The 113,610-nt window shown below is 71.2% G+C and carries 110 protein-coding genes and 1 pseudogene (2 of these 111 cut by a window edge); 55 read left to right on the top strand and 56 right to left on the bottom strand.

Going from position 1 to position 113,610, the window contains the following annotated elements; translation table 11 throughout:
- Both KALB_RS17205 and KALB_RS17200 read right to left on the bottom strand, forming a co-directional pair.
- Positions 1-668, bottom strand: the 5' portion of a protein-coding gene (locus KALB_RS17205; RefSeq protein WP_030111151.1) for a TIGR03620 family F420-dependent LLM class oxidoreductase. The gene continues 253 nt to the left of window position 1, outside the view; 668 of the gene's 921 nt are visible here — the first part of the coding sequence; the start codon lies at positions 666-668; its stop codon lies off the left edge, out of view.
- Between the two features lie 22 nt (positions 669-690).
- Positions 691-1,575 (bottom strand): SDR family oxidoreductase, encoded by an 885-nt coding sequence (locus KALB_RS17200; RefSeq protein ID WP_025356957.1) that lies wholly within the window; start codon positions 1,573-1,575, stop codon positions 691-693.
- Between the two features lie 197 nt (positions 1,576-1,772).
- Between KALB_RS17200 and KALB_RS17195 the strand changes: the two genes are divergently transcribed.
- Positions 1,773-2,681 (top strand): LysR family transcriptional regulator, encoded by a 909-nt coding sequence (locus KALB_RS17195; protein ID WP_025356956.1) that lies wholly within the window; start codon positions 1,773-1,775, stop codon positions 2,679-2,681.
- 156 nt (positions 2,682-2,837) lie between these two features.
- Here the strand turns inward: KALB_RS17195 and KALB_RS17190 are convergent, their stop codons facing one another.
- The gene (locus tag KALB_RS17190) at positions 2,838-3,410 is read right to left on the bottom strand and encodes a dihydrofolate reductase family protein (protein WP_081789368.1); all 573 of its coding nucleotides are present in this window, start codon (positions 3,408-3,410) and stop codon (positions 2,838-2,840) included.
- Between the two features lie 92 nt (positions 3,411-3,502).
- Here KALB_RS17190 and KALB_RS17185 point away from each other — a divergent pair, with 92 nt between their 5' ends.
- The gene (locus KALB_RS17185; RefSeq protein WP_025356954.1) at positions 3,503-4,408 is read left to right on the top strand and encodes a LysR family transcriptional regulator; all 906 of its coding nucleotides are present in this window, start codon (positions 3,503-3,505) and stop codon (positions 4,406-4,408) included.
- A 33-nt stretch (positions 4,409-4,441) separates the two neighbouring features.
- Positions 4,442-5,740 (top strand): bifunctional transcriptional activator/DNA repair enzyme AdaA, encoded by a 1,299-nt coding sequence (locus KALB_RS17180; RefSeq protein ID WP_025356953.1) that lies wholly within the window; start codon positions 4,442-4,444, stop codon positions 5,738-5,740.
- Here the strand turns inward: KALB_RS17180 and KALB_RS17175 are convergent.
- Both KALB_RS17175 and KALB_RS17170 read right to left on the bottom strand, forming a co-directional pair.
- A complete protein-coding gene (locus tag KALB_RS17175; protein ID WP_025356952.1) occupies positions 5,683-6,450 on the bottom strand; it encodes an isocitrate lyase/PEP mutase family protein in 768 nt (255 codons plus the stop codon). The genes KALB_RS17180 and KALB_RS17175 overlap by 58 nt on opposite strands.
- A 191-nt stretch (positions 6,451-6,641) precedes the next feature.
- Complete coding sequence (locus tag KALB_RS17170) at positions 6,642-7,763, bottom strand: FAD-dependent oxidoreductase (RefSeq protein WP_025356951.1); 1,122 nt, start codon at positions 7,761-7,763, stop codon at positions 6,642-6,644.
- Positions 7,764-7,815: 52 nt separating this feature from the next.
- Here KALB_RS17170 and KALB_RS17165 point away from each other — a divergent pair, with 52 nt between their 5' ends.
- The 4 genes from KALB_RS17165 to KALB_RS17150 all read left to right on the top strand — a co-directional run bounded on the left by KALB_RS17165 (position 7,816) and on the right by KALB_RS17150 (position 10,592).
- Positions 7,816-8,256: a MarR family winged helix-turn-helix transcriptional regulator gene (locus KALB_RS17165; RefSeq protein WP_158510755.1), complete on the top strand. Its 441-nt coding sequence runs from the start codon at positions 7,816-7,818 to the stop codon at positions 8,254-8,256.
- Positions 8,257-8,395: 139 nt separating this feature from the next.
- The gene (locus tag KALB_RS43965; protein ID WP_025356949.1) at positions 8,396-8,941 is read left to right on the top strand and encodes a TetR/AcrR family transcriptional regulator; all 546 of its coding nucleotides are present in this window, start codon (positions 8,396-8,398) and stop codon (positions 8,939-8,941) included.
- Positions 8,942-8,967: 26 nt separating this feature from the next.
- Positions 8,968-9,795: an LLM class flavin-dependent oxidoreductase gene (locus KALB_RS17155; RefSeq protein ID WP_025356948.1), complete on the top strand. Its 828-nt coding sequence runs from the start codon at positions 8,968-8,970 to the stop codon at positions 9,793-9,795.
- Between the two features lie 14 nt (positions 9,796-9,809).
- Positions 9,810-10,592 carry an alpha/beta fold hydrolase gene (locus KALB_RS17150; RefSeq protein ID WP_030108912.1) on the top strand — a complete coding sequence of 261 codons (783 nt, stop codon included), beginning with the start codon at positions 9,810-9,812 and terminating at the stop codon, positions 10,590-10,592.
- Here the strand turns inward: KALB_RS17150 and KALB_RS17145 are convergent.
- Entirely contained in the window at positions 10,587-10,976 is a 390-nt protein-coding gene (locus KALB_RS17145) for a DUF5997 family protein (protein ID WP_025356946.1), read from the bottom strand. The genes KALB_RS17150 and KALB_RS17145 overlap by 6 nt on opposite strands.
- A 58-nt stretch (positions 10,977-11,034) precedes the next feature.
- Here KALB_RS17145 and KALB_RS17140 point away from each other — a divergent pair, with 58 nt between their 5' ends.
- A complete protein-coding gene (locus KALB_RS17140) occupies positions 11,035-11,790 on the top strand; it encodes a LysR family transcriptional regulator substrate-binding protein (protein ID WP_025356945.1) in 756 nt (251 codons plus the stop codon).
- A 246-nt stretch (positions 11,791-12,036) separates the two neighbouring features.
- Here the strand turns inward: KALB_RS17140 and KALB_RS17135 are convergent, their stop codons facing one another.
- A complete protein-coding gene (locus KALB_RS17135; protein WP_025356944.1) occupies positions 12,037-12,954 on the bottom strand; it encodes a LysR family transcriptional regulator in 918 nt (305 codons plus the stop codon).
- A gap of 237 nt (positions 12,955-13,191) precedes the next feature.
- Here KALB_RS17135 and KALB_RS17130 point away from each other — a divergent pair, with 237 nt between their 5' ends.
- From KALB_RS17130 to KALB_RS17100, 7 genes are all read left to right on the top strand, one after another.
- Positions 13,192-14,256, top strand: a complete 1,065-nt coding sequence (locus tag KALB_RS17130; RefSeq protein WP_148309496.1) for a hypothetical protein — start codon at positions 13,192-13,194, stop codon at positions 14,254-14,256.
- Positions 14,257-14,470: 214 nt separating this feature from the next.
- Positions 14,471-15,139, top strand: coding sequence for a GNAT family N-acetyltransferase (locus tag KALB_RS17125; RefSeq protein WP_025356942.1), 669 nt, complete (start codon positions 14,471-14,473; stop codon positions 15,137-15,139).
- Positions 15,140-15,387: 248 nt separating this feature from the next.
- Positions 15,388-15,966, top strand: a complete 579-nt coding sequence (locus KALB_RS17120; RefSeq protein WP_042220456.1) for a papain-like cysteine protease family protein — start codon at positions 15,388-15,390, stop codon at positions 15,964-15,966.
- 5 nt (positions 15,967-15,971) lie between these two features.
- Positions 15,972-16,781 carry a hypothetical protein gene (locus tag KALB_RS17115; RefSeq protein WP_025356940.1) on the top strand — a complete coding sequence of 270 codons (810 nt, stop codon included), beginning with the start codon at positions 15,972-15,974 and terminating at the stop codon, positions 16,779-16,781.
- Between the two features lie 344 nt (positions 16,782-17,125).
- Positions 17,126-17,881: an SDR family NAD(P)-dependent oxidoreductase gene (locus KALB_RS17110; protein WP_025356939.1), complete on the top strand. Its 756-nt coding sequence runs from the start codon at positions 17,126-17,128 to the stop codon at positions 17,879-17,881.
- Complete coding sequence (locus tag KALB_RS17105; protein ID WP_025356938.1) at positions 17,878-18,276, top strand: RidA family protein; 399 nt, start codon at positions 17,878-17,880, stop codon at positions 18,274-18,276. Before KALB_RS17110 ends, KALB_RS17105 begins: the two co-directional genes overlap by 4 nt.
- Positions 18,277-18,490: 214 nt before the next feature.
- Complete coding sequence (locus KALB_RS17100; RefSeq protein WP_025356937.1) at positions 18,491-19,120, top strand: DUF4360 domain-containing protein; 630 nt, start codon at positions 18,491-18,493, stop codon at positions 19,118-19,120.
- A 30-nt stretch (positions 19,121-19,150) separates the two neighbouring features.
- Here the strand turns inward: KALB_RS17100 and KALB_RS17095 are convergent, their stop codons facing one another.
- Positions 19,151-19,996 carry a PaaX family transcriptional regulator gene (locus KALB_RS17095; RefSeq protein WP_411931169.1) on the bottom strand — a complete coding sequence of 282 codons (846 nt, stop codon included), beginning with the start codon at positions 19,994-19,996 and terminating at the stop codon, positions 19,151-19,153.
- Positions 19,997-20,100: 104 nt separating this feature from the next.
- Between KALB_RS17095 and KALB_RS17090 the strand changes: the two genes are divergently transcribed.
- A complete protein-coding gene (locus KALB_RS17090) occupies positions 20,101-21,669 on the top strand; it encodes an AMP-binding protein (RefSeq protein WP_025356935.1) in 1,569 nt (522 codons plus the stop codon).
- Here KALB_RS17090 and KALB_RS45365 read toward each other — a convergent pair.
- A pseudogene (locus KALB_RS45365) lies at positions 21,662-21,975 on the bottom strand (steroid 3-ketoacyl-CoA thiolase); the annotation flags it as partial. The gene KALB_RS17090 and the pseudogene KALB_RS45365 overlap by 8 nt on opposite strands.
- Positions 21,976-22,380: 405 nt before the next feature.
- Here KALB_RS45365 and KALB_RS17080 point away from each other — a divergent pair.
- Together KALB_RS17080 and lanM are read left to right on the top strand one after the other, a co-directional pair.
- Positions 22,381-22,716: a hypothetical protein gene (locus KALB_RS17080; RefSeq protein ID WP_025356933.1), complete on the top strand. Its 336-nt coding sequence runs from the start codon at positions 22,381-22,383 to the stop codon at positions 22,714-22,716.
- Positions 22,717-22,818: 102 nt separating this feature from the next.
- Complete coding sequence (lanM, locus tag KALB_RS17075; protein WP_025356932.1) at positions 22,819-25,737, top strand: type 2 lanthipeptide synthetase LanM; 2,919 nt, start codon at positions 22,819-22,821, stop codon at positions 25,735-25,737.
- Positions 25,738-25,884: 147 nt separating this feature from the next.
- Here the strand turns inward: lanM and KALB_RS17070 are convergent, their stop codons facing one another.
- Positions 25,885-26,298, bottom strand: coding sequence for an SsgA family sporulation/cell division regulator (locus KALB_RS17070; RefSeq protein WP_025356931.1), 414 nt, complete (start codon positions 26,296-26,298; stop codon positions 25,885-25,887).
- A 127-nt stretch (positions 26,299-26,425) separates the two neighbouring features.
- Between KALB_RS17070 and KALB_RS17065 the strand changes: the two genes are divergently transcribed.
- Positions 26,426-26,920, top strand: a complete 495-nt coding sequence (locus tag KALB_RS17065; protein ID WP_042220453.1) for a DUF6228 family protein — start codon at positions 26,426-26,428, stop codon at positions 26,918-26,920.
- Here KALB_RS17065 and KALB_RS17060 read toward each other — a convergent pair.
- Positions 26,883-28,331: a phytoene desaturase family protein gene (locus KALB_RS17060; protein ID WP_025356929.1), complete on the bottom strand. Its 1,449-nt coding sequence runs from the start codon at positions 28,329-28,331 to the stop codon at positions 26,883-26,885. The genes KALB_RS17065 and KALB_RS17060 overlap by 38 nt on opposite strands.
- Positions 28,332-28,570: 239 nt before the next feature.
- On the opposite strand from KALB_RS17060, the gene KALB_RS17055 reads away from it, so the two are divergent.
- A complete protein-coding gene (locus KALB_RS17055; RefSeq protein WP_025356928.1) occupies positions 28,571-29,101 on the top strand; it encodes a DUF3887 domain-containing protein in 531 nt (176 codons plus the stop codon).
- A 16-nt stretch (positions 29,102-29,117) separates the two neighbouring features.
- Positions 29,118-30,410 (top strand): serine hydrolase, encoded by a 1,293-nt coding sequence (locus tag KALB_RS17050; RefSeq protein WP_025356927.1) that lies wholly within the window; start codon positions 29,118-29,120, stop codon positions 30,408-30,410.
- A gap of 219 nt (positions 30,411-30,629) precedes the next feature.
- Here KALB_RS17050 and KALB_RS17045 read toward each other — a convergent pair whose 3' ends face one another.
- The 6 genes from KALB_RS17045 to KALB_RS17020 are packed head-to-tail and all read right to left on the bottom strand — an operon-like array spanning position 30,630 to position 38,380.
- The gene (locus KALB_RS17045) at positions 30,630-32,942 is read right to left on the bottom strand and encodes a bifunctional salicylyl-CoA 5-hydroxylase/oxidoreductase (RefSeq protein WP_025356926.1); all 2,313 of its coding nucleotides are present in this window, start codon (positions 32,940-32,942) and stop codon (positions 30,630-30,632) included.
- A 10-nt stretch (positions 32,943-32,952) separates the two neighbouring features.
- Positions 32,953-34,068: an acyl-CoA dehydrogenase family protein gene (locus KALB_RS17040; RefSeq protein WP_025356925.1), complete on the bottom strand. Its 1,116-nt coding sequence runs from the start codon at positions 34,066-34,068 to the stop codon at positions 32,953-32,955.
- Between the two features lies 1 nt (position 34,069).
- Positions 34,070-34,897 carry an enoyl-CoA hydratase family protein gene (locus KALB_RS17035; protein WP_025356924.1) on the bottom strand — a complete coding sequence of 276 codons (828 nt, stop codon included), beginning with the start codon at positions 34,895-34,897 and terminating at the stop codon, positions 34,070-34,072.
- 32 nt (positions 34,898-34,929) lie between these two features.
- Positions 34,930-36,333, bottom strand: a complete 1,404-nt coding sequence (locus KALB_RS17030) for an FAD-dependent monooxygenase (protein WP_025356923.1) — start codon at positions 36,331-36,333, stop codon at positions 34,930-34,932.
- Complete coding sequence (locus KALB_RS17025; RefSeq protein WP_035969750.1) at positions 36,330-37,778, bottom strand: FAD-dependent monooxygenase; 1,449 nt, start codon at positions 37,776-37,778, stop codon at positions 36,330-36,332. The genes KALB_RS17030 and KALB_RS17025 overlap by 4 nt, the downstream gene beginning before the upstream one ends.
- Complete coding sequence (locus KALB_RS17020) at positions 37,775-38,380, bottom strand: PadR family transcriptional regulator (RefSeq protein WP_025356921.1); 606 nt, start codon at positions 38,378-38,380, stop codon at positions 37,775-37,777. Before KALB_RS17020 ends, KALB_RS17025 begins: the two co-directional genes overlap by 4 nt.
- Before the next feature lie 527 nt (positions 38,381-38,907).
- Here KALB_RS17020 and KALB_RS17015 point away from each other — a divergent pair.
- A complete protein-coding gene (locus tag KALB_RS17015; protein WP_025356920.1) occupies positions 38,908-39,990 on the top strand; it encodes an HNH endonuclease signature motif containing protein in 1,083 nt (360 codons plus the stop codon).
- A gap of 30 nt (positions 39,991-40,020) precedes the next feature.
- Here KALB_RS17015 and KALB_RS17010 read toward each other — a convergent pair whose 3' ends face one another.
- The 17 genes from KALB_RS17010 to KALB_RS16930 all read right to left on the bottom strand — a co-directional run bounded on the left by KALB_RS17010 (position 40,021) and on the right by KALB_RS16930 (position 55,590).
- Positions 40,021-40,557 (bottom strand): ester cyclase, encoded by a 537-nt coding sequence (locus tag KALB_RS17010; protein ID WP_025356919.1) that lies wholly within the window; start codon positions 40,555-40,557, stop codon positions 40,021-40,023.
- A 105-nt stretch (positions 40,558-40,662) separates the two neighbouring features.
- Positions 40,663-41,700, bottom strand: a complete 1,038-nt coding sequence (locus KALB_RS17005; RefSeq protein ID WP_025356918.1) for a cupin domain-containing protein — start codon at positions 41,698-41,700, stop codon at positions 40,663-40,665.
- A 15-nt stretch (positions 41,701-41,715) separates the two neighbouring features.
- The gene (locus KALB_RS17000) at positions 41,716-42,195 is read right to left on the bottom strand and encodes a hypothetical protein (RefSeq protein WP_025356917.1); all 480 of its coding nucleotides are present in this window, start codon (positions 42,193-42,195) and stop codon (positions 41,716-41,718) included.
- Entirely contained in the window at positions 42,192-42,665 is a 474-nt protein-coding gene (locus KALB_RS16995) for an Rv1363c family protein (protein ID WP_148309494.1), read from the bottom strand. The genes KALB_RS17000 and KALB_RS16995 overlap by 4 nt, the downstream gene beginning before the upstream one ends.
- A 2-nt stretch (positions 42,666-42,667) precedes the next feature.
- Complete coding sequence (locus KALB_RS16990; RefSeq protein ID WP_025356915.1) at positions 42,668-43,891, bottom strand: MCE family protein; 1,224 nt, start codon at positions 43,889-43,891, stop codon at positions 42,668-42,670.
- Positions 43,888-45,021 (bottom strand): MCE family protein, encoded by a 1,134-nt coding sequence (locus tag KALB_RS16985; protein ID WP_025356914.1) that lies wholly within the window; start codon positions 45,019-45,021, stop codon positions 43,888-43,890. The genes KALB_RS16990 and KALB_RS16985 overlap by 4 nt, the downstream gene beginning before the upstream one ends.
- A complete protein-coding gene (locus tag KALB_RS16980) occupies positions 45,018-46,163 on the bottom strand; it encodes an MCE family protein (protein WP_030108205.1) in 1,146 nt (381 codons plus the stop codon). The genes KALB_RS16985 and KALB_RS16980 overlap by 4 nt, the downstream gene beginning before the upstream one ends.
- Positions 46,160-47,173, bottom strand: a complete 1,014-nt coding sequence (locus KALB_RS16975) for an MCE family protein (RefSeq protein WP_148309493.1) — start codon at positions 47,171-47,173, stop codon at positions 46,160-46,162. Before KALB_RS16975 ends, KALB_RS16980 begins: the two co-directional genes overlap by 4 nt.
- Positions 47,170-48,204 (bottom strand): MCE family protein, encoded by a 1,035-nt coding sequence (locus KALB_RS16970; protein ID WP_025356911.1) that lies wholly within the window; start codon positions 48,202-48,204, stop codon positions 47,170-47,172. Before KALB_RS16970 ends, KALB_RS16975 begins: the two co-directional genes overlap by 4 nt.
- Positions 48,201-49,460, bottom strand: coding sequence for an MCE family protein (locus KALB_RS16965; RefSeq protein WP_025356910.1), 1,260 nt, complete (start codon positions 49,458-49,460; stop codon positions 48,201-48,203). The genes KALB_RS16970 and KALB_RS16965 overlap by 4 nt, the downstream gene beginning before the upstream one ends.
- Positions 49,457-50,302, bottom strand: a complete 846-nt coding sequence (locus KALB_RS16960; RefSeq protein ID WP_025356909.1) for an MlaE family ABC transporter permease — start codon at positions 50,300-50,302, stop codon at positions 49,457-49,459. Before KALB_RS16960 ends, KALB_RS16965 begins: the two co-directional genes overlap by 4 nt.
- Before the next feature lie 5 nt (positions 50,303-50,307).
- Positions 50,308-51,096: an MlaE family ABC transporter permease gene (locus KALB_RS16955; protein WP_035967775.1), complete on the bottom strand. Its 789-nt coding sequence runs from the start codon at positions 51,094-51,096 to the stop codon at positions 50,308-50,310.
- A complete protein-coding gene (locus KALB_RS16950) occupies positions 51,093-51,845 on the bottom strand; it encodes a glucose 1-dehydrogenase (protein ID WP_025356907.1) in 753 nt (250 codons plus the stop codon). The genes KALB_RS16955 and KALB_RS16950 overlap by 4 nt, the downstream gene beginning before the upstream one ends.
- An 8-nt stretch (positions 51,846-51,853) precedes the next feature.
- On the bottom strand, positions 51,854-53,365 hold the full coding sequence (locus KALB_RS16945; protein WP_025356906.1) for an aldehyde dehydrogenase family protein: 1,512 nt from the start codon (positions 53,363-53,365) through the stop codon (positions 51,854-51,856).
- A gap of 16 nt (positions 53,366-53,381) precedes the next feature.
- Positions 53,382-54,239 (bottom strand): 3-oxoacyl-ACP reductase, encoded by an 858-nt coding sequence (locus tag KALB_RS16940; RefSeq protein ID WP_025356905.1) that lies wholly within the window; start codon positions 54,237-54,239, stop codon positions 53,382-53,384.
- Positions 54,240-54,248: 9 nt separating this feature from the next.
- A complete protein-coding gene (locus tag KALB_RS16935; protein ID WP_025356904.1) occupies positions 54,249-55,334 on the bottom strand; it encodes a Zn-dependent alcohol dehydrogenase in 1,086 nt (361 codons plus the stop codon).
- A gap of 64 nt (positions 55,335-55,398) precedes the next feature.
- Positions 55,399-55,590, bottom strand: a complete 192-nt coding sequence (locus tag KALB_RS16930) for a ferredoxin (RefSeq protein WP_025356903.1) — start codon at positions 55,588-55,590, stop codon at positions 55,399-55,401.
- Positions 55,591-55,693: 103 nt separating this feature from the next.
- Here KALB_RS16930 and KALB_RS16925 point away from each other — a divergent pair, with 103 nt between their 5' ends.
- Positions 55,694-56,875: an acyl-CoA dehydrogenase family protein gene (locus KALB_RS16925; protein WP_025356902.1), complete on the top strand. Its 1,182-nt coding sequence runs from the start codon at positions 55,694-55,696 to the stop codon at positions 56,873-56,875.
- A 10-nt stretch (positions 56,876-56,885) separates the two neighbouring features.
- Positions 56,886-57,980: an acyl-CoA dehydrogenase family protein gene (locus tag KALB_RS16920; RefSeq protein ID WP_025356901.1), complete on the top strand. Its 1,095-nt coding sequence runs from the start codon at positions 56,886-56,888 to the stop codon at positions 57,978-57,980.
- Here KALB_RS16920 and KALB_RS16915 read toward each other — a convergent pair.
- The 8 genes from KALB_RS16915 to KALB_RS16880 form a co-directional block, all read right to left on the bottom strand.
- A complete protein-coding gene (locus tag KALB_RS16915) occupies positions 57,967-59,184 on the bottom strand; it encodes a cytochrome P450 (protein ID WP_025356900.1) in 1,218 nt (405 codons plus the stop codon). The two genes, KALB_RS16920 and KALB_RS16915, sit on opposite strands and share 14 nt — an antisense overlap.
- On the bottom strand, positions 59,181-60,425 hold the full coding sequence (locus KALB_RS16910) for a cytochrome P450 (RefSeq protein ID WP_025356899.1): 1,245 nt from the start codon (positions 60,423-60,425) through the stop codon (positions 59,181-59,183). The genes KALB_RS16915 and KALB_RS16910 overlap by 4 nt, the downstream gene beginning before the upstream one ends.
- Positions 60,422-62,038 carry an FAD-dependent monooxygenase gene (locus KALB_RS16905; protein ID WP_025356898.1) on the bottom strand — a complete coding sequence of 539 codons (1,617 nt, stop codon included), beginning with the start codon at positions 62,036-62,038 and terminating at the stop codon, positions 60,422-60,424. Before KALB_RS16905 ends, KALB_RS16910 begins: the two co-directional genes overlap by 4 nt.
- Positions 62,035-65,286 (bottom strand): ferritin-like domain-containing protein, encoded by a 3,252-nt coding sequence (locus KALB_RS49205; RefSeq protein WP_025356897.1) that lies wholly within the window; start codon positions 65,284-65,286, stop codon positions 62,035-62,037. Before KALB_RS49205 ends, KALB_RS16905 begins: the two co-directional genes overlap by 4 nt.
- Before the next feature lie 61 nt (positions 65,287-65,347).
- Positions 65,348-66,874, bottom strand: coding sequence for a flavin monoamine oxidase family protein (locus tag KALB_RS16895; protein WP_030107762.1), 1,527 nt, complete (start codon positions 66,872-66,874; stop codon positions 65,348-65,350).
- A 237-nt stretch (positions 66,875-67,111) separates the two neighbouring features.
- Positions 67,112-68,926, bottom strand: a complete 1,815-nt coding sequence (locus KALB_RS16890; protein ID WP_025356895.1) for a multicopper oxidase family protein — start codon at positions 68,924-68,926, stop codon at positions 67,112-67,114.
- A gap of 309 nt (positions 68,927-69,235) precedes the next feature.
- Positions 69,236-70,336: an NAD(P)H-dependent flavin oxidoreductase gene (locus tag KALB_RS16885; RefSeq protein ID WP_025356894.1), complete on the bottom strand. Its 1,101-nt coding sequence runs from the start codon at positions 70,334-70,336 to the stop codon at positions 69,236-69,238.
- Positions 70,317-71,957, bottom strand: a complete 1,641-nt coding sequence (locus KALB_RS16880; protein WP_025356893.1) for an acyl-CoA synthetase — start codon at positions 71,955-71,957, stop codon at positions 70,317-70,319. Before KALB_RS16880 ends, KALB_RS16885 begins: the two co-directional genes overlap by 20 nt.
- Positions 71,958-72,009: 52 nt before the next feature.
- On the opposite strand from KALB_RS16880, the gene KALB_RS16875 reads away from it, so the two are divergent.
- The gene (locus KALB_RS16875) at positions 72,010-72,810 is read left to right on the top strand and encodes a crotonase/enoyl-CoA hydratase family protein (RefSeq protein ID WP_025356892.1); all 801 of its coding nucleotides are present in this window, start codon (positions 72,010-72,012) and stop codon (positions 72,808-72,810) included.
- Between the two features lie 36 nt (positions 72,811-72,846).
- Here KALB_RS16875 and KALB_RS16870 read toward each other — a convergent pair whose 3' ends face one another.
- The 4 genes from KALB_RS16870 to KALB_RS16855 form a co-directional block, all read right to left on the bottom strand.
- A complete protein-coding gene (locus tag KALB_RS16870; protein WP_051912862.1) occupies positions 72,847-73,956 on the bottom strand; it encodes a DICT sensory domain-containing protein in 1,110 nt (369 codons plus the stop codon).
- Between the two features lie 138 nt (positions 73,957-74,094).
- Complete coding sequence (locus tag KALB_RS16865) at positions 74,095-75,558, bottom strand: cryptochrome/photolyase family protein (protein ID WP_025356890.1); 1,464 nt, start codon at positions 75,556-75,558, stop codon at positions 74,095-74,097.
- A 54-nt stretch (positions 75,559-75,612) separates the two neighbouring features.
- Entirely contained in the window at positions 75,613-77,148 is a 1,536-nt protein-coding gene (locus KALB_RS16860; RefSeq protein ID WP_025356889.1) for an acyl-CoA synthetase, read from the bottom strand.
- A 10-nt stretch (positions 77,149-77,158) separates the two neighbouring features.
- The gene (locus KALB_RS16855) at positions 77,159-78,187 is read right to left on the bottom strand and encodes an LLM class F420-dependent oxidoreductase (RefSeq protein ID WP_025356888.1); all 1,029 of its coding nucleotides are present in this window, start codon (positions 78,185-78,187) and stop codon (positions 77,159-77,161) included.
- Positions 78,188-78,231: 44 nt separating this feature from the next.
- On the opposite strand from KALB_RS16855, the gene KALB_RS16850 reads away from it, so the two are divergent.
- The 6 genes from KALB_RS16850 to KALB_RS16825 are packed head-to-tail and all read left to right on the top strand — an operon-like array spanning position 78,232 to position 83,092.
- Positions 78,232-79,191: a Zn-ribbon domain-containing OB-fold protein gene (locus KALB_RS16850; protein WP_025356887.1), complete on the top strand. Its 960-nt coding sequence runs from the start codon at positions 78,232-78,234 to the stop codon at positions 79,189-79,191.
- A 10-nt stretch (positions 79,192-79,201) separates the two neighbouring features.
- On the top strand, positions 79,202-80,215 hold the full coding sequence (locus KALB_RS16845; RefSeq protein WP_182838682.1) for a thiolase family protein: 1,014 nt from the start codon (positions 79,202-79,204) through the stop codon (positions 80,213-80,215).
- A complete protein-coding gene (locus KALB_RS16840) occupies positions 80,215-81,378 on the top strand; it encodes a thiolase family protein (protein WP_025356885.1) in 1,164 nt (387 codons plus the stop codon). The genes KALB_RS16845 and KALB_RS16840 overlap by 1 nt, the downstream gene beginning before the upstream one ends.
- Entirely contained in the window at positions 81,375-82,247 is an 873-nt protein-coding gene (locus KALB_RS16835; protein WP_025356884.1) for a TIGR03619 family F420-dependent LLM class oxidoreductase, read from the top strand. Before KALB_RS16840 ends, KALB_RS16835 begins: the two co-directional genes overlap by 4 nt.
- A 56-nt stretch (positions 82,248-82,303) precedes the next feature.
- On the top strand, positions 82,304-82,678 hold the full coding sequence (locus KALB_RS16830) for a nuclear transport factor 2 family protein (protein ID WP_081789902.1): 375 nt from the start codon (positions 82,304-82,306) through the stop codon (positions 82,676-82,678).
- 33 nt (positions 82,679-82,711) lie between these two features.
- On the top strand, positions 82,712-83,092 hold the full coding sequence (locus KALB_RS16825) for a VOC family protein (protein WP_025356882.1): 381 nt from the start codon (positions 82,712-82,714) through the stop codon (positions 83,090-83,092).
- Here KALB_RS16825 and KALB_RS16820 read toward each other — a convergent pair.
- Complete coding sequence (locus KALB_RS16820; protein WP_025356881.1) at positions 83,083-84,300, bottom strand: cytochrome P450; 1,218 nt, start codon at positions 84,298-84,300, stop codon at positions 83,083-83,085. The two genes, KALB_RS16825 and KALB_RS16820, sit on opposite strands and share 10 nt — an antisense overlap.
- 172 nt (positions 84,301-84,472) lie before the next feature.
- On the opposite strand from KALB_RS16820, the gene KALB_RS16815 reads away from it, so the two are divergent.
- From KALB_RS16815 to KALB_RS16805, 3 genes are read left to right on the top strand one after another with little or no spacing between them, the layout of a single operon-like run.
- Positions 84,473-85,585, top strand: coding sequence for a steroid 3-ketoacyl-CoA thiolase (locus KALB_RS16815; protein WP_025356880.1), 1,113 nt, complete (start codon positions 84,473-84,475; stop codon positions 85,583-85,585).
- A 52-nt stretch (positions 85,586-85,637) separates the two neighbouring features.
- A complete protein-coding gene (gene tmpA / locus KALB_RS16810) occupies positions 85,638-87,218 on the top strand; it encodes a 2-trimethylaminoethylphosphonate dioxygenase (RefSeq protein ID WP_042220443.1) in 1,581 nt (526 codons plus the stop codon).
- A 38-nt stretch (positions 87,219-87,256) separates the two neighbouring features.
- Positions 87,257-87,904, top strand: coding sequence for a DUF899 domain-containing protein (locus KALB_RS16805; protein WP_025356878.1), 648 nt, complete (start codon positions 87,257-87,259; stop codon positions 87,902-87,904).
- Between the two features lie 21 nt (positions 87,905-87,925).
- Here KALB_RS16805 and KALB_RS16800 read toward each other — a convergent pair whose 3' ends face one another.
- On the bottom strand, positions 87,926-88,672 hold the full coding sequence (locus tag KALB_RS16800; protein WP_025356877.1) for a MerR family transcriptional regulator: 747 nt from the start codon (positions 88,670-88,672) through the stop codon (positions 87,926-87,928).
- A gap of 18 nt (positions 88,673-88,690) precedes the next feature.
- Between KALB_RS16800 and KALB_RS16795 the strand changes: the two genes are divergently transcribed.
- From KALB_RS16795 to KALB_RS16765, 7 genes are all read left to right on the top strand, one after another.
- Entirely contained in the window at positions 88,691-89,695 is a 1,005-nt protein-coding gene (locus KALB_RS16795) for an SAM-dependent methyltransferase (RefSeq protein ID WP_201771928.1), read from the top strand.
- 42 nt (positions 89,696-89,737) lie between these two features.
- Complete coding sequence (locus tag KALB_RS16790; protein ID WP_025356875.1) at positions 89,738-90,160, top strand: helix-turn-helix domain-containing protein; 423 nt, start codon at positions 89,738-89,740, stop codon at positions 90,158-90,160.
- Positions 90,157-90,993, top strand: a complete 837-nt coding sequence (locus tag KALB_RS16785) for an alpha/beta fold hydrolase (protein WP_025356874.1) — start codon at positions 90,157-90,159, stop codon at positions 90,991-90,993. Before KALB_RS16790 ends, KALB_RS16785 begins: the two co-directional genes overlap by 4 nt.
- Positions 90,986-91,339 (top strand): DUF4180 domain-containing protein, encoded by a 354-nt coding sequence (locus tag KALB_RS16780; RefSeq protein WP_025356873.1) that lies wholly within the window; start codon positions 90,986-90,988, stop codon positions 91,337-91,339. The genes KALB_RS16785 and KALB_RS16780 overlap by 8 nt, the downstream gene beginning before the upstream one ends.
- Positions 91,340-92,004: 665 nt before the next feature.
- A complete protein-coding gene (locus KALB_RS16775; RefSeq protein WP_025356872.1) occupies positions 92,005-92,769 on the top strand; it encodes a lytic polysaccharide monooxygenase in 765 nt (254 codons plus the stop codon).
- A gap of 54 nt (positions 92,770-92,823) precedes the next feature.
- Positions 92,824-93,405 (top strand): DUF305 domain-containing protein, encoded by a 582-nt coding sequence (locus KALB_RS16770; protein ID WP_025356871.1) that lies wholly within the window; start codon positions 92,824-92,826, stop codon positions 93,403-93,405.
- 46 nt (positions 93,406-93,451) lie between these two features.
- Entirely contained in the window at positions 93,452-94,075 is a 624-nt protein-coding gene (locus tag KALB_RS16765) for a flavin reductase family protein (RefSeq protein ID WP_025356870.1), read from the top strand.
- On the opposite strand, the gene KALB_RS16760 is transcribed toward KALB_RS16765, so the two are convergent.
- Genes KALB_RS16760 through KALB_RS16750 form a run of 3 tightly spaced genes read right to left on the bottom strand, consistent with a single transcriptional unit; the run spans position 94,055 to position 97,368 of the window.
- On the bottom strand, positions 94,055-94,789 hold the full coding sequence (locus tag KALB_RS16760) for a hypothetical protein (protein ID WP_025356869.1): 735 nt from the start codon (positions 94,787-94,789) through the stop codon (positions 94,055-94,057). The genes KALB_RS16765 and KALB_RS16760 overlap by 21 nt on opposite strands.
- A 9-nt stretch (positions 94,790-94,798) precedes the next feature.
- Complete coding sequence (locus tag KALB_RS16755) at positions 94,799-96,580, bottom strand: substrate-binding and vWA domain-containing protein (protein ID WP_030108843.1); 1,782 nt, start codon at positions 96,578-96,580, stop codon at positions 94,799-94,801.
- A gap of 23 nt (positions 96,581-96,603) precedes the next feature.
- Positions 96,604-97,368 carry a GntR family transcriptional regulator gene (locus KALB_RS16750; RefSeq protein WP_025356867.1) on the bottom strand — a complete coding sequence of 255 codons (765 nt, stop codon included), beginning with the start codon at positions 97,366-97,368 and terminating at the stop codon, positions 96,604-96,606.
- Between the two features lie 167 nt (positions 97,369-97,535).
- Between KALB_RS16750 and KALB_RS16745 the strand changes: the two genes are divergently transcribed.
- The 4 genes from KALB_RS16745 to KALB_RS16730 are packed head-to-tail and all read left to right on the top strand — an operon-like array spanning position 97,536 to position 101,416.
- Positions 97,536-98,669, top strand: coding sequence for an ABC transporter substrate-binding protein (locus KALB_RS16745; RefSeq protein ID WP_025356866.1), 1,134 nt, complete (start codon positions 97,536-97,538; stop codon positions 98,667-98,669).
- Entirely contained in the window at positions 98,662-99,522 is an 861-nt protein-coding gene (locus KALB_RS16740; RefSeq protein ID WP_236650274.1) for an ABC transporter permease, read from the top strand. Before KALB_RS16745 ends, KALB_RS16740 begins: the two co-directional genes overlap by 8 nt.
- Complete coding sequence (locus KALB_RS16735) at positions 99,519-100,349, top strand: ABC transporter permease (protein WP_025356864.1); 831 nt, start codon at positions 99,519-99,521, stop codon at positions 100,347-100,349. Before KALB_RS16740 ends, KALB_RS16735 begins: the two co-directional genes overlap by 4 nt.
- Positions 100,346-101,416 (top strand): ABC transporter ATP-binding protein, encoded by a 1,071-nt coding sequence (locus tag KALB_RS16730; protein ID WP_025356863.1) that lies wholly within the window; start codon positions 100,346-100,348, stop codon positions 101,414-101,416. The genes KALB_RS16735 and KALB_RS16730 overlap by 4 nt, the downstream gene beginning before the upstream one ends.
- On the opposite strand, the gene KALB_RS16725 is transcribed toward KALB_RS16730, so the two are convergent.
- A complete protein-coding gene (locus tag KALB_RS16725; RefSeq protein ID WP_025356862.1) occupies positions 101,417-102,271 on the bottom strand; it encodes an SDR family oxidoreductase in 855 nt (284 codons plus the stop codon).
- On the bottom strand, positions 102,268-103,026 hold the full coding sequence (locus KALB_RS16720) for an SDR family oxidoreductase (protein WP_025356861.1): 759 nt from the start codon (positions 103,024-103,026) through the stop codon (positions 102,268-102,270). The genes KALB_RS16725 and KALB_RS16720 overlap by 4 nt, the downstream gene beginning before the upstream one ends.
- Positions 103,027-103,094: 68 nt before the next feature.
- On the opposite strand from KALB_RS16720, the gene KALB_RS16715 reads away from it, so the two are divergent.
- From KALB_RS16715 to KALB_RS16680, 8 genes are all read left to right on the top strand, one after another.
- Positions 103,095-103,835: an enoyl-CoA hydratase family protein gene (locus KALB_RS16715; protein WP_025356860.1), complete on the top strand. Its 741-nt coding sequence runs from the start codon at positions 103,095-103,097 to the stop codon at positions 103,833-103,835.
- Positions 103,835-104,602: a CoA transferase subunit A gene (locus tag KALB_RS16710; protein WP_025356859.1), complete on the top strand. Its 768-nt coding sequence runs from the start codon at positions 103,835-103,837 to the stop codon at positions 104,600-104,602. The genes KALB_RS16715 and KALB_RS16710 overlap by 1 nt, the downstream gene beginning before the upstream one ends.
- A complete protein-coding gene (locus tag KALB_RS16705) occupies positions 104,599-105,291 on the top strand; it encodes a CoA-transferase subunit beta (protein WP_025356858.1) in 693 nt (230 codons plus the stop codon). Before KALB_RS16710 ends, KALB_RS16705 begins: the two co-directional genes overlap by 4 nt.
- Complete coding sequence (locus KALB_RS16700) at positions 105,291-106,376, top strand: NAD(P)H-dependent flavin oxidoreductase (RefSeq protein ID WP_025356857.1); 1,086 nt, start codon at positions 105,291-105,293, stop codon at positions 106,374-106,376. Before KALB_RS16705 ends, KALB_RS16700 begins: the two co-directional genes overlap by 1 nt.
- Positions 106,340-106,801 carry a pyridoxamine 5'-phosphate oxidase family protein gene (locus tag KALB_RS16695; RefSeq protein WP_025356856.1) on the top strand — a complete coding sequence of 154 codons (462 nt, stop codon included), beginning with the start codon at positions 106,340-106,342 and terminating at the stop codon, positions 106,799-106,801. The genes KALB_RS16700 and KALB_RS16695 overlap by 37 nt, the downstream gene beginning before the upstream one ends.
- A 181-nt stretch (positions 106,802-106,982) precedes the next feature.
- Positions 106,983-107,693 (top strand): S1 family peptidase, encoded by a 711-nt coding sequence (locus KALB_RS16690; RefSeq protein ID WP_025356855.1) that lies wholly within the window; start codon positions 106,983-106,985, stop codon positions 107,691-107,693.
- Positions 107,694-107,780: 87 nt separating this feature from the next.
- Positions 107,781-108,482 (top strand): S1 family peptidase, encoded by a 702-nt coding sequence (locus tag KALB_RS16685; RefSeq protein WP_025356854.1) that lies wholly within the window; start codon positions 107,781-107,783, stop codon positions 108,480-108,482.
- A gap of 188 nt (positions 108,483-108,670) precedes the next feature.
- The gene (locus KALB_RS16680) at positions 108,671-109,213 is read left to right on the top strand and encodes a hypothetical protein (RefSeq protein WP_025356853.1); all 543 of its coding nucleotides are present in this window, start codon (positions 108,671-108,673) and stop codon (positions 109,211-109,213) included.
- 397 nt (positions 109,214-109,610) lie between these two features.
- Here the strand turns inward: KALB_RS16680 and KALB_RS16675 are convergent, their stop codons facing one another.
- The gene (locus KALB_RS16675) at positions 109,611-110,468 is read right to left on the bottom strand and encodes a 1-aminocyclopropane-1-carboxylate deaminase/D-cysteine desulfhydrase (RefSeq protein WP_025356852.1); all 858 of its coding nucleotides are present in this window, start codon (positions 110,466-110,468) and stop codon (positions 109,611-109,613) included.
- 17 nt (positions 110,469-110,485) lie between these two features.
- Here KALB_RS16675 and KALB_RS16670 point away from each other — a divergent pair, with 17 nt between their 5' ends.
- Positions 110,486-111,460, top strand: a complete 975-nt coding sequence (locus KALB_RS16670; RefSeq protein WP_025356851.1) for an aldo/keto reductase — start codon at positions 110,486-110,488, stop codon at positions 111,458-111,460.
- A gap of 371 nt (positions 111,461-111,831) precedes the next feature.
- Positions 111,832-112,413 carry an ATP-dependent Clp protease proteolytic subunit gene (locus KALB_RS16665; protein ID WP_025356850.1) on the top strand — a complete coding sequence of 194 codons (582 nt, stop codon included), beginning with the start codon at positions 111,832-111,834 and terminating at the stop codon, positions 112,411-112,413.
- Between the two features lie 68 nt (positions 112,414-112,481).
- Here the strand turns inward: KALB_RS16665 and KALB_RS16660 are convergent, their stop codons facing one another.
- A complete protein-coding gene (locus KALB_RS16660) occupies positions 112,482-113,414 on the bottom strand; it encodes an oxygenase MpaB family protein (RefSeq protein WP_025356849.1) in 933 nt (310 codons plus the stop codon).
- Positions 113,415-113,417: 3 nt separating this feature from the next.
- On the bottom strand, positions 113,418-113,610 hold the 3' portion of the coding sequence (locus tag KALB_RS16655) for an LLM class F420-dependent oxidoreductase (RefSeq protein ID WP_025356848.1). The gene runs 836 nt beyond the window's last position; only the last 193 of its 1,029 coding nucleotides appear in the window; its start codon lies beyond the right edge, outside the window — the gene reads right to left on this strand; the stop codon is at positions 113,418-113,420.

The following is a 113,610-nucleotide window of genomic DNA, read 5'->3' as shown; positions in this document are numbered from 1 at the left end:
AAGGCCGACACCGTCTCCCGCGCGGTCGCCCGCGCGCGGTCGTGGTCGGGGTCCACGGCCACGGACAGTCCGACGACCAGGAGCTTGTCCGGGCCGAGCGCCTGCCTGGCCTGCGCGGTGAACTCGGGTGGCAGCATGGCGGGCAGCGCACCGTCGGCGATCTCCCCGGCCAGCGCGAGCATCTTCGGGCCGTTCGCGGCGATGATCCGGGGATGGGCCGCCTCCGGCGCGGGCGGCCAGGTCGGGCCGTCCATCCGGTCCAGGTATCCGCGCATCGTGGCCAGCGGGCTGCCGAACTCCCGGCCAGCGCTGGCCGCCTGCTGCGGGTAACCGACTCCCAGTCCGAGCACGAACCGACCGGGATGGGCCTGGGCCAGCAGGGCCGCCGCGCCGTGCGCGGTCTGCGGTTCCCGGGCCCAGATGTTGGCGATGCAGGTGCCGAACACCATCCGCTCCGTGGCGGCCAGCAGCACGGCCAGTTGCACGAAGGCGTCCTTGCCGCCGACGACCTCGTTGGTCCAGGCGGCGCGGTAGCCCGCGCGCTCCAGCCGACGCACGGCCGCGCGTTGCAGGTCGACAGGTGGTGCGCTGGTGAACGAGACCGGCAGGCACACTCCGACCGGCCCCAGTGCCCGGCGGGCCGCGTCGACCACAGTGGTTGTCCCCATGGAGATCCTCCCCGGCGATGCGCTAGTTGGTGAAGTAGTGGCCCTCGTCGAGGTCCGGGATGAGCCCGGCCTGGACGGGCAGCCAGTCCACCCGCTTCTGGGTCAAGGTGCTCGATGCCGGGATGTCGAGGGAGAAGAAGGCCCCGAGCCAGCCGAAGTGGTCGGTTGCCTGCTCACGGGGCACGGCCGTCACCGGCAACCCCAGGTGCCTGCCGATCACCTCGGCGACGTCCCGGACCGCCACGCCCTCGTCGGCGACACCGTGCAGCCGCGTGCCAGCCGGGGCGGCCTCCAGGGCCAGCCGGTACAGGCGCGCCGCGTCGAGCCGGTGCACGGCGGACCAGCGGTTGGCCCCGTCACCCGGGTACGCCGAGACGCCCTTCTCGCGGGCGATGTCGATCAGGCGCGGGACGAAGCCGTGATCCCCCTCGCCGTGCACCGACGGTGGCAGCCGCAGCACCGAGACCCGCACGCCGCGCTCGGTGAACGTCAGCGCCGAGGCCTCCGACACCCGGGGTATGCCAGGGTCGGCCGCGTCCTCCTCCGTCGCGACCCGGCCCACAGCCAGGGTCGCCATCCCCGAGGTGACGACGAAGGGCCGGTCGGACCCGGCGAGCGCCTCTCCCATCGCCTCGATGGCGAGCCGGTCGGTCCGACTGGCGCCCGCATAGTCGGAGAAGTCGTGGACGAACGCGGTGTGGATCACGCCATCGGCCGCGGCCACCCCGGCCCGCAGGCTGTCCAGGTCGTCCAGGGCGCCGCGGTGCACCTCGGCCCCCGCGGCCACGAGCGCCGCGGCGGCCTGCTCCGAGCGGGCGAGGCCGAGGACCTGGTGCCCGGCCTCGATGAGTTCACGGACGACGGCGGACCCGATGAACCCGGTCGCGCCGGTGACGAACACGCGCATGGTGCACTCCTTGACACAAAGATGAGGACCGGCCCGAGAGGCACCCAGTGGTGCCGGGCCGGTGCTCCCACCTTGCGACCGCAGAGCGGTTCCGGTCCAATGAATGTTTCGCAATGCGCGATACGATTCGTGCATCACCGCATTTCACGGCCGCTGCTCGGGCGTTCACCGGGGTACGTGGGAGTTACGCTGAGGGTATGCCCGACTCGCCACCGGTGGACCTGGACCTGCGGTTGGTGCGGTGCTTCACCGTCCTCGCCGAGCACCGGCACTTCGGCCGCGCCGCTGCCGCCCTGCACCTCACGCAGCCGTCACTGAGCCGACAGATCCGCCAGCTCGAACAGCAGCTGGGCGCCCGCCTGCTGGACCGCACCCCACGGGGCAGCCAGCTCACCGAGGCCGGTGCGGTCTTCCTCCCGCTCGCCACGGCGCTGCTGCGCTCAGCGGCCCAGGCCACGGCACGCACCCGGGCCGCCGCCCAGCCCAGCCGGATCACCGTCGGCTACACCATGGGCGTCATCGTCACCCCGGCGGTGCGCGAGCTGCGCCACCGGTACCCGGACGCCGAGGTGCGAGCCGCGCACCTGGCCTGGGACGAACCGCGCGCGGCCCTGCTCGACCACCGGGTGGACGCGGTGGTGACCCGGCTGCCGTTCCCGACCGACCAGCTGCACGTGACGATCCTGTACGACGAGCCCCGGGTGCTGCTGGTGCCGCTCGACCACCGCCTGGCGGGCAGGGCATCGGTCACCCTCGACGACATCGCCGACGAGCCCCTGCCCCGGGTGCGGCAATCCGATCCGGCCTGGAGTGCCTTCTGGCGCCTCGAACCGAGACCCGACGGGCGCCCGGCCCCCGACGGCCCCGTCATCGACGCCATCGAGGACAAGTTCGAACTCATCGCCGCCGGGCAGGCCGTGGCCATCTCGGTGGACCCGCGCAGCCACGTCCTGCGCCCCGACGTCACCGTGATCCCCCTGGAAGGCGTCGAACCGAGCCATGTCGTCGTGGCCACCCGCGCCGATGACCGCAGCCGCCTGGTGGCGGCGTTCCGCAAGTACGCCCAAGTCCACCTCACGGGTCCCGCCCCGGGAGCCGGGGACTGACCGTCGAGCACGTTCAGGAAGTTCAGAACACGTTGCCAGGTAAGGGTTGTCGCCTGTTCGTCGTGGGCCACCGCGCCGTTCTCCCTGACAACCCCTCGCCGCGATCTTGGACCTGGCTGGCCGGACGCGGTCGGATCCACCCCCGGGCCAGCTCGGTCAGCTCACGGGGGCGGCGAGGCGGTAGACCTGTTCCACGGCCCCGTCGGGAAAGGTCCGGGTGGAGTCCAGGCGCAGGAACTGCGGGTCGCTGGCGGGCGGGGTGAGGCGCGTGCCCTCGCCGAGCAGGATCGGCAGTGTCACGATCCCGAGGACGTCCAGGGCCCCGATGCCGCGGAACGCGTCGATGGTCCGCTGGCCGCCGACCAGGTCCACGTCGCCGGGGAAATCCGCCTGGCGCATCAGGTCGAGCAGTTCGGCGGGCTTGGCTGCGGCCACCACGTCCGAGGGCGTGCCGGACGGCAGCGGTCGCGAGGTCAGCACGAAGACCCGCAGCCCGGGCCACGGCCAGCTCGGGGCCCCCAGGGCCGGCTCGAAGGTGGTCCTGCCCATCACGACCGCACCACAGTCGGCGATGTACTCCGGGTACCCGTGCGACTGGCCCGGGTCGAAGGTGGGCATCGACAGGAAGGCGGGCCGTCCGTCGGCGGAGGAGATGAAACCGTCCGCGCTGACGCCGAGGTGGGTCTTGATCCGCAAGGTGCGCTCCTGTTCTGGCGAGTGGTCGACCATGCGCCCAGCCTCGGGTGCGGCGGCCCGCTGATCAACGTCCGAACTGGAACACCAGCCATAAGCGGGCCTTATCAACGGCCTAGGATGACCGCGTGGAACTGCGCGAGGTGGAGATATTCCTGGTGCTGTCGGAGGAACTGCACTTCGGTCGCACCGCGCAGCGGCTCTACCTGAGCCAGCCCCGGATCAGCCAGACCATCCGCGCGCTGGAGGTCCGGCTCGGCGGCCAACTGTTCGAGCGGACCAGCAGGCAGGTGCGCCTCACCGCGCTGGGCGAGCGGCTGCGCGACGAGCTTCGCCCGGCCCACGACCACTTCCGGCGCGCGGTCACCGCGGCTACGGACCTGGCCCGTGGCGTCAGCGGTGAACTGCGCGTCTGCGTGGCCAGCTATGCCATGGCGGGCCCGCGGTTCACCGAGATCGTCCGGGATTTCCAGGCGCGCTACCCGGACTGCCGCCTCACCGTCACCGAGGAGTTCCCCGGCGAGTTCGCGCGGCTGCGCACGGGCGCCTACCACCTCATGTGCCACCGCCAGCCGATCACCGAACCAGACCTGACCATCGGGCCGACCCTCAGCCGGGAGGAGCGCATCCTGCTGGTACGGGTCGGGCACCCGCTCGCCCTGCGCGGCCACGCCACCATCGAGGACCTCGCCGACCACGCCGTGATCCCCCGCGGCGGCATCCCCAGCCCCATGTACGAGGCGTACTTCCCCGCCACCACCCCGGCCGGCCGCCCGATCCCCCGCGGCCCGCAGATCAGCACGACCAGCGACATCCTGCACCGGATCGCCCACGGCGAGCTCGTCCACCCCACCGTTGGGTCCTTCCTGAGCTACTACCACCACCCCGAGGTCACCCACGTCCCGCTCCGCGGCCACCCGCCCGTGAAGAGCGCGCTCGTCTGGGTCACCAACCTGGAGAACGCCGCGATCCGCGCCTTCGCCAGCACCGCGGCCGAGGTCCTCGCCCGCACGGGCCTGTCCGGATCCGGCTAGCCCTCGCCGCGGTCTGGGCGCGAACATGGTGCGGTGACAACGTATTCAGCGGTGCGGACCACCGGCATCTACTGCCGACCGGGGTGCGGGGCCAAGCCGTTGGCCGAGAACGTGCGGACCTTCGAGTTGGCGGCCGCCGCCGAGACCGCGGGCTACCGGGCCTGCCTGCGCTGCAGGCCGTACCGGGTGGCCGGTGCGGTCGCCGACAACGCGCCCGAACTGGTCTGCCGCGCGGTGCAGCTGATCATCAACGGCCTGCTCGACGAGTCCACCGAGGCCGCCGTCGGCCACCGGCTGGGCATCTCGGCCCGGCACCTGCGGCGCATGTTCCACGACCACCTTGGCGTCACACCGGACGGGTTCGCCCGGTCCCGGCGCGCGCACTTCGCCCGCAGGCTGCTGGACGACTCCGACCTGCCCATCGCCGAGGTCGCGTTCGCCGCCGGCTTCGGCAGCCTGCGCCAGTTCAACCGGGCGATGCGCGAGGTGTTCCGGTCCGCGCCCAGCGAGCTGCGCGCCCGCCGTCGCCGAGGTGACCGGCTCACCGCCGACGGCGGTCTGCTGCTGCGGATGCCGTTCACAGCCCCGTACGACTGGGACGCGGTGCTGGGCCTGCTCGCCGCGCGGGCGGTGCCGGGCGTGGAGTCGGTCGAGGCGGGCACGTACCGGCGGACGATCACGCTCGACGGTGCGCCGGGCATGGTGGAGATCGGTGCCGGTGGCGCCGACCACCTGCTGCTGCGAGCACATCTTCCTTACTGGGAAGGGGTGATCCACGTGGTCGAGCGGGCGGGCCGCCTCGTGGGCGTGGACCAGGACACCGCCGCGGCGGCGGCCCACCTGGCCGGTGATCCGCTGCTCGGCCCGCTGATCGCCGCCCGGCCGGGGCTTCGCGTGCCCGGCGCCTGGGATCCGTTCGAGATCGCGGTCAACGCCGTGACCGGGGACGTCGGCCGCCTGGTGCGCAGGCATGGCGCGCCCGTTGACGGCCTCGGCCACGGGCTGACCCACGCCTTCCCCGCCGCCGAGGTCCTCGCTGAGGAGCACGGGACGGTCGGTGCGCTGGCGCGAGCGGTGCTCGCCAACGAGGTCCGGCTCGACGGCGGCGAGGCGTTGGACGACCTCGTGGCCTCGCTGCGCGCCGTGCCCGGCGTGACCGAGACCGCGGCGCACGAGGTCGCCCTGCGGCTGGGTGCCCGCGACGCCTTCCCGGTGCCGGGGGTGGATGCCGCGGCGTGGCGTCCGTACCGGGCGCTCGCCGCGACACACCTGTTTCACCGCAACAAATCGTTCAGCTCGCCGTATGCCATGGCCGCGCCGAGCGAGTCGTAGGTGCCCGCGGTCAGCAACTCCCTGGCCGCCGCGGCCGCGAGACCGTAGGCGGCTTGGGCGATGCCGGTGCCGACACTGATCCGGGCCACGCCGAGCTCCGCCAGCTCCGCCACACTCGGCGCACCTGGGTGCACCATCACGTTGAGCGGCAACGGACCGGCCACCAGGGCGCGGATCACGGTGGGGTCCACCACTCCCGGCACGAACAACACGTCCGCACCGGCCGCCGCGTACCGGTCGGCACGCGCCAGCGTCTCGGCCAGGTCCCCGCTGCCCATCAGGTAGGTGTCCGTCCGGGCGTTGATCACCAGGTCGGCCGACACGGCCCTGGCCGCGGCCAGGCGGTCCACCTGCGCCGCCACGTCGAGGAGCGCGCCACCGGCGCTGTCCTCGATGTTGACGCCCGCGGCGCCGATGGCGACCACCTCGGTGACGGTCGAGGCGACCGCCAGCGGGGTGTCGCCGTAGCCGGACTCGATGTCCGCGGTCACCGGCACCGAGACGACACGGACGATCCGGCTCAGCGCCTGCAACGCGAGGGCCCTGGCCAGACCGCCCGCGTCCGGCACCCCCGTCGACCACGAGACCCCTCCGCTCGTGGTCGCGATCGCCTTCGCCCCGGCCGCCTCGATGGCCACCGCCGAGCCCGGGTCCCAGGCGTTGGGCAGGACCAGTGGACGCTGGTCGTGCAGTGCGCGCAACGGGTTCATCAGCTGCTGACGACCAGTTCGTGGTCGCGGTGGACCCGGGAGTCCTTGGGCTTGTTGGCAATGGCCTTGGCTAGCACGGGTTGTTCCCTCCGTCGTGTGCTTGCTGACCGGGAGAGCATGTCGCGCGCGACCCTGCCGGGTCTGGCCATATTCGGTCATGATCGGCCGCGGTGTACCCGCGGACCACACTCTCAGGGTGTCGCCGAACCCGGTGCTTTACCTGACGACCCCCTGCGCTGGGAGAGTTCCACCGCGGCGAACCCGTAGTCGAGCATCTCGGTCTCGTAGGCGCGGACCGCGTCCAGGAGTGAGCCGGTCCGCTCGGTGACGCGACGGCAGAGCAGGGCGGCGTCCCTGAGCGCGACGGCTGCGCCGATCCCCGCCGGAACCATCGTGTGGATGGCGTCGCCCACCAGCGTGACCGGACCGGTTTCCCAGTGCGGCAACGGTTTCGCCGTCCGGACCGTCGTGGTGTGCACGCTGTTGGGGTCGCCGAGGCGGACGAGCGCGCTGAGGTCGGGGTGCCAGTCGGCGACCAGTTCCGCCGCGACCTCCTGTAGGACGGCCTTGTCGGCGGCTGGCAGGTCGACCGGGAACATCGCGGGCGGCGCGACGACCACCCACATCAGGTAGTCCTCGCCACCGGAGGTGTACTGGTGGGCCGCCAACGGCATGAACCGGCCGTCGGCGCCCACCACAGTGCAGAACCCGTCCAGCGCGGCGGCGGGCGTGAGCGCACGGGCTTGCCCGGTCAGCGGCGTCTTGCCGAAGACCTCCGACAGACCGGTCTCCACCACCTCGGCGTCCGGCAGCAGTTGGGCGCGGATCCGCGAGTGCGTGCCGTCCGCGGCCACCAGCAGGTCCGCGTCGGCGACCGCACCGTTGGCGAAGAACACGCGCACCCGGCCGTCGTCGAGCAGTTCGTAGCGCTGGAACGAGGCGCCGTGGTGGACGTCGATCCCGGTGAGCAGGATCTGCCGCAGCGTGAGCCGGTCGAGGGTCAGGTGCCGCCCGGTCTCCTCCTCGGTCGCCGACGGCGGCACCAGCATCTCCTGGACCACACGCAGTTGCGGGTCGAGCACCCGCACTCCCGAGCCGCGCTTGCCCGCGGTGGCGAGGACCTGGTCGTACAGGTCGGGCGGCAGGCATTCGCGCAGCGCCAGGTCGCCTTCGGGCCCGAAGTGGATGCGGTAGCCCTGACTGGGCTGGTCGGCGGCTTCCCGCTCGTACAGCTCGACGTCGATCCCGGCCCCGCGCAGGCCCTGCGCGAGCAGCGGCCCGGCCAACCCGGCCCCCACGATGACAACGTTCATGCCGCAAAGCTATCTGAATTCAGACGATCTGTCATCGGCCATAATGGCACCCGTGGCGGAACCTACTGAGGGACTCGGCGTGCGAATCGGCGGCCAGCTGTACCTGGCGCACCGCTACGCCCGGGCGGCGACCAACCGCGCTCTACAGGCGCACCAGCTCGAACTGCGCCACCTCGGGGTGCTCACCTGCCTCGCCGAAGCGGGGCCGCTCAGCCAGCGCGCGCTGGTCGACCGGTTGCAGATGGACAAGTCCTCGATGGTCTACATGATCGACGAGTTGGAACGGCAGGGGCTCGCGGAGCGACGCAGGGACGAGCGGGACCGCCGCAGCTACGCCGTGCACATCACGCCCGCCGGTCGCGACCGGCTCGCCGCCGCCACGAACACCGCCGCCGAAGTGATGACCGGACTGCTCACGCCGCTCACGCCCACCGAGCAGGGGCAGTTGCACGAACTGCTCGCCCGGTTCATCGAGCACGCCGAGCAAACCTGACCGCAGTCAGCCGATGCCGCGGCGGGACGCTGCCCGTTGTCGCGAATGACCGGCGGTGCGGCTCCGTGAACCTTATTGCCGCCCCGGCTGGCGTGCGCCATACTCAACCAACCAGTTGGTGGAGAACGGGGAGGTTGCGGTGCCGCAGCGCGCTGACCGGCGGAGGGAGATCGTTCGGGCCGCGTTCCGCCAGGTGGCGGAGGTGGGGTTCGAGGGCTTGCGGCTGCGGCAGATCGCCGTGGACGTCGGGATCGACCATTCGACGCTGCACCACCATTTCCCCGGCAAGAAGGACATCGTCGCGGGGGTGGCCGAGTACGCGATCAGCCAGTTCGGGGCGAGGCTGCCGGACGGTGCCGGTCCGGTCGAGTCCTTGCGCGGATACCTGACGCACCTGCGTGAACTTCTGGCGGGTTCACCGGAGGTGTTCGTCGTGACCGCGGAGCTCGACCTGCGTGCTCGCCGGGATCCGGTGGTCCGGGCGGTGATGGAGCACCACGAGGCCAACTGGCGCCGGTCGCTGCGCGAGTTGTTGGACGCCGGTGACGCGCTGGACGCGTGGTCGCCCCGCGTGGATGTGGCGGGGGCGGTGGAGTTGGTGATCGCGGTGGTCAAGGGCGCGCAACTGGCGCCGGACGGGGCGGGCCCCGCATTCGCACAACTGGACACATTGCTCGCGAGGTAGTTCACGGCACAGGGGGATGGGGTCGGATGGTGGATCGGCGTTTCCGCTTCGGTGTCATCGCGGGGCCTGAGTACACGGGGGCGCAGTGGCGTGCTGTCGCCCGCCGTGCCGAGGAGTCCGGCTACTCCACGTTGCTGATGCCGGACGGGCTGCACCTGCTCGCGCCGCTGCCAGCCGCGGCGGTGGCGGCTGCCGTCACCACCACGCTGCGTGTGGGCACGTTCGTCCTGGCGAGCACGGTGCGCCAGCCACGGACGGCCGCGTGGGAGGCGAACAGCTTGGCCACGTTGACCGACAACCGGTTCGAACTGGGCATCGGCACCGGGAACCCCTGGATGAACCGGGCCGCGGTGGACGAGATCGGAATGCCCGCGACCACGGCGGCGCAGCGCCTGGCACGGGTCCGGCGCACCGTGGAACACCTGCGAGGGCTGGAGACGAAGACCCGCACGCCGGTGATGATCGCTGCCGGTGGTCGGCGGTCACGAGCCCTGGCCGGTCAGCTCGCCGACATCGTGACCCTCCCGCACGGCCCGCTCGCCAGCAGGCGAGAGGTCAAGCAGATGATCGCCGAGACCGCGGACGCGGCCGGCGAACGCGCGGGCCAGATCGAGTACAGCATGAACATCCTCGTCCTCGGCGACTCCATCCCGCGGTGGATCGTGCCGCTGGTCGGTGAGGACCTCAACGCGCTGATCGAGGCTGATTCCCTGCTCATGCTCCGCGGATCGCCACACCAGATGGCCGATGAGATCCAGCGTCGCCGCGATGCGTTCGGCTACTCCTACATCACCGTCAACGCGCTGCACCTCGACGGGTTCGCCCCGGTCGTCGAGCTCCTGCACGGCCGGTGAGCGGGCACCGCGACATGACCGACCTGACCGTGCATCGATTCCCCGGCCGTGACGGCCTGGAACTGGCCTACCGCGAGCTGGGCGCCGGTCGGCCCCTCGTGCTGCTGCACGGTTTCACGGCCACCGGACCGCAATGGATCCAGCACGGTCCGGCGGTCACCCTCGCCGAGCACGGCTACCGCGTCATCCTGCCGGACCTGCGCGGCCACGGTGACAGCGCGCAGCCACACGATCCGGCTTGCTACCCGCCCGACGTCCTGGCCGAGGACGGGCTCGCGTTGATCGAGTGGCTCGGGCTTGCGGACTACGACCTCGGTGGCTACTCGTTGGGTGCGCGGATCGTGCTCAGGATGCTGGTCCGCGGCGCCCGGCCGGCCCGCGCGATCGTGGCGGGCCAGGGACTCGACGCGATCACCCGGGCGAGCGAGCGCACCGGTCAGCAGCACCGCGTGCTGACCGCCCTCGTCAACGGGGACCCCATCCAGCCCGGGTCGCCTGAGGAGGAACAGGCGTACTGGATCTCCTTGTCCGGCAACGACCCGCGCGCACTCAGCCAGGTCCTGGACACGCACGTCGCGACACCGCGCGCCGCGTTGTGCCGAGTCCCGACCCCCACGCTCGTGGTGGTCGGCGACCAGGACAGCGGCCACGCCTGCGCCGACGTGCTCGCCGCGACACTGCCCAACGCGCGGTTCACCCGAGTGCCGGGCGACCACTTCACCGCACTCGCCAGCCCGGAACTCGCGACCGCGATCATGGCCTTCGGCGAGGACCGTCCACACGAGCCAACCTCATGAACGGCGGGGCTCCGCCTTGTTCTTCTCCTTGATACGCAACGCTTCCTTGCGGACCTCGGCCTGGGTGGCGCGTTCCCGCTGGAGCCAGTCGGGGCTGTCCGCCTTCAACGCGTCGATCTGCTCCGTGGTGAGCGGGTCGGTGATCCCGCCACGCGCGAGACCGCCGATGGAGATGCCCAGCTTCGCCGCGATGACCTGCCGGGGGTGCGGGCCGTTGCGGCGCAGGTCCCGCAGCCACTCGGGCGGATCGGCCTGCAGGGCGTTCAACTCGTCGCGGGAGACGACACCCTCCTGGAACTGCGCGGGGGTGGCTTCGAGGTACACACCCAGCTTCTTCGCCGCCGTCGCCGGCTTCATCGTCTGGGGGGTCTTCTGCGACTTCATGGGGTCAAGGATATCGAGCGCGTGCGCCACCGCCGATCACGCCCGGTAATCTGACCTCGTGACAGGCTCGGACACACCTCCACCGTTCAGGCTCGCCTACGTCCCGGGGGTGACGCCCAGCAAGTGGGTGCGGACCTGGAACGAGCGGTTGCCCGAGGTCCCACTGACCCTCGTCCGGGTGGCCGCCGCCGAAGCCGCCGACCTGGCGCGCGACCGCGGCGCCGACGTGGTCCTGCTGCGGTTGCCGATCGACCGGACGGGCCTGCACGCGATCCCCCTCTACACCGAGACGACGGTGGTCGTGGTCCCGAAGGACCACCTCCTGGCCGCGGCCGAGGAGGTGTCCACTGAGGACTTGGCAGACGAACTGGTGCTGCATCCCCTTGACGACACCCTCGACTGGGAGCAGCCGCCCGGACGACCGGCACTCGAACGCCCCGCCACGACGGCGGACGCCATCGAACTGGTCGCGGCGGGCGTGGGTCTGCTCGTCCTCCCGCAGTCGCTCGCCCGACTGCACCACCGCAAGGACCTCACCTACCGGACGCTCCCGGAAGCCCCGGCCTCGCGCGTCGCGCTGTCCTGGCCGGAGGAGGAGAGCACCGATCTGGTCGAGCACTTCATCGGCATCGTCCGCGGGCGGACCGTCAACAGCACGCGAGGGCGCCCACCGGCCACGGCACAGACGAAGCACAAGAGCCCCGAGGGCGAAGGGCGCAAGCCCGCGGCGGGCAAGTCGACCGGCCGGGGTCGGCAGCGGGGTTCCGGCGCCCCGCAGGGCGGCAGGCGCGGCAAGCCCCGCCGTCGGTCGTAGCGGTCCCGAGGCTCCCGAGCCGCTCCCCCTCACCACGCCACGGACGTCCGGCGGGGTCCGTGCAGCAGGCTCGCCGACTTCCACTCCACCGCACCGGCCAGCCGGAGGGTCTCGGCGCGGCGGGCCGCCCTGCCTGGCGAAGTCCCGCGGGTGGAAGTACCGGTCGTGAAGTAGCCCGACTATTCGCTGTGGCACCACCACAACAAGCGAGTGACGCGCATCACATATGCCTTACTGGAAGTATGATCAGAGCTGCTTGCTGAGCTGCTGAAGCAATTCCCGCAGCCAGCGGTGCGCGGGCTCGATGCGGAATCGCTGGTGCCAGAACGCGGCCTCGGTCAGCCGGGGCAGCTCGACCGGCAGCCGCACCATCCGCAGCCCCAGTGCGGGGCCGAACTGGTCGAACAGCCGCCGCTGCACGATCGCCACCATGTCGGTGCCCGGCACCATGTGCAGCGCGCCGCAGAAGGTCTCCGTGGCCACCGCGGTGCGCGGGGTCAGGCCGAGGAGGCTGAAGCTGGTGTCGGGCATCGCGGGCAGGGTCCCGGCCACCTGCACGTAGGGCAGGGTGGCCAGCTCGTCCAGGTCCACCTGCTCGCCAACGTGCGGGTTGTCCCCGTCGACCACGGCCACGAACTCGTCACCGAACAGCTCGGCGCTGGCGAAGGTGTCCAGGTTCTCGGTGAGCATGCCGCGCGGCCAGATGAGCAGGTCGCACTGGCCGCGCCGGAGCCGGTCCAGGAAGTCCGGTTGCAGGGAGACGATGTTGATCCGCACGTGCGGGGCGGTCCTGCTGACCTCGACCAGCAGCGGGCGCAGCAGCACCGCGGTGACGTAGTCGCTGGCCACGATGGTGAACACCCGGTGGTCGGTGGCCGGGTCGAACCGCGCCTCGGTGTCCAGCACCGCGCGCACCGAGGACAGCGCCACGGCGAGCCTGCCAAGCAGGGACTCGGCGAACGGGGTCAGCACCAGCCCCCGGCCGTCCCTGACCAGCAGCGGGTCGTCGAACAGCCGCCGCAGCTTGGCCAGCGAGGCGCTCATCGCCGGCTGCCCCACCCCGACCCGCTCGGCCGCCCTGGTGACGTTGCGCTCGGTCAGCAGCGCGTGCAGCGGCAGCAGCAGGTTGAGGTCGACACCGGACAGGTTCGGCGGCATGGGCATGACGCGTGGTCCTCCGCAGGCGATCAGTCGGCTCAGCGTCCCAGTCCCCGGCGGGCAACGGGGGGACCTGCCGGACCTCCGGTGCGCCCCCACGCAGGGCAGAAAACCTTTTCCACATCGGCTTCATCATTGTCGGTGATACCCCCTATCGGCAATGGCCGTCTTCCACAATGCACGACACCAGCCATAGGTTCACACCACGATTCCCACGTTCGAATGACGCCGGAGGATCACCCCGTGAACCCGAACGCGCCCGCTGTCATGCTCGGCACGTACCCCGGATTCGACAGGATCCGAAAGGAATACGCCATTCCGCCGGGGACAGCGGCGTGCCCGGCGACGCGGGCGATGGAACTGGTGGCCACCGGGGTGGACCGGATCGCGGCGGTCCGGCACGCGGAGGCGGCCCTCGCCGACCCGCGCTGCCGCACCGACCAGCGCTGCGTGTGGCGGGCGGCGGTGGCCCTGACCTGCGCCAACGTCACCCGGTCCTGGGACAGCCGACTGGCCGACCTGGCGGCGGAGGGCGGGTGCGCCGACCTGGTCGCGCTGGTCCGCGCCAGGGCCGAGTTCTTCCTCGGCAACCCGCACACCTCGCGCGAGGCGCTGACCAGGCTCGCCGGGTCCGCCGACACCGACACCGTGCGCGATGTCGCCGTGGCCTGGCTGGCCGAACTGCTGATCGAGCTCGGCGACCCCGGGCAGGCCGCCGCCGTGCTGGCCGACTACCGGGTGGACCGGCTGGTGGAGCAGCGGCGCCAGACCAAGTCCGTGCTGCTGGCCGCCCGCGCGGCGGTGCGGGTGGCCACCGGGGAGCACGGCGGGGTGGCCGACTACCTGGCGTGCGGCCGGGAACTGGCCTTCAGCGGGATCGGCAACCCCGCGGTGCTGTCCTGGCAGGGTCTGGCCGCGCTGGCCGCCAGGGACACCGAGTTGGCCGGGCGGCTGGCCGCGCAGGAGCTGACCGCGGCCCGCCGCTGGGGCGCCCCGCGCGCGCTGGGCCGGGCGCTGTACGCCAGCGCGCTGGTCGCCGACGACGAGACCTCGATCCCCCGGCTGGAGGAGGCCGTCCACCTGCTGGAGCTGTCGATGACCCGCACCCACCTGGTGCACGCGTTGCTGGAGCTGGGCGTGCGACTGGCCGCGCGGAACGAGGTCGTTCGGGCCCGCACGAACCTGGCCAGCGCCCTGGAACTGGCCACCCAGTCCGGCAACGCCCACCGCGTGGCGCAGGTCGACGCGGCCGTGCGGCGGCTGTCCGGGGCCACCCCACCAAGCAGCTCGCAGCGAGGCCGTTCCTGACGCCACGCGGGATCAAGTTCCACTTCTGCTCGACCTACCGCAAGCTCGGCATCTCCGGCCGAGGTGAGCTGGCCTCGGGGCGCGGGCACACCACCGTCCACCCGGGACCGAGCACTACTCACCCCTGGTGGGGATGTTCTTGACCGGGAATCACTCGATCCGGTAGAGATTCGCTGGCTGGCCGGTCGCGACCAGGAAGTGGAGCACGCGAGCAATGGGCACACTGCGATGGCTGGCCGGTGCGGTCCGCCGCAGGCTGTTCCCCGAGCACCCGGGCTGGCCGGTGGTGCTGGGACCGGTTCGGGACAACGGCCGACAGGTCGCGCTGCGCCCGGTGGCCCCCGACGACGCCGCGGCGTGGGTCCAGGCACTGCTGACCGATCAGGACGCGGTGCGGCCCTGGTGGCCGAGCGATCCCCGGCCCTGGCACGAGCGGATCACCGAGCGGGCGTGGCGCGAGCAGTGCGAGTCCTCGTTGCGACCGGCCCGGCGCGGTCAGGCGTTGCCGTTCGCGGTCACCGTCGACGGGGCCTTCGCCGGGCAGCTGACCCTGGACCGCGTCGACCGCGCGCAGGGCTGCGCCGAGATCGGGATGTGGCTGTGCGCGGCGCACCGCGGGGCCGGGGTGGCCACCGCGGCGGTGGGCATGCTCCTGCACCACGCCTTCGACGTGCTCGGCCTGCAACGGGTGGTCGCGCCGATCGCCGTGGGCAACACCGCGGCCGCTGCCGGGGCGGCCCGCGTCGGCTTCCGGCAGGAGGGCGTCATGCGCGACTACCTGCACGTCGGGGGCCGGTGGACCGATCACGTGCTGTGGGCCGTGGTGCGGTCGGATCCCATCGCTGGCCGGGAGGTGGCGCGGCAGCGCACCCCGGTCTCCTGACCGGCCGGAACGCTCTCCGCCAGGCCCCCCATAACGTCCGGGTTATCCGCAATGGGATTACCACGACACCGCTCGTTCGGCTGATGCTCGCAGGGTCTTCATCCACCCTGCACCCGGCTCCCCTGTAAGCCGGGTCGGAAGGAGCACCCATGCACAGCACGAGTGCGCCCCCTGCCGGCGCGCGCCGTTCTGCGTCCCAGCGTTCCGCGTCCCAGCGTTCGACTTCACAGCGTTCCGCCTCGCAGCGGGTGCGCAGAGCGGCGGTGCTCGCCGCCGGTCTGCTCGGCGTCGGGCTGCTCGGTGTGCCCGCCGCGGCCGCACCCGCTGACCCGGCAGCGGCACCGGCCGCCAGCAAGAAGCTGAACATCTCCCAGCAGGTCCAGCAGCAGAACCAGTGGTGCTGGGTCGGCAGCGGCCTGACCATCGCCAAGTTCCTCGGCAAGGACCAGGGCATCAGCCAGAACGGCTTCTGCGACCTGGCCCGCGGCTACCCGCAGGGCAGCCAGTGCCCCAACCAGGCCGGTCAGCTGGAGTGGGTGCAGCGCGCCTACCAGGGCCTTGGCATGAACCCGGGTCAGGTGAGCAACCCGCTCAGCTTCTCCACGGTGCAGTCGCAGATCAACGCGGGCAAGCCGATCGAGACCGGGATCTACTGGACGGCCGGTGGCGGGCACGCGCAGGTGATCTACGGCTACGACTCGAGCACGTCCTCGATCTTCTACGGGGACCCGTGGCCCTCCAGCCCCCGCTACAGCCAGATGGCCTACAACTCCTACGTGCGCAACGGCCAGTTCCAGTGGGGCCAGGCGCTGTACGGGATGGGATGAGCGCGATGAAGAAGACGACACAGGTGCTCGGGTGTTCCGCGGTGGTCGGATTCGCCCTGCTGCTGGGCGCAACCGGGGCGCAGGCCGCGCCGAGCGGGCTCAGCCAGGCGGATCTCTCGGCGGCCCAGCAGGCCGCTTCGCAGGCGCACGACTTCGTGGCGCGGTTCTTCGTGAACGTGGACCAGCACAGTGCGGGCAAGGTTTCCGCGCTCAGCGCGCAGGCGGAAAGTGCCGCGGCGCAGGCGAAGGCGCCGCAGGTGGTCGGTGAGCCGTTGGCGGTGTACACGCTGAGCCCGGACTTCGTGGCGGGCAAGTCCGCTGAGGTGGCGAAGTTCGGGTACGTGGCGGTGCACGCGAAGTCGGCGACGGGGCAGGACGCCTCGGTGTGGATGGTCCGGGAGGGCCAGACCTGGTCGGCGATGAACGTGACCACCGGGACCGAGGAGATCACCTACCCGGCGCGGGCCGGTGCGGACACGGTGTTCACCGAGCCGCAGATCAACGCCTGGTACAAGGTGCACGAGGGCCGGGTGCTGCCGCTCAACGAGGTGGCCCGCACCTCGGTCGGCCAGGGCGTGAGCCTGGCGGCGTACCAGAAGCAGGTGCACGACAAGTACGGGGACAAGCTCGCCGGATCGGCCTACCAGGCCAACAAGCTGCTCGGCGGCTACAGCCCGAGCTCCAGCCAGGCCACCAGCTCGCCCGCCGCTACGGGCGTGGACTGGCTGGCCGTGCCGGGCGCGGCGGTGGTCGTGGCCGCCGCGGCCGGTGTGGTCGTGGCGCGGAGTCGGCGCACCGGCAGGGCGGCCCGCTGATCCCAGCGGATCCGACCGCCGTGCCATGACCGGGCGCGGGTCCGCCGCGGCCAGGCGGCGGCCCGCGCCCACCACGAGTCCTGGGCGCGAGCTCGCGAGCGCCCCATCCAACGCTGTGCCCGCGCGAAGCGCTGCGCCGAGCGCCAGCGAGGTGCGGCGATGAGTACCGGGTCGGTCCCTGCCCACCCGGTACGCCCGGCGGTGGCTCACGGCGGCGCACCTCTACTCCCCAGTCGTGCGCAGTAGCCGACACCGCCGTCCGATGCGGGGTGACCGCTTGGTCCGCGGTCACCCCGCATGCTGCTTTGTTGACGGCCGTCACAGAAGCGTGACAGGCTGGCCGGGTGCAGTCGAGGACGTGCCTGGTCACCGGGGCCGGTCGGGGAATCGGGCGGGCGGTGGCGCTGCGCCTGTCCGGCGCGGGCCACCGGGTCGCGCTGACCGCCCGCGACGAGCGGGCCCTGAACGCGGTGGCCGCCGAGCTGCCCGGTGCGGCGCTGGTGGTGCCCGCCGACATCACCGAGCCAGGCTCGGTGGACCGCGTCGTGGATCGGATCGAGCAACACTGGGGCCCGGTCGAGGTGTTGGTGGCCAACGCCGGGGCGGGCAGCTCCGCCCCGCTGGCGCGCACCGGCGACGAGGACTGGCAGCGCATGCTCGACCTCAACCTGACGGCACCTTTCCGTTGCCTGCGCAGGACTCTGCCCGCGATGACCGCGAACGGCTGGGGCCGGGTCGTGGTGGTGGCCTCCACCGCCGCACGGGTGGGCGAGCCCTACATCGCCGCGTACACCGCCAGCAAGCACGGCGTGCTGGGACTGGTGCGCGCCGCGGCCAGCGAGGTGGTGCGCAAGGGGGTCACGGTCAACGCCGTGTGCCCCGGCTACGTGGACACGCCGATGACCGAGGCCACCATCGCCACGATCTGTGCGCACACCGGCCGGGATCCGGATTCGGTCCGCAAGACGTTGGCGGACAAGCAGCCGCTGGGCAGGCTGATCGACCCGGACGAGGTGGCGGTCGCGGTACTGTCCTTTGTGGACAATCCGGCGATCACCGGGCAGGCGCTGAACATCGACGGCGGAGGGGTGCAGTCATGAGCCAGACGCGGATCAACCCACCGGAACTGGCCCGGCCCTCGGGTTTCTCGCACGCGGTGGTGGCCAACGGTTCGCGGGTGGTGTTCCTCGCCGGGCAGACCCCAATGGACAGCGAGGGCAGGATCGTCGAGGGCTCCGTCGTGACACAGTTCGAGCGCGCGCTGGGCAACCTGCTGACCGCGCTGCGGGCCGCGGGCGGGCAGCCGGAACACCTGTGCGCACTGACGGTCTACATCGTGGACATGGACGACTACCGGGCCCACGCACACGAGATCGGGGCCGTGTGGCGCCGTCTGGTGGGCGGGCAGTACCCGGCGATGGCCGGGATCGGGGTGTCCCGGCTGTGGGACGCCGAGGCGCTGGTGGAGGTCCAGGGATACGCCGTGCTGCCCTGAACGGAACACGAGGCTCCGTCGTTTTCGTGCTAGCATTTCCCTCGCGCCAACCGATGGGCAATTCATCCCCTCATCCCATCGCAGACCCGATCACACCGCATCCTGTTAATGCAATCCCGTTACGTTGCTACGTTCGGTGGGTTCCCAATTGTAAGCTTTACGCTACGGTGAGCCACGCATGCGCTCATATCGTGAAGTATTGGGAAGGAACCCCATGCTCAATACGATTGCGGCCACCGGCATGGCCTTATCCCTGCTCCTCTCACCGGCGATTCCGCAGGCACCAACACCGCCACCGGACAAAATCACCGTGGATGTGGTCACGGTGAACGGTTCCGGTTGTCCCGCGGGTACGGCGGCGGTGGCCGTCGCCTCGGACAACACCGCCTTCACGGTGACCTACAGCGACTACCTGGCCAAGGTCGGCCCGGACGCCGGGCCGACCGACTACCGCAAGAACTGCCAGCTCGCGCTGCGCATCCACTACCCGCAGGGCTTCACCTACGCGATCAACCAGGCCGACTACCGCGGGTTCGCCAGCCTGGCAAGCGGGGCCACCGGCCTGGAGCGGGCGAACTACTATTTCCAGGGAATGTCCGCCACCGCCCGGTCGAGCCACCCGTTCAACGGCCCATTCCAGGACGACTGGCAGGCAACTGACCGGGCTGACTCGAGCTCGTTGGTCTTCGCGCCCTGCGGCGAGGACCGGCTCCTCAACGTCAACACCGAACTACGGGTGAGTGCCGGTTCGTCGAGTGGCTCCAACACGAGTTTCATGTCGATGGATTCCACGGATGGAAGCATTCACACGACTTACCACTTCTCCTGGAAGCAATGCCCGTAGCTCAGTCGTAGGTGGGCCGCAGGGGCCCCCTCACCCTGCGGCCAGCCTGAGCTGGCCGACGTAGTCCTGGGCCGCCGAGGCCAGTCGCTCGCGCAGGGCGAAGAAGACCTCGGCGGCCTCGGCACCCAGCCAGCCCGCGGGCAGCAGCTCCGCGGGCAGGCCCGGGTCCAGGTAGGGCAGCCGTCGCCAGTCGGTGAGCGCGAGCACGTAGTCCGCGAACGCCTCCTCCCCCGGCGTCGTGCGCCGCCTGCGCCAGCGCGCCAGCACCGGGCCGCGCGCGGCGAGGAACTCCCGGTAGGACTCCTGCAACGCGGCCAGGTCCCACCAGTCCGACACCTTCTCGGCCAGCTCCCCGAAGGCCAGGTGGTCGGCGCGGAACAGGTCCACGTAGCCGTCCAGCTCCAGCCGCGCCACCTCGTGCCGCACCTGCTCAGCCAGGTGCGCCGGTGCGATCCACACACCCGGCGAGGTGGTGCCCAGGCCCAGCGCGGCCAGCCGCGAGCGCAGCACGTGCCGCTTCTGCCGCTCGGACTCCGGCACCGAGAACACCGCGAGCAGCCAGCCGTCGGACAGTTCCGCGCGGTGCCGCCCGAAGATCCGCTCGTCGCCCTCCAGCAGGATCTCCGTGGCCTGCTCGGACAGCGCGTAGCCGGCGGCCCCGTCCTGGCGCTGCGCGAGCAGGATCCCGCGCCGCTTGAGCCGGGAGATCGAGGAGCGCACGGCGGGTTCGTCCACGCCGAGCACGCCGAGCAGCCGCACCAGGGCCGCCACCGAGAGCCAGCCGCCGGACTGCCTGGCGTACAGGCCGTACACGGTGACGATCAGCTGTCTGGGCTGCACACCCGGTACCGCGGTCAGCTCGCTGACCTCCACCACGCCACTCACCCGATCACGATAGCGCCCCGGCTCGATCTGTCGCCTCATTGACTACCGTCACGACAGCGCCATACTGGTACGGCAGCAACCGCAGGGAGGCCGCCGTGCAGCTCATCCGGTCCGCGCACGTAGACACCTTCTGCCGGGACAACCTGCCCGACCAGGACCGGTGGCCCCAACTGCTGTTCACCCTGCCCGAGCTGACCTACCCGGACCGGCTCAACTGCGCCAGCGCCCTGCTGGACCCGGTGGACCCGGCGCGGCGCTGCCTGCTGACCACCACGCAGTCCTGGAGCTACGGGGACCTGCGGCGGCGCGCGGACCAGGTCGCGCAGGTACTGGTGGAGGACTTCGGCCTGGTGCCGGGCAACCGCGTGCTGCTGCGGGCGCCGAACACCCCGTGGCTGGTGGCGTGCTGGTTCGGGGTGGTCAAGGCGGGCGGGGTCGTGGTGAGCACCATGCCGCTGCTGCGCGCCGCCGAACTGGCGAAGGTCTGCGCGCTGAGCACGCCCTCGCTGGCGCTGTGCGAGGACCGACTGCTGGACGAACTGACCGCCACCGGGACGGCCGTGCTGGAGTTCAGCGAACTGATCCGGCGCTGTGACGGCAAAACAGGCGAGTTCACCGCGGTGGACACGGCCGCGGACGACGTGGTGCTACTGGCGTTCACCTCCGGCACCACGGGCAGTCCAAAGGCGACGATGCACTTCCACCGGGATCTGCTGGCGATCGCCGACACCTTCGGACGACACGTGTTGCGGGCCGAGGCCGAGGACCTGTTCACCGGCACTCCCCCGCTGGCGTTCACCTTCGGGCTGGGTGGGCTGGTGATCTTCCCGCTGCGCGTGGGCGCGGCGAGCCTGTTGGTGGAGCGGGCGAGTCCCACCGAGCTGGCGGAGATCATCGCGGCACACGGGGTGTCCGTGGTGTTCACCGCGCCCACGGCGTACCGCGCGGTGCTGGCGGCCGGGGTCGCCGACAAGCTGTCCGGGGTGCGGCGCTGCGTGTCGGCGGGCGAGGCGCTGCCCGCGACGGTGTGGCAGGACTTCCTGGAGGCCACCGGGGTACGCATCATCGAGGGCATCGGCGCCACGGAGTTGTTGCACATCTTCATCTCCGCGGCCGACGGGGACATCCGGCCCGGCGCGACGGGGCGCCCGGTACCGGGCTTCGAGGCGGCCGTGCTGGACGCCGAGGGCAGGCCGCTGCCCGACGGGGTGCCGGGCAGGCTCGCGGTGCGCGGGCCGACCGGCTGCCGCTACCTGGCCGACGAGCGCCAGCTGGAGTACGTGCAGGACGGCTGGAACATCACCGGGGACACCTACCTGCGCGACGCGGAGGGCTACTACTGGTACCAGGCCCGCAGCGACGACATGATCATCTCCGCCGGGTACAACATCGCCCCGGCCGAGGTGGAGGACGCGCTGCTGGCCCACCCCTGCGTCGCCGAGTGCGCGGTGGTCGGCGCACCCGACGAGCAGCGGGGCATGCGCGTGCACGCCTTCGTGGTCCCCGTCCCGGGCAGCAGCCCGGAAGTCGTTGCGCTGCAGGAGTTCGTCAAGCAGCGCATCGCCCCGTACAAGTACCCGCGCACGATGGAGTTCGTGGCCGAACTACCCAGGACGGCCACCGGCAAGCTCCAGCGCTTCGCGCTGCGCGAGCGGGTCAGCTGAGCCGCTCCACGATCGTGGCGTTGGCCAGTCCGCCCGCCTCGCACATCGTCTGCAGGCCGTACCGGCCGCCGGTCTGCTCCAGCACCGACAGCAGGGTGGTCATCAGCCGCCCGCCGCTGGCGCCCAACGGGTGGCCGATCGCGGTGGCCCCGCCGTGCACGTTGACCTTGGCCAGGTCGGCCCGGTCTCCGCCTGCCAGGCCAGCACCACGCTGGCGAACGCCTCGTTGACCTCGAACACGTCGATGTCGGCCAGCGACAGCCCCGCCCTGCGCAGCACCCTCTCGGTCGCCGGGTCCACGCCGGTCCGCTCCGCCAGCGAGCGGAACGCGTGCGCGTACAGGTCCACCGGGTGCGGACCGGACAGTGCCCCGCCCGGCTTGCCCCGGCCCACCGGGGTCCGCACCGCGTCGACGATCACCGCGTCCGGCATGGCCGCCACCGAATCGGTAAGTCTTGTTTTCCAACTTAGCACGCGGATGACCGAGTTGGAAGATCCAACCAACTGGGCGGAACCAGCGCACCGGAGCCAAGCACGAGGACACCTTCGCAGCCCAATTTCCTCACCTATTCTTAGGAAGCCACACCTGTCGAAGTCGATCAAAATGGTTGCCAAGCCGTCATTTCGGCCGTGGCATTTCGGGGCGAGACAGTCGTTCGCATGCGACCGGATGCTCCATGCTCAATTTCACGCGAGCGCAAGGAGTAAGAAATGGACTGGCCAGGTACTCTACCCATCTCCCAGCTCGACAAGTTGCGGATCGAGAGCGCCATTGACGAGTCGCTGCGAAAGCGACTGCTGGAGACGCCCAAGTCCGTGCTCGCCCAACACGGCATCCACGTCCCCGACGGCGTCGAGCTCAGGATCATCGAGGACACCCCGAAGATCCACACGATCGTCCTGCTCCCCCACCTGGGCGGCGACATCTCGCTGCGGACGCTGACGCAGAACGCCGCGGCCTCGACCTGGGAGTGCACCACCTGTACGCCGACCACACCGATCTGCGCGGGGTCGCTGGCCTCCCTCACCTGCATCACTCACAAGTAGTACGAGGCGCCGTGCGGGAGGATTCTTCCGCTCCCGCACGGCGCCGCACCGTTCTTCGGGCTGCGCCGCCCCAGCGCCGTCCACGAGGAGGAGGAAGGCACCGTGGAATCGCTGGTCGACGTACAGTCCGCGCCGGCAGGTCACGAGGAGGTCTACTCCTTGGAAAAAGCCGTTCGCATCGCGCAGGAACCGGTCATCCCAGAAGTGCTCGCCCCCGTTCTCGAAGCCGCGCGCAGGGATGTCATCGATATTCTCACGCTGCGCGGCAGGCAGGTCGTCACCGGGGTCGTCGCCGACTCCCTCGACTGGTTCCGCCAGATACTCGCCCGCCTGACCAACCTGGTCGTCATCCAGCGCTTCTCCAGCTTCCACCTGATCGTCGAGCCGTTGTGGCGACCGCCGCAGGCACCCCCGGGCGACGCCGGGCGCGGGGCGAGCCGACGGGTCCTGGACAGCTACATCGCCTGGGAACGGTCCGAGCAGCTGCTCTCGGAGCAGGGGCCCTACCCCGAGATGGCACGCCTGGTCCAGGTCGCCAGGCAGAACTGGCTGGCCGCTGTCGTCGAACTCGTCGAGCGGGTGCACGAGCACCGTGCCGCCGTGGCCGAGCTGGCCGGTTGCCGGGCCGTGGCGCTGGGACCGCTGACCGGCGCCCAGTTCGGCATCTCCGATCCCCACGACGGGGGACGAACCGCCGCCATCCTCTCCTTCAGTGACCGGAAGGTCGTCTACAAGCCGCGTTCCATCGACGGCGAGATCGGCTGGACCGCGGCCGTGACCGATATCGTGGGAGCGAGCCTGGGCCTGCCGGTCCGGCAGCTGCGGACCGCCGGGTTCACCGGCTACGGGTTCATGGAGTACCTCGCACCGGCACCGTGCGCCACCGCTGAGGCGGTGCACCGCTGCTACCTGCGCTACGGCGCCCTACTGGCCCTCGCCCACGCACTGGGCAGCTGCGACCTGCACCACGAGAACGTCATCGTGTCCGGGGAGCACCCGGTGGTCATCGACGCCGAGCCCCTGCTGCGTGCACGACTGGCGGTGTCGAGCCAGGGCCAGTCACGGCTGGCCTTCGAGCAGAACCTCTCCCTGGAGGGACTCCAGGCCCGCGAGTCGGTGCTGGAACTGGGAATGCTGCCGCTGACCATGCGCTCACCGATCCCCGCCAGCGGTGCGGAGGTCGCCGAGGAGTACGAGATCGGCGCGCTGTGCGCCTACGCGATGAGCCCGATCCGCGACCTCGTGCCCTGCGCCAGGGGCTCGGACGACCTCCAGGTGCGCTTCGTGCGCCTGGCGGCGGAGCGGTTCCCGAACCTGCCCACCCTCAACGGTGAACCCGCGTTGCCCCACGACTTCGTCGAGTCGATCGTGGCCGGCTTCGAGTCGACCCACCGGTACCTCCGCGGCCACCGCGCGCGGCACCTCGGCGCGGGCGGGCTGCTCGCCGGGCTCGCCTCGAGCAGGCTGCGGCTACTCGCCCGCCCGACGATGGACTACGCCACCGTGCTGTCCCGCTCACTCAACCCGGAACCGCTGCGGTCCTTCGAGGCCAGGTCCCAGTTGATCAGCAGGGACCTGCGGCACCTGGCCGCCCAGCGGTTCGACCGCGTGCTCGCGCTTGCCGACCACGAGACCGCGAGCCTGCTCGCCGGGGACATCCCGAGGTTCGAGGTCGGAGCCGGTACCGCGCACCTGGGCCAGGTTCCGCTCCTGACCACGGCGGAGGAGGGCGCCCGCGCGCGGTGGGCGGCACTGGACGCGTTCGACCAGCGGTTGCAGGTGGCCTCGATCCGGGAACGCCTGCTGCGCCGGGAGCGGGACGTCGCCGACTCGGTACCCCGCTCGACCGGCACAGCCGCGCTGCGCGAGCACGCCTACGCGGTCGCCGCGCTGCTCGCCGAGGCGATTCGTTCCCCCGAGGCCGACCCGCACTGGGTGCACGTGGGCTACGCCGCCGGATTCGGGGCGACGATGGTGCACGCCGATCGGGAGTCGCTCTACGAGGGAGCGGCGGGAACGGCCCTGCTGCTCGCGGAAGCCGGGCGCCACGCGGGGGAACCGGACTGGGTGCGGCTGGCCACCGGCGTCTTCGGCCCGATCGTGCGCGGGCAGACACCGGCCAGCCTGCGGCGAAGCGGCGGGCTCGGCCGCGGGCTCGGCGGCCTGCTCTACGCGATGGTCCGGGTGGCCGATGCCAGCGGGGACCAGGCGCTGCTCGACGCGGCGGGGCGGCTCGCGGTCGAGCACGGTCCCGTACTGGCGCGGCAGGACGAACTCGACGAGGTGCTGCATGGGCGGGCGGGAATGCTGCTGGCGCTGCTGGCACTGCACGACCGCCAACCGAGCACCCGCTTGGGCGCCGTGCTGAACCTGCTCGCTCAGGAACTGCTTGCCCGCGCCGTGCACGACGAGCACGGCACGCACTGGCCCGTGGCCGGGGGACATCCGATGCCCAACGCCAGCCACGGGGCGGTCGGCATCGCCATGGCACTCGCGCGGTGGGCGGCGCTTCGCGGTGACGAGCAGGCCGTCACCGCCGTACAGGGCGCGCTGCGCTTCGACAACACCTTCTGGCTCGCCGAGAACCAGGGGTGGCGCGATGCCCGCCTGGTGGAGGTCGAACCGGATCGCCGCACGAGCTGGGCCTGGTGCAACGGCAGGTCCGGGGCGCTGCTCGCCAGGCTCGCGGTGGCCGACGCGCTGGGGCTGCCCTTCCTGGCCGACCGCGTGCCCGAGGCGCTGCGGGCACCGGCCGCCGACGTCCTGGCCGAGGTCGCGCCGGGCCTGTGCTGCGGCACTCCCGGTGCCGTCGACGCCTTGCTCCGCGTCGAGCAGGAGGTCGTGTCCAGCGAGCTCTCGGCGCGGGTCGGTGACGCGGTCCGGCTCGTCGCCACGAAGGCCCCGCAGAGCCACTACTCGACGCTGACCGCTTCGCTGTTCGCGGGGACCGCCGGACTGGCCTTCGCACTGCTCAGGGCCGCCGACCCCACCCGTGTCGACTCCGTCCTGTGGTTCGGCTGACCCCACCCGACGGCGAGTCCCGCCCTGGGGAGCGCGAGTCCCGCTGAGCCGGGCGCGAGTCCCGCCTTGGGAAGCGCGAGTCCCGCTCAGCGGCCTTCGGCTGAGCGGGACTCGCGTGCAGGAGAGCGGGACTCGCCGGGGTGGGGGTCAGCTGCCCAGGACCAGCTTGGCCAGTTCGTCCTCGAAGTCGACCTGGGCCCATTCGTCACCGGGCGGCACCTGCTCGTAGCTGAGGTCCAGGAACTCGGCCAGTTCCTCGGCGGAGGCCTCCATGACGGCGGCGCCCTCCGGGGTGGTCAGCACGAGCAGCACCACGTCGGACTCGACCATCGGGCTGATGTGCAGGTCCCCGTCCCCGGTCGCGGCGAGCAGGCCGTCGGCGAGCAGGTCCCTGGCGAAGATCCAGCTGACCTCGCCGCGGCCGTGGTGGAACGTGGCGGTCACCGCGTACGGATCGCTGGGGTCGTAGCGCAGGTCGGTCCGCACGGGCACCGGACCGCTGAGCGGGCCCCGCAGGCCCACCGTGACACTGACCTCGACGGTGCCGGGCTGCTCACTCATGACGGCCTCTCCTTCCGCTCGCGCCTGTAGCGGTAAGACGGCCCAACCGCCTCGACGGAACGCGAACCACGCTCGAATCACGCGACCGAGTGAGACGCCGGTCTCAACTTGGCCTAGGTTATCGATCGTGACTTGTTTTGCCGACCAGCAGTCCCAGCTCGTGCTGACCGGGGACTCCTGTGAATACCTACGTCTGAGCAACCGCCGCAGATCAGATCACTACGTGATCCGCTGCTGTGTGCAACTGGGTGGCGTCGGCATGCGCGCGGAGTTGCACGACCTGACGGTGTTCCCGAACGACCACCCGGCGCTGTTCTTCGAGCAGCTCGCGGCCGAGTTCACCGGCTGGACGGGCGAGCGGTCCTGGCAGAGCCCCGACCGCGACCTGGCCGTGCGGGCCGAGTACGGCTCGGGCGGGCACGTCACGCTGACCTGGCAGGCCAGGCCGTGGCGGCACTCCGACACCGGCCACTGGGCCGCCGAGGTGCGGACCTCGCTGGAGGCCGGGGCGCAGACCAGCACCCTGGCGGCCGACCTGCACCGGTTCTTCGACCCGGACGGGGAGCCCACCCCCGGCGACCCGTTCAGCTGCCCCGGACCAGGCGCAACGGGTCCGTGGTGATGCCGAACCGCTGCCGCAGCGCGCGCCGCGCCGCGTGCACCCCGGCCATGCCGTGCACCCCGGCCCCTGGCGGGGTGGCCGCCGAGCACAGGTAGACACCTGGGATCGGGGTCCGGTACGGGTCCCAGCGCGGCACCGGCCGCATGACGGTCTGCCACGGGCTGAGCGCGCCGGCCCCGATGTCCCCGCCCACGTAGTTGGCGTTGTGCCGTTCCTGTCCGGCGGCGGTGATCACGTTGCTGGCCAGGACCAGGTCCCGGAACCCGGGCGCGAACCGCTCCAGCTGCGCGGTGATCGCCGCCGTGACGTCCACAGTGGACCCGTTCGGGACGTGCGCGTAGGTCCACAGCGTGTGCCGTCCCCGCGGCGCACGGCTCGGGTCCAGCACTCCGGGCTGGGCGACCAGCACGTAGGGCCGCTCCGCGTGCCGCCCAGCGGCCACTGCCCGTTCCGCGGCCACGGCCTCCGCGCGGGCGCCCACCAGGTGCAGGGTCGGCGCGCGATCGCAGCCCGCCGCTTGCCACGGCACCGGCCCGGACAGCGCGAAGTCGACCTTGCACGCGGCCCCGCCGTACCGGTAGGCGCGCAGCCAGCGGGCGTAGTTCGCGGGCAGGTCGGCGATGCGCAGCAAGCCCGCTGGCGTCAGGTCCAGCAGCACGGCACGGGCCCTGGGCAGTTCCGCGAGCGAGTCGACCCGGTGGCCGGTGACCACCCGGCCGCCCCGCGCTTGGATCGCCCGCACCATGGCGTCGGTGATGGCCTGGGTGCCGCCCCTGGGCAGCGGCCAGCCCACGGCGTGCGCCAGGGTCGTCAGCAGCAGGCCCGCGGCTGCGGGCAGCGGCCCCCTCGGCGGGGAGATCACGTGTGCCGCCGCCCCGGTGAGCAGGGCGGGCGCCAGGTCCTCGCGGAACCTGGCGTTCCACAGTGGACTGCCCTGTTCGAGCGCGCGAATCCCCAGTCGCAGCGCGGTGATCGGGTCGGCGGGCGGCGTGCGCAGGTCCGACATCGCTGTGGCCACAACGGATCGCCAGCGGTCCACCAGCGGCCCGAACAGCGAGCGCCACGCGGGCCCGTCGCGGCCAAGGCCCGCCGCGGTGCGGTCCAGGTCCTGCCACGCCAGCCCGGCTCGTCCCCCGTCCAGCGGGTGCGCGAAGGACAAGTCGGGCCGCAGCAGCTCGACCCCGTGTGCCGCCAGGTCGAACGCGCGGAAGAACGGGGAGGCGAGCCCGAGCGGGTGCACCGCGGAACACACGTCGTGGCGGAAGCCCGGCAGGGTCAGCTCCGCGGTGCGCGCTCCCCCACCCGGTGTCGGCTCCGCCTCGTGGACCTCCACCTGGAGCCCGGCCGCCGCGAGCACCACCGCGGCCGCTAGCCCGTTCGGCCCGGCGCCGACGACCACCACGTCGATCATGCACCCATGGTAGCCGCCCATTCCGTGCCGCAAGCCACGGCACGTTTTGATGTTTCGTGCTGTAGGCTGAGGGCATGACCTGCGAAGCCTGTGGCCGACCACTCCCCGAGCACACTGGTTCCGGACGCAAGCGACGCTTCTGCGACGCCACCTGCCGCAGCGCGGCACGACGTGCCCGCGAGCGGTCCGGCGTCAATACAGGCTTGACAGCTCCGCCGCGTCAAGCCAGTGTTGACATCGTGGCAAGCAACCTCCTGTCCGCGATCGCCGAGGCGCAGCAGCGGGCCCGTGTCGCCGAAGAGGCGGTGCGGGAGGCGGTCGACCGGGCACGGGAGGCGGGCCACACCTGGCAGGAGATCGGCGAACTCCTGGGCACCAGCAGGCAGGCCGCGTTCCAGCGGTTCGGCAGGCCGGTGGACCCCAAGACGGGGCAGCCCATGGACAAGCCCGCGCTGCCCGACGCGCAGGAACGCGCCGTGCAGTTGGTGGTGGACCTGATCGAGTCGCGCTGGGAGGCCGTGAGCCGCGACTTCGACGACCGCATGAACGAGGCAGTCGACGTCGCGCTCCTGGAGGGTGCCAGGGCGCAGATCGCCGGCACCGTGGGCATGTACGAACAGATGGGCACGCCCTACGTGCGCCAGTACGGCGAGTACACGAACGTCTACGTGCCAATGCAGTTCGAGGCCGGTGAGCGGGTGGCTCACGTCACCTTCCGCGCGAACGGCCAGGTCGCCGGTCTGCACGTCCTGCCGCTGGACCGCATCTGATCGAAGGGGGAAATTCGTGAGGAAGTTAGCCCTGATCTGCGCGCTCGCGCTGACCGCACTACTCGGCACCACACCAGGCGCCCTCGCCGCCACACCGACCACGGCGGTGGACCAACTGCGCTGGTTCGTCGACGCCACCAACCGGGCTCCGATTTCCGATTCCGAGCTACAGCACCACTTTTCACCGGCCCTGCTCAACGCCGCCGGCGGAACCGCGGGCATCAACGCCACGTTCACGCAGCTGGGCCCGCTGGAGTTCGGTCAGGTCAAGCAGGACCAGCCGAACTCGGCCGCCGCGACGGCCACCGGCGGGGCGGGCGAAATCCTGGTCACGGTGCACACCGACACCAACGGCCTGCTCGACGGGTTGCGCCCGACCCCGGTCGGCCCGACACCGACCTCGTGGTCGCAACTGGATTCCCAGCTACGCGCGTTCGACTCGCGGGTGTCGTACACCTCCTCGGTGATCGACTCCGACGGCCGCTGCCACGAGGTGCACGGGGTCAACGCCAACACCCAGCGCCCGCTCGGCTCGGCGTTCAAGCTGTACGTGCTGGGCGCGCTGGGGCAGGCCGTCACCGAGCACAAGGCGTCCTGGGACGAGAAGCTCGCCATCCGCGAGGACTGGAAGAGCCTGCCCTCCGGCGTGCTCCAGAACTCGCCCGCGGGCACCGAGTACACCCTCGCGCAGTACGCCGACTACATGATCTCGCTCAGTGACAACACCGCCACCGACCACCTCATCCACCGGCTGGGCACGGCAGCTGTGGAGCGGCAGCTGTTCCGGTTCGGCAACTCCCGGCCCAGCGCGACCATCCCGTTCATGACCACGCGGAACCTGTTCGTGCTCAAGGGGATCAAGACCGACGCCGAACTGGACCAGTACCTGGCCCTGTCCCGCCCGGCCAAGGCCGCCGCGCTCAGGGCCACCGAACAGGTTCCGCTGAGCCTGTTCACCATGTGGACCAAGCCCAAGAAGATCGACCAGGTCGAGTGGTTCGCCTCGCCCAACGACCTGTGCCGTGCCTACGCGGGCCTGCTCGGGATGAACCAGCCGCAGATCGACCACGCCCTGTCGATCAACGACGCGGGCCTGAGCCTGGACCACGCCCAGTACCCGACCGTCTGGTTCAAGGGCGGTTCCGAGCCCGGTGTGCTCACGCTGAACTACCTGGTCCGGGACAACCGCGGCCGCACCGTGGTCAGCAACGTCCTGCTCTCCAACACCAGCAAGGGCTTCAGCCCGGTGAACGACGCGTTCAAGGGGATCAACATCGCCCGCGGCGGGATCCAGCTGGCGCTGAGGTAGTTCGCACCCCGCGCCGAGTCCCGCTGAGGACTCGCTCCAGTGGTGACATGAAGGTGCCCTTCACGACGGTGAACGTCGTGAAGGGCACCTTCATGTCATGTCGGCGGCTCAGCGGAGTGTGCCGTGAAGGTGGCTTTCACTGCGTTGGGCGCTGCGAAAGCCACCTTCACGGCACCGCGGAGAGCGGGACTCGCCAGCCGGAGAGCGGGACTCGCGGGGTTAGTGGGGGCGCCAGCGGTCGTGGCGGGTGCCGGGTTGGCCCTGGCGGATCAGTTCCAGTCGGGGGCGCGGTCCGTCGGTGCGACCGGTCTGCGGCTTGCGGCTGCCCGCGGCGAACTGCGGCGGCCAGCGCACGGCGGGCCCCGAATAGCCCTGTTCGGCGGCGGCGTGCAGGGTCCAGTGCGGGTCGTACAGGTGCGGCCTGCCCAGCGCGCACAGGTCGGCCCGCCCGGCGAGGATGATCGAGTTGACGTCGTCGTGCGAGGAGATGGCGCCGACCGCGATGGTGGCGATGTCCACCTCGTTGCGGATCCGGTCGGCGAACGGGGTCTGGTAGCTGCGGCCGAATGCGGGCCGCTCCTGCGGGGTGACCTGGCCGGTGGACACGTCGATGGCGTCGGCACCGGCCAGCGCGAAGGCCTCGGCGATGCGCACGGAGTCCGCCGCGGTGGTGCCGCCGTCCACCCAGTCGGTGGCCGAGATGCGCACGGTCATCGGCTTGTGCGCGGGCCACACCTGGCGGACCGCGGCGAACACCTCGACCGGGAACCGCAGGCGCGCCTCCAGGCTGCCCCCGTACCGGTCGGTGCGCTGGTTGGTCACCGGGGACAGGAAGCTGGACAGCAGGTAGCCGTGTGCGCAGTGCAGTTCGAGCAGGTCGAAACCGGCCTGCTCGGCCTTGATCGCGGCGTCCACGAACTGCGCGCGGATCTCCACCAGGTCGTTGGCGGTCAGCTCGCGCGGCACCTGGTTGACCCCGGGCCGGTAGGCCAGCGCGGAGGGGGCGACCAGTTCCCAGTTGCCCTCCGGCAGCGGCTGGTCGATGCCCTCCCACATGAGCCTGGTCGAACCCTTGCGGCCGGAGTGTCCCAATTGGACACCGATGGCCGCGTCGCTGCCCGAGTGCACGAAATCGGTGATCCGGCGCCAGGCCCGCACGTGTTCGGGCCGGTACAGGCCCGCGCAGCCAGGGGTGATCCGTCCGGTGTCGCTGACGCACACCATCTCGGTCATCACCAACCCGGCACCGCCCAGCGCCTTGCTCCCGAGGTGCACCAGGTGGAAGTCGCCGGGCGCGCCGTCCACGGCGGAGTACATGTCCATTGCGGACACCACAACCCTGTTGCGCAGTTCCAGCTCCCGCAGGTGGAACGGGGTGAACATCGGCGGGGTGTCCGGATCGGACACCGAGGCCACGAACTCCGGGTCGCGCAGGCGCAGGTTCTCGTAGGTGACGCGCCGACTCCGCGTGAGCAGGTTGAAGGCGAACCGCTTCGGCTCCTGCTGGGTGTACCGGCCGAGGTCCTCGAACCACTCCAGGCTCGCCTGCGCGGCGCGCTGTGTGCTGAGCACGACCGGTTGCCGTTCCTGTTCGTAGGCGGCCAGCGCGGTCGGCAGGTCGGGCTGCTCGTGCAGGCAGGCGGCCAGCGCCAGCGCGTCCTCCATGGCCAGCTTCGTGCCCGAACCGATCGAGAAGTGCGCCGTGTGCGCGGCATCGCCGAGCAGCACCACGTTGCCGGTGTGCCAGGTCCGCGTGCGCACGGTGCTGAAGTTGATCCACTTGGAGTTGTTCGGCACCAGCTCGTGGCCGTCCAGGACCTCGGCGAACAGCTCCTGGCACGCCCGCACGCTGACCAGGTCGCTGCGACCGGGCGGCAGGTCGGGCGCGTGGAACCCGGCGCGGCGCCACACCCGGTCGTGCATCTCCACGATGAACGTGCTCATCTTCGCGTCGAACGGGTAGCCATGGATCTGCATGACACCAAAAGGCGTCCGCAGAACGTGGAACTTGAACGAGTCGAAGACCAGGTCGGTGCCCAGCCACATGAACTTGCAGTGCCTTGTGTCCACAGTGGGCTGGAACCGGTCGGCGAGCGCGGACCTGGTGCCGCTGTTCACCCCGTCGGCGGCGAGCACGAGATCATGGTTGGCGCGCAACAGGTCCAGGTCGGGGGCCACGGAGTTGAAGTGCAGCAGCACGCCGAGGTCCGCACACCGTTCCTGGAGCACCTGCAACAGGCGCTTGCGGCTGATCGCGGCGAACCCGTTGCCGCCACAGGTGATCACCTCGCCGCGGAAGTGCACGTCGATGTCGTCCCAGCGGGCGAACTCGGCGGAGATCCGCTTGTAGACCACGGGATCGCCGTGCTCGATGCCGCCCAGGGTCTCGTCGGAGAGCACCACGCCGAAGCCGAAGGTGTCGTCGGCCGCGTTGCGCTCCCACACGGTGATCTCGTGCGTGGGATCGAGCTGTTTTATCAGCGCCGCGAAGTACAGCGCTCCCGGACCGCCGCCGACACAAGCGATGCGCATGCCCGCCTCCTCAGCCGTACAGCGCCCTGGCGATGATCGTGCGTTGCACCTCGGACGCGCCCTCGTAGATGCGTGGTGCACGCACCTCGCGGTACAGGTGTTCCAGCCGGTGACCGCGTTGCAGGGCACGGGCCCCGTGCACCTGGATCGCCGTGTCCACGGCCAGTTGCGCGGTCTCGGTGGCCATCAGCTTGGCCATGGCCGACTTCGCGGCGACCTGCTCCTCGCCCCGGTCGTAGGCGCTCGCGGCGGCGTAGACCAGCAACCGGGACGCCTCCAGCCGGGTCGCGACCTCGGCCAGCGGGTGGGACACGGCTTGCAGGTCCTTCAACGGGGCGCCGAAGGCGTTGCGCTCGGCGGTGTGCGCCACCGCGAGGTCCAGCGCGGCCTGTGCCATGCCGACGGCGAACGCGCCGACGCTGGGCCGGAACAGGTTCAACGTGCCCATGGCCACGCGGAAGCCGCGGTCCAGCTCACCGAGCAGGTCCCCGGGGCCGACCGGAACGCCGTCGAAGCGCAGGCGTCCGATCGGGTGTGGCGCCAGCAGGTCGAGGTGCTCGCCGGTGAGCCCGGGCCGGTCCGCCGGTACCAGGAAGGCGCTGACACCGCGGGCGCCCGCCTCCGGGGTGGTGCGGGCGAAGACGGTGTAGAAGTCGGCCTCCGGCGCGTTGGAGATCCACACCTTCTCGCCGGTCAGCCGCCAGCCCGCGCCATCGGGCTCGGCGGCCAGTTCCAGTGCCGCCGCGTCGGAGCCCGCGGCGGGTTCGGTCAGCGCGAAGGCGGCGACCGCCTCACCCGCGGCGACGGCGGGCACCCAGCGGCTGATCTGCTCATCCTGCCCGGATTGCACGACCGGGTAGGTGCCCAGTCCCTGCAACGCCAACGCGGTTTCGGCCTCGGTGCACTCCTGGGCCAGCGCTTCGCGCAGCAGGCACAGGTCGAGCGCGGCCACCTGCCGCTCGCCGGGGAACAGCCGCGCGAGCAGCCCGTGCTCGCCCAGGGCCTTGACCAGCGGGCGGTTGACCGCGCCCTCGGCGCCCTGCTCGGCGAGCGGGCGCAGTTCGGTGCGGGCCAGTTCGCGGACCCGCCCGGTGAGGGTCCGCTGCTCGGCGGTGAGGGCGAACATGTCAGCGGCCCTGCCACTTCGGCGGACGCTTGGCGTTGAAGGCCGCGTGGAACTCCCGGTAATCCTCGGTGTTCATCAGCAGGGCCTGGGTCATCGCCTCCAACTCCAGGGCACCGGACAGGCTCATGTCCAGTTCCTTGGTGAGCAACGCCTTGGTCTGCGCGTAGGCCTGGAACGGGCCCTCGGCCAGGCGCCTGGCCAGCTTGTCGGTGGCGGCGTCCAGGTCCTCCGGCTCGACCAACTCACTGACCAGGCCGTACCGGTCGGCTTCCTCGGCGGGCAGCGAGTCGCCCAGCATGAGCAGCTTGGTGGCCCGCCCGAGCCCGACCAGGCGGGGCAACAGGTAGGCCGCGCCCATGTCGGCCCCGCTGAGCCCGACCTTGGTGAACAGGAACGCGAACTTGGCGGTCCTGGCCACCACCCGGAAGTCGGCGGCCAGCGCGAGCACGGAGCCCGCACCGGCCGCCGTGCCCTGGATCGAGGCGATCACCGGGATCGGGCACTCGCGCAGCCCGCGGATGACCTCGCCGGTCATCCGAGTAAAGGCCAGCAACTGGTCCGGGGCCATGTCCAGGGTCTCGCCGATGATCTCGTTGACGTCCCCGCCCGAGCAGAACGAGCGGCCCTGGCCGCGCAGCACCAGCACGCGGGTGTCGCCCCGGTGCGGCAGCTCGGTCAGCAGGTCGCGCAGGTCGGCATAGGACTGGAAGGTCAGCGCGTTGAGCTTGTCGGGCCGGTCCAGGGTCACCGTGGCGACCCCGTCCGCGCGCTCGACCTGGAAGTGCCGCCAGTCCTCGGTGAACGGCACGGAACCTCGGAACCCGCTCATGCTCCGACGGTATCACGCATCAATGACGGTCGTCACGAGTGCGATATACCGAACCAGCGGGTGAGCTGTTCGCGCAGCGGCTCGGCATCCCCGCTGCGCCAGGCGATCTGACCGTCCGGGCGGACCAGCAGCGCGCGGTCCGAGACCTGCTCGCACCGGCCGGTGACCACCTCCACCCGATCCGACCAGCCCTCGGCGACGGCCCGCAGCCCCGGGTCGTCGGCCAGGTCGAGCAGCAGGCCGCGTCCGGTGCGTTGCAACTCGCCGACCCGAGGTCCCCCGTCCAGGGAGAGATCCGGACAGAACGGTCCGAGGTCGAGATCGCCCATCGCGGCGGTCAGCCACCGGTTGGCGTCCTCGTGGTCGAGCAGGCCGCTGACCACGTCCCGCAACGCGCTCACGTGCGGGCCGGGGCTGAGCAGGGCCACCGAGGCGCGTTGCAGTTCCAGTGCGCGGGCGGCCACCGGGTGCCGCTCGACGGTGTAGGTGTCGAGCAGGTCCGCACCGGCGAGCCCGCGCGCGACCGCGGCGAGCTTCCAGCCCAGGTTCACCGCGTCGCACAGGCCGAGTCGCAGCCCCGGCCCACCCCACGGCGAGTGCACGTGTGCCGCGTCCCCGGCGAGCAGCACCCGACCCCTCCGGTACGAGTCGGCCTGGCGGGCGTTGTCGGTGAACCGGGTGACGGCCCGCACCTCGGTGACCTGCACCTGCGTGCCGCTGAGCCTGCGCAGGCTGCGTTGCAGCTCCTCCCTGGTGATCTCGCTGTCACGGTGGAGCGGCGGCCCGTCGAACTCCAGGGTCATGACGCGTCCCGGCATCGGGCCGTGCACGAGCAGCCCGTGCTCCTTGCGGAACCAGCCGTGCGGGTGGAACTCCGGGTCGTCCAGTTCTACCACCGCCTGGTAGCCGGTGCTGATCCCGTCCGTGCCGGGGAAGCCGAACCCGGCGAGCTTGCGCACCGAACTGCGACCCCCGTCGCAGCCGACGATCCAGTCCGCGTCCAGCTCGTACCGGCCGTCGGGTCCCTGCACGGTGTCAAGGTCGACCAGGGTGTGACCGCGCCTGAGGTCCACACCGAGTTCGACAGCACAGGCGGCGAGGTCGGCCTCCAGCTGCTGCTGCGGAATCATCACCGTGCCAGGGCCGCCGGTGAGCACGAACATGCCCGCGAAGTGGCCCGCGCCCGGTTTTCCCTTGGCCAGCAAGCTGTCCGGGTGCACTGGTCGCGGCGTGAACGGCCACGCCCCGGCGTCGGGCGGGGTGAGCCCGCGCCGGTCCAGCAGCTCCGCACCGCGTCCCGTGACGGCACCCGCCTTGGGCCTGCGGTCGATCTCGGTCAGCCGTTCCAGCACGATCGGTCGCACGTGGTTGAGCGCGAGCTCGCAGGCCAGCATCAGCCCGACGGGGCCGCCTCCCACGACCACCACCGAGCTCATGCCGCACACACCGCCGGGGCACCGAACCAGCGGGCGAGCGAGTCGGTCAGCGGTCCGGGCTGGTGCGTGTTCCCGGTGGCGAGCCAAGCCGTGTAGCCGTCCGGCCGGATCAACAGCGCCGACAGTCCCGTGTCGTCCACAGTGGACGCATGAACCAGGTCGATCCGGTCCAGCCAGGGCGTGACCTGCTGCGTACCCGCGAAGTCGAGCAGCACGCCGCGTCCGCCGTGCAGCAGGCGGGACAGGGTGGTCGGTCGTCCGTCGACGAGCAGGTCCAGGTTCGGCGCGAGCCTGCCCAACCACGGGTGTGCGTCCTCGACCGGGGCGCCCATGTCGTACCGGGTCTCCACGCCGGTGGCCAGCTCCGCCAGGTATCTCCGCACCTGGCCCAGCTCCCCCAGCTCGGCGAACAGTTCCCGGACCGGGGCGAACCGGCTGTCCGTAGCGCCAAGCACGGCCTGCGCCTGGGTGTGCAGCAGGACGCGGGCACCGGCGGCGTGCCGCTCGCTGTGGTAGGTGTCCAGCAGGTCAGGTGAGACCTCACCGCGCAGCACCGCGGCGAGCTTCCAGCCGAGGTTCGTGGCGTCGGCCAGCGCCAGGTTCACACCCTGGGCGCCTGCGGGCGGGTGGATGTGCGCGGCGTCGCCCGCGAGCAGCACACGACCGCTGCGGTACGCGTCGGCCTGCCGTGCGGCGTCACTGAAGCGTCCGATCCAGATCGGGTCGGTCAGCTCCACGTGCCTGCCCAGGTTGTGGTCCACAATGGACTGCAACTCGGCGAGGGTCGGCTCCTCCGTGCGGTCGGTCACCGGGTCGTCCACCAGCACGCGCACGTAGCCGGGCCGTGGGATCACCACGACCGTCCCGTTCGGACCGTTGTTCACACCGAAGGACATCGCGCCGAAGTCGGTGGGCACGACGTCACCGAGCAGCCAGTGGTTGGCCGCATCCGTACCGGGGAACGGGATCCGCGCCAGCTTGCGCACCGCACTGCGCGAGCCGTCGCAGCCGACGAGCCAGCGCGCGGTCAGCTCTCCGTCGTTGATCGTCACGCTCTCGCCGTCCTGCTGGAAGGCGCGCAGCTCGTGTCCGCGCAGGACAGTCACCCCCAGCTCGATGGCACGCTGCTCGAGCAGCTCCTCGACGCGGGTCTGCGCGATGCCGAGCGTGTACGGGTGGTCCCAGCCCAACTGCGTGAGGTCGATCGGGGTGGCCAAACCCCCGAAGCTCGTCACCGGAACCTTCGGCCCCTCGGCCAGGAACCGCTCGGCAAGTCCGCGCCGGTCCAGCAGGTCCAGGCTGCGCGCGTTGAGGTTGAACCCCCGGCAGAACGGGGACCGCTGCTCCGCACGCTCCAGCACCACCACGTCGGCACCAGCCACTGCCAGCTCGCAGGCCAGCATCAGCCCGGCAGGTCCGGCCCCGACGACCACCACATCCCTCACTGCTCCCCCTCCGGTGTCCAGGTCCACGCCTCGTCCGTCGGCCACAGCAGCGTGCCGTCGGCGATCTCCTCGATCGTTGCGCCGATCCAGTCCAACTCGGCCCGCGCCATGCTCAGCGCGTACTCGACCTCGATCATGAACAGTCGCGGCGTGCCGCGGTCCTCCAGCACCGCACGCAGCACCTCCTCGCTCTTCGCGATGTGCTCGCGCACGTGGCCCGCGCGCTCGCTCAGCGCGTCGATCGCCTGCGGCTTGGGCAGCGCTCCGAGGTAGGTCACCGCCGCCACGAACTTCGGGTACTCGTTGATCGGCACCCGCAGGAGTTCGTCAACCCACCGGACGAACTCCGCCCGGCCGAGATCGGTCTGCTGGTAGATCGTGCGCTCGGGCCGCTTGCCGTCCTTGACCACCTCGCGCTCGCCGATCCAGCCCTCGCGCTCCAGCGCCTGGACCACGTCGTACAGCGAGCCGTTGGTGATCTTGAAGCTGCCTCCCTTGTAGCGATCCTTGAGCGTCACCCCGATCTCGTACGGGTGCATGGGCCGCTCCAGCAGCAGGCCGAGCACGGCCAGTGCCAGCGGGTTGCTGATCTTGCGCTTCACAGTCGCTCCCAACTAGTCGGCACCGACTATACGGGAGCGGGTAGGTGGGTGGCTAGGGGGTGGGGGCGTGCCGGGGGTGCGGGGTGTCGGGGTGGTTTTGTCTGGGGCCCCTGGCGATGGGCGGTAATCGGGGAGTCGGGGCGTGGAATGCCGCCCCGATTTCGCCGGGCAGCGTAGCCCATCGCCTCCCCCAGAAAAAACCACCCCTGGGGTTTGGTGATTGTTGGCCGCCGCCCCTTTTTCCACTCTTCTGTGTCCGGGATTCGGTGCCGCGAGGCGCGCGTTCATCGTCACTCTTTGCGCGCGGCAATTGGCTGCCCTTTTTCGCCCGTTCATGTCCGGCATTCGGCCCCACGAGGTCTGTGCGCCCATCGCCTCTCTTCATGTCCGGCAATCGCCCCACTTTCACTCTTCCGCGTCGACTATTCGGCGCCGCGAGGCGCGCGCGTCCATCGTCACTCTTCACGGACGGCAATCGGTCACCATTTCACCCTTTCGTGTCGGCTATTCGGAGTAGAATCGGTGGCATGGGGAAGGTGGAGATCGCGCGGGCAGTCTTGGCGGCTGAGGTCGCCAAGCGGACGCTCGATCACGCGCAGCTTCGCCTGATCGCGGAGTTGGATGATCCCCACGAGTTGGCATTGCTGCTGCGCATTCCGTTGGGCGCCGCGCGGCGGAAACTGGACCAGGCCGCCGCGCTGGATCGGCTTCCCGTTGTGGCGGGGTTGCTGCGGGATGGGTTGGTGGATCTGGACCGGTTCGAGGTGGTGCGCAAGCGGACCGAGAACCTGGATGCGGAGCAGGCTCGGGCGGTGGATGCCGGGCTGACCGGGGCCGCCGAGTGGACCACCCAGGAACTCAAGGCCGAGACCGATCGGCTGGTCTGCCTGGTGGATCCGGAGGGTGCGCAGCGGCGGCACGTGCGGGCGGTGCGGAAGTCTTCGCAGGTGGGCTATCGGTCGATGCCGGATGGGATGGCGTTGCTGACCGCGTACCTGGATGCGGTGCCCGCGCGGGTGATCTTCGATCAGATCACCGCCGATGCGGAGAGCCTTGATGATGACCGGTCCTGGGGTGAGAAGCAGGCCGATGTGTTCATCGACCGGATGCTGGGCAGCGGCCGACCGGTGACTGTGCACACCGATCTCACGATTTCCGCGAAGACGCTCATTGGACTAACTGAGGAGCCGGGGTACATTTCCGGGGTGGGGCCGGTGGAGGCGGCTACCGCGCGGGAGATCGCCGCGCAGGGGGACTGGCGGAAAGTTCTCGTGGATGAGGTCGGGATGCCGGTGGGGGTGGGGCGGAAACGGTATCGACCACCTGAGGCGTTGAAGGAATTCGTGCGGGTGCGGGATCGGGTGTGTCAGGCGCCGGGGTGTATGCGGCCTGCGGCGCGGTGCGAGATCGACCACGCGCGGGGATTCGCCTCGGGTGGGGTGACGGAGGCGCGCAATCTTGGGCCGTTTTGCGAGGTGCACCATTATGTGAAGACGATTGGGTTGTACCGGTTCACCCGAGAGTTGGATGGGACCCGGCACTGGACCACCCCGCTGGGGTTCGTCTACACCACCCGGCCCAAGCCCATCGCGGAACCCGACCCGCCCTGACAGGGAGGGCGAGAGGCGGGGCACCAGGCCTCAGCTCACGGCACCGATCTGCTTCATGAAGGTGAGGTTGTCCTCAATGTGCGCATTGGTGGCGATCCGCCCGTCGCGAATGCCGTACACATCGGTGGCGATGAAGTCGACGGCCTGCCCGGTGCCGGTCCTGCCGCCGAACGTGCCGGTGAAATGGCCACGGAATCGGAGCCGCGCAGTGACGGAATCGCCGGCGACGAGAACCTGGGTCAGTTCCGCGGACAGGTCGGGAATCGCGGTGTGAAAACCCTCGGAGGCGGCGAGCGGGCCGGGAATTCCCTGCGGGCGACCAGGCGGCAGGGTCAGGTCGGTGAAGTCGGCGGCCAGGGAGCGGTCGAGCCATTCGCGGCGGCCGGTGCTCCAGAAGGTGTCGAAGTACTGGGCAGCACGGACGGCGGCACGGGCCTTGTCCTGGGCGAGCGAGGAGTCGACGGTCAGCGACAGGGGTTGCACCACACCGGGTGTCGAGTCGGGGAGCTGCTCGGCCGGGGAGCAGGCGCCCAGCGACAGCGCGGCGAGCACGGCAGCGGCGACCAACGGGGCAGTTCTGTTCAGCACGGGATTCCACTCCTCGAATTCGGTGTACCCGACCGAGTCTGTGGTTACGGCCCGCAGAGGTCAAAGACGCAATTCCTATCGGGGTCAGAACTCCGGCGAATAGCTCCGTTCGCGGTACAGGCCGAGCGCGGACAGCACGGGTGCGTCGCTGTACTGGAAGACGTCGAGATCGGATTCGGCGGACACGGTGACGGGCGTCCACGAGGGAATCGCGAACACGTCGCCCGCGGCGACCTCGTGCCGGGTGTCGCCGAGGGCGATCGATCCGCTGCCGCGGAGCACGACGCCCACCGCGGAGCCGACGCGCTGCCGGGTGAGCGGCTGGTTCCCGGCGAGGAACCGGTGCATCTCACAGCGCAGCGTGGGCAGCACGTCGCGCCCGCTCACCGGGTCCACGAACCGCACGGCGGACCGGCCGGTGTCCTGGTCGAGTTGGGCGGTCAGCGCACGGTCGGTGTCAGCCCACCGGTACGTGAGCAGCGCGGAGTGGGGGCGCACGGGAACCTCGCCGACGGGCACGATGCCGGGCGCGCAACCGTAGCGCCGTTCGGAATCGGACCGCTCGGCGGTGGCGTCGGCGGGACTGCCGTCACCGGGCTCGAAGAACACGGCGTCCAGGTAGTGCACCAGCGGCACGTCGAGCCCGTCGAGCCAGGCCATCGGCTCCGCACCGGTGTTGTGGTGCTCGTGCCAGGTCCAGCCGGGGGTGAGCACCAGGTCACCGGCCTCCATGGCGATGGGATCGCCGTCGACCAGGGTGAACACCCCCGATCCGGACAACACGAAGCGCAGCGCGGAGGGCGAGTGCCGGTGCGCGGGTGCGACCTCCCGACCGTTGAGGTACTGGATCCCGGCCCACAGGGTGGGCACCGCGTACGGCGCACCAGCCAGGCCGGGATTGGCCAGGGACAGCACGCGCCGGTCGGAGGTGATCAGCTCGCCGGAGCGTTCAGCCAGTGCGCTGAGATGCTTGCCGCGCCACACGAACGGCACGGCCCGCGGGTTCGGCTCGGCGGTCATCAGGCCGGTCAGTTCCCACAGCGGTTGCAGGTCGTGCTCGGCCAGGTCGGCGTAGAAGGCGTCGATGCCCTCGTCGTCACTGGAGAAACGCGTCGTCGGCACGAGGACCAAGCCTAGTCACAGCACGGTAAGTTCGGCGATCTTCCAGGTGCCGTCGACGTTGCGCGCGACAACGGACAGTTGGGCCGACACCGAGGTGTGCTGATTGTTGTCCCCGCGCACGGCCTGCTGGTCGAGGAACACCAGCGCGGTGGCGCGGTCACCGGACAGTTCGCTGACACCGACGGAGCGCACGGCCGTCACCAGCACGAGCTTCTGCGCGGTGGCCTGCTCACGGACCTTGCCGAACAGCTGTTCGTACTGCCGCACAGCGGAGTCGATCAGGACGTTCCTGGCGGCCTGTTCGGTGCGCGCGGTGTCGTTGTAGTCGTAGGAGAACGCCGATTGCACGGCCTCGCCGACCTTGGCCACCACGGCGGCGGTTGTGGCGGTGTCGACCAGCGCGGTGTTGTCGATCTTCCGGACCTGCCCTGCGGACACCGCGAACCAGACCGCGGCCGACACCGCGAGCACGACCACCGCCACCAGCGCCTTCACCCGCTCACCCCGATCGCCTGCACGGCACGGACTTTCCAGTCGTCACCGGCTTTGGTCAGGGCGGCGTCCAAACGACTGCGGCGCACACTGGGCTTGCCGCCCTCGGGAGTTGCCGTGACCTCGACGGCGACGAGCACATCGGCGGTCCCGGCTCGCAGGTCGAGGCGGCTCACGGCGGCGCCGAGGACCTTCGCCGTGGTGGTGGTCCTGGTCGACTGGGTGGTGCGCAGGTCGCTGTCGTGGTTGCGGGTCAGCTCGTCCAACAGATCCCCGGTGGACACGCGTTGCCACTGGGTGAGCCCCTCCTCGGCGGACCGGTAGTCGAGCGTGTTCAGCGTGATCACCTGTCGCTGTCCCGCGGCGAGCACGGAGTCACGGGCCTGGGCGTAGGCGAGGTCGCCGTTGGTGGCGGCCGACCACCACTGCCAGCCGAACCACACGGCGGCCAGCACGGTCACGAGCGCGAGCACCTTCATTTCACCCCCAGGAGCTGGGCCAGGTCACGGGGCCCGGGGTCCTGCAACGCGCCGAGCGCGCCGGGCAGCGGCTGCTGTTGTGCCGCAGCCGGGGTCCCGCCGCTGAGTTGGGGCATCCCGCCGTACGGCACGTTCTGCGATCCGCGCACGGCGATCGGGCTGTTCGGCGGCTCGGCGCAGTACGCCTTGTCGTTGGCGGGCAACGGGTTCAGGTCGTTGGCGGGCCGCTCCCTTGTGGACTCGTAGCCCTTGGTGCAGGGGAACGGGTTGAAGAAGTTCAGGATCAGTCCGAGGTGGCCGGTGCCGTCCGGGGACAGGCCGGGGGTGAACGCGGTGATCACCGGGTAGGCGACGAGCAGCTCCTCGATGCCCGCACGCCTGCTGGAGGTGATCGCGGTGGTGGTGAACAGGTTGGCCAGCAACACGCTGAGGTTCTGCCCGGAGCCGCGCAGGATGTCGTCCACGGGCAGCGCGGCGGCCGGGGTCACGCTGATCAGCGCGCGCAGGTCGGGATCGGACTTGCGCAGTTGCTGGGCGATCAACGCCAGGGAGGAGCTGAACGAGGTGATGAGCGCGGAGTCCTGGCGCTGCGTGTCGAGCACCGTGCGGCCACTGGACAGCAACTGCTTGGCCTGGGCCAGGTGCCGGTTGGCCGTGTCGGTGAGCGAGCGGGCGTTGTCCAGCAGCCGTTGGAGATCCGGTCCGGTCCCGGCGAAGGACTTGTCCAGTTCGTCCACCACGGTGCGCAGGGAGTCGGCGGGCACGCTGCGCACGAGCGAGTCGAGGTTGCTCAGGACCTGGTCCGCGCCGGGCGGCAAGGTGCTGCGGTCCTGCGGGATCACCGAGCCGTCGACGAGGTAGGGCGGCTTGTCCTCGCCGGGTTCGAGGTCCACGTACTGCTCCCCCACCGCAGACCTGTTGGCCACCACGGCCTTGCTCGCGGCGGGGATCGGCGGCGCCGAGGAGTCGATGCGCAGCACGGCTTCCACGCCCGAGCCGGTGAGGTCCAGCGCCTGCACGCGGCCGACCGTGACGCCCCGGTAGGACACCTCGGCGTTGGTGAAGATCCCGCCGGAGTCGGCCAGGTGCAGGCGGACCTGGTAGCCGGTGTCGCCGAGGTAGCGCCCCAGCCCGGCGTAGCGGGCCCCCGCATAGGTCAGGCCGACCACGGCGATCAGCACAAAAACCGCTACCTGCCAACGGGTTCGGCGAGCGATCACCGGCCACCCCCGAGCAGCGAGCCGAGCAGGTCGAGCAGGGTGCCCCCGGGTTTGCGCTGGGGCACCGGCTGGCTGGGCAGTGGCAGTGGCACGGGCTTGGGCGGGCTGACCGGGCTCGGGACCTGGATCAGCGGCTGGTTGCCCGCGGTCAGCGCGCGCACCAGACCGGACAGGTCCAGGTCGAAGCGGATGTCGGAGTTGAAGTAGTCGCCCTTGATCGCGTTGGCGGCGTAGTCGGTGAACGGGTACGTGGCCAGGTACTGCACGGCGATCGGCAGTTTGGCCCCGGTCTCGGCCAGCTTGCCCAGGATCGGCGCGAGCTGCTGGAGGTCGGCGACGAGATCGGCACGGGTCTTGTGCACGGTGTCGACGGCCACTGTGGACAGTGCGTCGAGCGAGCGCAGCATGCTGGTGAGCTGGTCGCGCTGCTGGGTGATCACTTGCAGTCCAGGGGCGAGGTGGTCCAGGGCGGTGGCCAGATCGTCCCGCTGGGCGGCGACCGCGGCCGACAGCCTGTTGATCGCGTCAATGGCCTTGACGATCCTGTCCCGCTGGCCGTCCAGGGTGCCCACCACGGAGTCCACTGAGGACAGGAACGAGCGGATCTGCGCCTCGTTGCCGGTCATTGCGGAGTTCAGCTCGCGCACGATGCTCTGCAACTGCCCGAGGTTGCCGCCGTTGAGCAGCAGCGACAGCGCGCCGAGCACCTCCTCGATCTCGGGGCTGCGGTTCGTCCGCTCCTTGCTGATCACCGCCCCGTCGGCGAGCCGCCCAGTGCCGTTCGGCGGGGCCACCAGCTGCACGTACTTCTCCCCCAGCAGGCTGGACTGCCCGAGTTCGGCACGGGCCTCGGCGGGCACGGCGACCGAGCCGTTGACGGCCAGGTGCACCAGCGCGGTCTTGTTGTCCGCAGCCAGTTCGATGCGTTCGACCCTGCCCACTGGCACGTCGTTGACCTTCACGCTGGCCTGCGGGACCAGGTCGAGCACGTCGGCGAACTCGGCCGTGACGCGGTAGGGATGATCGCCCAGGTCGGCACCGCCGGGCAGGGGCGTGTCGTACAGGCCGGAGTATCCGCAGCCCGCCAGCAACGCGGTCAGCGGCAGCAGTGTCCACACGCGACGGTTCACCGGCCACCGCCGATCGGCAGTGGCAGCGGCGGCAGCTTGCCCTGTTGCAGTGCGGCGAGGATGTCGGCCGCCGATGGCAGGTGCAGGGTGCCGTCCAGCAACGGGGCGAGCTGCTTGCACAGGTCGCCGAGCACCTGGGGCAGCTGGGTCGGCGTGGAGCGTTGCAGCAGTTGGCAGAGCATCATCGTGGGTGGGTAGGTGAGCTCGTTGATGTTGCCGCGCACGGCGATCGAGCCGGAGGCCGCGTCGTAGGCGTTGATGAAGTTGGTGGCGGCGGTCGGCGCCACGTCAAGCACCTCGGCCAGCGCCGCACGCTGGTCGACCAGTGCCTTGGACACCGCCGTCAGCTTGTCCACATTGGACTGCACGAGCCCCTTGTTGTCGGTGACGAACTTCTGCACCTGGCCCAGCGCCGAGGCGAGCGAGGTCAGCGCGGCGCCGAACTGGTCGCGGTCGGCGGCCAGGAAACCCGAGGCATCGGCGAGCTGCCTGTCCAGCTGACGCACCTGGTCGTCGCTGGCCGCCAGCAGGGTGCTGACCTTGTTCAGGTTGTCCACGGTGCCGAAGAGGTCGTCCTTGCCGGTGTTCAGCGTGGCCGAGGCGGAGCTGAGCTGCTTGATCGCCTGGTTCAGGTCCTCCCCGGTACCCGCCAGCGTGGCGGCCGCGGTGGACAGGAGGTTGGACAGGGCTCCTGACTTGTTCGCCCCGTTGGGGCCGAGCGCGGCGCTGAGGTCGTTGACGCTGCGGAACAACTGGTCCAGCTCCACCGGGCTGGCGGTGCGCTCACGCGGGATCACGGCCGTGGACGCCAGCTTGGCGCCGCTGTCGTAGGCGGGCGTGAGCTGCACGTACCGGTCGCTGACCAGGCTGGGGGCGATCACCACGGCGTGCACCGCGGCCGGGATCTCCACCGCACTGTCCACGGTGAACTCGACGCGGACCTGACCGCCCTGCGGCACGACGGAGTCGATCTGACCGACCTTGACGCCCAGCACGCGCACGGCCGAGCCCGCGTACAGGCCGATCGCCTTGTCGAAGTAGGCGGTGATCCGGGTGGCGCTGGCGCCCCGCACCCACCAGAACGCGGAGGCCAGCAGCAGCGCGACCACACAGGCAAGGGCCAACAGCGACGCGGGTCTCATTTTCCACCGACCAACGGTGTGGTGCAGCCGCCGGGGTTGAACTCCAGCCCGGCCGTGGTCTGCGCGGGCGGCAGCAGCCCGCAGATGTAGCCGTCGAACCAGCGGCCGGTGCCGATGGTGTTGTTGAAGACGCGGACGAACGGGGCCAGCGAGGCCAGTGCGCGGCTGAGGTTGTCCTGGTTGCGGGCGAGTACCCCGGTGAGCTGGTCGAGTTGGTTCAGCGCGGGCTTGAGCTGTTCCTGGTTGTCGGCGACCAGCCCACTGAGCTGGGCGGCGAGGTTCTGCGTTCCGGTCAGCAGCGAGCTGATCGCCTGCTTGCGGTTGCGCACCTCGCCGAGCAGCAGGTTGCCGTCGGCCAGCAGCTTGCCGATCTGGTCGTCACGACTGGCCACGGTGGAGGTCAACTGGTTGGTGCCCGACAGCAGGCCGGTGAGCTGCTGGTCGCGGGAGGCGATCGTGCGCGACAACCCGGTGAGCCCGCTCAGCGCCTGCTTGAGCGGTCCGGGCGCGTTGCGCAGCGAGTCGGCGACCACCTGGAAGCTGGTGGCCAGCTTGTCCGGGTCGATCGCGCCGACGGTGCTGGCCAGTTGGTCGATCGCGTCGGTGACGTCGAACGGGGACAGGGTGCGGTCCTTGGTGATCGGCTGGCGCGGGTCCTGGGCGGCGGTGCCCTCGGGGGCGAGGGCGAGGTACTTGTCCCCGAGCACGGTCTTGATCTGGATCGAGGCGGTGCTGTGGTCGCCGATCCAGGTGTCGCGGACCCGGAAGTCCACGAGCACCTGGTTGCGTGCCAAGGAAACCCGGCGCACCTCGCCGACCTTCACCCCGGCGACGCGCACCTCGTTGCCCGTGACGAGCCCGGCGGACTCGCTGAAGTAGGCGCTGTAGGTGGTGCCGCCGCCGATGATCGGCAGGTCCTCGGCGTTGAACGCGGCGAGCACGCCCAGCCCCAGCGTCAGTACGGTGACCAGGCCGATCACCGTCTCCCTGCGCGCGTCACGTCGTCTCACGGTCCGCACCTCGCGGGCATCTGGGAGTCCGGGAACGGCACGATCGGCACGGACAGGCCCAGCTCGCCGATCTTGACCGTGCCCGACATCCGGCACAGGTAGTAGTTGAACCAGCTGCCGTAGCTGGCGGTCCGGGTGAAGGCCTGGAGGTTGCCTGGCAGCTTGTGCAGGAACGCGTCCAGGCTCGGATCGCTCTTGTTCAGCAGCTCGGAGACGGAGGCCAGGCCAGCGATGTCCTGCTGCACGGGCCTGCGCGCGTCGGCGAGCAGCCCGGCGGTGGCCGAGGCGAGCCCGTCCAGCGCGCTGATCGCCGAACCGATCGGTGCCCGGTCGGCGGCCAGCCCGGTGACCAGCTGCTGCACGTCGGTGATCAACCCGGCCAGCTCGGGTGTGCGGGCGTTGACCGTGGCCAGCACGGTGGTCAGGTTGTCGATCACCTTGCCGATCACCTGGTCCCGGTCGGCGATGGCCCCGGTGAGCGAGGCGGTGTGCGTGAGCAGACTGGTGATCGTGCCGCCTTCGCCTTGCAGCACCTGGATGAGCTCCCCGGCGAGCTGGTTGACCTGCTGCGGGGACAGCGCCTGGAACAGCGGCTTGAACCCGTTGAACAGCGCGGTCAGGTTCAGCGCGGGCTGGGTCCGCTCCAGCGGGATCACCGAGCCGGGGGCCAGCACGGCGTTGGCGTCACCGACATCGGTGCCCAGCGCGATGTAGCGCTGCCCCACGAGGTTGCGGTACTTGACGGTGGCCGTCGTGGCGGCGGGCAGCTTGCGGTCGGCGGCCAGCTCGAAGGTGATCCGCGCGTACTTGCGGTCGGTGACCTCGATCCGGGACACCTGGCCCGTCCGCACCCCGGCGATGCGCACGTCGTCGCCGGGGTTCAGGCCCGTGACATCGGTGAACACGGCCTGGTACGCCGTCGTCGAGCCGAGGCTGGTGTTGGCGATGGTGGCCGCGAGCACCCCGGTGAGCAGCACGGTGACCAGCGCGAACACGCTGATCTTGATCCCGGCGGCGAGCGTGCCCCTCATCGCAGGCCCACCTCCGCCCCGCGCAGCAACGGCCCCATCAGCAGGGCGCTCCACTGTGGACCGTTGGTCGGCGAGCCGCCCAGACCGGGAGCGAGCAAGGTGGACACCAGCTGCTGTTCGGCCGGGGAGCCCGGCAGGCTGGCCGCCGCGGGCTTGGTGGAGCCGTCCCTGATCGGCCCACCGGGTGGGTACTGCGGGAAGAGGTTGCCGCCACTGGCCTTCTGGTAGCACTGCGGCCCGCGGGTGTCCTGGTACTTCGGGGTGTCGACCCCGGGCTGGTAGGCGCCGCGACTGGCCGTGATGGTGAGCGTGAACTTGCCCATCTGCGGGTGGTCGGTGCCCTTGCCGAAGGTGAAGTCGGCGGTGGGCACCTGGTCGGCGAGTTGTCCCAGCACGCAGGGGTACTCCGGCGCGTACTTGGCCAGCACCTCCAGCGTGGGCCGCGCGGAGGCGGTGAGCCCGATCAGGTTGGCCTGGTTGACCCTCAGGAAACTGCCCAGGTCGACCGCCGTGGTGGTGACGGCCGCGTACAGGGTGCGCAGGTTGTCGCGCTGCTCCACCAAGGTCCTGCTGGTGGTCGTCAGGTCGGCCAGCGCGCGCAGTGCGTCCGGCGCGGCCTTGGCGTAGGTGTCGGCCACCTCGGGCAGCGCGGCGAGGTCGGCCGCCAGGTCCGGTAGTGCCGGGGTGAGCTCGCGCAGGAAGTTGTTGGCCTGCACCATCAACTGCCCGGCCTGCTTGCCGCGGCCGTCGAGGGCCTGTGCGAGTGCGTTGAGCGTGGTGGCCAGTTTCTGCGGCTGCACGGCCCGCAGCACCGGCAGCACGTCGTCGAGCACCTTGCCGATCTCGATGGCGGCACTGCTGCGATCCTGGCTGATCACGGCGCCAGCGGTGATCGGCCGACCGGGGTCGGGCGGCGGCACGAGCGAGACGTAGCGCTCGCCGAACAGCGTCTTGGGCAGCAGCCGGGCCGTGACGTTGTCCGGGATCCAGGCCACGCGATCAGGCCGCAGGGCCAGGTCCAGGACAGCTGTACGACCGTTCGTGCTGATTGTTCGCACCTCGCCCACGAGCACACCGCGGACCTTGACGTCAGCCCCGGGTTGCAGCTGGTTGCCCACGGCGTCGGTCTCCAGCCGAACCGGCACGACCGGGGTAAACGCCTTGCGGTACAACGCGATCGTGAAGGACACGAACAGGGCGACCACGAGCAGGAACACCACGCCCAGCACTTGGTAGCCCAGCCGTTGGCGGTTCATCCGGCGATCCGCACGGTGGTCGAGGCGCCCCAGATGGCCAGGCTGAGGAAGAAGTCCAGCACGGTCTGCGTGACGAGGGCGGCCCGCACGGCTCGGCCGACCGCGACGCCGACCCCGGCCGGTCCCCCGCTGGCGGTGTAGCCGTAGTAGCAGTGCACGAGGATCACCACGGAGCTGAAGACCAGCACCTTGCCGAAGGACCACAGCACGTCCTCCGGCGGCAGGAACAGGGCGAAGTAGTGGTCGTAGGTGCCCGCGGACTGCCCGTAGAACCACACGGTGATCTCGCGGGAGGCCAGGTAGGAGCAGAGCAGGCCGACCACGTAGAGCGGGATCACCGCGGCGACCCCGGCGATCACCCTGGTGGTGACCAGGAACGGCAGGCTGGGCACGCCCATGACCTCCAGGGCGTCGACCTCCTCGGAGATCCGCATCGCGCCGAGCTGGGCGGTGAACCCGCAGCCGACGGTGGCCGACAGGGCCAGCCCGGCCGACAGCGGCGCGACCTCGCGGGTGTCGAAGTAGGCGGAGATGAACCCGGTCAGCGCGGAGGTGCCGAGCTGGTTGAGCGCGGAATAGCCTTGCAGGCCAACGATCGTGCCGGTGAACAGGGTCATGCCGATCATCACGCCGAGCGTGCCGCCGATGATCGCCAGCGCACCGGAGCCGAAGCTGACCTCGCCGAGCAGCCGCAGGATCTCCCTGGGGTAACGGCGGATCGCGTACGGGGCCCAGGCGATGGCCTTGGCGTGGAAGGCCAACTGGCGGCCGAACTGCTCCAGGCCGTCGAGTGGCCTCGCGACGGTCAACAGGGCCCGGTCGGCCAGCGGCAGGTCGGCCACGGCGGTCACATCCCCTTCGGCGGCACGATCTGCAGGTAGATCCCGGTCAACACCACGTTGATCAGGAACAACAGCAGGAACGTGACCACGACGGCCTGGTTCACCGCGTCGCCGACCCCCTTGGGACCGGCCGAGGGGTTCAACCCGCGGTAGGCGGCGACGATGCCGGCCACGAACCCGTACAGCAGGGCCTTGATCTCGCTGATCCACAGGTCGGGCAACTGGGCGAGGGCGTTGAAGCTGGCCAGGTACGCGCCCGGGGTGCCGCCCTGCAACAGCACGTTGAACGTGTAGCCGCCGAGCACGCCCACCACGCTGACCACACCGTTGAGCAGCAGGGACACCGTCATCGCCGCGAGCACCCTCGGCACGATCAGCCGCTGTACCGGCGGCACGCCGAGCACCTCCATGGCGTCGATCTCCTCGCGGATCGTGCGCGCGCCGATGTCCGCGCACATCGCCGACCCGCCCGCGCCCGCCACCAGCAGGGCGGTGATCAGCGGGCTGGCCTGCTGGATGATCGCCAGCGCGCTGGCCGCCCCGGTGAAGGACTGGGCGCCGATCTGCTTGGTCAGCGAGCCCAGGTGCAGGGCGATCACCGCGCCGAACGGGATGGACACCATGGCCGTTGGCAGGATCGTCACGCTGGCGAAAAACCAGGACTGGCGCACGAGTTCGCGGAACTGGAACGGTCGGCGCGGCACGGCGCGCAGCACGTCCCAGCCCAGCGCGGAGATCCGGCCGACCTGGCGGAAGGCCGCCACGCCGAAGAAGGTCGGCACCGGGGCCGTCACGGCAGGGCCAGCGCGTGCGTGGCGGTGGCCCCGCCGTCGGCCACGAACTCCGCGCCCGTGCAGTAGGAACTCTCCTCACTGCCCAGGAACACCACCAGCTCGGCGATCTCCTCCGGCCGCCCGGCACGGCCGAGGGCCACCCGCTTGACCACTGGCGTCATGTCCACCTCCCGCCCGCCCAGCGCGCTGCGCACCATGTCGGTGTCGATCGCGCCCGGGTGCACGGAGTTGACCCGGATCCGGTGCGCGCCCAGCTCCACCGCGGCCACCTTGGTCATGCCGCGGATGGCGAACTTCGTCGCCGAGTAGGCCAGCAGGTACGGCATCGCGGCCAGACCCTCCACGGAGGACACGTTCACGATGGAGCCGCCACCGGCCCGCTTCATGCCCGGCACGACCGTGCGCATGCCCAGGAAGGTGCCGATCTGGTTGATCCGCACGAGCCGCTCGTAGTCGGCCAGCGTGGTCTGGTCCACCGCGGCGAAGTGCAGCACGCCCGCGTTGTTGACCAGCACGTCGAAGTGATCGAACTCCTCCGCTATTTGTTGCCAGTCGCCCTCGTCCCCCACGTCCAGGTGCAGGTACCTCGCCGCCTCGCCGAGCTCCTCGGCCAGCGCGGTGCCCAGGTCGTCGAGGACGTCGGCCAGGACGACCCGCGCGCCCTCGGCCACGTAGCGCCGGGCCGCGGCGGCGCCCTGGCCGCGCGCGGCCCCGGTGATCAGCGCTGTCTTGCCCGCCAGGCGTGCCATGCGCGGGCCTACATCATCTCGTCGGTCAGCGGCATGAGCACGGTCTTCAGCTCGGTGTAGTCCTCGAAGGCGCTGCGCCCGCCCTCGCGGCCCAGCCCGGACTGCTTGAAGCCGCCGAAGGGCACGTGCGGTTCGAGCTGGAACCCGTTGATGCCGATCGTGCCCGCCCGCAGCCGCCGCGCCAGCCGGAACGCGCGGCGCGCGTCGGCGGTGTAGATGCCCGCGCCCAGGCCGTAGTCCGTGTCGTTGGCGATGCGCACCGCCTCGTCCTCCTCAGTGAACGGCAGCACCGTGAGCACCGGGCCGAAGACCTCCTCGCGCGCGATCTCCATGGAGTTGTCCACCTCGGCGAAGATCGTCGGTGTCACGAAGTTGCCCGCGCCGTAGTCCCCGTCCATGCGCTCGCCGCCGGTGACCAGCCGCGCGCCCTGCTGCTGCCCGCGCTCGATGAAGCCCAGCACGCGCCCGAGCTGGCGCTCGTTGATCAGCGGACTGGCCAGCACGGCCGGGTCGAACGGGTCGCCGAAGGTCACGGCCCCGGCCATCATCTGCGCCGCGCCGAGGAATTCCTCGTACACGTCCCGGTGCACCAGCGCCCTGGTGTGCGCCACGCACGCCTGCCCGGACAGGCCCACCGTCACCATACCCATGGCGGTCATGCCCGCCAGCCCGATGTTCGGCGCGTCCGGGAACACGATGGCCGGGCTCTTGCCACCCAGTTCCAGGGAGACCCGCTTCATGGTGTCGGCGCTGGCCCGCACGATGCGCTGGCCAACGGCGCGGCTGCCGGTGAAGCTGATCTTGTCGACCAGCGGGTGGGTGATCAGCGCCTCGCCGGTGGGGTCGCCGGGCCCGGTCACCAGGTTGACCACCCCCTCGGGCAGACCGGCCTCCGCGAGCAGTTCCACCATGCGCACCACGCAGAACGTGGCGTACTCGGAGGGTTTCAGCACGACCGTGCAGCCCGCGGCCAGCGCGGGCGCGAGCTTCTGCGCGAACAGCACGAACGGGGCGTTCCAGGGCAGGATCGCCGCGACCACGCCGATCGGCTCGCGGAAGGTCATGGCCAGGTGGTCCCCGCCCTGGTGCGCGGGCAGGGTCTGGCCGCCGATCTTGTCGATCCAGCCCGCGTGGTGCTCGAAGATGTCGGCCGCGATGCCCACCGAGGTGGCGTAGATCCCGCCAAAGGACAACGGAACCCCGTTGTCCAGTGCCTGCAAGCGTTTCAGTTCCTCAGCGTGTTCGCGCAGCAGTGCCGCGTAGCGCAGCAGCACCGCGATGCGTTGCCCCGCCTTGGTCCTGGGCCACGGGCCCGCCTCGAACGCCTTGCTGGCCGCCCGCACCGCCTCGTCCACGTCGGCGGCCTCGGCCACCGCGAAGCTGCCCACGGCCTCGCCGGTCGCCGGGTGGTGGTGGGTCCAGGTCCGACCCTCCCGCCCCGGCCGCCACCGGCCGTCCACGTGCAGCAGTCCGTCCTTGAGCCCCACCGCTTCCCGGTGCGGCGTCACGGTGAGCGTCATGGATCCCTCCGTAGAGTCAGGACAGGGTCAGCACTTCCGTGCAGGCGAAGGTACGTTCGGGGTCGCGCTGGGCGAAGTACTCGCCGAGTTCGGTGAAGTCGGTCGCGGCGAACCTGCGCTCCACCACGGGTGCGGAGACCAGTGCCACCATGCCGCCGTACACCACGAAGAGCTGGCCGCTGATCGCCTGCGCCTCCGGACCGGCCAGGTAGGTCACGAACGGGGCGACGTGCTCCGGGGACAGCGGGTCCTGGCCCTGCGGTGCGGGGCCGAACACGTGCTCGGTCATCGCGGTGCGGGCGCGCGGGCAGATCGCGTTGGCGCGCACGCCGTAGCGGGCGAGCCCGCGCGCCGTGGCCAGGGTCAGCGCCACGATGCCCGCCTTGGCCGCGGCGTAGTTGGCCTGTCCGGCCGAACCGAGCAGGAACGCCTCCGAGGAGGTGTTGACCACCCGGCCGTACACCGGCGCGCCGTCCTTTTTGGACTTGTCACGCCAGTAGGCCGAGGCGTTGCGGGACAGCAGGAAGTGCCCGCGCAGGTGCACACGGATGACGGTGTCCCACTCCTCGTCGGACATGCTGAACAGCATCCGGTCGCGCAGCACCCCGGCGTTGTTGACCAGCACGTGCAGGCCGCCGAACCGCTCGACCGCGGTGGACACCAGTTCGTCCGCTGTGGACCGTTCGGACACGTCTCCCCTGACCAGCAATGCCTTGCCGCCCAGTGCCTCGATCTCGTCCACCACATCCGCCGCGTCCGGCGAGACGTCGCCGAGCACCACCGAGGCGCCCGCCGCGGCCAACGCCAGTGCCTCGGCGCGACCGAGTCCGGCCCCGGCCCCGGTGACCACGGCGACCTTGCCATGCAGGCCCATGTCCGGCTCCTAGTCGAAGGTGATCATCTGGCGGATCAGCGGGGCGCCCGCGCGCAGGGTGCCAAGCGCGTCGTTGACCTCCGACAGCGGCAGCCGCCTGCTGATCATGCCCTCCAGGTCGAGCCGCCCGGCCCGCCAGAACCCGAGCAGCCGCTCGTAGTCACGGCGCACGTCGGCCGATCCGTAGAACGAGCCGAGCAGCCGCTTCTCGTGCAGGAACAGCTCCTGGGCGTTGAACTGCACCACGGCGTCCGCGCGACCGGCGCCGACGATCACGGTCGTGCCGCCGCGCCGGGTGATGTCCCAGGCGGAGCGGATCGTGGCGGGGATGCCCACCACGTCGAAGGCGTAGTCGAAGCCCAGCCAGCCGGCCAGCTGTTCGTTGAGCGCGGGCAGGCCCTCGGGCGTGGTGGCGTGCGTCGCGCCGAAGCGCAGTGCGGTCTCGTGCTTGTCGGTGACCGGGTCGACCGCGATGATCTGCGTGGCCCCGGCCAGCCGGGCGCCCTGGATCACCGAGATGCCCACACCGCCGCAGCCGATCACCACCACGCTGGACCCCGGCACCACCTTGGCCGTGTTGAGCACCGAGCCGACCCCGGTCATCACCCCGCAGGCCACCAGCGCCGCGATCTCGTACGGGACCTCGGGATCGACCTTGATCGCCCCGTCGGCGGGGATCACCAGCTCCTCGGCGAAGGTGCCCAGCCCGGCGTAGCCGAAGGCCGGTGTGCCGCCGACCAGGAAGCGCGGGGCGCTGAACGAGGCGATGGCGTGCACCGAACACAGGTGCGGCTGGCCGCGCAGGCAGTTCGGGCACCGGCCGCAGGGTGGCACGAAGGTGACGATCACGTGGTCCCCGGGCACGAGGTGCCGGACCCCGCTGCCGACCTGCACGATCTCGCCCGCGCCCTCGTGACCGACGATTCCGGGTGCCAGGGCGGGCAGCGTGCCGTTCATGGCCGACAGGTCGCTGTGGCAGACCCCGGAGGCGCGGACTCGCACCCGCACCTCCTCGGGACCCGGATCAGTGGTGCTCACGTCGTCCCGCAGTTCGAGCTTGTCGTCCCCGATCTGGTTCAGTACGGCAGCCTTCACCGGCTTCACTCCTCGTCGAGCTCGCCCCACAGCTACCCGGCTCACACTAGAATCTGTTCTCGTTTCAGGCAAGGGTCCGCAGCGCGTTGCGCGGGCAGTTCGCCACCGCCCGGACCACCCGCGAGCGCAGCTCGCCGTCCTCGCCGGGTTGCGCGATGTGCAGCACCTCGTCCGCATCCAGCTCGAACACCTCGGGGGCGAGAACCTCGCAGACCCCGTTGCCCTCACACACGTCCCGGTCGACCACAACCCTCATGCCGCCACGGTAGCGCCCGCCGAGCAGAACTAGAACCTGTTCTTCCTCAACGGGGAGGTCTATGGTGGCGAGAACGTGTTCCACCGGCGTGCCGGGAGGTCGGGTGCACATCGCGTACAGCCCACAGCAGGAGCGGTTGCGCCAGCGCCTGCGGGCCTACTTCGCCGAGCTGATGACCCCCGAGCGGCGCGCGGCCCTGGCCTCAGGCGGCGGGGAGTACGGGGACGGCGTGGTCTACAAGGAACTCGTGCGCCAGATGGGCCGGGACGGCTGGCTGGTGATCGGCTGGCCGGGCGAGCACGGCGGCCAGGACCGGTCCATGCTGGAACAGCTGATCTTCCTGGACGAGGCCGCCATCGCGGGCGCCCCGGTGCCGTTCCTGACCCTGAACACCATCGGGCCGACGATCATGCGCTACGGCACCCCGGAGCAGCGGGCGCAGTTCCTGCCGAGGATCGCGGCCGGGGAACTGCACTTCGCCATCGGCTACTCCGAGCCGGACGCGGGCACCGACCTGGCGAGCCTGCGCACCAGGGCGGTGCGGGACGAACACGGCTACCTGATCAACGGCCAGAAGATGTGGACCAGCCTGATCCAGTACGCCGACTACGTGTGGCTGGCCTGCCGCACCGACCAGGACGCCCCCAAGCACAAGGGGTTGAGCATCCTGATCGTGCCCACCGACGCGCCCGGCTTCTCCTGGACCCCGGTGCACACCGTGGCGGGGCCCAGCACCAGCGCCACCTACTACCAGGACGTGCGGGTGCCGCACTCGGCACTGGTCGGCGAGCAGGACCGCGGCTGGCCGCTGATCACCAACCAGCTCAACCACGAGCGCGTTGCGCTGACCTCCGCGGCCCCGGTGCAACTGGCGCTGGCCGAGGTCACCGAGTGGGCGCAGGCCACCAAGTCCCCGGACGGGACGCGGATCATCGACCAGGAGTGGGTGCGACTGCACCTGGCCCGGGTGCACGCCAAGGTCGAGTTCCTCAAGCTGGTGAACTGGAAGATCGCCTGGGCGGTCGCGCAGGCACCCAGCCCCGCCGAGGCCTCGGCCACCAAGGTGTACGGCACCGAGTTCGCCACCGAGGCGTACCGCCTGCTGATGGAGGTGCTGGGCAGCGCGGCCTGCGTGAGACGCGGGTCTCACGGGGCGGTGCTGCACGGCAAGATCGAGCGCATGCACCGGTCCTCGTTGATCCTGACCTTCGGCGGGGGCACCAACGAGGTGCAGCGGGACATCATCGCGGCGGTCGGCCTCGGGCTGCCCGTCGGTCGGCGTTAGGAGCTGGCACGTGGACTTCTCGCTCACCCAGGCGCAGCAGGACCTGGCGGCGCTGACCCGGGACATCCTCGCCGACCACGTGACGCAGGAGCGCCTGCGGGCGGTCGAGTCCGGCACCGACCACTTCGACCGGTCACTGTGGACGGTCCTCGGCTCGGCGGGCGTGCTCTCCGCCGCCCTGCCCGAGTCCGCGGGCGGCTCGGGCTTCGACCTGTTGGAGCAGTGCAGCGTGCTGGTCGAGATCGGCCGGCACGTAGCGCCGGTGCCGTACCTGTGCTCCGTGGTGCAGGCCGCGTCGGCGATCGCCCACTTCGGCACGCCCGAACAGCGCGAGCGGTGGCTGGCCCCCAGCGGCCTGGTGCTCACCGCGGCGCTGTCCGAGGAGCACAACGAGGACCCGGCCAAACCCGTGACGCGAGCGGAACTGGTCGCGGATCGGTGGTGCCTGACCGGGGCGAAGACGACCGTGCCGTCCGGGCCGGTCGCCGACCTGTTCCTGGTGCCCGCGAGCACACCGGACGGGGTGAAGGTCTTCCTCGTGCGGCCCGAGGACGAGGGCGTTCGCCTGGCACGACAGGAGATCGTCGACGGGGACAGCGCGGCGTGGCTGGAGCTGACAACTGTCGCGCTGCCCCGTGACCGCGAGCTGGCGGTGTCCGCCGACTGGCTGGTGACCCGGGGCACGGTCGGACTGTGCGCGCTGCAACTCGGTGTGGCCGAACGCGCCCTGGAGCTGACCGCCGAGCACGCCAGGACCCGCGTGCAGTTCGACCGGCCGATCGGCAGCTTCCAGGCCGTGTCGCAACGCCTCGCTGACGCCTACGTCGCCGTCGAGGCGATCCGGCTCACCCTGTGGCAGGCCGCGTGGCGCGTGGTCGCCGGGCTGCCAGCCGACTCGGAGGTGGCCACCGCCAAGTTCTGGGCCGCCGAGGCCGGGCACCAGGTCGCGCACACCGCCGTGCACGTCCACGGCGGCATGGGCATCGACCTGGACCACCCGCTGCACCGCTACTTCGTGGCCGCCAAGCGCACCGAGTTCGCCCTGGGCGGTGCTACGGCGCAACTGCGCCGGATCGGTGCCGCGCTCGCGGCTAGCCCGGCGTGAGCAGCACCGGCAGTGCGATGAGGCGGCGGCTGAGCAGGTCGGTCTGCCAGCGGGCGGCTGCCGGGGGTTCGGCCAGCCGGGCCTCGGGGAACCGCCGCAGGAAGGCCTTCAGCGCGGTGCGGGCCTCCAGCCGGGCGAGCCCGGCGCCGACGCAGTAGTGGCTGCCGAGCCCGAAGGTCACGTGGTCGATGACCGGCCGGTCCGGCAGGAACCGCTCGGGGCGCGGGTGCACGCGCGGGTCGTGGTTGGCCGCGGCGAGATTGACCAGCACCGGCGTGCCCACCGGGACGTCGATGCCCGCCAGCGTGCAGTGCTGCGCGGCGAACCGCCAGGTGGCCAGGGGGAACGGCGGGTGCCGTCGCAGGGCCTCCTCCACGACGGCCTCGACGAACTCGGGTGTGGCGCCGAGGTGCGTGGGACCGGCGAGCAGTTCGTACAGCGCCGCGGAGATCAGGCTGGCCGTGGACTCGTGGCCGGGCAGCACCAGGCTGGGCACCCACGCCTTGACCTCGGTGAGGGTGGCCTGGGGCGGGTCCGAGCGGGTCAGCGCGAGCAGGTCGGTGATCAGCCCGGTGGCCAGGCGGTGCGGGTGGCGGTCGATCACCTCCGCCACCGTGCGGTAGAGCAGCTCCCTGCCCTCGTCGCGCACCGAGGCATCGCCGCCGTAGAAGATCTTCTCACTGGCCCCGCGCAGCACGGGGCGGGTGTCGGCGGGCAGCCCCAGCAGAGTGCAGATGATCTCCAGCGGCAGCGGGTAGGCCAGCCCGGCGACCAGGTCCACCGGTTCCTGCCCGCCCGCGCTCTGCACCGCGTCCAGCAACCGCCCGGTGATCGCCTCGACGGTCGCCGACCACGCGCGGATTCGGGCCGGGCTGAACGCGAGCAGGTGCAGCTTGCGCAGCCGCGCGTGCTCCTCGCCCTCGCTGGTGACGATGTCCGAGGCGGCGGCGGTCTCCGCGGAGCCGATCAGTCCGCTCTCGTCGACGAACCACGGCGGCGCGTGGCGTCCCTCCTTGCTGAACCGCGGATCGGTCAGCACCGCGCGGACCAGGTCCGGGTCGGACACGACCCACGCGTGACCGCTCCCCTGGCGGACTCGCACCACGGGTCCGTGCTCGCGCAGTGCCACCAGGTCCGGGAGCAGATCGTCGTCGCCGTCGCCGCGGTCCAGGGACAGCTCGACAAATGGGGCTTCAGGGGTCATGGCGCCAACTCCAGCGGGAGGCGGTCCGGGCCGTGGAAGACCAGGTCCGGTGCGTAGTGGACCGGCTCGGCTGCCAGTGCCATCCGGGAGAACTCCGCCAGCAGCACACCGAGCCCGATCTCCGCCTCGACCCGGGCCAGTGCGGCGCCGAGGCAGTGGTGGATACCGGAGCCGAAGCCGAGGTGACGGCCCGGCGCCCGGCCAAGGCGCAGCACGTCGGGCTCGGGGAAGCGGGCCGGATCGCGGTTGGCCGAACCCAGCACGAGCATCAACTCCTCACCGCGGCGGATCCGCCGACCGCGCAGCACCGCGTCCCGGTAGGCCCAGCGCCGCACCATCTGCACCGGGCCGTCGTAGCGGATCAGCTCCTCCACGGTGCCGGGCATGAGCGCCGGGTCGGCGCGCAGCGCGGTGAGCGCCTCGGGGTGGCGCAGCAGGGCCAGCACCGACTTGCTGATCAGGTTCGTGGTCGTCTCGTGGCCCGCGGTGAGCAGGTGCACGCAGGTGGCCACGATCTCGTGCTCGGTCAGCGGTTCGTCCTGCCCACCGCCGCGCACCAGGAGGGTGATCAGATCGGGGGCGTCCCGGCCGCGGCGCTCCCGCACCTGGCTGCCGAAGTAGGCGGCCAACTCCACCGCGGCCGCCTCGGCCCGTGCCGCGGCGCCGGGGCCGCGCGCCTGTTGCAGGTCCAGGGCGCAGCGGCGGAACCAGGCCACCAGCTCCCCCGGCACACCGAGCAGTTGGGCGATCACCAGCAGCGGCAGCGGCGCGGCGAACTCCCCGACCAGGTCCACCACCGGCCGTCCGCGCAGGGCGGCGGCCAGGTCGAGCGCGATCTCCCGGATCTGCTCGCGCAGCCCGAGGACCACGCGCGGGGAGAGCCTGCCCACCAGCGGTGAGCGCAGCCTGGTGTGCCGGGGCGGGTCCTGGAACACCAGCCAGTCCTCGACCAGTGACCGCAGGGTCGGGCACTGCGCGGGCACGAGCGCGGTGGCCGCCACGTCCTCGGCGTGCACCGCACTGGCGCGGCGGCCGAAGCCGTGCTGATCGGTCAGCACCGCGAGCGCGTCCTCGTAGCCGAAGAGGTACCAGCGCCCGCTCGGCCCCTCCGGGGTGAAGTGCACCGGGTCCGCCTCCCGGTAGCGCCGGTACTCCGGGTACGGGTCGGCGATCTCGGCCTGTCCCCAGGCCCGGGGGTCGAAGCGGCCCGGTAGCCCGCGCCCCAACGCCGTCGCCCTCATCCTCCGGCCCCCGCTCCGCGGACCTTGTCCGCCAGCCACCCGAGGTCGCGCGGCAGCTCGTCGCCCCACCAGGCGACGTGGCCGTCCGGGCGGACGAGCACGTGGGCGCGTTCGTACACGCGGGTCACGGCGGGCGCCGGGCACACCGCGGTGGTCAGCGGCACACCACGCTGGGCGAAGGCGTGCTCCAACTGCCAGCGCCGTTCGGGTTCGGTGCGGCACAGCATGACGAAGTCGGGCCCGAACAAGTCCAATGTGGACACTCCACCCCGCAGCCACGCGTGCGGGGCGCGCGACCCCGGGGCCGCGCTCTGCCGCCACGGCTGGTCGCCCCCGGCGGGCGCGGCGGGATCGACTTGCACGATCGGGGAGCGGTACTGGGCCCCGAAGTGCACCTGCGGGGCGTCGAACTCGCGGCGCAGGTCCGACTCGGCCAGGTGCCGGGACATCTCGGCGCGGGCCCGTTCCCCCGCCGCGGACTCCTGGTGCAACTGCGGCGACAGCGGCCTGCGCACCGTGCGCAGCAGGTTGCCGTTCGCCTCCTCCAGGCTCGCCAGCGCGACCGGCCTGCGCTCCTGCTCGTAGCTGTCCAGCAGGGCCGACCCAGCCCAGCCCGCCAGCTCGGCGGCCAGTTTCCAGCCCAGGTCCGCCGCCCCACAGATCCCGGTGCTCATGCCGAAACCGCCCGAGAGCGAGAGCGTGTGCGCCGCGTCCCCCACGAGGAACACCCGCCCCTGCCGGAACCGGTCGGCGACCCGGTGGGTCAGCCGCCAGGGACTGTCGGACAACACCTCCACCGGGGTCGGCAGCGCGATTGCTTGGGAGACAAGGGACAGCGCGTCCATTTCGGCACCGGCACCGCCGTCCGCCCCGACGACCAGGTTGTACAGCTCGCACCCGTCCACGGCCCGCATCGGGAAGCGCAGGGTGGCGGAGAGCATCAGGAAGTGCACCAGGGCGTTGCGCTCGCCGAGCTGGTCGCGCAGCTTCGGTGCGCGGAAGAGGATGTTGCGGAACAGGCGGCTCTCGTGCCGGGCGGGCGCGTCGATCCCGCACGCCTTGCGCACCTGCGAGGAGGAGCCGTCGCAGGCCACCAGGTACCGGGCCCGCACCAGCAGGGGCTTGCCGTCGAGGCCCTCCCTGAGCACGGCCAGCACGCCGTCCTCACACTGGCTGAAGTCCTCCAGCGTGCACTCCGTGCGCACCGGGCCCTCCGGGTGCACGCCGACCTCGCGCATCAGCAGCGGGGTCAGCCAGTGCGCCGGGCATATCTGGTTGGACTCGGGGGTGTGCTCGGGCAGCGAGCGGCTGTCGGCGGTGCCCAGGGCGAGCCGGAACAGCTCGTGCCCGCCGACCCTGGTGACCCACGCGGCGTCGAGCGGGTGGTCGCCGGGCCAGCCCGCGTCGCGGATCTTCTCGGCAACTCCCCACCTGCGGAACAGCTCCATGGAACGCGGGCCGATGGTGCTGACCTTCGGGTGGGCCACCGTGCCGTCCCCCGCCTCGGCGAGCAGGAAGTCCACTCCCCGGTAGCGCAGGTCCATGGCCAGCGACAGGCCGACCGGCCCCGCGCCCACGATCAGCACGTCGGTCTCGCAGTGGTGCGCGCTCACTTCGCCCTCCTCGGCGGGACGCCCCGCTCGGCGGTGAAGACGCCGGACAGGAACTCCAGCGTGTCCACCACACCGACGGGCGCCAGGAAGCACCGGCGCGCCGCGGCGGCCAGGTGGGCGAAGCGCAGCGCGATGGCGCGCGCGGCCACGTCGGGTCGCGGCAGGTACGCGGGCACCGACTCCAGTTCGAAGGACGGCCCCGCGGTCCTGCCCCGCCTGCCCGAGGGGACCATCACCAGCACCTCGGCCAGCGGCCGCATGACGCCGGTCATCACCTCGATCGCCATGTTCATCAGCTCCGAACGCCGCAGGCTGCTGTCGGGCACCTGGTTGAAGTGCTGGACCATCAGCTGCAACTGCATGAAGTAGGACCGGTTGAACAGCCGCATGAGCTCCCGCGCCCCGGGGTCGGTGACCAGGTCCTTGGCCGGATCTCCCTCGTGCAGCGTGGGATTGCGCACCGTGGGGTAGGCCGGGCTCCATGGCAGCAACCGCCCGTCGCGCCCGCGCACCTGTTCCGCGGCCAACTCCCGGGACATGCCAAGGAACACCTCGAAGTGCGAGCCGCTGCCGGGGCCCGCGGGGCCGAGCACCCCGCCCTCGCCCTGTTCGGTGACCACGTCGATGGCGAACAGCGCGCTGCTCAGGTCATCGACCTCCAACTGGTAGTCCGGGTGCACGGCGTTGATCGACTCCCGCAGGAACAGGTGGTGCTCCCCGCCGCCGCGCCCGTGGTCCACCATGAACAGCTCGGGCACCCGTTGCAGCCCGGCGCGGATAGCCGCGTAGAGCTCGCTCAGCGAGCCGTAGAGGTGGCTGCGCGCGGGCTCGTGCCGTTCGGCGCCGCTGATCTCGCCCACCAGGGACTCGGGCCGCTCGATCGCCGCGAACCGCTCCAGGGCCCCCAGCCCCAGCGGCTCCAGCGCGAAGTCCAGTGGTACGGCCAGCCGGGCGTTGATCGTGCCGAAGTCCACCCTGGGCACGTAGAACGGTTCACCGATGGCCATGAGCACGTTGTTGACCAGCAGGAAGTGCGTCATCTCCTCACGGGCCACCGCGAACAGGCCGCCGCGCAGACCGCCCGGCAACGCCTCGCCCTCGGCACCGCAGGCCAGCCGGACCCGGTCGGCGGTCCACTCGCCGCGCTCGTGGTAGGCCCTTGCGGCGGCCGGGGTCGGCACGGAGAACGCCGCGTAGAGGTACTGCAACAGCACCGCGAGTTCGATCGTGACCGCCTGCCGCAGTGCGAGCACCAGGTCGCCGCGGGTGGTGATCTCCCAGTCCGGCCGCGTCCCGCCGGGTACGAGGGCGGGCACCTCGCCCGCGCCGGACTGCGCGCGCAGGAACTTCAGCAGCAGCATGGCCTTGGGCTGCGACAGGTCCCGCGTCGGCGGCATGTAGTAGGTCTTGGACTTGTTGCGCGGGTCGCACATCTGCCAGATCAACCGCGCGTGCGTGTTCACCCGGAACCGGTCGGCCAGGCTGAACACCTCCTCCTTCATGAACGGGTGGAACAGTTCGTAGAACGCGAAGACCTCCCGGTACAGCAGGTCGAAGGTGGCCTCCTGCTGCGGCACCTCGGCCAGCCGCCAGTCGTCGGGCAGCACCCGGACCGCGATCGAGCCCGCCGCCGACCAGTGGCCGAGCGCGTCCAGCTCGTCGTGGCCCAGTCGCGCGGATCCGGGCTGCTCCGGATCGCAGGGCAGGTCCCCGGCGCCGGTCGCCAGCAGCAGCCGCGTCGTGCCCGCCCGGGCACCACGGATCGCCAACCGCCCGTACCCCCGGTCGTCGGTCCGCACGGTGCAGGTCCCCGCCCATTCGCCAGCCCCGCCCGTGCGCACCCGCACGATCTGCACGTCCAGGCTGCGGGCCGTGGCCGACCGCGCCGCCCGCTCGCGGGGCAGGGCACGGGGGTTGAAGAACTGGTGGACCTCGACCTCGACCGGTCCGGGTTCGCCCCGGACGAAGGAGCGGAGCTCGACCTCCACGTCCTGCTCGGCGTCGGTGCTGTCCCGCGGGTGGTCCAGGATCTGGCACGCCTCCTCGGCCTGCACGAGGATCTCCCGCTCCCGCAACAGGTCCACGCGCCTGCCGTCCCAGTCGACCCCGACCAGCAGGAGCGCGTGGTCCTCGGTGCGCGGCAGCGGGTCGGCCGTGGGCACGGCGATGATCCCGCTGGTGAGGCTGCGGCCGGCACCGAGGTACGCCTCGCGCGGCACCGTGGCGACGAGCCGGTCGGAGCCCGCCGTGCGCAGCTCCAGGTCGCCCAGGTCCACCGGCTGCGCCCCGTGACCCGTGACGGGCACCGCGGTCACGGCGTTCAGGGTGGCCCAGCCGGGTTCCACGCGGACGGTGAGGTTGTGCAACGGGGGCGGGTGCCCGCCGGGCACGGGCACGAGCAGGCGACCTGCCGGGTAGCCACGGGGCTCGCCCTCCCACCAGGGCGCGATGGTGCCGCGCAGCACTCTGCGTTCCGGTGCGTCCGGCCGGGTGGGCACCGCGACCGCGCCGAGGGCGAACTGCACCACGACACCGCCCGCGCCCCCGGACTCCACCGTGGCGCACAGCAGGCTGGCGGCAGGTGAGGCCGAGGCACCCTCCAGCCAGTCCATGCCCCCGTCCTGGGTGATCGCGAACTGGTAGACGGTGGAGCAGCCCAGTCTCGGCGCGTGGTCCCGCCCGCCGAGGCCGCGGACGTGCAGGGGGTTGTGCCATCTCGGTGCGTGCATGCCGCGCACCTCGCCGACGAACACGTAGCCCACGTCGTGTGAACGGCCCAGCCGCCCGAAGCAGAACCTGCCGACCATCAGCGTGGTGGTCCATGCCGAGGCGGGGTCCACGTCGAACACCCGGGCGCGGTTGGCGGTGGTCGCCAGGTACGGGTTGTAGTGCCCCCACATGTCCACGCTGCGCCCCACCAGGGGGTCGTCCCGCCGGATCACGCCCGGGGAGAGCTCGGTGCTGACGATCCTCGCATCGATCGAGAAATGGCCGCTGCCGCCGAAGTTGCTGCCCTTGGCCGCGCTGAACAGCCCGTCCTCGCGCGGCTGCCCCAGCTCGTCCAGCCGCGGCCCCAGGCTGTCCAGGTGTTCGTGGTACTCCTCGGCGGGACGGCTCGGGTCGAAGGGACCGTCGGCGGTGAGCGCGGTGTTGGTGGCCAGGTCCACCGTGCCGCCGCGGGTGCCGGTGGGCAGGTTCGCCGTGGCCACCCCGGCGAAGTGCAGGCGGGGCAGGTCGAACACGCTCATAACCGCACCTCGCTGACGCTCGGCGCAGCGCTTCGCGCAGGCCCTGCGGTGGAAGATTCGCTCATAACCGCACCTCGCCGGGGTTCAACGGGCGCACCCCGGTAGGGCAGACAGCGATCCTGTGCGGCCTGGGCTGGTACCGGTGGATCCGGCGCACGGCCTCCTCGGCCGACTCGATCGCCCCGTTGATCCACGCCGCGGTCGAGGAACAGTGCTCACCCGCGAAGAACAGCCGGTTCTCCGGGCGGGCGGCCTCGATCCGCTCCTGCTCACAGGACAGGGCGTCCTGGCCCCAGCGCGCCACCCCCGCTCCGCCGCTCCACCAGGACTGGCCCCAGGCGGAGCTCACCGCGTCCACGACCATGCCCGGCCTGAGCAGTTCGGGGTGGGTCATGCTCAACTCCCGCAGCGCGGCCACGTGCCTTGCGGCGAAAGGCATGCGGCCGAGCACGTCGGCGTCCTCCCCGATGGTGTAGCTGGCCAGCAGTGCGGCGCCCTCGGCCGGATCGCCCTCCACCGCCGGGTAGTAGGTCTGCCGCAGCTGGCCGCCGGTGAACGAGGCGCCGCCGGTGATGCCGTCCTGCTCCCAGAACGCCTCGCGGCAGTGGAAGGCGATCTTGGTGCCGGACCAGTACCGCACGCCCCGGATCGCGGCCATCTTGCTCTCGCTCAGGCCGTGCAGCCGCAACCTGCGCAGCACGGCGAACGGGATGGTGCACAGGACGTAGTCGCAGCGCCGGGTCACGACCTGGTCGGACAGTCGCAGGTCCACCAGCACGTCCCGCTCGCGCACCGTGATGCCGACGACCTCCTGCCCGCAGGTGATCGGGCCGCGGACCCGCTCGCCGAGCCTGCGCACGATCTGGTCCATGCCGCCTTCGAGCCGGATCAGTCGCGGGCTGGTCTCGCTCAGCACGTCGTCGATGAACCGGGCAAGCCTTCCGCCGCACCAGGTCCTGGCCTCCGGGTGCGCCGCGAAGAAGGCGTGCAGGTCGACCTGGTCCCGCCCACGCAGGAAGCAGGCCGGATCGACCTGGTCGACCAGGTCGAGCAGACCGCGGCCCAGTTCCTCGCGCAGGCTCCTGCGGAACTCCGCGGGCCCGATGGCCTCGCCGACGGCCAGCAGCCGCGCACCGAACAGGACGGTTGCCTCGCGGTAGTCCGCACCGGCCAGCAGTGCCCGGTAGTCCTCGAGCAGTACGCGCGGCACGTCGCGCTGGCGCACGGGACCGGAATCGGTTGCGTAGTACGCGTTGTCCTCGGAGAACAGGGTCCTGAACTCGCGGACCTGGTCGGCGAGACCGAGTTCGGCGATGTAGTGCATCGTCCGCAGGTGATCGGCCGGTACCCGCATGGCGCCCAGTTCCACGAGTGGACCCGCGGCGAACCGGTGCGTGTGGATCCGGCCACCGATCCGGCCGCTGCCCTCCAGGACCTCGACCCGATGACCGAGCCGCTCCAACTCGTGGGCGGCCACCAGACCCGCCACGCCCGCGCCGAGCACGGTGACCCGCTTCGCGTTCGCCGAGAGCGGTGCGTCCGTGCCCCGGACCGGACTCCTGTGCTGTGCGGCGATTCTCTTCACCATCGTTGACCCCCGTCACGACAAGCCCTCGCGCTGCGCCTGCCACGTACGGTGGTCGGTTCACCGCGCCCCGCAGCCCAGTTTCCGCTGCGGGGACCGGAGTCCGGGAGGAGGCCATTGACCTGGCCCCGGTGTGACGGAACGGCCTGCCTCGGCGGCAGGCCGTTCCCCCGCGACCGCTGGGGGCGGGCGGACCAGGCGGGGGGGACCAGTGATCACCCGCCGCGGTCGCGGTGTCTGTCAGTGGTGGCCGCCGTGCCCGCCCATGGGGTGCAGCGCGAGCACGTCGGCGGGCACCACGACGAACGGGCGCATCATCATGTCGTCCTCGTGTTCCAGGATGTGGCAGTGGTACATGAACTCACCGGTGCCACCGTCGAACTGGCCCACGACCGGGATGAGTTCGCCCGGCCCCACCCTGATCACGTCCTTCCAGCCCTGCTCGTTGGCATCCAGCACACCGGGGCTGTCGTGGGTGATCGGCTGTCCGGGCAGGGTGCCGAACCCGGTGTCGCCGATCCTGGTGAACGCGTCGACGGTGAGCTTGTCCCGGCTCAGCGCCTGGAAGGCCATCAGGTGGAGGTGCATCGGGTGGCTGCACGACATGCCCGCGCCGCTGAGGTTGAGCAGGTTCCACTGCTCCCACCCGCCGTGCACGACGAAGTAGTTGACGGTGTCCTCGAACGCGGTGGCGACCCGCTTGAGCGTGCGCAGCGGCTGCCCCGGCAGCTGCACCTGCACCACCCCGTCCTGGGGCAGGGTAACCGAGGATTCATCGACTTCCACCATCTCCCAGATCATGGGGCCCCCGGTCAGCTGGGGCGGGGTCAGCAGCACCCACCGGTGCGCGTGCGAGGTGGGCAGGGTGTCGTGGGTCAGCCGCACGAAGGAGGCGGACAGCTTCTTGGGCGGGCAGAAGTCCTCCGCCCCCGCGAAGCGGGTCACGTCGAACCGCATGACCTGCGGGCTGGCCGCGGCGTCCGGCGCGTCGTTGAGCAGTTGCACGGATCCGCCCTCGAACTGACTGAAGTCCACCAGCAGGTCGGCGCGCTCGGCCGGGGCGAGCACGAGCCCACCCTCGGGCAGTTCCACCGGCTCGGGCAGCAGGCCGCTGTCGGTGCCGATCTGCTTGACAACCTGCCGCAGCACCCCCGGCTCGAACACCGCGCCGGACTCGTCGGCCAGGCGCAGCCGGTAGAACCGGGAGTTCGACGCGTTGAGCAGCCGGAACCGGTACCACTGCGGTGTGACCTCGCAGTAGGGCCAGATCCTGCCGTTGACGAGGGTGAACGGGCCGGTGAACGGGTACTCGCCGGAGGGGTCGCGGTAGAGCTTGCGCATCAGGCGGCCGGTGAGTTCGCCCTCCGGGGTGGTGGCCAGGTTCCGGTCGCAGATCACCAGCGGGATTTCCCTGTCCCCGTGGGGAAGTCCGAGCGCGTCCTCCTCCCCGTCGCGGATCAGGTACACACCGGCCAGTCCCGCCATGACGTTGAGCGCGGTGATGCCCATCGCGTGGTCGTGGTACCACAGCGCGGTGGCGGGCTGGTCGTTGGCGTACTCCACCAGCTGCGAGTTGCCCGAGTGCACGGCGTTGAACGACCACCCGTCGCTGGCGGCGTTGGTCCGGGCACCGTGCAGGTGCACCACCGTCCACGACCGCAGCAGGGAGGCCGCGGCGATCACCTCGTCCTGCTCGGTGTGGCCGGGCCTGGACGGTCCCTCGGGGTCGGTGGTGCGCACGTCGAGCACCGGGAGCGTGCCCTTGATCTCGTTGCGCCACTCCACCCACAACCGCTGTCCCCGGCGCACCTCGATGGTCGGCCCGGGAAAGCTTCCGCCGAAGGTCCAGAGCTCGGAGGGCGGCAGCTCCGAGTGCAGTCGCTGCCAACTGGCCCGCAGCCGCACCGTGAGCACCCCTCCGTCGGGGCGCAGCACGGGCGGCACGGGTAACAGGTCGAGATAGGGGGTCAGGCTGCCGCGGGGGGCGCACCGCTCCGGGACGGGTGGCTCGTCGATCGGACCGGCCAGCTCCGCAGGCGAACACGGGACCCGCATGGTGACTCCTCACTGTGGGCACAGGGGAAGGATGTGACGGGGCGGGCGGACACAGGTGATGTCCTCCGCTCCACGGCGCGAACCCGGTGGGGGCGCCACGTCCACTGTGTCGCCACACGGCACTGGCCGCCAGCGAGCAATCAGGTCATACGGCTGACCACTATTGGGTCCCCGGGACCACGCACCCAGCGCGACGAGGCGCGCCCGGGACTGGGCCGTCCGGATGGTCGAGACCACTACTGGAACCCGTGTGGCGGCAGCCTTCCCACCCTCAGCCTGGCAGTCGCCCGGTGGCGGGGTGCGGACCGGTCACCGCAGGTCCCCCAGCCTGCCCAAGGTTTCCGCCAACTCGGTGAGCAGCCGGTGCACGACCTCGGCCACGGGCAGCACCTCGTTCATCCGGCCCACGACCTGTCCGACCGGCATCGACACGACCCCCGGGTCACCGGCGAGCGCGATGCGCTGGTGCGCCCGCGCCACCAACAGGTTCTGCAAGGGCATGGGCAGCGGTTCGGGGGCGCCGGGCTCGTTCCACGCCTCGGTCCACCTGGTGCGCAGCAGCCGCGCGGGCTTGCCCGTGTAGACCCGGGACCGCACGGTGTCCCCGGACCCGGCGGCGAGCAGCGCCCGCTGGGTAGCCGAGTCCGATGTGGACAGTGAGTACTCGGCGGTGGTGAGCCAGCACGATCCCATCCACACCGCGTCCGCGCCCAGCGCCAGCGCCGCGGCGATCTGCCGCCCGCTGCCGATGCCCCCGGCCGCGAGCACGGGCACCTGCCCGCCGACCGCGTCGACCACCTCCGGCACCAGCACCATGCTGGCGACCTCCCCGGTGTGCCCGCCCGCCTCGTAGCCCTGGGCCACGACCAGGTCCACCCCGTTGGCGACGTGCCGCCGCGCGTGCTCGGCGGTACCGGCCAGGGCCGCCACCGGCACACCCCGCTCGTGCGCACGCTCGGTCACATCCCGGGGCGGCGAGCCCAGGGCGTTGGCGATCAGTCGCACCGGGTGGGCCAGCGCGACGTCCACGTGGGACCGCGCCACGGAGTGCAGCCAGCCCAGCACGCCGTCACGCCGGTCGTCCTCGGGCAGCGGCGGCACGCCGAGGCGTTCGAGGGTGCGGTCCACGAACTCGCGGTGCCCGGCGGGGATCAGCGCGTCCAGGTCGACCGCCGCACCCTCAGTGGGAACGCTCGCGGGCATCACGATATCCACGCCGTAGGGCCTGCCCCCGGTGTTGGCGTCCATCCAGTGCAGGACCTCGTCCAGCTCGGCGGCCTCGTTGAACCGCACGCAGCCCAGCACACCCAGGCCGCCGACACGGCTGATCGCGGCGGCCACGTGCTCGGAGGGCGTGAACCCGAAGATCGGGTGCTCGATGCCGAACCGCTCACACAGCTCGGTGCGCATGGGCCTCACCCGCCGTCACCTCGTAGCGCACCGCGGGCTCGTGCTCCTCCACGTGCCTTCGCGCCCAGCGGTAGTCCGGCTTGCCGCTGGGCAGGCGGCTCACCGAGTCGACCAGCCACAGGCTGCGCGGCACCTTGTAGCCCGCGATCCGGCCACGCACATGTGCGTCCAAATCGGACAGTGAGACAGTACGACCGGGGCGGGGCTGCACGACCGCGGCCACACGCTGGCCGAGCCGCTCGTCCGGCACACCGAGCACCAGGGCGTCGAACACGTGGGGATGCGACTTGAGCACACCCTCGACCTCCTCGGGGAACACCTTCTCCCCCGCCGTGTTCACGCACATGTTGCCCCGCCCCAGCAGGGTCACCGTGCCGTCCTGCTCCAGCCGGGCGAAGTCCCCCGGCACCGCGTAGCGCTTGCCATCGACCTCGGTGAACAGCTCAGCGGTCTTGGCCGGGTCCTTGTAGTAGCCCAGTGGGACGTGTCCGCCGCGGGCCAGTCGCCCGACCACGCCGGGGCCAACGGGCGTGCCGTCCTCGCCGAGCACGATGCTGTCCGGGTCCGCCTTCACGCGCGGTCCACCGCGGTGTTCCTGCCCCTGCGCGACCACGCCGATGCCGGTGAAACCTGTTTCAGACGAGCCGATGGCGTCGGTGATCACCACGTTGGGGAAGGTGGCCAGGTACTGGTCCTTGACCGCCTGGGAGAACAGGGCCGCGCTGCTGGAGATCGCGACCACCGAGGAGGCGTCCCACTGACCGTCCCGATAGGACTCGATCAGGGGGCGGGCCATGGCGTCGCCGACGATGGCGAGCACGTTGACCCGGTGCCGCTGCACCGCCTGCCACACCTGCGCCGCGTCGAACTGCGCCACCAGCACGACCGTGCTCCCAGTGAACAGCGCACCCAGCGCGGCCCACTGCGCGGCGCCGTGGATCATCGGCGCGGCGCACAGCCGGACCAGGCCGAAGTCCTTGCCCTGCCTGGCCTGCTGCCACTCGTCGGCGACCGGAACCCCCGTCACGAAGTCGATGCCGCCGCCGAGCACGCGCCACACGTCCTCCTGGCGCCACAGCACGCCCTTGGGGTGACCGGTCGTGCCCCCGGTGTAGAGGATGTAGACGTCGTCCGGGCTTCGCTCGGGGAAGTCGCGCTCCGGAGCGGACTCCGCCAGCGCGGCCTCGTACTCCGTCGCCGGGTAGGTGACCGGCTCCGCCGAGCCGTCCTCGACCACGACCACGTGCCGGATCGAGTCCACCTCGGGCAGCACCTCGGCGACCAGCGGCGCGTACCGCCGTTGGTGCACCAGCGCGACCAGGTCCGAGTTGTCGCAGACGTAGCGCAACTCGGCGTGCAGGTACCGGTAGTTGATGTTGATGGCCACCGCGCGCAGCTTGTACGCGGCGAGCATGGTTTCCAGCATCTCCACGGAGTTGCGCGAGTAGACGCCCACGTGCGAGCCCGGCACGACTCCGTGCGCGGCCAGGTGGTGGGCGAGCCGGTTCGCACGCGACTCCAGCTGCGCGTAGGTGACGTGGCGCTCGCCGCAGACGACGGCGACGCGCTCGGGGACGAGATCGACTGCGTGCTCGACGAGATCGGCTATGTTGAGGGCCACATCTGCAAACTAGAACGTGTTACCGTTTTGGGCAATCCCCTGGGAGGCTTGCATGACGGCGACGCAGGAGGCACCGCACTGCCTGGTGGAGCAGCGCGGGCACGTGCTGGTGGTGACGATGAACCGGCCGGGGGCGCGCAACGCGCTGTCCGGGCCGATGATGGCGATCATGCGTGAGGCCTGGGACCGGGTGGACGCCGAGGAGTCGATCCGGGCCTGCGTGCTGACCGGGGCGGGCGGCACGTTCTGCGCGGGCGCGGACCTGAAGGCCATGGCGCACAGCCATCCCGGGGACTCGTTCCGGCAGGGCGGCTGGGACCTGTCGGTGATCGAGCCGCTGCTCAAGGGGCGGCGGCTGAGCAAACCGCTGATCGCCGCGGTGGAGGGAGCGGCCATCGCGGGCGGTACGGAGATACTTCAGGCCACCGACATCCGGGTCGCCGGGCAGAGCGCGCGGTTCGGGGTGTCCGAGGCCCGCTGGGGGCTGTTCCCGCTCGGCGGGTCGGCGGTCCGCCTGCCGCGTCAGGTCCCGTACACCGTGGCGGCCGACCTGCTGCTGACCGGGCGGCACATCACCGCCGAGGAGGCGCTGCGGTTCGGGCTGATCGGCCACGTGGTGCCCGACGGGCAGGCCCTGGACCGGGCGCTGGAGCTGGCCGAGCAGATCGCCGCGAACGGCCCCCTTGCCGTGCGGGCGATCCTGCGCACGATGCGGGAGACCGAGGGCATGCCGGAGAACGAGGCGTTCCGGCTGGAGGCCGAGCTGGGCACGGCGGTGTTCCGCAGTGAGGACGCCAAGGAGGGACCGGCCGCGTTCGCACAAAAGCGCAAACCGGAGTTCCGCGGCCGGTGACGCGGCCGGTGATGTGACCGGTGACGCGGCCCGGGGTCAGGCCATCGCCTCGGCCAGGCTCCCGGTGCGCGGCGGCCAGTTCCGGTTGAGTGTGCCGCGCATCAGGTCCAGCGGCAGCGGGCGCTCGGTGGTGCGCAGGGTGCACACCGCCGGGACCGCCCCGATGAACGGGTACCTGGCGTGCAACGCGGCCAGGTCGGCGCTGATCCGTGCGCTGTGCGCGCTCAGCCCGTCCTGGCTCAGCGCGGGCTGGACCACCAGGAACTCGGTCAGCGACAGGCGGACGGCCCGGTCGATCGGGCGCAGGTGTGCCCGCAGGAGGTCGGCCACGTGGTTCTCCACCTGCATGGCCAACCGTGCGTCGTGGTGCTCGGCGAGCCCGGCGAGCTCGTCCACCCGGGCCAGGGTCAGGCCCAGCGGCAGGGTGCCCGCCGCCGAGGTGCCCAGCCAGCGGTACGCCGAGTCCAGGGTGTGCAGGCCGGTCCACGGGTCGCGCTGGTCACGGCGGTCGTCCTGACGGCTCACCCGCAGCCTGGCCAGCTCGCAGCCACGCCGCTCCAACTGGCCAACGGTGTGCGTCAGCGCCGCCTCCACGCGCCGTTCGAGCTCGGCCGATGGCGGGTTGACCACCGTGCTGAGCACCTGTTCCACGCGGTTGCGCGCCGAGGGCGGCAGCCGGTCGCCCAGGGCGTCGCGCAGCCGCACGGCCTCCGCGTACGCCTCGTCCCTGCGCAGGCCCCAGCGGCCCTGGAACAGCCGGGCCGCCTCCAGCGAGGACTCGGCGGGGTTGACGTCCTGCAGGTCGTGCGCGACCACGGTGGCACCGAACTCGGCGGAGAGCACGACCACCGACCACTCCCTGGCCAGCGGTTCCTCCGGCCGCAGGAACACCGGGGTGACCCCGTGCGGCAGGTCGGGCCGGGTGTCGTCCACCATGCCGATCACCGTGGTGCGGGCGGTGCGGGCGATCTGCTCGTAGACGGCGTGCTCGCGGCGGAAGTACGGCAGCCGCTGGAACATCGCCAGCACGATCGCGTCGTCGAGGTCGGCACTGGCCAGCGCCGCACGCTCCACGGCGTGCGAAGCGAGCACCAGCGTCCTCTTGCTCAGCACACCGGCGCGCGCAACCGGATGGGGGACAGCCACAGTCGAAGCTCCTGGGGTGGAGGCGTGCACCGCGGTCGACAGCTCAGGGCCGGACACGGCATGCGTCACGAACGCCGCCACGTTACGAGAGTCCACTGCGGTGCGATAGTCACACGGACAGGTGAAGTGCACGCGCACTCAGAAGATCTCGCGTTCGCCCTCCTGTGCGAGAACACGTTCCCGATCGGCGAGTCGGCGCAGCGAGTGCACGGCGCGGGCCATCCGGTGGTTGCGGCTCATGGACTTTTCGTGCCGCTGCAACCAGGCCCAGTACCCCGCGGTGAACGGACACGCCCGATCACCGGTTCGCTTCCTCGGGTCGAACCAGCAGCCCGCGCAGTGGTCGGTCATCCGGTTGAGGTAGGCCCCGCCGGACAGGTACGGCTTGGTGGCGATCGCCCCGCCGTCGGCGTGCTGGCTCATGCCGATCACGTTGACCGGCATGACCCAGGGTGTGCCGTCCACGAAGGCCGTGGCGAACCAGTCGTTGAGGGCGCGCGGATCGAAACCGCGTTGCAGCGCGTGGTTGCCCAGCACCATCAGCCGTTGGATGTGGTGCACCCAGCCGCGGTCGCGCACACCCTCCAGCGCCGTACGCAGGCAGGCGGCCCTGACCCCGCCGGGACGCAGCCGGGACCACCACTCGGGCAGCTCGGACTCGGCGTGGAAGTTGTTGCGCGCCAGGTACTCCGGCCCGAGGTGCCAGTACAGGTGCCACACGTACTCGCGCCAGCCCAGCACCTGCCGCACGAAGCCCTCGACCCCCGCCAGCGGCAGGTCGTGTTCGCGGTGGGCCCGCTCGGCCGCGCGCACGACCTCCAACGGGTGCAGCAGCCCGTGGTTGAGCGGCACCGACAACAGCGAGTGCGCCATGGCCCAGTCCTTGCCCAGCACGGCGTCCTCGTGCGGTCCGAAGTGGGCCAGCCGGTGGTCGACGAACTGGCGCAGCGCGGCGAGCGCCTCCCCACGAGTGATCGCGAACCGGCGCGGCCCGTCCACACCGGTCGTCGGCGCGGCCAGCGCGTCGAGGTCGGCACGCACCTCCGCGTCGACCTCGTCCTCCTCCGGCCACCACGGCGGCGGCACGCCCAGTCGCGCCGACCCCCTCGGCGGCGGTTCCCGGTTGTCGGCGTCGTAGTTCCACCTGCCGCCGACCGGCTCGTCCCCGTCCAGCAGCACCCCGAAGCGCCGTCGCTGCTCGCGGTAGAAGTCCTCCATCAGGAACTTCGTCCGGGCTCCTGCCCAACTCGCGAACTCGGCGCGGGACAGGGCGAACGCGGGGGTCGGCAGCACGCGGTCCACCAGGCCCTCGGCCCGCAGTGCGGCCACGAGCCGCTCGGCGGCGTGCGAGCCGGGTTCGTGCACGAGCACGGGTCGGCCGAACTCGCGCAGCGCTTCGCGGTAGGTGTTCGCGCGCAACAGGACCGCGCGATCGCCGAGTTCGCGGGCGAGATGGCGGATGCCGGACAGCACCAGGTGCAGCTTCTGCCGGTGGTAGGGCCTGCGCCGCAGCGCCGCACTGGACTCGACCAGCACCACCTGGTCGTAGCCCTCGTGGAAGTGGGGACCGAGTTGGTCGCCGAACAGCAGCAGCGGTGGCACCAGGCGAAACTAGCCGACCCGCCCGGATCGCGCAGGCCGAGGCTGGGCAGTGCCTCAGATCGCGCGCTCCTGCCCCGCCCAGTACGGGTCGCGCAGCTTTCGCTTGTACAGCTTGCCGTTCGGGTCGCGCGGCAACTCGGCCAGGTAGTCGATGCTGCGCGGCAGCTTGAACCGCGCCAGCCGCTGCCCCGCGTAGGCCAGCAACTCGGCGGTCAGCTCCGCGCCCGGCGACACCCCGTCGGCGGGCTGCACCACGGCCTTGACCTCCTCGCCCCAGTCGGCGTGCGGGATGCCGAACACCGCCACGTCGGCCACCTTGGGGTGGCAGACCAGCTCGCCCTCCACCTCGGCCGGGTACACGTTGACCCCGCCGGTAATGATCATGTCGGCCCGCCGGTCGCACAGGTACAGGTAGCCATCGGCGTCCAGATACCCCATGTCGCCCAGGGTGAACAGGTCGCCGACCCGGCTGTTGCGGGTCTTCTCCTCGTCCCCGTGGTAGCTGAAGGTCGAGCCGCCCATGCGCATGTACACCGTACCGATCTCGCCAGCGGGCAGCTCCTCACCCCGCTCGTCGAGCACCTTGACCACCGAGCCCGGCCAGGGCAGCCCGACCGAACCCGGTTTGCGCAGCCACTCCTGCGCCGTGATCGAGGTGCCACCGCCCTCGGTCGCGGCGTAGTACTCGGTGATCACCGGCCCCCACCAGTCCAGCATCTGGCGCTTGACCTCGGTGGGACACGGTGCGGCACCGTGGATCGCGACCCGCAGCGAGGACACGTCGTAGCCGCGGCGCACGGGTTCGGGCAGCGCGAGCAGCCGCCGGAACTGGGTGGGCACCATGTGCGAGTGGGTCACCCGGTGCTGCTGGACCAGTAGCAGCATCTGCTCGGCGTCCCAGCGGTCCATCAGCACGCAGGTGTGCCCGAACTGGACGGAGTTGGCCACGAAGTTCAGCACGGCCGTGTGGTACAGCGGGGATCCGCACAGGTGCACGTGCCCGTCGAAGGGCGTGAGCCCGAAGATGCCGAAGAACCACTTGGCGGCCACGGGCACCTCGTCCGGATCGGCCCCGGTCAGCGGACGGCGCACTCCCTTGGGGCGGCCGGTCGTGCCCGAGGTGTAGAGCATCGGCGCGCCGAGCGTGCGGATCTCCGGCCGCGCAACGGGTTCGGCCGCGCCGAGTTCGCGCAGCGACTGGAACCCGGCGATCTCGCCCACCGAGAACTTCGGCACTGGTGCACCTGCTGCGACTGCCGTCTCAGTGAAGCGCTCGTGCGCGATGAAGGCCTTCGCCCCGGAATCCCCGATGATGTAGGCGATCTCGGCGCCGGTCAGGTGCCAGTTGACCGGCACGAGGTGCAGGCCGGTCTGGAGGGTCGCGAAGAACACCGCCAGCAGATCGGCCCCGTTGGGCAGCAGCACGACCAGGCTGTCCCCCGGGCGCAGGCCCATCGCCTGCAGTCCTCGTCCGTACCGGTCCGCCGCGGCGGCCAGTTCGCGGTAACTCAGCGTCGCGCCGTTCGGGTCGACCACAGCCGCCAGCTCCGGCTGGTCCCGGGCGATGTTCCACAGTCCGATGGCCGTCACCCGGTCAAATCTAGAACGTGTTCCACACTTCCGACAAGGCCCGCAGCTCGTCAACCCCGCGACAGCCGACGAGCAGGGTGGTCACCCCGGCCCGCGCCCAGCGCGCCACCTGCTCGCGCACGTGCCCTGCGGTACCGATGATCGCGATGTCGTGGACCAGTTCGTCGGGCACCGCCGCGGCGGCCCGTTCCCGGTCACCCTCCCGGAACAACCGCCCGATCGCCGCCACCTCGGCCGCGTACCCCATGCGCCGGAACACCTCGGCGTGGAAGTTCAGCTCCGGCGCGCCCATGCCGCCGATGTACAGCGCCAGCACGGGTTTCATGTCGGCCACGGCCCGTTCCGGCTGGTCGGTGACGATCACCTGGGCGCTGGCGACCACCTCGAAGCCGGTGCGATCACGCGCGCCGAACCCCTCGTCCAGCCAGGTGTTGTACTGCTCGGCCAGCCGGGGCGAGTAGTAGACCGCCAGCCAGCCGTCGGCGATCTCGGCCGCCAGCGCCACGTTGCGCGGCCCCTCGGCCCCGAGCAGGATCGGCAGGTCCGCGCGCAGCGGGTGCGTGATCGCCCGCAGCGGCTTGCCCAGCCCGGTGGCCCGTTCCCCTCGGTAGGGCAGCGGGTAGTGCGGGCCGTCACCGCGCACGGGCGCCTCGCGGGCCAGCACCTGGCGCACGATCGACACGTACTCCCTGGTGCGGGCCAAGGGGCGCGCGAAGGGCTGGCCGTACCAGCCTTCGACCACCTGCGGCCCGGACACGCCCAGGCCGAGGGTGAACCGGCCACCGGTGAGGTGGTCCAGGGTCAGCGCGTGCATGGCGCAGCCCGTCGGGGTGCGCGCGGACAGCTGCGCCACGGAGGTGCCCAGCCGGATCCGGTTCGTGGCCGATCCCCACCAGGCCAGCGGGGTGAACGCGTCGGAGCCCCAGGACTCCGCGGCGAACACGGCGTCCCAGCCCAGTCGCTCGGCCTCGGCCACCAGCTCGCCGGCGTTGCCCGGCGGCGTGGCGCCCCAGTAGCCCAGTTGCAGTGCCAGCTTCACGGCGCACCTCCCTTGCCGGTCAGTCTAGAACGTGTTTCACTTTCATGGTGACCTCGATCTCGGAGCCGTTGAGCGCCCCGCTGGACGTGGGGTTCGACTACACCCGGTCGCTGGGACCGGTGCTCGGCCGGTTCGCCACCGAGCTGCGCGAGCACCGCGTGTTGGGCGTGCGTGGCAGCGACGGCCGGGTGCACGTGCCGCCCGTGGAGTACGACCCGGTCACCGCGCAACCGCTCACCGAGTTCGTCCAGGTCGGCACCGAGGGCACCGTCACCACCTGGAGCTGGATCCCCGAACCCCTTGCCGGGCAACCGTTGCAGCGGCCGTTCGCCTGGGCACTGATCAAGCTCGGCGGTGCCGACACGGCGCTGCTGCACGCCGTGGACGCGGGCTCGCCGCAGGCGATGGCCATCGGCATGCGGGTTCGCGTCCGATGGGCCGCCGAGCCAGTGGGCGGCATCCGCGACATCGAGTGCTTCGAGCCACTGGACGCGCCGGAGCGCGCGGTCGCCGCCACGCCCGAACCCGTCACGATGATCACCAGCCCGGTGCACCTGCGCTACCTGCACAGCGCCTCGCCCGAGGAGAGCCGGTACCTGCGCGGCCTCGCCGAAGGCAGGCTGCTCGGCCAGCGCTGCCCCGCCTGCGGCAAGGTCTACGTCCCGCCGCGCCCGGCCTGCCCCACCGACGGGGTGCCCACCGAGGACGAGGTGGAACTGCCCGACCGCGGTGTGGTGACGACCTTCTGCGTGGTGAACGTGCCGTTCCTCGGCCAGCGGATCAAGCCCCCGTACGTGGCGGCCTACGTGCTGCTGGACGGGGCGGACATCGCGTTCCTGCACCTGGTGCTGGGCTGCGCGGCCGAGGAGGTGCGCATGGGCATGCGGGTGCGCGCGGTGTGGCGGCCCCGGGAGAGCTGGGGCACCACGCTGGAGAACATCGACCACTTCGCGCCGACCGGTGAGCCGGACGCGCCGTACGAGAGTTTCGCCCAGCACCTGTAGGGAGGCCGTCGTGGCGGGTGAGGTGGCAGTCGTGGGCTTCGCGCAGGCCCCGAACGTGCGGCGCACGCACGGCACCACCAACGGGGTCGAGATGCTGGTGCCGGTCTTCGCCGAGCTGCTGGCCGCCACCGGACTGTCCAAACGCGACATCGGCTTCTGGTGCTCGGGGTCCTCGGACTACCTGGCCGGGCGGGCGTTCTCCTTCATCGCGGCGGTGGACGCCATCGGCGCCTGGCCACCGATCGCCGAGTCGCACGTGGAGATGGACGCCGCCTGGGCGCTCTACGAGGCCTGGGTGAAGATCCGCACCGGCGAGGTGGACACCGCGCTGGTCTACGGGTTCGGCAAGTCCTCCGCCGGGGACCTGCGGCGTGTCCTTGCGCTGCAACTCGACCCCTACCTGGTCGCACCACTGTGGCCCGACTCGGTGGGTGTCGCCGGGTTGCAGGCCCGCCTCGGGCTGGCGGCCGGGCTGTGGACGCAGCGGCAGATGGCCGAGGTCGCCGCGCGCGGACAACGGGACGTGGACGAGCTGTTGGCGCGGCCGTACGTGGCGGACCCGTTGCGGGCCCACGACTGCGCGCCGATCACCGACGGGGCGGCGGCCGTGGTGCTGGCCTCGGCCGAGCGCGCGGGCGAACTGTGCGCGCGACCTGCGTGGATCACCGGTATCGAGCACCGGGTCGAAACGCCCAACCTCGGCGCGCGCGACCTGACCACCTCACCGTCCACGGTCGCGGCGGCCGAAGCCGCTGGCGCCGAAGGAATCGAACTCGCCGAGCTGCACGCACCGTTCAGCCACCAGGAGATCCTGCTGCGCCAGGCACTCGGGCTGGGCGAGCGGGTGCGGGTCAACCCCTCGGGCGGGGCGCTGGCGGGCAACCCGATGTTCGCCGCCGGGCTGGCGCGCATCGGGGAGGCGGCGAGCCGGATCCACTCCGGTGCGGCGGGCCGGGTGCTGGCGCACGCCACGAGCGGCCCGCTGTTGCAGCAGAACCTGGTGTGCGTGATGGAGGGGCGCTGATGGCCAAGCAGCTCGCGGCCGTGATCGGTACCGGCCAGACGCACCACACGGCCAAGCGGCAGGACGTGTCCATGGCCGGGCTGTGCCGGGAGGCGATCGACCGGGCCATGGCCGACGCCGGGGTGGACTGGCCCGAGATCGATGCGGTGGTGCTGGGCAAGGCCCCGGACCTGTTCGAGGGCGTGATGATGCCCGAACTGTTCCTGGCCGACGCACTGGGCGCCACCGGAAAACCGTTGCTGCGCGTGCACACCGCGGGATCGGTGGGCGGGTCGACGGGCAACGTGGCCGCCAGCCTGGTGCAGTCCGGGGTGCACCGCACGGTACTGGCCGTGGCCTTCGAGAAGCAGTCCGAGTCCAACGCCATGTGGGCGCTGTCCATCCTGCCGCCGTTCTCGATGCCGGTCGGCGCGGGCGCGGGCGGCTACTTCGCCCCGCACGTGCGCTCCTACATCCGCCGTTCCGGTGCGCCCGAGCACATCGGCGCGGTCGTGGCGGCAAAGGACCGGCGCAACGGAGCCCGCAATCCCTACGCGCACCTGAAACAACCCGACATCACCGTGGAGTCCGTGCGCTCCTCCCCCATGCTGTGGGACCCGATCCGCTACGACGAGACCTGCCCCTCCTCCGACGGGGCCGCCGCCGTGGTGATCGCCGACGAGTCCGTCGCGAGTGGACGGCCGGCGGCCTGGATCCACGCCACCGCCATGCGCACCGAGCCGACCACCTTCGCCGGGCGCGACCAGGTCAACCCCCAGGCGGGCCGGGACGCCGCCGCCGCGCTGTGGCGCGAGGCGGGCATCACCGACCCACTGTCCGAAGTGGATGTGGCAGAGATCTACGTGCCGTTCTCCTGGTTCGAGCCGATGTGGTTGGAGAACCTGGGTTTCAGCGAGCTCGGCCAGGGCTGGAAGCTCACCGAGGCGGGCGAGACCGCGCTGGGCGGCAGGCTGCCGGTGAACCCCTCCGGCGGGGTGCTGTCCTCCAACCCGATCGGGGCCTCCGGGCTGTTGCGCTTCGCCGAGGCCGCCATGCAGGTGATGGGCCGCGCGGGTGAGCACCAGGTGGACGGCGCGCGGATCGCGCTGGGTCATGCCTACGGTGGGGGTTCGCAGTACTTCTCGTTGTGGGTTGTCGGAGCGGAGAGGCCGGGTGCGCGGTGAAGTTCACGCTGTCGATTGCGATGAGCCCGATCGACCACCTGGTCGCGCTGGCCAAAACCGCCGAGGAGGCCGGGTTCAGCTCCATCGCCCTGCCCGACTCGCTGTTCTACTCCGAGAAGGTCTCCGCCGACTACCCGTACACCCCGGACGGCACGCGCTTCTGGACCGCCGACACGCCCTGGGTGGACCCGCTGATCGCCGCCGCCGCGATGGGCGCGGCCACGAGCCGGATCCGGTTCTACACCCAGGTGCTCAAGCTCGGGTCGCGCAACCCGCTGCTGCTGGCCCGCCAGGTGGGCTCGGTGGCCGCGCTGACCGGCAACAGGTTCGGCCTCGGCGTGGGACTGGGCTGGTCGCCGGAGGAGTTCCGCTGGTGCGGCACGGAGTTCGAACGCCGAGGACCACGGGTGGACGAGATGATCACCGTGTTGCGGCTCGTGCTGGGCGGCGGCATGGTGGAGCACCACGGGGAGTTCTTCGACTTCGACCGGTTGCGGATGAGTCCGGCGCCGACCGAGCCCGTGCCGATCTACGTGGGCGGGCACTCCGAGGCGGGTCTGCGCAGGGCGGCCCGCGTCGGGGACGGCTGGACCTCGGCGATGATCCGGTTCGAGGAGTTGCGGGCGGTCGTCGACCGGCTGGCGGTGCTGCGCGCCGAGTACGGTCGTGAGCGGGAACCGTTCGAGGTGCAGGCGGTCTGCGTTGACAAGTCCGGAGTGGACGGTTACCGGGAGCTGGCCGGGATCGGGGTCACCGATGTGCTGGTGATGCCCTGGCTCGCGGAGGGCATCGGCTTCGACGGGGACCTGGGGTCCAAACAGGACTCGATCAGGCGTTTCGGCGAGACGGTCATCGGGGAGCTGTCGTGATCACCTGGCAGGCCTCGCGCGTGGAGCACCCGGCCAGGACTGCCTCCTGGCGGTCCATGGAGGCGGTGGTGGCCGGGGACAAGGCGGGCTGGCTGGCGCTGTTCGCGCCGGACGGGGTGGTGGAGGACCCGGTCGGGCCCTCGGCCTTCGACCCGCAGGGGCTCGGCCACCACGGGCACGAGGCGATCGCGGCCTTCTGGGACAAGGCGATCGCGCTCGCCGAGCGATTCGAGTTCACCATCGCCGACTCCTTCGCCGCGGGCAGCGAGGTGGCCAACATCGGCACGATCAGCGCCTTCCTGCCCAGCGGGCACCGGGTGGACACCGAGGGCGTGTTCGTCTACCGGGTCGGCGAGGACGGCCTGATCCGGTCCATGCGCGCGTTCTGGGAGGTCGACCGGGCGATGGGCACGCTGCGCGCCACGAGTTGACGCGTCGGAAATTCCCGACCTATCATCGGCGGCATGAACATCACCGCGGTGCAGTTCCTCGCCGTGCCCGTCACCGACCTGGACCGGGCTGCCGAGTTCTACGTGGGCAGGCTGGGGTTCGAGGTGCGCGTGGACATCCCCGGCCCACACGGGCGCTTCCTGATGGTCGGTCCGAAGCACGGCCAGACCACGTTGGTGCTGACCGACTTCTCGAAGCTGGACCGGCCCGCGCCCGGTTCGGTGTACGTGCAGTTGCTGACCGGCGACGTGGACGCCGACGTGGCCGAGCTGCGCACGGCCGGGCTGACCGTGGCCGACCCGCAGGACGCGCCGTGGGGCCGCCTGGCCGAGGTCGCCGACACCGAGGGCAACTCGATCGGCCTTCTCCAGGCGGCGCAGGACTTTCAGGCGTAGCGCACCGGGAAGTGCTTGATGCCGTTGAGCCAGCCCGAGCGCAGCCGCTGCGGCGGACCGGCCTTGCGGATGTCGGGCATGTGGTCGGCGATCGCGTTGAAGATCAGGTCGATCTCCAGCCGGGCCAGGTTGGCGCCCAGGCAGTAGTGCGCCCCGCTGCCGCCAAAACCCAGATGCGGGTTGGGGTCGCGGGTGATGTCGAAGCGGTGCGGGTCGGTGAACACCTCGGGGTCGAAGTTGGCCGAGCTGTAGTACAGCCCGAGTCGCTGCCCCTTGCCGACCCGCACCCCGCCCAGTTCCACGTCGGCCAGCGCGGTGCGCTGGAAGGCCACCACCGGGGTGGCCCAGCGCACGATCTCGTCGGCGGCGGTGGCCGGGCGCTCGGCCTTGAACAGCTCCCACTGCTCGGGGTGGTCCAGGAAGGCCGCCATGCCATGGGTGATCGCGTTGCGGGTGGTCTCGTTGCCCGCCACGGCGAGCAGCAGTACGAAGAAGCCGAACTGGTCCGAGCCGAGGGCCGCACCGTCCACATCGGCCTGGACCAGCTTCGTCACGATGTCCGATGCGGGACACTGCCTGCGCCGCTCGGCCAGGTCCCAGCAGTAGCCCAGCAACTGCGCGCTGGCCGCCTCCGGCTCCACCTGGTACTCGGGGTCGTCGTAGGCGATCATCTGGTTGGACCAGTCGAAGATCTTGAGCCGGTCCTGCTGCGGGATGCCCAGCAGTTCGGCGATGGCCTGTAGGGGCAGCTCGCAGGCCACGTCGGTGACGAAGTCCCCGCTGCCACTGGCCAGCGCGGTGGTGACGATCAGCTCGGCGCGTTCGCGCAGGGCCTCGCGCAACCCGTTGATCGCCTTGGGGGTGAAGCCCCGCGAGACGATGCCCCGGGTCCTGGTGTGCTGCGGCGGATCCTGGTTGAGCATGATCAGCCGTAACAGCTCGATGCGGTCGGCGGGCATGTCGTCGGCGAAGCGCACGATCGCGCCCTTCTCCCAGGAGGAGTAGAGCTCGCTGTGCCGGGAGACCTCACGCACGTCGGCGTGCCGGGACACCACCCAGAACCCGCCGTCGCGGAAGCCCCCGCTGCGCTCCTCGGGCTGGGCGTTCCACCACAGCGGGGCCGTGGCGCGCAGCTCGGCGAACTCCTCGAAGGGCACCCGGTCGGCGTACAGGTCGGGGTCGGTGAAGTCGAAGCCGGTGGGGATCATGATCGCCTCCCGTACGCCGGTGTACGTGGAACCTGTTCTACAAAGCTTCCTAGCATACAGTGTTAACTACGGGAAGCCCTGGCACTCTGATGGCCGCAAACCCACGCAGCGCGCCCGTTGCGCCAAAACAAGAACCTGTTCTATTTTTACCGGGAGAACGGGAGGTGGGCCAGTGGCGGACCCGGTGATCGTGGCGGCCGTGCGGACCCCGATCGGCAAGCGCGGAGGCTGGCTGTCCGAGCTGCACGCTGCCGAACTGCTCGGGGCCGCGCAGCGGGCGGTGGTGGAGCGGGCGGAGATCGACCCGGTGCTCGTGGAACAGGTCATCGGCGGCTGCGTGACCCAGGCGGGCGAGCAGTCCAACAACGTGACGAGAACCGCGTGGCTGCACGCCGGGCTGCCACAGCAGGCCGGGTGCATGACGGTGGACGCCCAGTGCGGGTCCGCCCAGCAGTCGACACACCTGGTGGCCGGGCTGATCGCGGCCGGGGCCATCGAGGTGGGCATCGCCTGCGGGGTGGAGGCGATGAGCCGGGTGCCGCTGCGCGCCGCGGTGGGCGATGCCTCACCTCGGCCCGATTCCTGGTCGATCGACCTGCCCAACCAGTACCTGGCCGCCGAGCGCATCGCCGAACGGCGCGGCATCACCCGCGAGGACGTGGACAGGTTCGGCGTGGCCTCACAGGTCCGGGCGGCCCGCGCGTGGTCGGAGGACCGCTACCGCGCGGAGGTCGTCCCAGTGGCGGGGGTCAGCCGTGACCAGGGTCTGCGCGAGACGAGCCTGGACGGGCTCGCGCGGCTCAAGCCGGTGCTGGACGGGGGCGTGCACACCGCGGGCACGTCCTCGCAGATCTCCGACGGCGCCTCGGCGGTGTTGCTGACCTCCGCGGAGCGCGCGCGCCAGCTCGGGCTGCGGCCCCGCGCGCGGATCCTCGCGCAGTGCCTGATCGGCGCGGAGCCGTACTACCACCTGGACGGTCCGGTGCAGGCCACCGAGCGCGTGCTCGCCCGCAGCGGTATGAAGATCGGCGACCTGGACCTGTTCGAGGTCAACGAGGCCTTCGCCTCGGTCGTGCTGTCCTGGAGCGCGGTGCACCGGCCGGATCCGGAACTGGTGAACGTCAACGGCGGGGCCATCGCGCTGGGCCACCCGGTCGGCAGCACCGGTACCCGGTTGATCACCACCGCCCTGCACGAGCTGGAACGACGGGACGCGTCCACCGCGCTGATCACCATGTGCGCTGGCGGGGCACTGGCCACCGGCAGCATCTTGGCACGCGTCTGACTCCCGCCGTTCGCGCGGCCGACACCCGCTCGCCACCTTGTCCAGCCAGGTTATGACTTGTCTGTACAAGGTGGAGGAGGAGCGGATGGACCTGCCCGCCGTCTGGCTGCGCGACAACTGCCGCTGCGCCAAGTGCCGGGACCCGCGCACCGGCCAGAAGCTGTTCGACATCACCGACCTGCCCGACCCGATCACCGTCACCGACCGCGTCGAGGACGAGTTCGCCGTGCACCTGGTGTTCGGCCCCGACGGCCACCGCAGCACCTTCGACCGCGCCTGGCTGCACGAGAACCAGCCGGGACGTGGTGAGCAGGACTTCCGCGTGGAGTCGGCCAAGGACCTGTGGCCGAGCATCGACCCGCCCGTGTTCACCTGGGGCGGTCCGGAGCTGCCCTGGCTGGAATCGGTGCTGTGCCGGGGATTCGCCGTGCTGAGCGAGGTGCCGGTCGAGCCGGGTGCGGTGCTGCGCGTGGCCGAGTCCTTCGGCTACGTGCGCGAGACCAACTACGGGCGCCTGTTCCACGTACGGGTGGAGGCCGAACCGAACAACCTGGCGTTCACCGGGTTGCCGATCAGCCCGCACACCGACAACCCGTACCGCGACCCGGTGCCGACCGTGCAGCTGCTGCACTGCTTGGAGAACGCGGTGGAGGGCGGGGAAACCACGCTGGTGGACGGCTTCCACGCCGCCGCCGTACTGCGCGAGCGCGACCCCGCGGCGTTCCGCGCGCTGAGCGGCACGCCGGTGACCTTCGAGTTCGCCGACCGGGACGCGGTGCTGCGGGCCAGCCGCCCGCTGATCGGGGTGGACCCGCGCGGACGGATCCGGGAGATCCGGTTCAACAACCGGTCCCTGCGACCGCTGGGCTGGTCGGCCGAGGAGATCACCGAGTTCTACCGCGCCTACCGCGTGTTCGCCGAACTGCTCGCCGAGCCCGCGCACCAGGTGCGGATGCGGCTGAACCCCGGCGACTGCCTGGTCTTCGACAACACCAGGGTGCTGCACGCCCGCACCGGGTTCGCCGACACGGGCAGGCGGCACCTCGAAGGCTGCTACGCCGACCTGGACTCGCTGGCCAGCCGCGTGGAGGTGTTGCGCAGGGAGCCGCTCGTTGCGCTGTCCGCACTGTTCGCCGGTGCCGGGGCACAGGACTACCTCGGCGAGGAGGTCACCCAGGCCGAGCACATGCTGCAAGCCGCTGCCCGCGCGGAAGCCGCCGGTGCGCCGGACCACCTCGTGGCCGCCGCGCTGCTGCACGACATCGGCCACGTGCTGCCCGAGACCGGCCAGCACCACGACGAGGCCGGGGCGGCGTGGCTCGCGCGCTGGTTCGGGCAGGAGGTGACCGAGCCGGTGCGGCTGCACGTCGCGGCGAAGCGGTACCTGTGCGCCGTGGAGCCGGACTACTTCGGTCGGCTCTCGGCGGCCTCCGTGCACACCTTGTCCTTGCAGGGCGGCCCGATGACCGCCGAGCAGGCCGGGGAGTTCGCCGCGGGCCCGTACGCCGCCGACGCCGTCGCGGTGCGCCGCTGGGACGAGGCCGCCAAGGACCCGGCACTGGCCAGTCCCCCGCTGGAGCACTTCCTGCCCGTGCTGCGCCGGATCCTGGAGCGCGCGGGCCGTCCGGGGTGAATACTGGCGCGGGTCCGGACCTCAGCGAGGAGGAAGTCGTGAACGTGCCACCGATCGTGTCGGCGGAACAGTGGCGGGCGGCCCGCGAGGAGTTGCTGGTCAAGGAAAAGGAGGCCACGCGCGCCCTGGACGCGCTGGCCGCCGAGCGCCGCAGGCTGCCGATGGTCGAGGTGGACCAGCCCTACGTGTTCGAGGGCCCCGAGGGCCCGGTCAGCCTGGCCGACCTGTTCGAGGGCCGCCGCCAGCTGATCGTCTACCAGTTCATGGACAACGGGCCGGAGGACTACTGCTCGGGCTGCGCCAGCTTCACCGACAACGTCGGGCGCCTGGAGCACCTGCACGCCCGCGACACCAGCTACGCCTGCGTGTCCGACATGCCGCTGCCCCAGCTCACCGCGTTCTGGCAGCGCATGGGCTGGACCGTGCCGGTCTACTCCTCGCGCGGCACGAGCTTCGGCCTGGACTGCGGCACCGGCGGCGGGTTCGGCCTCAGCGTGTTCCTGCGCCAGGACGAGGCCGTGTACCGCACCTACTTCACCTCCGGCCGCGGGGTGGACCGGCTCCGGCTGGACTTCAACCTGCTCGACCTGACCCCGTTCGGGCGTCAGGAGGAGTGGGAGGACTCGCCCGAGGGCTGGCCGCGGACCAAGCCGTACACCTGGTGGCGGCTGCACGACGAGTACTGAACCGGGCTGAGCCGACCCGGGTCAGCCCAGGGCGGAGTAGGCCTGGCTCACGTAGTCCCACAGCCCAGTGGTGAACGCGGGGTCGGGCCCACCGGTCAGCGAGCGCATCACCTCGGTGCCGTGCTCGCGGAAGAACTTGGCCACCGCGGCGTTGAGTTCGGCGTCCCCGCCGGTGAAGGTCTCCATCAACGTGGTCAACCGCCGCGCGGAGCGCACCACCGCGGGATCGTCCACCGGGGTGCCCGCGCGGAAGTGCTCGGCCAGCTCGGCCAGGATCACCGGCCACTCCCCCTCCATCCACTCCCTGGCCTCCGCGTCGAGCTGCTCCCCGTGCTGGTCCAGGCGCCGCCCCTGCTCCTCGGTGAGGTACTCGCCGAACACGCTGAGCTGCCCCAGCAGGGCCATCGGCCGCTCGGTGGCGAACGGGCCCGCACTGTCCAAGTGGGACAGCAGGGTTTCGGCCTGGCGACGCAGGGCGTTGATCCGCCGCACCTGTTGGTCCAGCTCGTCCACCCGGGCGGCCAGCACCGGACGCAGGGCCCCCGGCTGGTCCAGCACCCCGCCGATCTCCTCCAGGGACAGGCCGAGTTCGCGCAGCAGTCGGATCTCGTAGAGCCGCCGCAGGTCCGGCTCGGTGTACCTGCGGTGGCCGGAGGCGGTGCGCTCGCTGGGACGCAGCAGCCCGAGCTCGTCGTAGTGGTGCAGCGTGCGCACCGTGAGCCCGGCGACCTTGGCCACCGCGCCGACACTCCACCTCTGCTCGCTCACACCACCAAACCCTAGGGCGTGGGGTTCAATACCGGGATGTGGCTGTCCTGGCGTGAGGCGACGCAGGCCGCGCTGTACGGCGAGACGGGTTTCTTCCTGCGCAACAGCCCGGCCCAGCACTTCCGCACCTCCGTGCACGCCTCACCGCTGTTCGCGGGCGCCGTGTCGCGGCTGCTGCACGAGGTCGACCTGGCGCTGGGTGAGCCCGATCCGCTCGACGTGGTGGACCTGGGCGCCGGGCGGGCCGAGTTGCTGTGCGGGCTCGCCGCGCTGGCGCCCGGCGGGCTGGCGGACCGGCTGCGGCTGACCGCCGTGGAGCTGGCGCCCCGCCCGGAGGGGCTGCCCGCGGAGATCGGCTGGCGGCGGGACGTGCCGCAGGGCATCACCGGGCTGGTGATCGCCAACGAGTGGCTGGACAACGTGCCGGTGGACCTCGTGGAACTGACCGGGCAGGGCCCGCGACTGGTCCTGGTCGACCCGGTCAGCGGCGAGCAACGCCTGGGCGGTCCGCCCAGCGCCGCCGACCTGGACTGGTTGGCGCGGTGGTGGCCGCTCACCGGGGTCGGCGACCGGGCCGAGGTCGGCGCACCGCGTGACGCGGCCTGGGCCGAGGTGGTGCGGAACATGTCGCGGGGTGTCGCCGTGGCCGTGGACTACGCACACCTGCGCGGTGCACGCCCGGCCGGGGGCACGCTGACCGGGTACCGGGACGGGCGCCAGGTGCGTCCTGTGCCGGATGGCGCAACTGACATCACCGCTCACGTGGCGCTGGACGCCTGCGCGGCGGCGGCACCGGGCCGCTCGTTCCTCACCACGCAACGCGTTGCGCTGGGCGCACTGGGCGTGGTCAGCGCGCCGCCCTCTGCCCAGCTGGCCGCCACGGATCCTGCCGCCTACCTGCGCGAACTGGCCAGCGCGGGCGAGGCGGCCGAGTTGCTGGACGAGCACGGTCTCGGCGGCTTCGGATGGCTCACCCAGTTCGTCGCAACCTTCCCTAAACTTCCCTATAGAATGACTCAATAGGGAGTGTTAGAGTATTTTGCGTCAGGTTGGAGTCGACCGGTCATGTCCCAGGAGCTGTACTCCGTCGAGCAGGTCGCCGAGCAGTTGGGCCTGCACGTGCGCACGGTGCGCAACTACGTGCGCGAGGGGCGACTGAAGGCGGTCCGCATCGGCAAGCAGTACCGGATCGCCGCCGAGGACCTGGCGGCGTTCACCGGCCAGCCTGACCGTCCACTCAGGACACAGCGGCACACCGACGTGTCCAGCGTGGTGCAGATCGAGGGCATCGACGCGACCAAGGCGGCACGGGTGGCCGCGATGGTCCTGGGCTGGGCGAAAACACGAGACCAAGGAGATCAACCCATGCGCATCGACACCATGCACGATCCGAACCGCGACTGTCTGAAGATCGTCGTGCTGGGCGGACTGTCCAGCAGCGCTGAGGTGTTGCGGCTCATCACGGAACTCGTCGAGGGCAAACCATGAACATCTTCCGTTCCACCGCAGGAGAACAACTCGTCCGGCAGCGCTACGAGCAGGAGCTGGCGAGTTGGCCGGTGCCGCACGAGCGGCGCACGGTGTCCACCCGCGAGGGCGACACCTTCGTGCTGGTCTGCGGGCCGCGGGACGCGCCGCCGGTGGTGCTGCTGCACGGCTCCGGGGGCACCGCGACGAGTTGGCTGCACCGGATCGGTCCGTGGGCCCAGCGGTTCCGCCTGTACGCGGTGGACCTCATCGGCGAGCCCGGACTGAGCGCGCCTTCGCGTCCCCCGCTGGACACCGAGGCGCACACGCTCTGGCTGGACGACGTGTTCGCCGCCCTGTCGCTGGAGAAGGCGTCACTGGTCGGTGAGTCGCTGGGCGGCCGGGTGGCGCTGGACCACGCGATCCGCCGCCCCGGCCGCGTCAACCGACTGGTGCTACTCAACCCGACGGGCATCGGTCGGCAGAAGTTCGGACTGATCCTGAAGTTCCTGCTGCGCAAGGTCTTCGGCAGCGGTGCCGCGCGGGAGCAGATGTCGGCGGCCATCGGGTTCGAGGTCCCGCCGGACGCCTTCCCGCTGCTGGTCTTCCAGCACTTCCGGCCGCGGCTGGGCAAGATCCCCGTGTTCAGCGACGAGCAGTTGCGCGGGCTGGGCACTCCGCCGCTCGTGCTGCTCGGCGAGCAGGACGAGATGCTGGACGCCCCGCAGACCGCCCGCCGACTGGCGACCACCCAGCCCGGGGCCGAGGTGCGGCTGCTGCCCGGCGATGGCCACCTGTTGCTGGGCCACTCCGAGACCGTGCGGGACTTCCTCCAGGAGGTGAACCATGTCTGAGACGAAGCGGCAGGTGTACGTGCACCCAGCCGAGGGCTCGGTGCTGGCCAGCGAGGCCGACGCCGTCGAGCTGATAGGCGAGCTCTACCCGGTTCGCCCGGACGTGCTGGTCATCCCGGTGTCCCGGCTGGACGAGCGGTTCTTCACGCTGAGCACCCGCCTGGCCGGTGAGATGCTGCAGAAGTTCGTGCTGTACGGACTGCACGTGGTCATCCTCGGCGACATCAGCGAGCACGTGGCGCGCAGCACGGCACTGCGGGACTTCGTCCACGAGTCGAACGAAGGTCGGCACGTGTGGTTCCTCGCCGACCTGCCCGCGCTGGAGGCCCGGCTGGCCGCGCGTTAGCGGGGGCCAAGCCCCCACCCCGCGACGGGGTGGGGGCTGCCTGTAGTGGGTTGGTGGACAGCGGCTCGGCGGCGATCTGCGGGCGCGGGTCGGGCAGCCACGGCGCCGAGTCGCTGACACCGCTCACCAACCTCACCCCCGCTGACCCGAAGCGCGGTTGAGCTCCTCGGCCGCGTCGCGGGGGCAGCGTGGTCATGGCGAACCCGGCGAGTGCCCCGTCCTGCTCGTCCATGGCGCTCCGCACGAAGCCGCGCTCGGTACGTTGTTGTGCGGTAAGCCCTTCCCCGCGCGCACTGTCCATCAAGGATCGGCCGGGTCCGATCGCCGCACGGTGGGAGCCGTGGTCCAGGCACCGCCTGGCATCTGGCAGAACGGTACGGCGGCCGATCGGCGGCTTGCCCCTTACTACAGCGTTTTCCCTTGCGGTTGTTAAGGTGTGAAGGAGAACGCTCTTGCGCAGGTGAGCTCGTTGCACACCAGGTGGGGCACGTGTTCACAGTCTTGACCCTTTCCAGTTGCCGGATTATGGTCCAGACCAAATTCCCTGCAACTGAAGACTGACAGCGTCCGCCAACGCGGTCCCCCGCTCCCTGCCCGACCGCGGTGGTGTGTGCCGCTCCTCGCCGCGCACGCGCGCTGGCAGTCCGCCCAGAAAGGGCTGACTCATGTCCCTGAAAGGAAAACTCGCGGCCGGTATCGGCCTGGCCCCCGTGCTGCTCCTCCTGCTGCCCGCCATCCCCGCGAGCGCACACGGCTACGTGTCCTCCCCGCCGAGCAGGCAGGCCCTGTGCGCGCAGGGCGTGGTGAAGAACTGCGGAGAGATCCAGTACGAGCCGCAGAGCGTGGAGGGCCCCAAGGGCCTGCGGTCCTGCAGCGGCGGCAACGCCCAGTTCGCCCAGCTGGACGACGAGAGCAAGGGCTGGCCCGCGACGAGGGTCGACAGCTCGCTGACGTTCAACTGGGTGCTCACCGCGCGGCACGCCACGAGCACCTGGCAGTACTTCATCGGCGGCACCAAGGTCGCCGAGTTCAACGACGGCGGCAAGATCCCCGGCGCCACCGTCTCGCACTCGGTCAACCTCGGCTCGTTCAGCGGGCGGCAGAAGATCCTGGCGGTGTGGAACATCGCCGACACCGCCAACGCCTTCTACAACTGCATCGACGTGGACATCAACGGGGGCGGCGGAACACCGCCCACGACCACCACCGCCCCGCCCACCACGACCACCACCCCGCCGCCGACCACCACGACCACGGTGCCGACGACCACCACCGCGGTGCCCGGCGGCACGGCGTGGACCGCGGGCAACGCCTACAAGGCAGGCGATGTGGTGACCTACGACGGCGCCTCGTACAAGTGCTCGCAGGCGCACACCGCGCTGCCCGGCTGGGAGCCCTCGACCACGCCCGCGCTCTGGCAGAAGGTCTGAACCCGTTGGGCGGGGCCGTGATCCGGCCCCGCCCGCAGCCAGGAGGCGGCACCGATGACACGACTCGCACTGGCGCTGCTCACCGCGGGCCTGCTGGCCGCGGCGGGCTGCGCGAGCACCCCGCACCAGCACCAGCACCAGGCACCCGCGGCGGCGACGGCGGAGTTCAACGCGCAGGACGTGATGTTCCTGCAGATGATGATCCCGCACCACGGCCAGGGCGTGCAGCTCGCCGACCTGGCCGCGCGGCGCGCCACCCAGCCCGGGGTGCGGACCCTGGCCGCGGCGATCAAGTCCACCGAGCTCACCGAGGTGGACACGATGAAGTCCTGGCTCACCCAGTGGAAGCAGCCGCTGGCCATGTCCGGCTCGATGTCCGGGCACACGGGCATGACCGCGACCGACCAGTCCTTCATCGACGAGGTGGCCAAGGCTGGCGACCAGGACTTCGAGCGCCGGTTCCTGGACCTGTTGTCCGGGCACCAGGGCAACGCCGCGGAAATGGCGCGGGAGGAGGTCAAAAGCGGGCAGAGCAAGCAGGTCAAGGACTTCGCCGACCGCATCGACAAGTCCCGCACCGCGCAGGTCAAGCAGCTGCTGACCTTCACCGGGGAGCTGGGCACGCAGAGCGGCTGAGTTCGTGTCGGCGGGCACCGACACGTCGGCGACCTACCGTCGGGGCATGACCGAGCACGTGACGATCACCCCGAGCATCCTGTACTTCGGCACACCCGTGGTGCTGCTGTCCACCGAGAACGCCGACGGCACGACGAACCTGGCGCCCATGTCCTCGGCGTGGGCGCTGGGTGAGACGGTGGTGCTCGGGCTCGGCAGCGAGGGACACAGCGCGCGCAACCTCGGACAGCGGCCCGAGCTGGTGATCAACCTGCCAGGGCCGCGGCTCTGGCCCCAGGTCGAGGCGCTGGCCCCGCTCACCGGGCGCGATCCCGTACCAGCGGCCAAACGTGACGTGTTCCGCTTCGAGCCGGACAAGTTCGGCGCCGCCGGACTGCACCCGGAACCGGCCGAGCTCGTGCGGCCGAGCCGGGTCGCACAGTGCCCGATCCAGTTGGAGGCAACGGCAATCCAGGTGCGACCTGCGGCGCACGGGTCGTTCACGATCATCGAGGCGCGGGTGCTGCGGGTGCACTGCGCACCCGAACTGGTCGTGCCCGGGACACAGCACGTGGACCCGCAGCGGTGGAGCCCGCTGATCTACAACTTCCGGCACTACTTCGGGCTCGGGCCCGAACTGGGGCACACCTTCCGCTCGCAGACCAGGCCCTCAGCGCAACTCGCCCAGTGAGCGGGCGGTCGTCTCCGCGGTCTCCACCACACCGCGGCGGATGCCCTCCAGGCTGTCGCCCAGGTCCTGGAGCACGGCCCCGCCCGCGAGCAGCGGCTCGGTACTGGTCGCCGACAGCTCGGCAACCCTGGCCACCAGGCTCTCCAACCCGAGCGTGCCCGATTCCAGCTGTGCCAACACCTTCGCCCGCGCCGAGGTGAGCCGGGCGCCGACCGCCAACTGGGTGTGCACCGAGTCCAGCGAGCGCTGCACCTCCTGTGCGATCTCGGGCGTGCCGTTCGCGGCCAGCAGCAGCCGATCTCGTTCGGCCAGCAGCGCGGGCTCGTCGATGCGGCGCAGGGCCCGCGCGGTGGTGGCGGACTGCTCGGCGAGGCGGCGCAGGGTGGCCACCGTCTGGTCCACCTGCTCGCGCAGACCGCCGACCTGCGCGGTGGCCGGGCCAGCGGGCAGGTCCGCGGCGGCCGAGCTGAAGTTCTCCGCGGCGCGGGCGGCCCGTCGGAGCCAGCCCTCCTCCACGGCGCCGAGCTCGGACTTCGGCGAACCTCCTTGCAGGGCACCGAATCCGGCGCGTAGCAACCACACTCCGACACCGACCCCGGCGATGGCGGCCACCGGCAACTGCACGGCCCAGGCGGCACCGGCCGAGGCCACCCCCATCAGCAGACCCCACCGGTCGGCCAGTTCCCGGCCGAGAAATTTACTGCGCAGTCGCATGGGCACCCGTCAGAAGTTGGAGATCACGGCGGTGAACACCGCGTCGATGCCGCCGGGGTCGGAGGAGTCGTACTCGGCCGCCGAGGTGGTCTGCGCGATCCTGCGCAGCACGTCCTGGTCGGCGTCGGCCCCGTAGGCGATGGTGAACACCCGCACCGGGGCGTTGGCGTCCTCGCTGTGCAACTGGCCCAGCAGGGTGTTGAGGTCCCGGCCGCCGTCCTTCTCGTTGCGGCCGTCGGTCAGCACCACCACGGCGTTGATCGCGTTCGGATCCAGGTGTGCCTTGACGTAGTCGTAGGCCGAGGCCGTGGTGTCGTACAACCCCGTGCCGCCCTGCGGGATCAGACCGTCCAAACGGGACTTGAGCGTGTCGCGCTGGTCACCGACCAGGCCGACCGGAACCAGTTCCCGGTAGTTGGTGGCGAACATCCACAGGCCGACCTTGTCCTTGTCCCCGAACTGGCCCAGTGCGGTGGTGGCCGCGTTCTTGGCCAGGTCCATCTTGGACTTTCCGGTGCCGTTGACCTGTTCCCCCATCGAGCCCGAGGTGTCCACCACGAGCAGCACGTTGGAGGCCTTGCGCAGGGTTGCCCATGAGGCGAGCAACTTGTCCATCACCTGCGGTCCGGGCGGCTTGAGTACGGACAGCTTGGCATCGCCCAGGATCCCGTTCTCCCTGGTGGCCTGCGGACCTGGCTCGTCGTGCCAGTTACGGAAGCCGTGGTCGGTGAACCGGGACTGCGCGGCGTCGGTGTGCAGGTAGTTCAGGAAGTCCTCGGCCACCGCCTTCTTGGCCGGGTCCAGGCCGCTCAGTTCGGCATAGGGGTGGTCGGAGACCAGGGTGCCGTCCGCGGGGTACACCGCGACCAGCGGCACCTTCGGCTTGGCGTGCTTGCCCGCGGTGGCCGGATCACCGCTGGGGTTGCCCAGGTTGTAGTCCAGCACCGAGTTCTCCTCCACGGTGACCGCGGAGATGTAGGACATCGCGGCGCCCCGGTCGTCGGCCTGCTGGAGGTTGGCCAGGAACGTCAGCGTGGTGTCCCCGTAGTGCACGATGGACTGTTCCACGGTGCGCACGAAGCTCTGCACGCCCGCGGTGGCCAGATCGGCCTCGGTCAGGTCCGAGGTGGTGCCGGTCGCGGCGCGGTAGGCGCCGACGGTGGCGTTGAGACCGGAGGTGGACAGGTTCGGGTTGGTCTTGCCCAGCCGGAAGGCGCCCCACTCCGGGTGGCCGTAGCGGGCCCAGCCCTGCGGGTCACCGGCCAGCGCGGCCAGGTCCTTCCAGCTGATCTGCTTGTCCGGCCAGCCCAGCGCCTGGGCCATCGGCTTGGGCATGGCGAAGACCAGCGGGGCGTTGATCACCGACTGCGGGGTGCCCTCCGCGAGCACGGTGTGGTCCTGGGTGCTCCGCTGGCGCAGCAGGGTGAGCCAGGCGGTGGCCGCGGGCGTCCACACGTCGGGCTTCGGGCCGTCCACGGCCTCGTTCCAGCCCTTGGCCAGCGCGGCCATGGTGGCGCCGGAGTTCGCCGAGGTCACCACGACCTGGGCACACTGCCCGGCCACGGTCCGCCCGCTGTAGTCGGAGGCGACCTGCTTGAGCAGGCCCGCCTTCTCCGGCGAGGAGGTCACCGCGAGCCGCACCCCGGAGCCGGAGCACTTCGCCTGCGCCGCGTCCGGGCTGGGCGGTCCCGCGGTGACCATGCGCAGCACCACGATCACGACCACGGCCAGTGCGGCGACCACCACGAAGGGCCACCAGCGACGTCTAGCGGGATCACCAGCGTTGTTCACCGCCCGACGATAGCGCGCGATCTTCAGGCTTCGGCAGGCGTTGGCCGGGGAATGGACGGCAATCGTGACAAGGCGCTGGCCTGAGCGGAGTTGTGCACCGAGAAGGCCACGGCGTCGCCGATGTACCGGTCGTCGGACCACTCCAGCGCCACCCCGGAGGGATCGGTGGTGCGCCGCCGCTCGCGCAGCAGCGGGGTGCGCGGGCGGATGTCCAGCAGGCGCGCGTCCTGCGTGGTGGCCGCCACCGCGTCGATCAGGTGCTCGGCGTCGGCGAAGATCACGCCAAGGGCCTGCAACCGCTCGGTGATCGACACGGTGTCCAGCTCCATGCCCGCCACCATGGCGCCGACCGGTTCGCGGTAGGCGCTGCGCTCGATCATCACCGGCCGCCCGGACAGCAGCCGCAGCCGGGTCAGGTGGTAGACCCGCGCCCCCTCGCCCAGTTCCAGGTGTACCCGTTCCTCCTCGGTGGCTGCCCGAAGTTCCATTGTCACCACGCGTCCGGCCGGTACCTCGCCGATCGCCCGTGCCCAGCGGGAGAAGCTGAGCAGCTCGGCGAAGCTCTGCACGCGCGGGCCGCCGAGCACCACGCGGCGCGCCCCCTGCCGCGAGGAGATCACCCCGTCCGCGCGCAGTGCCGCGAACGCCTGGCGGATGGTGCCGCGCGAGGCGCCGTAGCGCTGCGCGAGCTCGCTCTCCGAGGGCAGCCGGGCGCCGGCTTCGTAGGTACCGGAGGCGATCGCCGCCTTGATGTCCTCGGCGACCCTCCGGTACAGCGTCTGCTCCATGTGGGGCACCGTATCCGAGCAATCGCGCGGTCACCGCCGGTAACCCCCGGAGAAACCCCGTGTTCACCCTGATGTCCAGTCATGTTCGGACTTATCTAGCCAAGTGGTCAGCTTCGTGGCAGAGCCTCTGCGCAGCCCCAACCCCACCGGCACTCGTGGAGCTCACCGTGAACAGATCCCGCACCGCGCTGGCGGCCGGCCTGCTGGCCGCCGTGCTCGGACTCACCGCCTGCGGCGGGTCCGCCAGCAGCAGCGGCAGCTCGGACAGCAAGGCCGCCACCGCCAAGAGCGCGGCCGACCTGGGCGGGATGGACGCGCTGGTCGCCGCCGCCAAGGCCGAGGGCGCGCTCAACGTCATCACGCTGCCGCACACCTGGGCGAACTACGGCGCGATCCTGGACGGCTTCAAGGCCAAGTACGGCCTCAAGATCAACGAGGCGAACCCGGACGGCACCAGCCAGGACGAGATCAACGCCGTCAAGCAGCTCAAGGGCCAGGACCGCGCGCCCGACGTGCTGGACCTGGGCTCCTCCTTCGCGCTCAGCGCCGCGGCGGGCGGGCTGCTCGCCCCGTACAAGGTGGCCACCTGGAAGGACATCCCCGACGCGCAGAAGGACGCCGACGGCCGCTGGTACAACGACTACGGCGGCTACATCTCCATCGGCTACGACGCGGCCAAGGTGCCCAACCCGCCGACCTCCTTCGCCGACCTGGCCAAGCCGGAGTACAAGGGCAAGGTCGCGCTGAACGGGGACCCGACCAAGGCGGGCGCCGCGTTCGCCGGGGTCTACGCGGCGGCGCTGGCCAAGGGCGGCAGCTTCGACAACATCCAGCCGGGCATCGACTTCTTCGGCGAGTTGCACCGCAACGGCAACTTCATCCCGGTGGGCGCCACCCAGGCCACCATCCAGTCCGGGCAGACCCCGATCACCATCGACTGGGACTACCTCCAGGTCTCCGCGAGCAAGACCCTGGCGGGCAAGGTGGACTGGAAGGTGGCCGTGCCCACCGACGGCCACTACGCCAACTACTACAACCAGGCCATCAGCGCCAGCGCCCCGCACCCGGCCGCGGCCCGGCTGTGGCAGGAGTACCTGTACTCCGCGGAGGGCCAGAACCTGTACCTGAAGGGCTCCGCCCGGCCGGTGACCCTGGCCGCGATGCAGGCCGCGGGCACGGTGGACAAGACCGCGCTGGAGGCCCTGCCCAAGGTGACCGGCGAGGCGAGCTTCCCGAGCGAGAAGCAGTTGGACGCGGCCAAGAAGGTCATCGCCGACAGTTGGGCGAAGACTGTTGGCTGACCGGGCATCCGGGATGCGGCGGCGGCTCGACCTGCTCGGGCTGCTGCCGTTCCTGGCATACGTGCTGGTGTTCCTTGGCGTGCCCGCCGTGGCGGTGGCGGTCGGCGCGTTCCAGACCGACACCGGGAACTGGACGCTGGCCAACCTCACCGCCGCGGTCGGCGACCCGTACCTCAACGCCTTCGTGGTCAGCATCGAGACCTCCGCGCTGACCGCCGTGATCGGCGCGGTGGTGGGGCTGGCCATCGCCTTCGCGGTCAGCGCCTCGCCAGCGGGCGGGGTGCTGCGCCAGGTGGTGTCCACCGCCTCCGGTGTGCTGGCCTACTTCGCCGGGGTGCCGCTGGCCTTCGCGTTCATCGCCACCGTGGGCAGCCAGGGGATCGTCCCCAAGTGGCTGGTGTCGCTGGGCGTGGACATGAGCGGGTTCAGTCTGTTCGGCTTCCTGGGCATCACGCTGGTGTACGTGTACTTCCAGGTGCCGCTGATGGTGCTGGTGATCTTCCCCGCCCTGGAGGGCCTGCGCCCGCAGTGGCAGGAGGCCGCCGCCAACCTGGGCGCGACCCGCTGGCAGTACTGGCGCACGGTCGGCGGGCCGCTGCTGCTGCCGCCCTTCCTGGGTGCGCTGATGTTGTTGTTCGCCAACGCCTTCGCCGCCTACGCCACGGCGGCGGCGCTGACCAACGGGGTCATCCCGCTGGTGCCGATCCAGATCGCCTCGCTGATGAGCGGCAACGTGGCTGTGGGCCAGGAGAACCTGGGCAACGCGCTGGGGCTGGGCATGATCCTGATCGTCGGGCTGGCGCTGGCCGGCTACGCGCTGATGCAGCGCAGGACCGCGAGGTGGTTGCGATGAGCCTGGTCGCCGATCCGGTGCGGGTCGCCAGCGGACCGCGCCGCAGGCACCGCCGCGGTGGGCGGGTCCTCGGCTGGGCGGTGTTGCTGGTGGCCGCGCTGTACTTCCTGGTTCCCGTCGCCGCCTCGGTGGAGTTCTCCTTGCGGGGCAAGGGCGACACCCACGACCTGAGCACCTGGTCGGCGCTGTTCGAGCAGCCCGGCTTCGCCGAGAACATGCTGACCTCGCTGGAGTTGGCGGTCGGCACGGTGCTGATCACGCTGCTGCTCATGGTGCCGACCACGGCGTGGGTGCACCTGCGGCTGCCCCGGCTGCGCCGCCTGGTGGAGAGCATCTGCGTGCTGCCGCTGGTGATCCCCGCCGTGGTGCTGGCCAACGGGGTGCTCGTGGCCTTCAAGGGATTCCCGAACTGGATCACCGGCACACCCGTGATCCTGGCCCTGGAGTACGTGGTGCTGGCGCTGCCGTTCACCTTCCGCACCCTGGACAGCGGGCTGGCGGCGATCCCGCTGACCACGCTGGTGGAGGCCGCGCGCAACCTGGGCGCGAGCTGGCCGCACGTGCTGCTGCGCGTGGTGGTGCCCAACCTGCGCACCGCGATCCTCAACGCCGCGATCCTCAGCGCGGCCATGGTGCTCGGCGAGTTCACCATCGCCAACCTGCTGCTGCTCAACACCTTGCCGGTCTGGACGGTCCAGGCCGGTCAACAGGACGCGCAGGTGGCCACCGCCGCCTCGATGCTGATCCTGCTCGTCTCGTGGGCGCTGCTGATGCTGATGTCGGTGTTCGGCCAGCGCGGCGCCCGCCGTACCCGGAGGTCCCGATGACCCTCAGCACCGCGACCGAGACCGCCACGGGCAGCCCGGTGCGGCTGTCGGGGCTGCGCCGGACCTACGGCGCGGTCACCGCGCTGGACGGGCTCGACCTGGAGATCGCGCCGGGTGAGCTGGTGAGCCTGCTCGGACCGTCGGGCTGCGGCAAGACCACCGCCCTGCGCATCGTGGCCGGGCTGGAGCACGCCGACTCCGGTGCGGTGCTGGTGGACGGCAAGGAGATCACCAGGGTGCCCGCGAACAAGCGCGGCATGAGCATGGTGTTCCAGTCCTACAGCCTGTTCCCGAACCTGACCGCGGGCGAGAACGTGGCGTTCGGGCTGCGGCTGCGGGGCGTGTCCCCGGCGGCCCGCCGCAAGCGCGCCGCCGAACTGCTGGAACTGGTCGCGCTGGACAACCACGCGAACCGCTACGCCCATGAGCTGTCCGGCGGTCAGCAGCAGCGGGTGGCGCTGGCAAGGGCGCTGGCGATCGAGCCGCGCGTGCTGCTGCTGGACGAGCCACTGTCCGCTTTGGACGCCAAGGTGCGGGTCCAGCTGCGTGACGAGATCCGTGGCCTGCAACGGCGTCTGGGCATCACCACGCTCTGCGTCACGCACGACCAGGAGGAGGCGCTGAGCATGTCCGACCGGGTGGCCGTGATGAACGCGGGCCGCCTGGAGCAGTGCGCCAGCCCGGACGTGGTCTACACCAGGCCCGCGACCGCCTTCGTGGCGGCGTTCGTCGGCGCCATGAACCGGGTCGAGGGCGCGGTGGGCCCGGCCGGTGACGTGGTGGAGATCGCCGGTCAGCGGCTGCGCCTGGCCCGGCCGATCGGCAACACGCCCGGCGCGCTGGTCACCGCGCTGATCCGGCCCGAGTCGGTGCGGCTGACCCCGGCCGTGGACGGCACGGCCAAGGTGCTGCGGTCCAGCTTCCGCGGGCCGGTCACCCGGGTCACGGTGCTGCTGGGCGACGGCACGGAGCTGGACAGCGACCTGCCCAGTTCGGCGGCGGTGGACCTGCGGCCGGGTGAGCTGGCCGAGGTGGGCTTCGTCGACGAGCCGGTGATGACGGTCTGATCAGGCCCCGTACACCGGCAGCGGGGCCGGGGCCCCGTCCAGCAGGCTGAGCAGGGCGGGGCCGAGTTCCTCCGGCGTCCAGCGGTGGTCGCGCCGCACGGACCGGCCCCGCTGCCAGCCGTGCAACAGCCCGACCCGGCCGCCCTCCACCTCGAACACCTGCCCGGTGACGGACCCGGACTGCTCGCCGCCCAGCCAGACCACCAGCGGGGAGACGTTCTCCGGCGCCATGGCGTCGAACCCCTCGATCGGCGCGGCCATCAGCTCGGCGAAGGTCTGCTCGGTCATCCGGGTGCGGGCGGCCGGGGCGATGGCGTTGACGGTGACCCCGTAGCGGGCCAGCTCGGCCGCCGCCACCAGGGTGAGCCCGAGGATGCCCGCCTTGGCCGCCGAGTAGTTGCACTGGCCCACACTGCCGAGCAGGCCCGCGCCGGAACTGGTGTTGATCACCCGCGCGGCGACCGGACGCCCCGCCTTGTGCTGCTCCCGCCAGTGCGCCGCGGCGTGCCGCAGCGGGGCGAAGTGGCCCTTGAGGTGGACCCGCACCACCGAGTCCCACTCCGCCTCGCCGGTGCTGACGATCATTCGGTCCCGCACGAACCCGGCGTTGTTCACCAGCACGTCCAGTCGCCCGAACGTGCTCAGCGCGCGGTCAACCAGGTTGGCCGCCCCGTCCCAGTCCGCCACGTCCCCGGCGCAGGCCACCGCCTGACCGGCGATCTCGTCCACGACCCGTTCGGCCTGCTCGGCGTCCACGTCGTTGACGATCACCCCGTAGCCCGCGGCGGCGAAGGCCAGCGCGTGCGCCCGCCCGAGGCCCCGGCCCGCGCCGGTGACGATCACGGACCTGTTCATGGGACCTCCCGGTGCTCGGCGTTGCTGGCGGCCAGGAACGCGGGCAGTTCGCCGCCGCCGTGCACGGCCAAGGTCGCCCCGGAGACGTAGGAAGCCTGCTGGGAAGCCAGGAACACCGCGCACCGCCCCACATCCTCGGGCTCGGCGAGCCTGCCCAGCGGGATCGTCCTGGCCACCGCCGCCAGCCCCGACTCGTCCCCGTAGTGCAGGTGGGACAGCTCGGTGCGCACCGGCCCGACCGCCAGCGAGTTGACCCGGACCTTCGGCGCCCACTCCACCGCCAGGCTGGCCGTCAGGTTGTCCAGCCCCGCCTTGGCCGCGCCATAGGCCGCCGTACCCGGTGAGGCGCGGCGCCCGCTCACGCTGCCCACCATGACGATCGCCCCGCCCGAGTCCTGGCCCTGCATCACGGCGTTGGCCGCCTGCGCGAAGTTCAGCGGTGCCACCAGGTTCAGGCCGATCACCTTGGCGTGGAACCGGGGTGAGGCGCTCGCGGCGAGGGCGTGCGGCGCTCCCCCGGCGTTGTTGACCAGCACGTCGAGCCTGCCGTGACGGGCCAGCACCTGCTCCACCACGGCGCTGACCTGCTCGGGTTGTGTGACGTCACAGGGCAGGTGAGCCGTGACGGGCTGCTCGGCCGGCCGGCGGGCGCAGGTCAGCACCGTGGCCCCCGCGTCGAGGAACGCCCGCGTGATCCCCGCGCCGACACCCCGCGTGCCGCCGGTCACCAGCACCACCGATCCGCTCAGCTGCATGGGGGCCTTCCTCGGCTCGCCGACGCCTGTTACCGTACCAAGCAATCGCTAGGTTGGAAAGAAGGCCCATGGGCATCTCCAGCAGCAGCAAAGGATCCGGGATCGTGACGGTCACCGTGGACTACCCGCCGGTCAACGCGGTGCCCGTGCGTGGCTGGTTCGACCTCGCCGAGGCCGTGCACTCCGCCGGGCAGGACCCGGACACCCGCGTGGTCGTGCTCCGCGCGCGGGGGCGCGGGTTCTGCGCGGGCGTGAACATCAAGGAGATCCAGAACGGCCACGGGCACGAGGCGCTGATCGGCGCGAACCGGGGCTGCGCGGCGGCTTTCGGCGCGGTGTACGACTGCGCGGTGCCGGTGATCGCCGCCGTGCACGGGTTCTGCCTCGGCGGCGGCGTGGGCCTGGTCGGCAACGCCGACGTGGTGATCGCCACCGAGGACGCGTCGTTCGGACTGCCCGAAGTGGACAGAGGGGCGCTGGGCGCGGCCACACACCTGGCCAGACTGGTGCCACAGCACCTGATGCGCGTCCTGTACTACACGGCGCGGCGGATCAGCGCGCACGAACTGCACCACCACGGGTCGGTCTACCAGGTGGTGCCCGCGGCGGAGTTGGACACGGCGGCCTCGGCGCTGGCGGCGGAGATCGCGGCCAAGGACCCGAGGGTGATCCGCTGCGCCAAGGAGGCGATCAACGGCATCGACCCGCAGCCGGTGCACCGCAGTTACCGCTACGAGCAGGGATTCACCTTCGAGCTCACCCTGTCCGGGGTGGCCGATCGGGCCAGGCAGGCGTTCCTGGAGGGCTGATGCGGGACAAGACGATGACCGCCGCCGAGGTGGCCGCGCAGGTCGCCGACGGCATGACCGTGGGCATTGGCGGCTGGGGGTCGCGGCGCAAACCCATGGCGCTGGTGCAGGCGTTGCTGGACAGCCCGGTGCGCGGGCTCACCGTGGTGTCCTACGGCGGGCCGGAGGTCGGTATGCTCTGCGCCGCGGGCAAGGTGGCCGAGCTCGTGTACGGGTTCGTCTCGCTGGACACCATCCCTTACGACCCGAACTTCCAGCGGGCCAGGCAGTCCGGGCAGATCGCGGTGCGCGAGCTGGACGAGGGAATGCTCCACTGTGGACTCCAGGCGGCGGCGCACCGCCTGCCGTTCCTGCCGATACGCGCCGGGCTCGGCTCGGACGTGCTGCGCCTGAACCCAGGACTGAAGACGATCCGCTCCCCCTACGGTGGGGAGGAGCTGGTGGCCATGCCCGCGCTGGAGCTGGACGTGGCGCTGATCCACCTCAACCGCGCCGACCGGCACGGCAACGGCCAGTACCTCGGGCCCGACCCGTACTTCGACGACCTGTTCTGCCTGGCCGCCAAGCACAGGTTCCTGTCCTGCGAGCGGATCGTGCCGACGGCGGAACTGATCGCGGGCGGCCCGCCGCAGTCGCTGCTGACCAACCGGCTCATGGTGGACGGCGTGGTCGAGGCTCCCGGCGGGGCGGGCTTCACCTCCTGCGTGCCGGACTACGAGCGGGACGAGTCGGCGCAGCGGCGCTACTACGAGGCGGCGATCTCGTGAGCCGCGCGGACGTGTGCGTGACGGCCTGCGCGGACCTGTTCGCGGGCGACGGCGAGGTGCTGGCCAGCCCGATGGGCCCGATCCCCTTGCTGGGCGCCAAACTCGCCCGTGCCACGACGGAACCGGATCTGCTGCTGTCGGACGGCCAGGCCTACCTGCTCGGTGCGGAGGGCGTCGAGGGCTGGCTGCCCTACCGCAAGGTGTTCGACGTGGTGGCGCACGGCAGCAGGCACGTGGTGATGGGCGCGAACCAGATCGACCGGTTCGGCAACCAGAACATCTCGTGCATCGGCGAGCACGCGCGGCCGGCCCGCCAACTGCTCGGCGTGCGCGGAGCGCCGGGCAACACCGCCAACCACAAGACGAGCTACTGGGTTCCCCGGCACAGCAAGCGGGTCTTCGTGTCCGATGTGGACGTCGTATCGGGTGTCGGTTACAACAACGCGGCCGAACTGAGGTTCCACCACGTGCACCGCGTGGTGAGCAACCTCGGCGTCTTCGACTTCCCCGCGCCGGAGCACCGGATGCGCCTGCTGTCGGTGCATCCCGGCGTGACCGTCCAGGAAGTCCTTGACAACACGGGCTTCGACCTGGACACCTCCGGCACGGGACTGACCCGCGAGCCCACCGAGCGCGAACTCGCGCTCATCGAGCAGCTGGATCCCCAGCGGTCAAGGGAGAAGCTGTGATCCGCACGGCACTGACCGAGCTGGTCGGCGTGCGGCACCCGGTGGTGCAGACCGGCATGGGCTGGGTCGCCGGGCCCCGCCTGGTCTCGGCCACGGCCGAGGCCGGTGGTCTTGGCATACTCGCCTCGGCCACGATGACACTGTCCGAACTGGACTCCGCCATCGCGGAGACCAAGCAGCGCACGGACAGACCGTTCGGGGTCAACCTGCGGGCGGACGCGGTGGACGCCACGCAGCGCGTCGAGCTGCTGATCCGGCAACGGGTCCGGGTCGCGTCCTTCGCACTGGCCCCGCGCCCGGAGCTGATCGACCGGTTGAAGGACGCCGGAGTGCTGGTGATCCCCTCGGTGGGCGCGGTGCGGCACGCGGAGAAGGTGGCTTCCTGGGGCGTGGACGCCGTGCTCGTGCAGGGCGGCGAGGGCGGCGGGCACACCGGGGGCGTGGCGAGCACCCTGCTACTGCCCAGGGTCGTGGATGCCGTGGACATCCCGGTGATCGCGGCGGGCGGCTTCTTCGACGGGCGCGGGCTGGCCGCCGCGCTGGCTTACGGTGCGGCCGGGATCGCCATGGGCACCCGGTTCCTGCTCACCAGGGAGAGCACGGTACCCGAGCAGGTCAAACAGCGTTACCTGGCCTGCGGCTTGGACGACACGGTGGTGACGACCCGTGTGGACGGCGTGCCGCACCGGGTGCTGCGCACGGAACTGGTGCGGCGCCTGGAACAGGCGAGCGGGCCGCGCGCGCTGCTCACGGCGCTGGCCAACGCGGTGCGGATGCGGGAACTCACCGGGCTGCGGTGGGCCGATCTGCTCCGCGAGGGGCGCGCGATGCGCAGGCGGCGCAACCTCAGCTGGGCGCAGGTCGTTATGGCAGCGAACACCCCGGTGCTGCTGCGGGCGGGGCTCGTGCAGGGCGACGCCCGCGCCGGAGTACTGGCCAGCGGTCAGGTCGCCGGGGTGATCGAGGACCTGCCGAGTTGCGCGGAACTGGTCGCTGGGGTAGTGGCGCAGGCCGAGCAGGTGATGGACAGGATGACGAGAGGACACCGATGGCCGAGCAACGGCGCGGACGCCGCATCGCGATGAGCGAGCAGGAGGTGGACGCGTTCCTCGCGCAGGAACGCACCTGCCGGGTGGCCACCGCGGGCGCCGACGGGCCGCACCTGACGGCGCTGTGGTTCCTCTGGCACGAGCGCGCGTTGTGGCTCACATCACTGACCCGCGCCAAGCGCTGGGCCCAGCTCGCGCGCGACCCGCGGGTGTCCGTCCTGGTCGACGCCGGACACGAGTACGGGGAACTGCGCGGGGTGGAGCTGCGCGGCGAGGTGGAGTTCGTCGGCGAGGCGCCGCGTACCGGCCTGGACTGCCCTGACCTGGTCGAACCGGAGCGCCTGTTCGCCACCAAGTACTTCGGTCTCGACCAGATGATCCACGACGGCAGGCACGGCTGGCTGCGGCTGCGCCCGAACTCGGTGGTGAGCTGGGACTTCCGCAAGCTGGCAGGGTTGTGACGGTACGAAACGCATCCAGGTACCTACCATCGTCGGGTGTCCGAGGTAGGTGACACGGGGTTAGTTTGCGTTTACTCGTCCCACGGGACGGACAACCGAATACACGCCGGGGGAAAGCGGTTCCTGCCCGTCGCCCGGCGTCGACGACTCACCCTGCACAGTCGCCGAAAGGACCTTCGCCATGCGCAAGTCCGTTGTCGCCGCCGTCCTCGCCGGCGCAGCCCTGGCCACCGGACTGCTGGGCGGCACCGCCCAGGCCAGCACCGCCAGCCCGAGCATCATCGGTGGTGGCTCGGCAAGCAACGCGCCCTGGGGCGCGCAGATCTACTGGACCAACTCCGGTTCCTCCGACGGCTTCGAGTGCTCCGGCTCGATCATCGCTCCGCAGTGGGTACTCACCGCCCAGCACTGCCTGAACAAGCCCGGCATGTACGTGCTGGTCGGCAGTCTGAACCTGGGCCAGGGCACCAAGGCCACCGTGGACAAGCAGTACGCCTCGCCCAGCGGGGACGTCGCCCTGCTGCACCTGAGCAGCTCGGTCAACGCCAGCTACATCAAGCTCGGCAGCGCCGACCCTGCCGTGGGCAGCACCAACCAGATCTACGGCTGGGGCCGCACCCAGGGCTCCAACCCGCCCAGCCCGGTGCTCAAGACCGCCAACGTCAAGGTGACCGGTTCCAGCACCGATGCCTTCGGTGGCAAGGCCATCGCCAGCAAGGGCGTGAACGGCGCCGCGTGGCACGGCGACTCGGGCGGCCCGCAGATCGCCAATGGCGTGCAGGTCGGCGTCTGCTCCACCGGCAACAACAGCGGGTCCAACCCGCAGGGCACGCAGAACTACGCCAGCGTCGCCAGCAACCGCAGCTTCATCAAGAACACCGCCGGGGTCTGATCCCGCCCGACCGCCTCGCGCCACTGGTGCGCGCGAGGCGGTCCTCGGCGTGTCTCCCAGTTCTGCCAACGGAAGGTGGGCTTCGTCATGCGCAAGACAGCACTGGCCGCCGCACTGGTCGGCGTGGCGCTGACCGGGATCACGACCGCGCAGGCCGTGGCCGCTCCGACCATCATCGGCGGCACCGAGGTCAGCTCGGCCCCGTGGGGCGCGCAGATCTACTGGAACACCGGTGGCAGCGAGTTCGACGGCTTCGAGTGCTCCGGGACGATCATCGCCGCGCAGTGGGTGATGACCGCGCACCACTGCCAGAGCTCCGGCGGCATGCACGTCAAGATCGGTGACGTGCGCTTCGACCAGGGCACCGAGGTGGCCGTGGACAAGCAGTACACCTCGCCCAACGGGGACATCGCCCTGCTGCACCTGAGCAAGGCCGTGACCACCACGTACATGAAGCTGGGCAGCGGGGACCCCTCGCGCGGTGCCACCAACCAGATCTACGGCTGGGGCCGCACCCAGGGGCAGAGCCCGCCCGCCTCGGTGCTGCGCACCGCCAACGTGCGGGTGACCGGCAGCAGCACCGACGCCTACGGCGGGCGCGCGATCGCCAGCACCGGCATCAACGGTGCCGCCTGGCACGGGGATTCCGGCGGGCCCGAGGTGTCCAACGGGGTGCAGGTCGGCGTGGCCTCGACCGCGGGCAACAGCGGGTCCAACCCGCAGGGTTCGCAGAACTACGCCAGCGTGGCCGCGAGCCGCAGCTGGATCCGGCAGACCTCAGGGGTGTGATCCGGCACACCCGGTAGGAGCCAGTCCGCCCGGCCCATCCTGCACGGTGGGCCGGGCTGACACATGTCGCCGCGGTTCCGCACCGACGCGCCGGGGCGACGCGGCCTGGTCGGCGTCTGCGAGTCGCGCGCGCTCGCTCCCCTGCGGCGTCGGCCAGGCCGCCCGCCCGGTGTGCCAGGATTGTCCCCATGGGGGCTGTGTTCGACGGTGACCGCATCCGGTTCACCGATTACAAGATCGTCTGCGCCAGCGTGCACCCGTCCGGCGAGCTGTCCGCCTCGCGGATCAGGGACGCCGACTGGTCGCCGGGCACGATGCCCGAGATCCGCACGCACGAGGGCGAGACCCTGTTCCTGCCTGTCGCGCAGGCCGATCGGCTCCGCGACTTCTGCCAGGTCAACGGCATTCCGCAGGTGCGCCGCCCACCCGTGTGGCAGGACCTGCTGGAGCCGTACGTGGACACCGATCACAACGAAGAGCACCGCTCTCGCGTGGCCGAGCGTCTGGTGCGAGCAGGCCTCGACTCCGCCGAGGTGGAGCGGATCCGCGCCCGGGTCGGCGGCATGATGGTCGCCTTCAACGCCAAGGTCATGGACTGGGCCGGGCTGTACCACCACGACGTGCTGCTGGCCGCCAGCGGAGCCCTGGTCCCCGCCGCACACGTGACAGCCCTGGGCGACCCGGTGGAGTTCTACTGGTGGACCATGCGCATCGCCGACCGAACCCCCTAACCCGAGTCCCGCTCTACGGCGCACCAGTCCCGCCCTACCGCAGCCGAGTCCCGGTCTCAGGAGCGCGAGTCCCGCCCACAGCAGCGCGAGTCCCGGTCTGGGGAGCACCAGTCCCGCGCAGAGGGCCCGAGTCCCGCACTGGAGCGCCCCAGTCCCGCCCTGGGGAACGCCAGTCCCGTCCTGAAGGACCCGAGGCCCGGCCTGGGGAACGCAAGTCCCGTCCGCAGAAGCGCGAGTCCCGGCCTGGGGAACGCCAGTCCCACACTGAGGAGCGCGTCCCGTCCACAGGAGTGCGAGTCCCGGCCTGGGGCGCACCAGTCCCGCCCTGGCACACCCGAGTCCCGCCCTGGTCAGCGCGAACCCCGCGACCGGCAGCAGGCTCCCAGCAGGCACCCGCTCAACCAGTGATCACCGCGACGACCCGCGTGCCCGGGGCGATCTCCCCACGCCCGGCCATGGCGTAGATCCCGTACAGCATCTTGGCCACGTAGACCAGGTCCAGCCGCAGCCCGTGCCGCGCACCGAAGTCGGCGGCGAACTCCACCAGCTCCGGCTTGGTCCGCGCATAGCCGCCGAAGTGGAACTCGCACTGCACCGCCCAGTTGTCGCCGACCCGCCCGAACTCGGCGAGTTGCAGCCGGGCGACCTCACCGGCGAGGAACTGCCCGCCGCGCAGCGCCGAGAAGCCCAGCGCGCGCTGACCGGGCCGCAGCGCCCCGGCGATACCGGCGAGCGTCCCGCCGGTGCCGCACGCACAGCAGATCAGGTCGAAGTCCTGGTCGATCTCGGCTGGCAGCTCGGCGGTCCCGCGCACGGCCAGCGCGTTGCTGCCGCCCTCGGGCAGCACGTAGGCGGGGCCGAACCGGGCGAGCAGGTCGGCGACCAGCCCGGGGGGGTCGGTCTTGCGCCGGTAGGTCTGCCGGTCCAGGTAGGTCAGTGTCATGCCGTGCGCGGTGGCGCGGGCCAGCGACTCGTTGAGCGGCAGGTGCTGCTCGCCGCGGATCACGCCCACCGTGCGGAACCCGTAGTGGTGGCCCGCGGCGGCGGTGGCGCGGATGTGGTTGGAATAGGCGCCGCCGAAGGTCAGCAGCGCCGTGTGCCCCTGTTCGCGGGCGGCCGTCAGGTTGTGCTTGAGCTTGCGCCACTTGTTGCCGGTCAACTCGGGGTGGATCAGGTCGTCCCGCTTCAGGTGCAGGGTCACCCCCAGCCGCGCCAGGCGTTCGTCGTGCACCAGGTTCAGCGGCGAGTGCGGCACGGGTGGAGTATGGCCCTATGGAGTACACGAATCTTGGCCGGACCGGGCTGCGTGTGTCGCGGCTGTGCCTGGGCACGATGAACTTCGGTCCGGTGACCGAGGAGCCCGAGTCGCACGCGATCATGGATCAGGCGCACCAGCACGGGATCAACTTCTTCGACACCGCGAACGTGTACGGCTGGGGCGAGAACCGGGGCCGCACCGAGCAGATCCTGGGCAACTGGTTCGCCACCGGCGGCGGTCGCCGGGACAAGACGGTGCTGGCCACCAAGGTCTACGGCTCGATGGGCGAGGGCTGGCCCAACGAGGACAAGCTGTCCGCGCTGAACATCCGCCGGGCCTGCGAGGCGTCCCTGCGCAGGTTGCAGACCGACTACATCGACCTCTACCAGTTCCACCACGTGGACCGGGACACCCCGTGGGAGGAGATCTGGCAGGCGCTGGAGACCCTGGTGGCGCAGGGCAAGGTGCTCTACGTCGGGTCCTCCAACTTCGCGGGCTGGCACATCGCGCAGGCACAGGCCAAGGCCGCCGAGCGCAACTTCCTGGGCCTGGTCAGCGAGCAGTCCATCTACAACCTGGCCCGCCGCGAGGTGGAGCTGGAGGTGCTGCCCGCCTGCGAGCACTACGGGCTGGGCGTGATCCCGTGGAGCCCGCTGTACTCCGGGCTGCTCGGCGGGGTGCTGCGCAAGCAGCGCGAGGGCAAGCGCCGCTACGACGATCGGGTCAAGGCCCGCATCGAGGAGCTGCGCGAGCCACTGGGTGCCTACGAGGACTTCTGCGAGGAACTGGGCGAGGAGCCCGGTGACGTGGGTCTGGCCTGGCTGCTGCACCAGCGGGCGGTCACCGCGCCGATCGTCGGCCCGCGCAACGCCGAACAGCTCGACGGGGCCCTGCGTGCCCTGGAGATCACCCTGTCCCAGGAGCACCTGGACCGGCTGGACAAGATCTTCCCCGGCTACCGGACCGCGCCCGAGCACTACGCCTGGTGAGGCGGCGGGCCGCGGCGGTGCCCCTCCCCGGAGCGGGCACCGCCGCGGCACCAGCCTAACGTGTTGTGTCCAGTGTGGACAGTGCAATTCCGGGTACATTCGAACCGGGAGACAATTTCGCCGAACGCGAACAGTTATCCACGCGAAATCGAAATGCGCCGGTCCGACACGCCGGACCCGTCCGGAATCGATCTCCATCTCCGCAGGTCAGCGCCTGCCCCACCCGGTGGCGTCCTGCTGTCGGCGAACACGGCCGTGCCGCCGGTCTCCCGACCACCCCGCTCGGCTAGAGTGAGCGCAGGAATCAGCAGTGCGAGCTGTACCAGGCTGAAACTAGAGAAGGCGGACAGAGAGTGGAACACCACATCGCGATGCGCTCCGGCGGCGCCGGGATGAACCTCACCGACTCGGTGTACGACCGGCTGCTCCGCGACCGCATCATCGTGCTCGGCTCCGAGGTCGACGACGACGTGGCCAACCGCATCGTCGCCCAGCTGCTGCTGCTGACGGCGGAGAACCCCGAAGAGGACATCAAGCTCTACATCAACTCCCCCGGTGGTTCGGTCACCGCGGGCTTCGCGATCTACGACACCATGCAGTTCGTGCAGCCCGACGTGCAGACCTTCGCGATGGGCCTGGCCGCGTCCATGGGGCAGTTCCTGCTGTCCTCCGGTGCCCCCGGCAAGCGGTTCGCGCTGCCCTACGCCCGGATCATGATGCACCAGCCCTCCGGTGGGGTCGGCGGCACCGCCTCGGACATCAAGATCCGCGCCGAGGTGTACGCGCTGTGGAAGAAGGAGATCGCCGAGCTCACCGCCCGGCAGACCGGCCGCAGCGTGGAGGAGGTCACCCGCGACGGTGACCGCGACCGCTGGTTCACCGCGCGCGACGCGCTGGAGTACGGCTTCATCGACCACGTCGTGGAGCGCTCCTCGGAGACCCCGAACGGCTGATCCACTCGCACGGCGGCGGCGCTACCCGGTACGGGTGGCGCCGCCGCTGTCGTCGGGGGCTCCTCCGCTCAGCGGGACTCGCGCTCCACAGAGCGGGACTCGCGCTCCGGTGAGCGGGACTCGCGCAGCCAGGTGGGGTCGATGCCCTGGGGTGGGCCGCCCGCGCCGAGGTCGGCGGGGGTGTAGCCGGTGGGGTAGCCCGGGTAGCTGGGGTTGCGCGGTTCGTTGGCCATGCGCGACGCGCGACGTGGCGGCAGCATGCGCACGAACTCGGACCGTGCGCGCAGCCCGGCCCTGGCCAGGGCGGTGACCCGCGCCGGTTCCGGGGTGAAGCCGAACGCGGTGATCATCCGCGGTTCGAGCAGTGCGGTCACCGCCCGGCGCACGGCGGGCCGCAGCGGGGCCGGGTACCAGGAGCACATCAGGTCCAGGGTGTAGATCCCGATGCGCCGGTTGTCCTCGGTGAACCGGAACGTGTCCCGCTCGAAGTCCCGCGCCCACCGCCGGAACTCCGCGTACCCGCCCGGGATGTCCTGGATGCCCATCCGCCTGCCCACCTCGCGGTAGAAGTGGAACGCGGCGAGCCGCTCGTGCTCGGTCAGCCGCCGCCAGCCGTAGCGGTGCAGCCAGCCGATCGGCTCGTAGATGAACGTGGACAGCACGTAGAGCATGTCCTCGTTGCTGATCCGGTACTGCCCGTGCATGCGGTTGACCACCCGCAGGCTCTCCTTGCCGCGCGGGGAGTCGTAGCCGTGCTCGGCCAGCTCCGCCATGAGCAGGGCCGTGTCGTCGTAGCGCTTCTGCGGCCTGTGCTCGAACTCCCCGGTGGCCACGAGCAGCGCGGAGATGCTGGGCACGCAGTAGGTCTTGTACAGCGCGAACTCCAGGGCGCGCTGGTAGTCCCAGGGGAACTCGAAGCCCGCGGAGATCCGGTAGATCTCCTGGTGGTCGCGTTCGGGGTCCAGCGACAGGATCCGGCGCAGCCAGTGCCAGCGGTCCACGGCTCAGCTCAGCCAGTCGCGCAGCTGCCGCACGTCGCCGATCGGGTCGGCGCCCACCGGGTTGACGTTGAGCATGGTGACCCCGGCCGCCCGGTACGCCTCGACGCGCTCCTTGACGTACCCTGCGGGGCCGATCAGCGTGCTCAGCTCGAGGAACTCGGCGGGCACCGCGGCGGCGGCCTCCTCCTTGCGCCCT

Origin of the sequence: Kutzneria viridogrisea DSM 43870 (assembly GCF_000525635.1) — a bacterium.
GTDB lineage: Bacteria > Actinomycetota > Actinomycetes > Mycobacteriales > Pseudonocardiaceae > Kutzneria > Kutzneria viridogrisea.
Note: the sequence above shows the minus strand (reverse complement) of the source record. Positions and strands in the feature narration are given on the sequence as shown.

What these genes read in the sequence shown, in the direction of transcription:
- KALB_RS17200 (WP_025356957.1), bottom strand. Translation starts at nt 1,575, where the DNA reads ATGCGCGTGTTCGTCACCGGCGCGACCGGGTTCATCGGGTCCGCCGTC.
- KALB_RS17195 (WP_025356956.1), top strand. Translation starts at nt 1,773, where the DNA reads ATGCCCGACTCGCCACCGGTGGACCTGGACCTGCGGTTGGTGCGGTGC.
- KALB_RS17190 (WP_081789368.1), bottom strand. Translation starts at nt 3,410, where the DNA reads ATGGTCGACCACTCGCCAGAACAGGAGCGCACCTTGCGGATCAAGACC.
- KALB_RS17175 (WP_025356952.1), bottom strand. Translation starts at nt 6,450, where the DNA reads ATGAACCCGTTGCGCGCACTGCACGACCAGCGTCCACTGGTCCTGCCC.
- KALB_RS17170 (WP_025356951.1), bottom strand. Translation starts at nt 7,763, where the DNA reads ATGAACGTTGTCATCGTGGGGGCCGGGTTGGCCGGGCCGCTGCTCGCG.
- KALB_RS17155 (WP_025356948.1), top strand. Translation starts at nt 8,968, where the DNA reads ATGGTGGATCGGCGTTTCCGCTTCGGTGTCATCGCGGGGCCTGAGTAC.
- KALB_RS17150 (WP_030108912.1), top strand. Translation starts at nt 9,810, where the DNA reads ATGACCGACCTGACCGTGCATCGATTCCCCGGCCGTGACGGCCTGGAA.
- KALB_RS17145 (WP_025356946.1), bottom strand. Translation starts at nt 10,976, where the DNA reads ATGAAGTCGCAGAAGACCCCCCAGACGATGAAGCCGGCGACGGCGGCG.
- KALB_RS17135 (WP_025356944.1), bottom strand. Translation starts at nt 12,954, where the DNA reads ATGCCCATGCCGCCGAACCTGTCCGGTGTCGACCTCAACCTGCTGCTG.
- KALB_RS17125 (WP_025356942.1), top strand. Translation starts at nt 14,471, where the DNA reads ATGGGCACACTGCGATGGCTGGCCGGTGCGGTCCGCCGCAGGCTGTTC.
- KALB_RS17115 (WP_025356940.1), top strand. Translation starts at nt 15,972, where the DNA reads ATGAAGAAGACGACACAGGTGCTCGGGTGTTCCGCGGTGGTCGGATTC.
- KALB_RS17105 (WP_025356938.1), top strand. Translation starts at nt 17,878, where the DNA reads ATGAGCCAGACGCGGATCAACCCACCGGAACTGGCCCGGCCCTCGGGT.
- KALB_RS17100 (WP_025356937.1), top strand. Translation starts at nt 18,491, where the DNA reads ATGCTCAATACGATTGCGGCCACCGGCATGGCCTTATCCCTGCTCCTC.
- KALB_RS17080 (WP_025356933.1), top strand. Translation starts at nt 22,381, where the DNA reads ATGGACTGGCCAGGTACTCTACCCATCTCCCAGCTCGACAAGTTGCGG.
- KALB_RS17070 (WP_025356931.1), bottom strand. Translation starts at nt 26,298, where the DNA reads ATGAGTGAGCAGCCCGGCACCGTCGAGGTCAGTGTCACGGTGGGCCTG.
- KALB_RS17060 (WP_025356929.1), bottom strand. Translation starts at nt 28,331, where the DNA reads ATGATCGACGTGGTGGTCGTCGGCGCCGGGCCGAACGGGCTAGCGGCC.
- KALB_RS17045 (WP_025356926.1), bottom strand. Translation starts at nt 32,942, where the DNA reads ATGCGCATCGCTTGTGTCGGCGGCGGTCCGGGAGCGCTGTACTTCGCG.
- KALB_RS17040 (WP_025356925.1), bottom strand. Translation starts at nt 34,068, where the DNA reads ATGTTCGCCCTCACCGCCGAGCAGCGGACCCTCACCGGGCGGGTCCGC.
- KALB_RS17035 (WP_025356924.1), bottom strand. Translation starts at nt 34,897, where the DNA reads ATGAGCGGGTTCCGAGGTTCCGTGCCGTTCACCGAGGACTGGCGGCAC.
- KALB_RS17030 (WP_025356923.1), bottom strand. Translation starts at nt 36,333, where the DNA reads ATGAGCTCGGTGGTGGTCGTGGGAGGCGGCCCCGTCGGGCTGATGCTG.
- KALB_RS17015 (WP_025356920.1), top strand. Translation starts at nt 38,908, where the DNA reads ATGGGGAAGGTGGAGATCGCGCGGGCAGTCTTGGCGGCTGAGGTCGCC.
- KALB_RS16980 (WP_030108205.1), bottom strand. Translation starts at nt 46,163, where the DNA reads ATGAGACCCGCGTCGCTGTTGGCCCTTGCCTGTGTGGTCGCGCTGCTG.
- KALB_RS16970 (WP_025356911.1), bottom strand. Translation starts at nt 48,204, where the DNA reads ATGAGGGGCACGCTCGCCGCCGGGATCAAGATCAGCGTGTTCGCGCTG.
- KALB_RS16965 (WP_025356910.1), bottom strand. Translation starts at nt 49,460, where the DNA reads ATGAACCGCCAACGGCTGGGCTACCAAGTGCTGGGCGTGGTGTTCCTG.
- KALB_RS16950 (WP_025356907.1), bottom strand. Translation starts at nt 51,845, where the DNA reads ATGGCACGCCTGGCGGGCAAGACAGCGCTGATCACCGGGGCCGCGCGC.
- KALB_RS16945 (WP_025356906.1), bottom strand. Translation starts at nt 53,365, where the DNA reads ATGACGCTCACCGTGACGCCGCACCGGGAAGCGGTGGGGCTCAAGGAC.
- KALB_RS16940 (WP_025356905.1), bottom strand. Translation starts at nt 54,239, where the DNA reads ATGGGCCTGCATGGCAAGGTCGCCGTGGTCACCGGGGCCGGGGCCGGA.
- KALB_RS16930 (WP_025356903.1), bottom strand. Translation starts at nt 55,590, where the DNA reads ATGAGGGTTGTGGTCGACCGGGACGTGTGTGAGGGCAACGGGGTCTGC.
- KALB_RS16915 (WP_025356900.1), bottom strand. Translation starts at nt 59,184, where the DNA reads ATGACCCCTGAAGCCCCATTTGTCGAGCTGTCCCTGGACCGCGGCGAC.
- KALB_RS16910 (WP_025356899.1), bottom strand. Translation starts at nt 60,425, where the DNA reads ATGAGGGCGACGGCGTTGGGGCGCGGGCTACCGGGCCGCTTCGACCCC.
- KALB_RS49205 (WP_025356897.1), bottom strand. Translation starts at nt 65,286, where the DNA reads ATGAGCGTGTTCGACCTGCCCCGCCTGCACTTCGCCGGGGTGGCCACG.
- KALB_RS16895 (WP_030107762.1), bottom strand. Translation starts at nt 66,874, where the DNA reads ATGGTGAAGAGAATCGCCGCACAGCACAGGAGTCCGGTCCGGGGCACG.
- KALB_RS16890 (WP_025356895.1), bottom strand. Translation starts at nt 68,926, where the DNA reads ATGCGGGTCCCGTGTTCGCCTGCGGAGCTGGCCGGTCCGATCGACGAG.
- KALB_RS16885 (WP_025356894.1), bottom strand. Translation starts at nt 70,336, where the DNA reads ATGCGCACCGAGCTGTGTGAGCGGTTCGGCATCGAGCACCCGATCTTC.
- KALB_RS16875 (WP_025356892.1), top strand. Translation starts at nt 72,010, where the DNA reads ATGACGGCGACGCAGGAGGCACCGCACTGCCTGGTGGAGCAGCGCGGG.
- KALB_RS16850 (WP_025356887.1), top strand. Translation starts at nt 78,232, where the DNA reads ATGGTGACCTCGATCTCGGAGCCGTTGAGCGCCCCGCTGGACGTGGGG.
- KALB_RS16840 (WP_025356885.1), top strand. Translation starts at nt 80,215, where the DNA reads ATGGCCAAGCAGCTCGCGGCCGTGATCGGTACCGGCCAGACGCACCAC.
- KALB_RS16830 (WP_081789902.1), top strand. Translation starts at nt 82,304, where the DNA reads ATGGAGGCGGTGGTGGCCGGGGACAAGGCGGGCTGGCTGGCGCTGTTC.
- KALB_RS16825 (WP_025356882.1), top strand. Translation starts at nt 82,712, where the DNA reads ATGAACATCACCGCGGTGCAGTTCCTCGCCGTGCCCGTCACCGACCTG.
- KALB_RS16820 (WP_025356881.1), bottom strand. Translation starts at nt 84,300, where the DNA reads ATGATCCCCACCGGCTTCGACTTCACCGACCCCGACCTGTACGCCGAC.
- tmpA (WP_042220443.1), top strand. Translation starts at nt 85,638, where the DNA reads ATGACTTGTCTGTACAAGGTGGAGGAGGAGCGGATGGACCTGCCCGCC.
- KALB_RS16790 (WP_025356875.1), top strand. Translation starts at nt 89,738, where the DNA reads ATGTCCCAGGAGCTGTACTCCGTCGAGCAGGTCGCCGAGCAGTTGGGC.
- KALB_RS16785 (WP_025356874.1), top strand. Translation starts at nt 90,157, where the DNA reads ATGAACATCTTCCGTTCCACCGCAGGAGAACAACTCGTCCGGCAGCGC.
- KALB_RS16780 (WP_025356873.1), top strand. Translation starts at nt 90,986, where the DNA reads ATGTCTGAGACGAAGCGGCAGGTGTACGTGCACCCAGCCGAGGGCTCG.
- KALB_RS16775 (WP_025356872.1), top strand. Translation starts at nt 92,005, where the DNA reads ATGTCCCTGAAAGGAAAACTCGCGGCCGGTATCGGCCTGGCCCCCGTG.
- KALB_RS16770 (WP_025356871.1), top strand. Translation starts at nt 92,824, where the DNA reads ATGACACGACTCGCACTGGCGCTGCTCACCGCGGGCCTGCTGGCCGCG.
- KALB_RS16765 (WP_025356870.1), top strand. Translation starts at nt 93,452, where the DNA reads ATGACCGAGCACGTGACGATCACCCCGAGCATCCTGTACTTCGGCACA.
- KALB_RS16760 (WP_025356869.1), bottom strand. Translation starts at nt 94,789, where the DNA reads ATGCGACTGCGCAGTAAATTTCTCGGCCGGGAACTGGCCGACCGGTGG.
- KALB_RS16750 (WP_025356867.1), bottom strand. Translation starts at nt 97,368, where the DNA reads ATGGAGCAGACGCTGTACCGGAGGGTCGCCGAGGACATCAAGGCGGCG.
- KALB_RS16735 (WP_025356864.1), top strand. Translation starts at nt 99,519, where the DNA reads ATGAGCCTGGTCGCCGATCCGGTGCGGGTCGCCAGCGGACCGCGCCGC.
- KALB_RS16730 (WP_025356863.1), top strand. Translation starts at nt 100,346, where the DNA reads ATGACCCTCAGCACCGCGACCGAGACCGCCACGGGCAGCCCGGTGCGG.
- KALB_RS16725 (WP_025356862.1), bottom strand. Translation starts at nt 102,271, where the DNA reads ATGAACAGGTCCGTGATCGTCACCGGCGCGGGCCGGGGCCTCGGGCGG.
- KALB_RS16720 (WP_025356861.1), bottom strand. Translation starts at nt 103,026, where the DNA reads ATGCAGCTGAGCGGATCGGTGGTGCTGGTGACCGGCGGCACGCGGGGT.
- KALB_RS16715 (WP_025356860.1), top strand. Translation starts at nt 103,095, where the DNA reads ATGGGCATCTCCAGCAGCAGCAAAGGATCCGGGATCGTGACGGTCACC.
- KALB_RS16710 (WP_025356859.1), top strand. Translation starts at nt 103,835, where the DNA reads ATGCGGGACAAGACGATGACCGCCGCCGAGGTGGCCGCGCAGGTCGCC.
- KALB_RS16695 (WP_025356856.1), top strand. Translation starts at nt 106,340, where the DNA reads ATGGCCGAGCAACGGCGCGGACGCCGCATCGCGATGAGCGAGCAGGAG.
- KALB_RS16690 (WP_025356855.1), top strand. Translation starts at nt 106,983, where the DNA reads ATGCGCAAGTCCGTTGTCGCCGCCGTCCTCGCCGGCGCAGCCCTGGCC.
- KALB_RS16685 (WP_025356854.1), top strand. Translation starts at nt 107,781, where the DNA reads ATGCGCAAGACAGCACTGGCCGCCGCACTGGTCGGCGTGGCGCTGACC.
- KALB_RS16680 (WP_025356853.1), top strand. Translation starts at nt 108,671, where the DNA reads ATGGGGGCTGTGTTCGACGGTGACCGCATCCGGTTCACCGATTACAAG.
- KALB_RS16670 (WP_025356851.1), top strand. Translation starts at nt 110,486, where the DNA reads ATGGAGTACACGAATCTTGGCCGGACCGGGCTGCGTGTGTCGCGGCTG.
- KALB_RS16665 (WP_025356850.1), top strand. Translation starts at nt 111,832, where the DNA reads ATGCGCTCCGGCGGCGCCGGGATGAACCTCACCGACTCGGTGTACGAC.